This window comes from Streptomyces sp. NPDC052114, assembly GCF_040680155.1.
Taxonomy (GTDB): Bacteria; Actinomycetota; Actinomycetes; order Streptomycetales; family Streptomycetaceae; genus Streptomyces.
Map to the genome: position 1 here is coordinate 112,218 of NZ_JBFAWC010000013.1, position 113,117 is coordinate 225,334.

Genomic DNA, 113,117 nt, shown 5'->3' on the forward strand with positions numbered 1-113,117 from the left:
TGGATGGCGCTGGCCGCGCTCTGGCTGACACTGACGGTGCCGGCGGCGCGACGGGACAGGGCCTCGCGGCGACGAACGGCCGAGGTGCTGGGCGTGGAACACGCTCCCGCGAGGCGCTGGGGGAGACCGCTGGTCCAACCGGACGCGATGCGCGCGTGGCTGAGGCCGGTGGGGGCGGCGGGTGCGGCATACGCGCTGGTGGGAGGGGTTCCGGGCGCCGTGGCCGGGGCGGCTGTCGGGTACGGCGCGTGGCGGTACGGACAACGGGTGCGCGCGGAGCGGCAGTTCGGCGGCAGCGAACAAAGCGCAGCCGCGGAGCGCCAACTACCACTGGCAGCTGACCTCTTGGCGGCATGTGTCGCCGCGGGGGCGGGCCCTGTGGCGGCCGCGCAGGCGGTCGGGGAGTCCCTGGAGGGGCCGGTCGGGGAGCGGCTTGCCCAAGGGGCGGCGGAGGTACGCCTTGGCGGTGAACCGGTGGACGCATGGCGGCAGTTGGCCGCGATGCCGGGCGCCGCCGCGCTGGCCCGGCTCCTGGAGCGGGCGGGCGAGTCCGGAGCGCCGGCGGCCGAACCGGTGTCCCGCCTGGCCGCGGACGCCCGAGCGGAACGGGGCAGGGCGGCGACGGCACGGGCGCGAAAGACGGCGGTCCTGATGACGGCCCCGGTGGGCCTGTGCTTCTTGCCGGCGTTCGTGGCGGTCGGGGTGCTGCCGGTGGTGATCGGTCTGGCGGAGGGGCTGTTGGGAGGCGGCATGAACTGATCGAGAGATGCCTGAAGGCACCGCACCTGAGAGTGCGGCAGCGGATGCGCGACAACGAACAGAAATGTCACGGGGGTTGAAATGCGGGAACAGACACGGACTCAGGCACAAGGACGAACTCAGGCGCGAGGACGAACCCAGGCACAGGAACAGGCACAGGAACAGGCACAGGAACAGGTTCAAGAACAGGCGCGGGCGCGTGGCAGGCGGTGGTCCTGGGAGTCGTCGCGACGGCTGTGGCGGAGGGCACGCGGGCGGGACGCCGGGATGGTCACGTCGGAGTACGCGATGGGGCTCATCGCGGCGGTGGGATTCGCCGGTCTGCTCTACAAGGTGGTGACGAGCGGGCAGGTCAGCGCGGCGCTCCAGGCGGTCGTGGAGAAGGCGCTCGATGTCCCGTTCTGAGGTGGGGCGCGGGAGCCGGACCGGGGGCGGCCGATGGTGGGCCACGGATCGTGGCTTCGTGACGGCGGAGGCGGCGGTGGTACTGCCGACGCTGGTGCTGTTCACCATGGCGTTGCTCTGGACGCTGCTGGCGGCGTCCGCGCAGATCCAGTGCGTGGACGCGGCCAGGGCGGGGGCCCGCGCGGTGGCGCGGCAGGACCCGGAGGGCGTGGCGGTGGCGGCGGCCCGGCAGGCGGCGCCGCGCGGGGCGAGCGTGTCCGTGCGGCGCGAGGGCGACCTGGTGCGGGTCGAGGTCGCGGCGGATCCGCCGGGCGCGAAGGTGCTGGGGCTTGGCCTGCGGCTGCGGTCGGAGGCGGTGGCCTTGGCGGAGGAGACGGTGGGGGTGGAGCCATGAGGAGCGGAAGAGGGCGCGGCGCGGACCGGGACCGTGGGGCCGCGACCGTGTGGGTGGCCGTCGTGATGACCGTGCTGTGCGTGGTCTGCGGGGCGGTGCTTTCCCTGGGGCAGGTCGTCGTGGCCCGGCATCGGGCGGGCGGTGCGGCGGATCTGGCGGCGCTGGCGGCGGCGGACCGGTGGATGACGGGTTCCTCGGAGGCGTGTGCGGGGGCGGGCCGGGTGGCCGAGGCGCAGGGGGTGCGGCTGGTGCGGTGCGTGGTGCGGGGGCAGGTGTCCGAGGTCGCCGCGGTGGCCTCGGCGGGCCTCTTCTCCGCCACGGTCGGCTCCCGGGCGGGCCCGGCGCTTCCCTCGCCATGACGGTGCCCTGTGCGGTCCGGCTGCGCCGGGGCTTGGGCCACGGTCATCGCCGCCCGGCACCGGGGTTCTTCCCCGCCTGCGCCGGGGTGGGTGCCTCCTTTATCGCCACCCGGCACGGGTCGGCTGCGCCGGGGCTGGAGCCACACGTCCCGCTGCCCGGCACCGTGGGCTGTGCCCACCCGTTCCGCCTTGCGGAACGCCTGCCCACAGCAGGAGCGGCACGGTCCCGCCCACCGCAGCGCGGGCACAACGGCCCCCACCGGGCCGCACGCGCCCGACCGGCCCGAGGGGACGTGGGGGTATGTGCGAACGGAGCACTGAGCGGGCGATGGCGTCTTTGGACTTGGGGCGGGGCGCAGGGATGGCGAGTACGCACATACCCCCGCGGCCCCGCCCCACAGACGGACAAGAGGCGCCCCGGCCCAAGGCGTCCCGCCAGACGCCCACGCACCCGCCCCACAGACGAAGCGAGGGCGCAGACCCCGGCTGCGCCGGCTACCCGTCCCCCTCCGCGTCCCTCAGCAGTACCGAAAGGAGGCGGACCGCGCCGCGTTTGTGGAGGGGGTCGTTGCCGTTGCCGCACTTGGGGGACTGGATGCAGGACGGGCAGCCGGCCTCGCATTCGCAGGAGGCGATCGCCTGACGGGTCGCCGTCAGCCATTCCTTCGCCGTGTGGAAGGCCCGCTCGGCGAAGCCCGCCCCGCCGGGGTGGCCGTCGTACACGAAGACCGTGGGAAGGAGCGTGTCCGGGTGCAGCGGGACGGAGACGCCGCCGATGTCCCAGCGGTCGCACGTGGCGAACAGCGGCAGCATGCCGATGGACGCGTGCTCGGCGGCGTGCAGGGCGCCGCCGAGGATCTCGGGATTGACGCGGGCGGCGTCCAGTTGGTCCTCGGTGACGGTCCACCACACCGCGCGCGTACGGAGCGTACGAGGAGGGAGGTCCAGTTTGGTCTCGCCGAGCACCTCGCCGGTGATGAGTTTGCGACGCAGGAAGGAGACGACCTGGTTGGTGACCTCGACGGAGCCGTAGCAGAGCCGTCCCGGGCCCCAGGGGACCTCGACGTCCGTCTCCAGGATGGAGATGGCCGTGGTGTCGCGCGCGGTCGTGGAGTACGGCGGCACGGCCTCCTCGACCAGCGCCACGGAGTCCTCCAGGTCGAGGTGGCGCACGAGATACGTACGGCCCTGGTGGAGGTGGACGGCGCCTTCGTGGACCGTGGTGTGCGCGGCGGACGCGTCGACGGTGCCGAGCAGCCGCCCCGTGCCCTCCTCGACGATCTGGACGGGCTTGCCGCCCCCGCCGCGGATGTCGGTCAGATCTGCCGCCCGCTCGCGCCGGGTCCAGTGCCAGGCCTTGGTCCTGCGCCGCAGCAGCTTCGCGGCCTCCAGCTGCGGGAGCAGTCCTTCGGCGGCCGGACCGAAGAGGGCGAAGTCCTCCTCGGTCAGCGGTAGTTCGGAGGCGGCAGCGCACAGGTGGGGCGCGAGGACGTACGGGTTGTCGGGGTCGAGGACCGTGGACTCCACGGGCTGGTCGAACAGCGCCTCGGGGTGGTGGACGAGATAGGTGTCCAGCGGGTCGTCGCGGGCGACGAGCACGGCGAGTGCGCCCTGCCCCGAGCGCCCGGCCCGCCCGGCCTGCTGCCACAGGGACGCCCGTGTTCCCGGGTAGCCGGCGATGACGACGGCGTCCAACCCCGAGACGTCGACGCCGAGTTCGAGGGCGGTCGTGGCGGCGAGGCCGAGGAGTTCCCCGGAGTGCAGGGCGCGCTCCAGGGCGCGGCGTTCCTCGGGGAGATAGCCGCCGCGGTAGGCGGCGACGCGGCGGGCGAGGGCGCGGTCGACCTCGGCGAGGCGTTCCTGGGCGATGACGGAGATCAGCTCGGCGCCGCGTCGGGAGCGCACGAAGGCGACCGAGCGAACGCCCTGGACGGTCAGGTCGGTGAGCAGGTCCGCGGTCTCGGCGGTGGCGGTGCGGCGGACGGGGGCGCCCTTCTCGCCGTGGAGCTCGGTGAGAGGGGGTTCCCAGAGGGCGAAGACGAGGTCGCCGCGGGGTGAGGCGTCGTCGGCGACCTCCTTCACCGGCAGCCCCGTGAGGCGCTCCGCGGACGCGGCGGGGTCGGCGGAGGTGGCGGAGGCGAGCAGGAAGACGGGCTCGGAGCCGTAGCGGGCGCAGAGGCGGCGCAGCCGGCGCAGGACCTGGGCGACGTGGGAGCCGAAGACGCCGCGGTAGGTGTGGCACTCGTCGATGACGACGTAGCGCAGGGCGCGCAGGAAGGAGGACCAGCGGGGGTGGGAGGGCAGTATCCCGCGGTGCAGCATGTCGGGGTTGGTCAGGACGTAATTGGCGTACTGACGGACCCACTCGCGTTCCTCGACGGGGGTGTCGCCGTCGTACACGGCGGGGCGCACCGCGTTGCCCAGGGGGGCCGCCAGTTCGCGGACGGCGCGGCGCTGGTCGGCGGCGAGGGCCTTCGTCGGGGCGAGGTACAGGGCGGTGGTGCCGCGGCCGTTGGGGGCCTCGGAGCCGTCCAGGAGGGCGGAGAGGACGGGGGTGAGATAGGCCAGGGACTTGCCGGACGCGGTGCCGGTGGCGACGACCACGGACTCCCCGTCCAGGGCGTGCTCGGCGGCGAGCGCCTGGTGGGCCCAGGGGTGCTCGATGCCGGCGGCCTGCACGGCGGATATGACCTCGGACCGGATGCGGTCGGGCCAGACTGCATACCGGGCCTCACGTGGGGGCAAGTGCTCCGTATGAGTGACGCGCGATGCACGGCTCGGCCCCGTGGTGAGGCGGTCCAGGACCGTCCGCGGGGACGTGCGTGCCGGGGTGCCAGCGGTGGGTTCTCCGGGGGTGGAAATTTTGGCCATCGGCATCGAGTGTGTCACTGGCGGGATGGACAATGGTCCCAAGGCGTCGTGCACGCCTGCCGGTAAGTGATTGAATGCCATCGCGGCTGGCGATCCGTCCTGGGGGCTCTGCCGAGGTGTCCCGAGGGATGACCGCTCGATAGCAAGGTGCTGGAGGATCCGTGGACCTGTCCCTGTCGACCCGTACCGTCGGCGATCGTACGGTCGTCGAGGTCGGTGGCGAAATCGACGTTTATACCGCGCCCAAGCTGCGCGAGCAGTTGGTCGAGTTGGTGAACGACGGCAGTTTTCATCTGGTCGTCGACATGGAGGGCGTGGACTTCCTCGACTCCACCGGGCTCGGCGTGCTGGTCGGCGGCCTGAAGCGGGTGCGTGCCCATGAGGGCTCGCTGCGCCTGGTCTGCAACCAGGAGCGCATTCTCAAGATCTTCCGGATCACCGGTCTGACCAAGGTGTTCCCCATTCACACCTCGGTCGAGGAAGCCGTCGCGGCCACCGACTGAGTGCCGGACCACTGACTGTCGGCCTTCGGGCCGGTTCCCCCGGGCCTCGGCCCGGGGCGGCAGTACGGCAGGGGACCGGGCCGGCGGCCCGGCCCCCTGACAGCACGCCCGTATGTCCGAGGGGGATGCATGGCCACCGTTGAACTCCGCTTCAGCGCCCTGCCCGAGCACGTCAGGACCGCCCGTCTCGTGGCGGCCGCCGTGGCGCGCAGGGCCGGGGTGGACGAGGCGGTTCTCGACGAGGTCAGGCTCGCGGTGGGCGAGGCCTGCACGCGTGCCGTCGGACTGCATCAGAGCAGCGGTGTCTCGGCGCCGGTGCGGGTCGCGCTGATCGAGGACGAGAAGCAGTTCTCCATCGAGGTCGGCGACGAAGCCCCCCGTGCGGCGCCCGGTGACCGGGTGCCTGGCGCGCGGGCCGGTGCGGGCGACGACCTGGAGGCCGAGGGCGAGGACGAGATGGGCCTCGCCGTCATCAGCGGTCTCGTGGACGACGTGGAGGTGACCGCGGGGGAGTCCGGCGGTCTCATCCGCATGAGCTGGCCCACCACGCCGGCGACGCTCCTGCCCTGACTTCGCCGCTCCGGCGACGCCCTGCCCCGACTTGGCAGAGTCGGTTCGGCTCCAACCCGGTCCTGCCCGGCCACGACAGTTCTGGTCCCCAGTTCTGGTCCCCGGTCCGGCCGGGCCACGACAGCCCTGGTCCGCGGACCAGCCCGGCCACGACAGTTCTGGTTGTCGGTTCTGCCCGGTCCCCGCCCACTCGACGCGCCACTTCGGCGCGCCACCGCTCGCCCGCCGCCCGTCGGCCGTGACGGCGGTGCCCCGGTCGCCTCGGTCACCCCGTCTCCGCCGCGCCCCGCGTCGAGCCGCCCCCGGCGACGTATCGCAGGCCCTGTCGTCACCCCGGTGAACAGGGCATTTTCTTTTTCCGATCATTAATGCGGGTTGATCGGTGATCTAGTGGACCGCTTCCGTCAACGGTTTTGAGGCATTACCACTTTCGAGGCCAATCCGCTTCGGCGATCATTTGCTGGGAAGCAATCTCAGGTCAATTCCGTTTGTGGCGCTCTGTTTTGATCAGGTTCCGCTCCCTACAATCCGTCCACATCTTGAGCTCAGCCCAAGCGTCAAGGAGGACGAATGGCGGGGCTTTCTACCCCTCATCAGTTTGACCATCCCTCAACCTTCGCAGCCGCAGTGCTGACCGACGACAATCGTCTGATCGTGATGGTCATCGCGGCCGTCGCGCTCGCGGCGCTCGTCGTCGCGGGCGTCCTCGTGCGCCAGGTGCTCGCGGCGGGCGAGGGCACCGACAGCATGAAGAAGATCGCGGCAGCGGTCCAGGAAGGCGCGAACGCCTATCTGGGACGCCAGTTGCGGACACTCGGCGTATTCGCCGTCGTGGTGTTCTTCCTGCTCATGCTGCTGCCCGCGGACGACTGGAATCAGCGCGCCGGACGATCGATCTTCTTCTTGATCGGAGCGGCGTTCTCGGCGACCACCGGCTATATCGGTATGTGGCTCGCCGTGCGCAGCAATGTGCGCGTGGCGGCCGCCGCCCGAGAGGCCACTCCGGCGGAAGGCGAGCCCGAAAAGGATCTCACCGCCGTCTCGCACAAGGCCATGAAGATCGCTTTCCGTACGGGTGGCGTCGTCGGCATGTTCACGGTGGGGCTCGGTCTGCTGGGCGCCTCCTGTGTGGTGCTCGTCTACGCGGCCGACGCGCCGAAGGTGCTGGAAGGTTTCGGCCTCGGCGCCGCGCTGATCGCGATGTTCATGCGTGTCGGCGGCGGCATCTTCACCAAGGCCGCCGACGTCGGCGCCGACCTGGTCGGCAAGGTCGAGCAGGGCATTCCGGAGGACGATCCGCGCAATGCCGCGACCATCGCCGACAACGTGGGCGACAACGTCGGCGACTGCGCCGGTATGGCCGCCGACCTCTTCGAGTCGTACGCCGTCACGCTCGTCGCCGCGCTGATCCTCGGCAAGGTGGCGTTCGGCGACTCCGGGCTCGCCTTCCCGCTGCTGGTTCCGGCCATCGGTGTCATCACCGCGATGATCGGCATCTTCGCGGTGGCGCCCCGGCGGTCCGACCGCAGCGGCATGAGCGCCATCAACCGCGGCTTCTTCATCTCCGCGGTGATCTCGCTGGTGCTGGTGGCCGCGGCGGTCTTCGTCTACCTCCCGTCCACGTACGCGGACCTGGACGGCATCACGGACGCGGCGATCAGGGGCCACGACGGCGATCCGCGGATCCTCGCGCTCGTCGCCGTCGCCATCGGCATCGTCCTGGCCGCGCTGATCCAGCAGCTCACCGGGTACTTCACCGAGACGAGCCGGCGCCCGGTCAAGGACATCGGCAAGACCTCGCTGACCGGTCCCGCCACCGTGGTCCTCGCCGGCATCTCCATCGGGCTCGAATCGGCCGTCTACACCGCGCTGTTGATCGGGCTCGGCGTGTACGGGGCGTTCCTGCTCGGCGGTACGTCGATCATGCTCGCCCTCTTCGCGGTGGCCCTCGCAGGTACGGGGCTGCTGACCACCGTCGGCGTCATCGTCGCCATGGACACCTTCGGTCCCGTCTCCGACAACGCGCAGGGCATCGCCGAGATGTCCGGCGACGTCGAGGGCGCGGGCGCGCAGGTGCTCACCGACCTGGACGCCGTCGGCAACACGACGAAGGCCATCACCAAGGGCATCGCCATCGCCACCGCGGTCCTCGCGGCGTCGGCGCTGTTCGGCTCGTACCGCGACGCCATCGCGACCGCGGCCAAGGACGTCGGCGAGAAACTGGGCGACGGCGCTCCGATGAACCTCGTCATGGACATCTCCCAGCCCAACAACCTGGTGGGGCTCGTCCTGGGCGCCGCGGTCGTCTTCCTCTTCTCCGGGCTCGCGATCAACGCGGTGTCGCGGTCGGCGGGCGCCGTGGTCTACGAGGTGCGGAGGCAGTTCCGCGAGCGCCCCGGGATCATGGACTACACGGAGCAGCCGGAGTACGGGCGCGTCGTCGACATCTGCACCAAGGACGCGCTGCGCGAGCTGGCCACGCCGGGTCTGCTCGCCGTGCTCACGCCGATCGCGGTCGGCTTCACGTTCGGCGTCGGCGCGCTCGGCTCGTTCCTCGCGGGCGCGATCGGTACGGGCACGCTCATGGCGGTCTTCCTCGCCAACTCAGGCGGTGCCTGGGACAACGCGAAGAAGCTCGTCGAGGACGGTCACCACGGCGGCAAGGGCAGCGAGGCCCATGCCGCGACCGTGATCGGCGACACGGTCGGCGACCCGTTCAAGGACACCGCCGGTCCGGCGATCAACCCCCTGCTGAAGGTGATGAACCTGGTGGCGCTGCTCATCGCGCCGGCGGTCATCAAGTTCAGCTACGGCGACGACGCCAGCGTCGGGATGCGGGTGCTGATCGCGGTGCTCTCGATTCTGGTCATCATCGGCGCGGTCTACGTCTCCAAGCGGCGGGGCATCGCCGTGGAGGACGACGGCAACGCCGAGCGCGTGACCAAGCCGGCCGACCCGGCCGTGGTCTCGTGACCTGGTAGTCCGTCACGGGATTCCCGGATTCCGTGACTCCGGGTCGGGCTCTGCCCAACACGCGGGCGGACGGCGCTTTTTGAGGCGCCGTCCGCCCGTGGGCGTGCGGAGACGGGTCGTGAGCCTTCTCTCGTGCCGTCGACCCTTCTGCCCCTTGGTGCAAATGGCTGCAATAGCGGTTGTACCGGGCCCCCGACATGCGGTTGTCGCCCAGTTGGCGTGTAAGTTCCGGGGCCGAGAGCCATGGAAGGGACCAATCCGGTGAACAAGAAGCTTGCAGCCGCACTGTCCGGCGGTGCGGTACTGGTACTCGCGTTGTCGGGGTGCAGCGACGACGGCAACAAGAAGCTGGACGACTGGGCCAAGAAGGTCTGTGACTCCGTGCAGCCCCAGTCGAAGAAGATCGCGGACGCCAATGCCGCGATCCAGAAGGAGACCTCCGACAACAGCTCGCCGGCCGACGTCCAGAAGACCGACTCCAAGGCGTTCCAGGACATGTCCGACGCGTACAAGGCGATGGGCGCCTCCGTGAAGAGCGCGGGGGCTCCGCCGGCGGACGACGGAAAGAAGAAGGCGGACGACGCCGTCAAGGAGCTCAACGCGATCTCCAAGTCGTACGAGGACCTCAAGAAGCAGGTCGACGGCCTGGACACCAAGAACCAGGCGGACTTCGCGGATGGGCTCAAGGACATCGCGGGTGAGCTGGACAAGCTGAGCAAGAGTGGGAACGAGGCGCTGGAGAAGTTGCAGGAGGGGGAGGTCGGCAAGGCGATGAGCAAGCAGGACAGCTGCAAGAGCGCGTCCGCCTCGCCTGCCGACAAGGGCTGAGCCCCTCTTACGTACGCTGCCTCGGCTTACGTACGCCGCCTCGGCGCCGGGACGTCTTCCGCCCGCGCCGGGGTGGCGTTCCTGTGTGCGGGTCCCGGTACCGGGGGTGTGCCCCGCTGCGCCGGGACGGGTGCCTCACTTGTCGCTGCTCGGCACAGTGGGGCGGCTTCCTGCGCCCCGTGGAGGGGGAACCGCCACAATGGACTGCGTGAGTAACGTCAGTCTCCCCCTGCCCTCGTCCGACCGCGCCGATGTCGCCGCTTCCCTGCGGAGCGCGCTGATCGGCGCCGACTTCACCGCCGACGGGCTGCTCGAGCTGCTCGGGGCGCCCGCGTATGCCGCCCTCGCGCGCAGCGAGACCGTGCCCGCGTTGCGGGCCACCCGGGGGGACGGGGCCCTCGCGGCGCTCGTACGTCTCTTTCTGCTCCAGGAACGCGTGCCCCGCGCGCGCGTGGCGGACGTGCTGTCCGTCGACGTCCTCCTGGAGAGCGGCTGGCTGGTCGAGCGGGACGGCGCGCTGGCGGCGACCGTGGACGTACGGCCGTACGGCGGGCCGAACGGCGAGGACTGGTTCATCGTCTCCGACCTGGGCTGCGCGGTCGGCGGCGCCGGCGGCATCGGCAGCCGCGAGGAGGGCGTCGTCCTCGGAGTCGGCGGCGCGTCCACGACGCTCGCGGGGATCACGGTGCGTACGCCCGTGGCGAGCGCCCTCGACCTCGGCACCGGCTCCGGCATCCAGGCGCTGCACGCCGCGCAGCACGCCACGCGCGTGACCGCCACCGACCTCAACCCGCGGGCGCTGGGGTTCACCCGGCTCACCCTGGCGCTGTCCGGGGCCCCCGAGGCGGACCTGCGGGAGGGCTCGCTGTTCGAGCCGGTGGCGGACGAGACGTACGACCTGATCGTGTCGAACCCGCCCTTCGTGATCTCGCCGGGGGCGCGGCTCACGTACCGGGACGGCGGGATGGGCGGGGACGATCTGTGCCGCTCGCTCGTTCAGGAGGCGGGGGAGCGACTGAACGAAGGGGGGTACGCGCACGTCCTGGCCAACTGGCAGCACGTGGACGGCGAGGAGTGGCAGGACCGCCTGCGCTCCTGGGTGCCGCGCGGCTGCGACGCCTGGATCGTGCAGCGCGAGGTGCAGGACATCACGCAGTATGCCGAGCTGTGGCTGCGGGACGCGGGCGACCACCGCACGGACCCCGCGGAGTACGCCGCGCGGTACGAGGCGTGGCTGGACGAGTTCGAGGCGCGGGGCACCAGGGCCGTCGGCTTCGGCTGGATCACCCTGCGCAAGACCGGCGCCGCCGAGCCGTCCGTCACCGTGGAGGAGTGGCCGCACCCCGTCGAGCAGCCGCTCGGCGACACGGTGCGCGCGTTCTTCGAGCGGCAGGACTACCTGCGTACGCACGACGACGCGGCGCTGCTCGCGGCGCACTTCAAGCTCGCCGGCGAGGTCGTGCAGGAGCAGGTCGGGCTGCCGGGCGCCGAGGACCCGGAGCACGTCGTGCTGCGCCAGAACCGCGGGATGCGCCGGGCCACCAAGGTGGACACGGTGGGCGCCGGGTTCGCCGGGGTGTGCGACGGCTCGCTGAGCGCCGGGCGGATCCTGGACGCCATCGCCCAACTGGTCGGGGAGGACCCGGTGTTGCTGCGGGACCGGACGCCCGCGCAGATCCGGCTCCTCGTGGCGCAGGGCTTCCTGCTGCCGGTCGAGGCGTAGGACATCTGAGGCGTGCTGCCGGTCGAGGCGTAGGGCATCTGAGGCGTGCTGCCGGTCGAGGCGTCGGGCATGTGCGCCCTGTTGCCGGTCGGTGCGTCAGGCATCCATGCTCCGGGGTGCGGGAGGCAAAACCGGCCAACAACCCGTCCGTTTCAGGCAAATTGGGTGCGATGCGTGCCGAGGGGCGGGTTGCGGGGGCCCGGCGTGCCGTGGGTGGCACGGTCAGGCCGTCCGCCGTTCACCCCGATTTCGCGCTCCGGATTCTCTCGCGTGCCAGCCTCCCGGCAGGGGAACTCGGCACGGGGAGGCAAGGCCATGGAGAGCGGACCAGCGATCTTCGCCGGGACGGTGTTCGCGCTGTTCGGGGCGGGACTGCTGCTGTGGACCGGTGCGCGGGTCGCGCACCGCGCGCCCGTCGCCCAGGGTGTGAACCCCGTCGCATCGGCGACGCTCGCCGCACTCGCCGGATCGGGCGCGCTGCTCCTCGGAGTGTGGTGCTTCACACGGATGTGAGGTGGGGCGGGGTGCGGGGCGGAGCTCGGGGTGCTGCCGGGAGGCGGGAGTCGACCCCGGCCACCCACGCGCCGACCCCGGCCACCGACACGCCGGCCCCGGCCGTCGCGACGCCGACCCCGGCCACCGAGAGGGTCGGAGCCGCACGCGGGCGCCGAAGCGACCGCCGGTGAACGACGGCGGGAGCGGCGGCGGGAGCGGCGCCGCGGAGCCGTGGCGGAGGGCGTTTCCGAGGAGCGGTACGGAGACGCGCCGCCGGGGAGTGCGCCCCCTGAAGCACGGGGTCGGGACCCTGCGGCGAAGCGGCTCCGGGCCGTCGTGGACCGCCTCTCCCCGATAAAGCGGAAGACTCGCCTCCGGCCAGATGGACCCTCGCGCTCCGGTGAGACGCGCGCCCCCGAGCCGCCCCCGTGCCACCCCGGCGGGCACCCGTGCGCCGCCCCCGCGGACCCTCCCCCTCCGCCCCCGTGATCCCTCCCGCTCCAGTGATCACGCAGGTGTCGCCGGTCCCCGGGCCGGGCCGGGCGCCGAAACGGCAGGTCGCCACTCCGGGCGGCAGGAATGGCGGTAGTCGGGTTACCGTTCGAGTGGCCGTTGCGGGCTTTTCCCGTTTGACACGGGGGCGGGATGTACCGTCACACTCCGCAGCGACAGCGCAACGCAAGCCATGCGAGCGCTGTCACCGCACTGCCACGAGCATTGCCACCGCGCACTGCCACCGAGCATTGCCACCGCGCACTGCCACCGAGCGTCGACCGGAGAGAAGAGCGAAGTTGTCCCCGACCAGCGAGACCGCACAGGGCGGCCGCCGACTCGTCATCGTCGAGTCGCCTGCCAAGGCGAAGACGATCAAGAGCTACCTCGGCCCCGGCTACGTAGTCGAGGCGAGCGTCGGGCACATCCGTGACCTTCCCAACGGCGCCGCCGAGGTGCCCGAGAAGTACACCGGCGAGGTGCGCCGCCTCGGCGTCGACGTCGAGCACGACTTCCAGCCCATCTACGTCGTCAACGCCGACAAGAAGGCGCAGGTCAAGAAGCTCAAGGACCTCCTGAAGGAGTCCGACGAACTCTTCCTCGCCACCGATGAGGACCGCGAGGGCGAAGCCATCGCGTGGCACCTCCTGGAGGTCCTGAAGCCCAAGGTCCCCGTCCACCGGATGGTCTTCCACGAGATCACCAAGGACGCGATCCGCAGTGCCGTCGCCAACCCGCGCGAGCTCAACAAGCGCATGGTCGACGCCCAGGAGACCCGCCGCATCCTCGACCGTCTGTACGGATACGAGGTCTCGCCGGTCCTGTGGAAGAAGGTCATGCCGCGCCTGTCGGCCGGCCGCGTCCAGTCCGTGGCCACCCGCCTCGTCGTCGAGCGGGAGCGCGAGCGCATCGCCTTCCGCTCCGCCGAGTACTGGGACCTGACCGGCACCTTCGGCACCGGCCGGGCCGGTGACGCCTCCGACCCCGCGCAGCTGGTCGCCCGCCTCACCACGGTCGACGGCAAGCGCATCGCGCAGGGCCGCGACTTCAGCTCGCTGGGGCAGCTCAAGTCCGACACCCTCCACCTGGACGAGGCGAACGCCCGCGCGCTGGCCGCCGCCCTCCAGGAGACGCGGTTCTCCGTACGCTCCGTCGAGTCGAAGCCGTACCGCCGCTCGCCGTACGCGCCCTTCCGTACGACGACGATGCAGCAGGAGGCGAGCCGCAAGCTCGGCTTCGGCGCGAAGGCCACCATGCAGGTGGCCCAGAAGCTGTACGAGAACGGCTTCATCACCTATATGCGTACGGACTCCACGACGCTGTCCGACACGGCGGTCACGGCCGCCCGCGCCCAGGTCACGCAGCTGTACGGCAGCGACTACCTGCCGGACAAGCCGCGGACGTATGCGGGCAAGGTCAAGAACGCGCAGGAGGCGCACGAGGCGATCCGCCCCTCGGGCGATCGTTTCCGCACGCCCGCCGAGACCGGCCTGACCGGCGACCAGTTCCGCCTCTACGAGCTGATCTGGAAGCGGACCGTCGCCTCCCAGATGAAGGACGCGACGGGCAACTCCGTCACGGTCAAGATCGGTGGCCGCGCCTCCGACGGCCGCGACGCCGAGTTCAGCGCGTCCGGCAAGACCATCACCTTCCACGGCTTCCTCAAGGCGTACGTCGAGGGCGCCGACGACCCGAACGCCGAGCTGGACGACCGCGAGCGCAGGCTCCCGCAGGTCAGCGAGGGCGACGCGCTCACCGCCGACGAGATGTCCGTCGACGGCCACGCCACCAAGCCCCCGGCCCGCTACACCGAGGCCTCGCTGGTCAAGGAGCTGGAAGAGCGCGAGATCGGCCGCCCGTCGACGTACGCGTCGATCATCGGCACGATCCTCGACCGCGGCTACGTCTTCAAGAAGGGGACGGCCCTCGTGCCCTCCTTCTTGTCCTTCGCCGTCGTCAACCTCCTGGAGAAGCACTTCGGGCGGCTCGTCGACTACGACTTCACCGCCAAGATGGAGGACGACCTCGACCGCATCGCGCGCGGCGAGGCCCAGGCCGTGCCGTGGCTGAAGCGCTTCTACTTCGGTGAGGGCGAGGGCGCGGGCGGCGCCGCCGACGCGGGCAACGGCGACGGCGACCACCTCGGCGGCCTCAAGGAACTCGTCACCGACCTGGGCGCCATCGACGCCCGCGAGGTGTCGTCCTTCCCCGTCGGCAACGACATCGTGCTGCGCGTCGGCCGCTACGGCCCCTACATCGAGCGCGGCGAGCGCGACTCCGAGAACCACCAGCGCGCGGACGTCCCCGACGACCTGGCGCCGGACGAGCTCACCGTCGAGTACGCGGAGGAACTGCTCGCCAAGCCCAGCGGCGACTTCGCGCTCGGCACCGACCCGGAGTCGGGCCGCGAGATCATCGCCAAGGACGGCCGCTACGGCCCGTACGTCACCGAGGTGCTCCCCGAGGGCACCCCGAAGACCGGCAAGAACGCGGTGAAGCCGCGCACGGCCTCGCTCTTCAAGTCGATGTCCCTGGACACGGTGACCCTCGCGGACGCGCTGAAGCTGATGTCGCTGCCGCGCGTGGTCGGCGCCGACGCCGAGGGCGTCGAGATCACCGCGCAGAACGGCCGGTACGGCCCGTACCTGAAGAAGGGCACGGACTCGCGCTCCATCGACACCGAGGACCAGCTCTTCACCATCACGCTCGAAGAGGCCCTGGAGATCTACTCCAAGCCGAAGCAGCGGGGGCGCGCGGCCGCGAAGCCGCCGCTGAAGGAGCTCGGCGAGGACCCGGTCAGCGGGAAGCCGGTCGTCGTCAAGGACGGGCGCTTCGGGGCGTACGTCACCGACGGCGAGACCAACGCGACGCTGCGGGCGGCCGACTCCGTCGAGGACATCACTCCGGAGCGGGGCTATGAGCTCCTCGCGGAGAAGCGGGCGAAGGGGCCGGCCAAGAAGACGGCCAAGAAGGCCGCGAAGAAGGCGCCCGCGAAGAAGACCGCAGCCAAGAAGACGGCTGCCAAGAAGACGACGGCCGCGAAGAAGACGACCGCCAAGAAGACCGCCGCCAAGAAGACGGCTGCTTCCAGCAAGGCCGCTTCTACGGAGGAGTGACTTCTGCGGAGGGGTTACCTCTGCGGAGGGGTTACCTCTGCGGAGGGGTGACTTCTGCGGAGGAGTGACCTTTGTGACCTTCCCGTGCCGGGTGCCTCCTCGCAGGTGCCCGGCACCGGCGGTTGTGCGCGGTCGTATGTTCGGGTGGCTCCACAGGGACGTGGTCCGTCCAGATAGGCTGGACGGATGACGCGTGCCGAGCAGCCAACGGCCGGAATTCCGGCCCCCGACGACGCCCTGGTCGCAGATTCCCGAGAGCGTGCCGTCCGCGCCCTGCTGCGCGTACCGCAGCTGAAGCGGCTGTGGAGCGCCCAGCTCGTCGGCAGTGTCGGCGACGCGCTCGCCCTGCTCGTCCTGGTGATCCTCGCGCTCCAGTCGGCCATCGCCGAAGGGGCCTTCGGGGGCGGGTACCGGGGTGCCGCGTTCGCCGTGACGGCTGTCTTCGGAGCGCGCGTTCTCGCGACGCTGCTCTTCGGAGCGGTGCTTCTCGGCCCGCTCACCTCGCTCACCTCGCCGGACGGGCCGCTGGACCGCCGCTGGACCATGGTCGCCGCCGACGGCGTGCGCGCCGCGCTGCTGGTCGTCGCGCCGCTGTGGATCGACTGGACCCCGGACAACGCCCTCGCGGTGGTCCTGGTGACGTCCTTCGTCGTCGGGGTCGCCGAGCGGTTCTGGACGGTCGCCCGGGAGAGCGCGGCACCCGCGCTGCTGCCCGCGCCGCCTCCGGAGGGCGCGACGGTGCGGCCGCTGCCGGACCACATGGACGCGCTGCGGCGCCTGTCCCTGCGTACGGGATTCCTGGCGCTGCCCATCGCGGCCGCCGCGCTCGTCGGCATCACGCTCGTCGGCAACCTCCTGGGCGCCGGACTCGACTGGTTCGCGCTGCACCAGGCCGGGCTCGCGTCGTTCGTCGCGGCCGGGCTCTTCGCCGCGTCGCTGTCGATCGTCTACTTCCTCGAACTTCCCGGTACGCAGACGCCCCGCGCGCGCAGCCCGCTGGAGGGACTGCGCAGGCCGCGCACCGGCACCGGCACCGACAAGGGCCGCACCGGCGCGATCCCGCTCCTCGTGGCGGCCTGCGCCGCGGTCGCCGGGGCCATCGCCGCGGCCGTCGCCGTCGCCGTGCTGCACGGCAAGGACCTGGGCGGCGGTCCCGTCACGTACGGCCTGATGGTCCTGGCCCTGACCGGCGGCACCGCCGTCGGCATCCGCACCGCGCCCGCCCTGCTGCCCTCGCTCTCGCGCCGCAGGCTGCTCGCGCTGGCCATCGCCCTCACCGGCATCGCCCTGCTCGCCGCGGGCCTCGTGCCCGACCTGACGACCGTGCTGCTGCTCCTGGCCCTCGCCGGGGTCTGCGCGGGCATCGCCGCGAACATAGGGCACGCGCTGCTCGACCAGGAGGTCGAGGACTACCGCAGGGCCCGGACGACCGAGCACCTCCAGGCCGTCGTACGCCTGTGCGTCGCGCTCGGCGCGCTGATCGCCCCGGTGGTCGCCGCCGGGATCGGCCCGCACCGCATGGTCAACGGCAAGTTCGTCTTCGACCACGGAGGCGCCGCCTTCACGCTGATGCTGGTCGGCGCGCTGCTGCTGCCGGTGGCCGCGCTGGTCCTGGCCAAGGCCGACGACCGGCAGGGCGTACCGCTGCGGCACGACCTGCGGGACGCGCTGCGCGGCGGCGACGACCCGGTGCAGGCGCCCTGCGCCACCGGCTTCTTCATCGCCCTGGAGGGCGGCGACGGCGCCGGCAAGTCGACGCAGGCCGAGGCGCTCGCCGAGTGGATCCGCGCCAAGGGCCACGAGGTCGTCGTCACCCGTGAGCCGGGGGCCACGCCCGTCGGCAAGCGGCTGCGGTCGATCCTCCTGGACGTGTCGTCCGCCGGTCTGTCGCACCGCGCGGAGGCGCTGCTGTACGCCGCCGACCGCGCCGAGCACGTCGACACGGTCGTCCGTCCCGCCCTGGAGCGCGGCGCCGTCGTCATCTCCGACCGCTACATCGACTCGTCCGTCGCCTACCAGGGCGCCGGGCGCGATCTCTCGCCGACCGAGGTCGCCCGCATCAACCGCTGGGCGACCGGCGGTCTCGTGCCGAACCTGACGTGCCTGCTCGACGTGTCGCCCGAGGCCGCGCGCGAGCGGTTCACCGAGGCGCCCGACCGCCTGGAGTCGGAGCCCGCCGAGTTCCACGCGCGCGTGCGCACCGGTTTCCTCACGCTCGCCGCCGCCGACCCGGGGCGGTACCTGATCGTCGACGCCTCGCAGGAGCCGGAGGCCGTCACGACCGTCATCCGGCACCGGCTCGACCTGGTCCTGCCGCTCTCCGAGGCCGAGGTGAAGGCCCAGGAGGAGGCCCGCAAGGCCGCCGAGGAGGAGGCGCGGCGCAAGGCCGAGGAAGAGGCCGCGCGCAAGGCCGAGGAGGAGCGCCTGGAGCGCGAGCGCCAGGAGCAGCTCGCCAAGCTCCGCGCCGAGGAGGAGGAGCGCAAGCGCCGCGAGCTGGAGGAGGCGCAGCGCCGCGAGGCCGAGCGGCAGGCCGAGGAGGCCAGGAAGCGTGCCGAGGAGGCGCGGCGCCGGGCCGAGGAGGAGAAGGCCAGGCTGCTCGCCGAGGAGAAGGTGCGGGCCGAGGAGGAGGCGCGGCGCCGCCGTGAGGCGGAGGAAGAGGCGCGGCTGCGGGCCGAGGCGGAGGAGCGTCGGCTGGAGAAGCAGCGGAAGGCGGAGGAGGCCCTGCTGCGGGCGGAGGAGGCGCGGCGGCTGGCCGCGGCGTCCGCTGCCGCGGCGGCGGCGGTGGCGCATCCCACTCCGGCGCCGTCGACTCCGGCTGCCCGGACCACGCCTGCGGCACCGGTTTCCGAGGCGTCGTCCAAGCCGTCCGCGACCTCCAAGCCGTCCGCGCCCTCCAAGCCGACCACGTCGTCCAAGCCGACTGGGTCCTCCAAGCCGACCACGTCGTCCACGTCCGCTCGGGACGACCGGACGCCCGTGCCGGACAACGAGACGACCGTGCCCACGCCGGTGGTGAAGCCGCAGGCCGGCGCGGCGGACGAGACGGCCGTGCTGCCTGCGGTCCGGCCCGATGGGCCCGGCGCGGAGGACACCGCGGTGCTGCCGCAGCCGCCCGCTCCGGAGGGTGCGGCGGACGAGACGGCCGTGCTGCCCGCCGTGAGCGAGGACAAGGTTCCGCCGGGGTACTTCAGGGACGAGCGGCCCGCCGCCGGGTCCTCGCCCGACGGGTCGGACGACCGGACCAGGGAACTGCCCCAGGTCGACGAGCAGGGCGTGCCGCGCAGGCCCCGGTCCGACTGGGCCGAGGAGACCCCGCTGGACGACCTGCCGTCGCTGGCCGACGAACTGCTCGGCTCGCACGAGGACGACGACGGCGATGCCGGTACCGGGCGGGGACGCCGGGGCAGGAAGGGCCGCTGAGCCTGGCGGGAGCGGTCGGCGGGATCGGCGGGTCGGAGCGGTCGGTGGGATCGGCGGGTCGGAGCGGTCGGCCGAAGCGGCCGAAGCGGCCGGTCGGAGTGGTCGGCCGGCGGGGCAGCCGGAGGGGTCGGCTCGTCCGGCCGGGCGGGATTGTCAGAGGCGTCCTCCACAATGGTCAGCACGGCGGCCGGTCCGGCCACAGCAGAGCGCAGCGTAAGGCGGTGACCCCATGAGCGTGTGGGACGACCTGGTGGGGCAGGAGCGGGTGAGCGGGCAGCTGGGCGCCGCCGCCCGGGACGCCGACGCGCTCGTGACGGCGGCCGCCGCGGACGCCCCGCCTCCGGAGTCGTCCAAGATGACGCACGCCTGGCTGTTCACCGGACCGCCCGGTTCCGGCCGGGCGACCGCCGCGCGGGCCTTCGCCGCCGCCCTGCAGTGCGTCAGCCCCGACCGCGCGCTCGGCGGCGCCCCCGGCTGCGGCTTCTGCGACGGCTGCCACACCAGCCTGGTCGGTACGCACGCGGACGTGGAAGTGGTGCGTACGGACCTGCTGTCCATCGGCGTGAAGGAGACCCGCGACCTCGTGCGGCGGGCCCAGCTCTCGCCCGCGGGCGGCCGGTGGCAGGTCATCGTCCTCGAAGACGCCGACCGCCTCACCGAAGGCGCGGGGAACGTCCTGCTGAAGGCCGTTGAGGAGCCCGCGCCCCGCACCGTGTGGCTGCTCTGCGCGCCCTCCCTGGAGGACGTGCTGCCGACCATCCGTTCGCGCTGCCGGCACCTGACGCTGCGTACGCCTCCGGTGGACGCCGTCGCCGACGTGCTCGTCCGCAGGGACGGCATCGAGCCGGACGTCGCGGCGGCGGCGGCGCGGGCCACGCAGGGCCACATCGAGCGCGCCCGGCGCCTGGCCACCGACCCGCGCGCGCGGGAGCGCAGGGCCGCCGTCCTGAAGCTGCCGCTGCGGGTGGAGGAGATCGGCGGCTGCCTGAAGGCCGCGCAGGAGCTGATCGACACGGCGGGCGAGGACGCCAAGCAGGTCGCCGAGGAGGTCGACGTCAAGGAGACCGAGGAGCTCAAGGCGGCGCTCGGCGCGGGGCAGGGCGGCCGGATGCCGCGCGGCACGGCGGGCGTGATGAAGGAGCTGGAGGACCGGCAGAAGCGCCGCAGGACGCGTACGCAGCGCGACAGCCTCGACCTCGCGCTCACCGACCTGACCGGTCTCTACCGGGACGTCCTGGCCCTCCAATTGGGTTCGCGGGTGGCCATCGCCAACACCGAGGTGCAGGACATGCTCCAGCGCCTGGCCCTCGGCACCTCGCCGGAGTCGACGCTGCGCCGCATCGAGGCGATCGGGGCCTGCCGTACCGCGCTGGACCGGAATGTGGCGCCGCTGCTGGCGGTCGAGGCGATGACGGTGGCGCTGCGGGCGGGGTGAGTGAGGTGCACGGGGGCACCCGGTGACCGTGGCGATCGGCGCGCCCGGCGCGGCGGAAGGGAACCTCCCGCGAACCGGCGAACCGGCGAACCGGCGAACCGGCGAACTCGCGAACTCGTGAACCCGCGAACTCGTGAACCGGCAAACCCGCGAACTCGCGAACCACGTCCGCGTGACACCATCACCCGTACGAGTGCAGCGAGTGAACGATCCACTTCGGAGAGTTACGCTCGCCTGATGGACATCAGCCGTCGCGGCCGCAGCAGCCGTCAGAGCCGTCGCAGCCCTCTCCTCTCCCTCCGGACCGGCGGCGCGCTGCTGGTGACCGCGGGGCTGCTCATCTCGGGCTGCTCGTCGGGAAGTTCGGCGGCGGGCGCCCAGCTGGTGGCGCTGCCCCACTCGACGCCGCCCGAGCTCGCCCCGTACTACGCGCAGAAGCTGAGCTGGCACGACTGCGGTGTCCCCGGATTCCAGTGCGCCTCCATGAAGGTCCCGCTCGACTACAAGAAGCCCGGCGCGGGCGACATCAAGCTGGCGGTGGCCAGGAAGAGGGCGACGGGGGAGACGGACAAGGCGGACGGCAAGGGGGCGGGAAAGGGGGCCGGGAGGGCGGACGCGGGGACGAGGGACGCCGGAAAGAGCGGAGGCGGTCGCCTCGGCTCCCTCCTGGTCAACCCCGGCGGCCCCGGCGGCTCGGCGATCGGCTACCTCCAGTCGTACGCGGCCCTCGGTTACCCCGCGGAGGTCCGCGCCCGCTACGACATGGTCGCCGTCGACCCCCGCGGCGTGGCCCGCAGCGAGCCGGTGACCTGCCTCGACGGCGCGAAGATGGACGCGTACACGCAGACCGACGTCACTCCCGACGACCGGCGCGAGACCGAGGAGCTGCGCGCGTCCTACCAGCGGTTCGCGGCCGGCTGCCAGAAGCACTCGGCGACGGTCCTGCCGCACGTGTCCACGGTCGAGGCGGCCCGCGACATGGACGTCCTGCGCGCGGCGCTCGGCGACGACAAGCTGTCGTACGTGGGGGCGTCGTACGGGACCTTCCTCGGCGCGACGTACGCCGGGCTCTACCCGGAGCGGGTCGGCCGCCTCGTCCTGGACGGCGCCATGGACCCGGCGCTGCCCGCGCGGCGCATGAACCGCGACCAGACGGCCGGATTCGAGACGGCGTTCCAGTCCTTCGCGAAGGACTGCGTGGCGCGCGGCGCGGAGTGCCCGCTGGGCTCCGGCAGCCCCGAGGACGCGGGCAAGCGCCTGAAGTCCTTCTTCCGCGGCCTGGACGCCAAGCCCCTGGCGACCGGCGACACCTCCCACCGCAAGCTCGGCGAGGCGCTGGCCACGACGGGGGTGATCGCCGCGATGTACGACGAGGGGGCCTGGGCCCAGCTGCGTGCCGCGCTCACCTCGGCGATCAAGAACAAGGAGGGCGCGGGCCTGCTCGCCCTCTCCGACAGCTACTACGAACGGGACGGCGACGGGACGTACGGGAACCTCATGTTCGCCAACGCCGCCGTGAACTGCCTGGACCTGCCGCCGGCCTTCACCTCCCCCGACGGCGTCCGCAACGCCCTGCCCGACTTCGAGAAGGCCTCCCCGGTCTTCGGCGAGGGGCTGGCCTGGTCGTCGCTGAACTGCGCGTACTGGCCGGTGAAGGCCACGGGTGAGCCGCACCGCATCAAGGCGGAAGGCGCGGCGCCGATCGTGGTCGTCGGCACGACCCGCGACCCCGCCACGCCCTACCGCTGGGCGAAGTCCCTGGCCTCCCAGCTCTCCTCCGGCCGCCTCCTCACCTACGACGGCGACGGCCACACGGCGTACGGCCGCGGCAGCGAGTGCATCGACTCCACGATCAACGCCTACCTCCTGGAGGGCACCGCCCCGGAGGACGGAAAGCGCTGCTCATAGCCGGTACGGGGCGCCCGGGCACCCCCTCCCGGACCGCCCCGAGGGGGGTGTGCGGAGCACCCCCAAAAACTGTGTAGACTTGGCCGCGTTGCTGACCGCACCATGGTGCGGACGGCGCGCCGCCTTAGCTCAGATGGCCAGAGCAACGCACTCGTAATGCGTAGGTCTCGGGTTCGAATCCCGAAGGCGGCTCATCTGGAACCCCAGGTCAGGATTCATCTGACCTGGGGTTTTTGTGTGGCCGCCCCTTTTCCGGGGTGCTGTTACGACCTGCCCCATCGTTGTGAGGCCTTGCCGGAGGCGCAGGTGGTGGCTGAGATGCCGCCTCCGTATGCCAGGTCCAGGCAGCCGCCGTTGCTCGTGCTCTTCAGGGTGCCGGCCGGGCCCCAGCGCCACAGGCGGGCCGAGCCCTGGGTGCAGTCGCCGACGAAGACCGCCTGGCCGAGCATGTTGGCCACCAGGCAGGCGCCGGACTGTTTGTTGACGACCTTGAAGCTGTTGTTCTCCGCGCTCACCGTCTTCCAGGAGGCGCTCGGGTCGCCGCAGCTGCCGTCGTCCGCTGCGCCGTAGACCTGGGTCAGACACGCCTCGTTGTCGGCGTTCCGGAGGTGGAACGTGCCGGAGGAGGGAGGGGGTGCGGGGCGGTTGTCGTCCGGGGTGTCGGGGGTGGAGTCCGAGGCGGGGGTGGGTCCCGTGTCCGGGTTCGTGTCCGAGTCCGAGCCGGAGTGGCCGTCTGCTTCTGTTCTGTCCTTCGCCTTGTTTCCCGGAGTGGCGCTCTGTTCGTCTTTCGCCTTCTCCGTCGGGTGGTCCTTCTCCTTCTTCTTGGGCTTCGCCGAGGCCTCCGTGCCGGGGCTGCTGTCCGGGGCGGCCGGTGCCGTCGTCGTGACGGAGGGCGTCGAGCCCGCCGCGTGGTCCGGGGTGGTGACGTACGGGAGGTTCTGGAGCGCGAGTGTCGTGCCCGCGGCGACCACGATGACGGGGACGGCCGCCATCAGGATGCGAGTGCGGCGGCGTTCGGGGGTCTGTTTTGGGGGCTTTTGGGGGTGGGGGTCGGGTGAGGGCTTGGGCTTGGGCTCGGGGTCGGTCTCAGGGGCTGTGGGGGGTGGGGTCGTTGCGAACGTGGTGCGTTGGGTCAGGAGTTTGTGGGTGGGGGACGGCCAGGTCGAGGGTGGGGAGGGGACGTGTTCGGCGGTGAGGTCCGTGAGTTCGGGCGCCGTCGGGCGGCCCTCCGGGTCCTTGTCCAGGCAGGCGGCGAGCACCTCGGCCAGCCGGGGGTCCCGCTCCCGTACCGGCGTCAGGTCCGGCTCGTCGTGCACGATGCGGTAGAGCGGGCTGCCCTCGGCCCCGTCCGCGAACGGCCAGCGGCCGCTCGCCGCGTACGCGACGAGCAGGCCCGCCGCGAAGATGTCGGACGCGCTGGTCAAACCCCGCTTCCCCGAGGCCTGTTCGGGGGACATGTACGCGGGCGTACCCACGACCAGGCCCGTCCCCGTCAGCCTGCTCTGCTCGGCGGCGCGGGCGATGCCGAAGTCGATGAGGGTGGCGCCGTCGAGGGTCAGCATGACGTTCGACGGCTTGAGGTCGCGGTGCACCATGTCCAGCTCGTGGACCGCCCGCAGACCCACGGCCACCTCTCGCAGGAGCCGCCACAGGGCATCGGGCGGCAGCGGGCCGCCGTGCTCCTCGACGGCCTCGGACAGCGTGATGCCGGGGACGTACGCGGTGGCGAACCACGGGGGTTCCGCGGTGCGGTCGCTCGCGAGGAGCGGTGCGGTGGCCCCGGCCGGCAGGCGCGCGAGGTTGTCCATCTCCTGGCCGAAACGGCGCAGGAACCCGCGGTCCTCGGCGACCACGGAGGCCAGCATCTGCTTGACGGCGGCGTACCGCCCGTCGACGACGCCGAGGTACACCCGGCCCATCCCGCCGGCGCCCAGCCTGCCCACCAGCGGGATCGTCCCGATCCGCCGCGGGTCCTGGGCGCGCAGCGGCTCGGCGCCGCTGCCCGTCAGGTCGAACCCGTCCGCCGCGCCTGCCCCGTTCACGCTCTCCCCGTCCACCGGCCTCCCCCGGGGCGGCCGGACCTGTGCCGGTCCGCGCGATCCCCCTCCGCTCGCGCGGACGTGTACAGGCCCGGCACCGGGTCAGTGTGGACCATCCGTCCGCCGGATTGGAAGATCTTTCTAGAAAAGCGTTTCAGTTTGCGCAGGACTGGCTTGCTTTACGCTGTTCGGCACGATGACCCCCAAGCAACAACGCGGTGCGGAAACCGCCGAACGCCTTCTGGACGCGGCGCTCCAGGTGTACGCCGAATCCGGTGAGCAGGGCGTCACCGTCAGCGCGCTGACCAGGACCAGCGGCATCAGTCTCGGCAGCCTCTACCACCACTACGGCAGCGTCGACGGCCTCATGAACGCCCTCGTCCTTCGCTGGCTGGACCGGCTGCTCGGCGAGCTGGCCGCGGGCGTGACGCGCGCCCGCAGTCCCCGGAGCGCCGTCCGCGCCCTGGTCCGTGTCTATCTGGACTTCGTGCGGGAGCATCCGGACGCCGCCCGGCTCGTGCACTCCTCGTACGCCGACCGGTTCGGGATGGCCCGGGCCAGGCAGCTGCGCGACGCCCAGGAGGCGAGGCTCTCCCCGATGGCCGAGTGGGTGAGGCGGCACGTCGAGGCGGGGACCATCGCGCCGCTGCCCGTGCCCGTGGTCGAGGCGCTGGTCATGGGGCCGGTCGTCGCCGTCGCGCGCCGCTGGCTGGCCGGCATCGACGACGTCGACCTCGACGAGGTGGCGCGGGTCCTGCCGGAGCGGATCTGGCTGTCGCTGAGCCCGTGAGGACGGTGCGGTGCATTGGTCCGTGAGGGCGGTGCGGTTCCTCAGGCCGTGGGGATGGTGCGTTCCTCAGGCTGTGAGTTCTGTTCGCCTATTCCTGTGTGCTCACTCCGGCATGGACTTTTACGTTCCTCTCGGGTCTTTCGTAATGGTCGAAAGTCCCGAGACGTGCACCGGAGTTGAGCTGACGCCCCGTTATCATCGGCGCATGACAGGCTCGTCGGCAGACTCGCATGCGCTTCGGACAAGGCCGGAATGAACGTCATTCGCGTACTCGTCGTCGATGACCAGCCGGTGATTCGCGCGGGCCTGCGCGCCTTGCTCGGCGCGGCCGACGACCTGATGGTCGTGGGCGAGGCGGCCGACGGCGCCGAGGCGGTGAGCATGGCCCGGGAACTCGTCCCCGACGTGGTGCTTCTCGACCTGCGCATGGCGGGTGTCGGCGGCATCGACGCGACGCTCCAGCTGACCAGGTCCACGCCCTCAGCGCGGGTTCTCGTGCTGACCGGCCACGACGCGGAGGACGCGGTGCTCGGCGCGTTCCGGGCCGGTGCTGCGGGGCTTCTCCTGAAGACGTCGACGCCACGGGAAATCGTCTCGTCCGTGCGTTCCGTCGCGGCCGGCGCGAGTGTTCTTTCGTATGCCGTGATGCAGCGTCTGATATCCCGTCCCGCGCCGCGTCCGCGTATTCCGCGCGTGGCGGAACTCGCCCAGAAAGTAGCGTCGTTCGGCGAGAGCGAGGTGAAGGTGCTCGCTCTGGTCGGCGCGGGAATGAGCAACAAAGAGATATCCGAGGCGCTGCATCTCTCGCTGACCAGCGTCAAGACGTACGTGTCGCGGATCCTCCGGCGCCTCGGCCTCGACAACAGGACGCAGGCGGCGATCCTCGCGTACGAGTTGGGGCTTTCGGTGGGGGAGGGGCGCGAGGGCGGAGGCAGGGAAGGGCGCGGGGACGGGCGTGGTGATGGACGCGGTGACGGGCGTGGTGATGGGCTCGGGGGTGGTGAGCGGGGAGCGGCGGAAGTTGATGTCGATTGTCTCCCTTTGATGCGTACTGTCCACTTTGGTGGTGCGTGACGCCGTTCGGCACACGGAACGCTGAATCCCAGCGCGTTCCGCACAACCGAAGGGTGACGCCGTGCAGGTCAAGGGCATTGAAGGCGTCCAAGGAGCCATAAGTGGCGTTGGTGGTGGGGTCGGCGGGGGTGGCGGGGGCCGCGGGGAGGCCGGTGACGCCGAGTTGTGCGCGCGGGTCCGGGCCGGGGACGCGCGGGCCTTTCGCGCGCTGTGGGAGCGGCACGTGCCGATGGCGCGGCAGTTCGCCCTGCGCTGGACGCACGGCAGCGCGGCCGACGCCGAGGACGCCGTGTCCGAGGCGATGCTCGGCCTCTTACAGGCCCTGCGCGGCGGGCGCGGGCCCGTCGGCAACGTGGCCGGCTATCTCAGGGTTTCCGTACGCCGCGCCGCCGCCCGCATCGCCTCGCGGTGCGGCCGGGAGGTGCTCGTCGCCGAACCGCCCGACCGGCCGGGCGAGAACGTCTGCCGGGCCGGGGCGTACTTCGACGCGCTCTGCGCGCGCGAGGCGTTCCTCGGGCTCTCCGAGCAGCGCCGCACCGCCCTGCGGCTCTTCGCCATCGAGGAGCGGGGCGCGGGGCACATCGGCGAACGGCTCGGCATCGCGCCCGCCGCCGCCTCCTCCCTCGTCTACCGCTCCAAGGAGGCGCTGCGCGCCGGTTATCTGCGGCGGCACGTGCGCCCCGCGAACGCGGAGTGCGCCGAGGTCATGGACCGCGTCGTGGCCTCCCTCCGGGGCCGCCCGGTACGGCGCCAGACCGCCGCCGTCGCCTTCCACCTCCGCCACTGCGCGTCCTGCCGGGAGGGGCGACGGCAACTGCGCGACGTGAATGCGGGGTTGCCGCAGCGGGGCGGGCGGGGGTGAGCGCGGCGCGCTGACGGCCCACCTCGCCCCACCTCACCGCACTCCGCCTCACCTCACCGGAAGAGCCGCCGCCACGTCTCCGGGCCCGGATAGCCGTCCGCCTCCCCGCCCCGCCAGCCCTGCGCCCGCTGGAACGCCTCCACGTTGCGCCGGTCGGCCTCGGACCAGCGCGGACCCGGGCCCTGCGTGTAGTGCCTGCCGTAGCCCTTCTTCATGAGCCGGCGCCCCAGTTCGGTCACGTGGGCGTTGGACTGGCCCGGCCGGAAGTGCTGCCTGCCGGGGAACGCCGACGTGTGCCCGGAGCCGCCGGAGCTCCCCGTGCCGGTCCCCTGGCCCCCGCCGATGTTCCGGCCCTTGCCCTCGACCAGATAGCGCCAGGTCGCCGGGCCCGGGATGCCGTCCGCCTCGGCGCCCCGCCAGCCCTGCGCCCGCTGGAACGCCTGCGTCGCCCTGCGGTCGGCGTCCGACCAGCGGGGCCCCGGGCCCACCTCGTAGAAGCGCCCGCCGCCGCGCTCGGCCAGCATCCGCCCCAGCCTCGTCACGTGGCTTCCGGAGGCGCCGGGGCCGAACGCGGACGTGCCGGGGAAGGCCGTGCCCGAGGAGCCGCCGGTGCCGCCGCCGGTGCCCCCGCCCGAACCGCCGCCGTCCGCCAGGTACTTGTAGCGGTACGGCACATAGCCGCCCGAGTGGTTCCAGTACGCGTAGGGAGTGGTCCGCTTCAGCGTGTGCGGGCGCGTCTGCTCGTACGCCACGTACCGGGTCTTCGGCGCGTCCGCCCAGCCGCCGAAGATCGTCACGTGCGACCCCGCGCCCGGGTTGGCCGGGTTGTGGAAGAGCAGCATGTCGCCGGGGCGCAGCTCGTTCTTGCTGATGCGGACGCCGTACGAGGCGAGGCTGCCGGTCCACTGGTTGCCGCCGAGCCCCCAGGCCATCGAGACGAAGCCCGAACAGTCCTTGCGGTAGCCCTGGTAGTACGCGCCCATGCTGTACGAGACCCGCGCGTCCACCCACGTCTGGGCGCGGGCGAGGATCTGGGCGCGCGTCAGGCGCATCGGCGTCGACGCCGTGCGGGCGGCCGCCGCCTGGGCGAACAGCGGGCCCGGCGTGCCCTGTCCCGGCGGCAGCGGGGTCTGCGTCGCGACGGGCGGCTGCGCCAGGGCGTGCGCGGCGCCGGTGCCCGCGCCGGTCAGGACGGCGCCGAGCGCGACGACGGCGGCGGCGCGCGTACTGGTCCGGGAGCCGCCGCTCGCGCGCAGGGCGAGCCGCTCCCGCGCGCAGCCGGGACAGGGGCAGTCGCGCGCGGCGGCTATGTCGTCGAAGACGGGTGCCTCAGTGATGACGGGTGCCTCAGTGATGACGGGTGCCTCAGTGATGACGGGAGCGTCAGTGATGACGGGTGCGTCGTGGAGCTGGGTGCTCACATCGCCCTCCATGGGTCGAACGGGGAGAAAAGGGGTGCCATGGGAGAGGAGTGGCGCGGGAGGCGGTTATGACGCGGTTGGGCCGGGGAGCGATCGACCATGGGCGAAGAAGAGGGTGAGGCGGCGGATGCGGATGCGGATGCGGGTGCGGGCAAGGGTGGCGCGGGTGGTGCGAGCGGCGTGACCGGTGCGGCCGACGTCTTCGCGACCGCCGAGGAGATCGCCGCGCGGCACGGGCTGCGGCCGCTGCCGGTGGAGGGCGGACTGTTCCGGCGGACCTGGGCCGGACCCCCGGACGCGGCCGGGCGCCCCGCAGGGACGGCGATCGTCGTGCTCCTGACCACCGCGCCCGGCGACTTCTCCGCCCTGCACCGGCTGCCCGTCGACGAGGTCTGGCACTTCTACGAGGGCGACCCGCTGGAACTGCTGCTCCTCGCCCCCGAAGGCTCGGACCGCACGGCCGTCCTGGGCCCCGGCGGACAGGTGCAGCTGGTGGTGCCCGCCGGGACGTGGATGGGGGCGCGGGCCGTGGCCGGCGGGCGGTACGGGTGGGCGCTGTTCGGGACGACCATGGCGCCGGGGTTCCTGCCCGAGGATTACGAGGGCGGGGATCCGGAGGCGCTGAGCGCGCGGTATCCGGGGCGCGCGGGGCTCATCCGGGAGCTGTGCCGGGCCGGGGAGCCGCTGACGATGACGGAAGAGGACGGGCTCTATGAGTGACGGGGCGACGACGGGCGGCGGGGTGACGAGGGGCGGCGGGGCGACGAAGGACGGCGATGCGGCGACGGGCGGCAGGGCTGCGACAGGGCCGGGATTGCCGCGGGACGCGTCCCTGCCCGGACTGCCCGGTCGCGTCGCCCTGGTCACCGGGGCGAGCGGCGGCATCGGGGCCGGTGTCGCCCTGCGGTTCGCGCAGGCCGGGGCGGCGGTCGTCGTCCACTACCGGCGGGGCGAGGAGCGGGCCCGTGAGCTGGTCGGGCGGATCACGGCGGCGGGCGGTGACGCCGTCGCCGTACCGGCTGACCTGACGCGGGAGGACGAGTGCCACCGCCTCGTCGAGGAGGCGTACGCCTGGCGGGGGCGCCTGGACGCGCTGGTCAACAACGCGGGGATCCAGCCGGTGCAGGCGCTCGCAGGGATGACCGCGGAGGACTGGCGGCGGCTGGCGGAGGCGAACGTGACGAGTGCGTTCTGCTGCACGCAGGCCGCCGCCGGGCTCATGGCGGAACAGGACGGCGGCGGCACGGTCACGCACATCGCGTCCATCGAGGGATCGCACCCCGCCCCCGGCCACGCGCACTACAGCGCGTCCAAGGCCGCCCTCATCATGTTCGCCCGCTCGGCCGCCCTGGAGTACGGGCCGCGCGGCATCCGCGTCAACAGCGTCTCGCCCGGCCTGATCGACCGGCCGGGCCTCGCCGGTGACTGGCCCGAGGGCGTGGCGCGCTGGGGCGCGGCGGCGCCCCTCGGACGGCTCGGGAGGCCCGAGGACATCGGCAGCGCCTGCGTGTTCCTCGCCTCGGACGCGGCGTCCTGGATCACCGGGACGGACCTCGTGGTGGACGGCGGGGTGGGCGCACGGCCCACCTGGTAGACGAGGCCCGCTTGGTAGACCAGGCCCACCCGGTAGACCAGGCCCACCGGGCGGCCGCGGCCCACCGGGCGGACGCGACCCCACCGGGTGGACCGGGCGTGGGCCAGGGCCTCAGCGGTCCAGATACGCGAGGACCGCGAGCACGCGCCGGTTGTCCGTGTCCGAGGGCGGCAGCCCCAGCTTGGGGAAGATGTTGCCGATGTGCTTGGCGACGGCCTTCTCCGTGATGAACAGGGCTTCCGCGATGCCCGCGTTGGAGCGCCCCTGCGCCAGGCACTCCAGGACCTCGCGCTCGCGCGCGGTGAGCGTCGCCATGGCCGTGTCGCGGTCCTTGCGGACCATCAGCTGGGCGACCACCTCGGGGTCCATCGCGGTGCCGCCCGCCGCGACGCGCTCGATCGTGGAGACGAACCGGGCGCCGTTGGAGACCCGGTCCTTCAGGACGTAGCCGACGCCCGTGGAACCGTTCGCCAGCAACTCGTGGGCGTACAGGGGCTCCACGTACTGCGAGAGCAGCAGTACCGGCAGGCCCGGCACCCGCTCGCGGGCCGTCAGCGCGGCGCGCAGCCCCTCGTCGCTGAAGCCCGGCGGGAGCCGGACGTCGACGATCGCGACGTCCGGCCGCAGGTCCGTGAGCGCGGCGAGCAGCTCGGGGCCGTTGTCGACGGCCGCCACGACCTCGTGCCCGAAGGCGGTGAGGAGACGGCTGATGCCGTCCCTCAGCAGGAAGTGGTCTTCGGCGAGGACAACGCGCACGGCACCTCCAGCGTCACGATGGTCGGCCCGCCGGGCGGGCTGCTCACGGCGAGGACGCCGTCGAAGGTCGCCAGGCGCTCCTCGATGCCGCGCAGGCCGCCGCCGCGGGCCGGGTCGGCGCCGCCGTGGCCGTCGTCGGTCACGGTGACGCGCAGGGTGCCGGCGTCCCCCGGCCCGTCGCCCTCGTGCCGGACGTCGATCCAGGCCCGCTCCGCGCCGGAGTGCTTGGCCGCGTTGGCCAGGATCTCCGAGACCGCGAAGTACGCGGCCGACTCGACCGGCGGTTCGGGGCGCACGGGCAGCTGGGCGTCGACCTCCGTCCGCAACGGGCTGATCAGCGCCAACGACCGTACGGCGTCGGCGAGTCCGCGGTCCGCGAGGATCGGCGGATGGATGCCGCGGACCAGGTCGCGCAGCTCCTGGAGGGCCTTGGCGGAGTTCTCGCGGGCCTCGGCCAGCAGGGCGCGGACGGCCGCCGGGTCGGATTCGAGGAGGTGCTCGGCGGCGTCCAGGGTCATGCCCATCGCCACGAGCCGGACCTGCGCGCCGTCGTGCAGGTCGCGCTCGATGCGGCGGATCTCCGCCATCCGCGTGTCGACGGCGGCGGACCGGGTGGTGGTCAGATGGTCGATGCGGTCCGCCATCTCGGCCATCTCCGCGCGCAGTTCGCCCTCGCTCGGGGCGAGCATCGCGCGCAGCCAGTGCTCGTGCAGCCGGACGGCGCGGGGCGCGGCCCAGTGGACCGCGAGGGGGAACTGAAGGGCGCCGAGCACACCGGCGAGGACGGCGGTGGGCCAGTCCTGGACCGGCACGAAGAGATACCAGATGTTGCCCCACTCCTCGGAGAGCCGCGCCCCGAACGCCGCCGTGACCAGCCCCCACACCCCGCTCAGGACCAGGGCGAGGGGACCGAAGGCGAGGGGCCCGCCGACCCACGGTTCGAGCCCGGCCCAGCGCCGGTCGCGCCACACCTGGCCCTCGCGGCCCGCGAGCCGGGCCCGCAGGGCGAGTCCGGCGGTGACGGGGTCACTCGTGCGTTCCCCGGTACGCCCGGTGGTGGCGGCGTCCCCCGTACGCCCGGTGGCGGCGCCGTCCCCCGTACGCCCGGCGGGCAGTTCGCGGGGGTACGGCGCAGGGAAGGCGCGGCCCGACCACTGCTCGGCCAGCGCGCGCTGCCGGTCGGCGAGCCGGCGCAGCCGCCGCATGGGGGCGGGGAGCAGCCGCGCCGTCGCCCGGCTCCCGCCGAGGAGCTGGACGTGCCCGATCCACAGCGAGACCCAGCACGCCCTGAAGGACAGCCTCCACAGGAGAAGGGACCGTTTGAACGCGCTGACACCCGTCCTGCTGTCACGTGCCCGGCCCGACGCGTGGCCTGCCCGGCCCGACGCGTGGCCTGTGCTGTCCGACGCGTGGCCTGTGCTGTCCATGGACTCCCCCTCGCATGTGAACGGCGGTTTCATGCGGTCCGCGGATTCATTATCGAGCGGCACGGGGCCGGAAGTCGGTGGTGAAAACTCCCCTCTTGGAGCGGGGCGCCTCGGGGGAGGGGCGGCGCCTCAGAGGCGGGACAGCCACGCGCGGACCGCCGCGTCGAAGTCGTCGGGGCGCTCCAGGTTCGGCAGGTGGGCCGCCGACTCCACGACGTGCAGGGCGGAGTCGGGGAGCGCGGCGTGCATGGCCTCGGCGTCGGCGACCGGGGTGTACGTGTCCTCGCGGCCCACGACGACCAGCGACGGGACGGTGACCCGGGTCAACAGCTCCTGGTAGTCGGGGCGTTCGGCCCGGCCGCGCAGGGCCGCCGCGGCCCCCTCGGGCGGGGCGGCCAGCATCATCCGGTGGACGTGCGCGGACGCCTCCGTGTTGTACGGGGCCACCATCTTGTCCCGGACCTCGTCCGCGTACCCCCGCATGCCCTCGGCGAGGAGCCGGTCCGCCAGCGCGTTGCGGAACGCCTTGCCCTGCGGGGTCTCGGCCGTGGGGAAGGTGTCCGCGAGGAGCAGGCCCGTGAGGCGCTCGGGGAAGAGGCGGTGGCACTCCATCACGAGCTGGCCGCCCATGGAGAGCCCGCCGAGCGCGCACGTCCCCACGCCCAGATGGTCCAGGAGCGCCGCGACGTCCTCGGCGAACGTGGCGAACGCGGTGGTGCCGGGGACGACGGTCGTCGCGCCGTAGCCGCGCAGGTCCGGGGTGATGACGCGGTGCGTCGTGGAGAACGCGGTGCGCTGGGGCGCCCACATGGAGCGGTCGAAGGGGTGGCCGTGCAGGAGGACGAGGGCGGGAGCGTCGGCGTCGCCCTCGTCGTCGTAGCCGATCGTGATGCCGTTGAGCTGCGCGGTTGCCATGAGGGGAGGCTAGGCGCGGCGTTGTCGGCGGTGCAATAGGATCTTTGCTCTCGGTGCAATGTGCGTGCGGGGTCGCGCGCGGTCGTGGGGGTGGGGTGCGATGGTCCGGCGGGAGGACTACCGGCGGGTCGCCGACGAGGTGGCCCGGGAGATCGAGGACGGAGTCCTGCGCCCCGGGCAGCAGTTGCCGCCCCAGCGCCTCTTCGCCCGCCGCAGACGCATCGCCAACTCCACCGCCATCCGCGTGTACGGGGAGCTGGTGCGGCGCGGTCTGGTGGTCGGCGAGGTGGGGCGCGGCACCTTCGTGCGGGCCGCGGAACCGCACCCCGGCGGTGCCGCCCTGACCGAGGGACCGGCCGGTCCACCCGCGCCCGCCGCCGTCAATCTTGAGCTCAACTACCCGGTCGTGGCAGGGCAGTCCGAACTCCTGGGACGCTCCCTCGCGCCGCTCCTGCGGCCCGACGTGCTGCTGGAGGCGACCCGCACCGCCGCGCCCGCCGGTACCCCGCGGGCGCGCGAGGCCGCCGCCGGCGTGCTCGCCCGGAGCGGCTGGCGGCCCGAACCGGAGCGGGTGCTCTTCGCCGGGAACAGCCGGCAGGCCATCGCCGCCGCGCTCTCCTCGCTTGCTCGGCCCGGCACGCGCGTCGGCGTCGAGGAGGTGACGTACCCCCTGGTCAAGGCCATCGCCGGGCAGCTCGGCCTGCGGCTCGTGCCCGTCGCCGTGGACGAGCAGGGCATGCGGCCCGACGCGCTCGCCGCCGCCCACCGCGCCGCCTCCCTCGCCGCCGTCTACGTCCAGCCCACCCTCCAGAATCCGCTTTCGGTGACGGCGGGAGAGGAGCGGCGGCAGCAACTAGCTTCTGTCATTGGGGAGTTGGAGCTGTCCGTCGTGGAGGACGGCACCTGGGGGTTCCTCGCCGAGGACGCGCCCGCGCCGCTCGCCGCGCGGGTGCCCGAACGCGTCGTCTTCGTCGACAGCCTCTCCAAGCGGCTCGCCCCCGGCCTCACCATCGGCATGCTTGCGGCCCCGCCCGGCCACCTCGACGCCCTGGAGCGCGCGCTGCGCTCGGGGGCGTGGACGGCGGCGGCGTTCAACCTGGAGGCGGCTGTGCGGTGGGCCGGTGACGGGACCGTGGCGGCGCTGGCCGGGGCCAAGCGCGCCGACGCGGCCGCGCGCCACCGGATCGTGCGCGAGCGGCTGCTCGACGCGGGCGTCAAGGGGCGCTTCCGTACCGATCCCCGCGCCTATTACTGCTGGTGGGAGCTGCCCTCGCCGTGGCGCGCCGACACCTTCGTCGCGGCGGCGGCCGCGCGCGGCATCGCCGTCACGCCGGGCTCGGCCTTCGCGGTGGGCGACCACCGCGCGCCGGACGCGGTACGGATCGGGCTCGCGTCGCCCCCGCCGGAGGTGCTGGACGAGGCGTTGGGGACGCTCGCGGGGATCGTCGTACGCGGGTAGGGCCCTCGTGCGGCGCGGTTAGAGCCCTCGTACGGTTCGAGGAGTCCCCTCGTGCGATGCGAGGAGCCCCCTCGTACGGTGCGAGGAGAGCCCTCTCGTCGCGTGAGCAGAACCCTCCTGCGCGGAAGCGGGCGTCAGGGGCGGCGGGGGCGGGTCAGCAGCGACCTGATCGCCGCCGTGACCTCGCCCGGCGACTCCTCCGCCATGAAGTGGCCGCACGACACCGTGCGGTGCTCCAGGTCCGGGGCCCACGTCTGCCAGAGCGCGGCGGCGTCGAAGCCGAGCGCGGCGCCCCAGTCCTGCTGGAGCACGGTGACCGGCATGCGCAGGGTGCGGCCCGCGAGGCGGTCGGCCGTGTCGTGCTCGACGTCGACGGTCGCCGAGGCGCGGTAGTCCGCGACGATCGAGGGGACCGCCTCGCGCGACGCCCTGAGGTAGGCCGCCCGGACGTCCGCGGGGATCGCCGCGGGGTCGCGGGTCCACAGGTCGAGGAAGTACCCGAAGAACTCGTCCGCCGCGCCCGCGATCATCCGCTCGGGCAGGCCGGGCGGCTGCGCCATCAGATACAGGTGGAAACCGACCGCCGCGGAGGTGCCGCGCATGACCTCCCACATGTCGAGCGTCGGCAGGACGTCGAGCGAGGCGAGGTGGGTGACCGCCTCCGGGTGGTCGAGGGCCGCCCTGATCGCCACCAGGGCGCCCCGGTCGTGGCCCGCGAGCGCGAAACGGTCGTGCCCGAGCGCGCGGGCGAGCGCGACGACGTCGGCGGCCATGGTCCGCTTGGAGTACGTGTCCTCGCCGGTGGCGGCGGGCTTGTCGCTGGCGCCGTAGCCGCGCAGGTCGGGACAGATGACCGTGTGGTCGGCGGCCAGGTCGGCGGCGACGTGGCGCCACATGAGGTGGGTCTGGGGGAAGCCGTGGAGGAGGACCACGGGGGAGCCGGTGCCGGCGACCGCGGCGGTGAGGGCGACGCCCTCCGCCACCTCGATCCGGTGCCGGGTGAAGCCTTCGACGCGGGGTTCGCGGGGGTTCTCGTTCATGCGTCGAGCCTGCGCCGCGTGGATCAGCAGCGGATCAGCGGCGACTGAGCGCACCGCTCTGAGCAGGTACGTTGGCGATGTGCCAGCGCAGGAAGCAGAGGGCTCGGCCCGCCCGGGGCCGGTGACGGTGGGCTTCACCGTGCTCGGGGAGCTGGGCGCCCACGGGCCCGACGGGCTGCCGCTCGCCCTCAAGGGGCCCATGCACCGGGCCGTGCTCGCCCGCCTGCTGGTCGCGCGCGGCCGCGTCGTCCCGCTGGAGCTGCTGGTCGACGACCTCTGGGAGGACCCGCCCGCGCGGGCCGTCGGCACGATCAGGACGTTCGTCTCCGACCTGCGCCGCGCCGTCGAACCGGACCGGCCGCCGCGGGCCCCCGCCCGCCTCCTGGTGACGGCCGGGCCCGGCTACGCCCTGCGCGCGGCGCCGGACGCGGTGGACGCGTGGCGGTTCGAGGCGGCGGTACGGGCCTCGGGGGAACTGCTCGACGCCGGGCGGCCCGGGGCGGCGGTGGCGCGGCTCGACGAGGCGGCGGCGCTGTGGCGCGGGCCCGCGTACGCGGAGTGGGCCGGTGCGTGCTGGGCGCGGGCGGAGGCCGCGCGGCTCGACGGGCTGCGGGCGCTCGCGGTGGAGCGGCGGGCGGCGGGGGCGCTGGCGCTGGGCCGTGCCGCGGACGTGGTGCTCGACCTGGAGGCGCAGGTCGCGGAGCACCCCTGGCGGGAGGAGGCGTGGCGGCTGCTCGCGCTCGCGCTGTACCGGGAGGGACGGCAGGGCGACGCGCTGGAGGCGCTGCGGAAGGCCCGGCGGGTGCTGGTCGAGGAGCTGGGGGTGGATCCCGGGGCGGGGCTCCGGGAGGTCGAGGCGAGGGTACTTGCGCAGGACCCCGGGCTCACTCCCGCCAGGAAGGCGGCGGCTCCGTCCGTGCCCGTGGCCGTGGATTTCGTGGGGCGCGAGCGGGAGCTGGCCGCGCTGGAGGAGGCGGCCCGCGCGGTCGCCGCGGGGCGGCGGTGCGGTCTCGTGCTGGTGTCCGGCGACGCGGGCGCGGGCAAGACGGCCCTGGCCGAGCGGCTTGCGGAGGGACTCGGGAACGCGGGCTGGCGCGTGGGGTGGGGCCGTTGCCCGGAGGGAGTGGGGGTGCCGGCCGGGTGGCCGTGGGGGCGGGTGTTGGCCGAGTTGGAGGGGGAGGGGGAAGGGGAAGGGGGTGGTGGCGGTGGTGTCGTTTCCGGTGGTGGCGATGGTGATCGTGGTGTGGCTTCCGGTGCTGCCGGACGCGGTGGTGGCGTGGCTTCTGGCGGTGGAGGCGGCAGTGGCGTCACACCTGGCGGGGGCGTGGGTCGCGGTGGTGCCGTTTCCGGGGGTGCTCGATACGGCGGTGGCGTCGTCTCTGGAGCCGTCGCCTCGGGCGGCGGTGGCGCAGGTGCCGCCCCCGGCGGTGGTGGCGGGGGCGGGGCCCCCGGCGGTGGCAGCCGTGGCGTGGCTTCTGGCGGTGACGGAGGTGTCGTTGCCGGTGGTGCCGGATACGGCAGTGGAGTGACTTGCGGCGGTGGCGGATACGGCGGTGGAGGCCTCGTTTCCGGTGGCGTTGGAGGTGGCACCGCTTCCGGCGGTGGTGGAGGTGGCGTGACGTCCGGGGGTGCCGGACGCGGCGGTGACGTCGCCACCGGCGGGGATGCCGGGCAAGGGGGCGAATCCCTCGCCGGGCGGTTTCTGCGGTATCAGGAGCTCGTCGGACGGCTCTCCCGGCTGTCCCGCCGTTCCCGCCCGCTGCTCGTCGTCCTCGACGACCTCCAGTGGGCCGACGAGGAGACGCTGGAGGCGCTGGGGGTGCTGGTCGGGGACCGTGGGCCCGACGGGGCCGACGCGGCCGTGCTGGTGGTCGGGACGTACCGGCGTACCGAAGTACCGCCCCGGCTCACGGAGTTCCTCGGGCGGGCGGCCCGCGCCGAGCCCGTGCGCGTGGTCCTGGACGGCCTCACGGAGGAGTCCGTCGCGGCGCTCGTGCGCGCCGTGGGCCGGCGCGGCGCGGACGACGCGACCGCCCGCGCCATCCACGCCCGCAGCGGCGGAAACCCCTTCTTCGTACGGGAGTTGGCGCGGCTCCACGACGATGAGGGCGAGGCGGCGCTCTCCCGGGTCCCGGCCGGCGTGCGCGACGTCATCCGGCAACGGCTCGCGGGACTGCCGGAGGCGGTGCGGGAAGTGCTGCGGCAGGCCGCCGTCGTGGGGGCGGGCGAGGGCGTGGAGCCGGAGCTCCTCGTGCCGCTCGCCGGAGGCGACGAGGCCGCCGTCCTCGACGCCGTCGACTGCGCGCTGCGCCGCGGGTTCCTGGTCGAACTCGACGCGGACCGGGTCGGGTTCGCCCACGACCTCGTACGCGAGACGCTCCACGAGGACACCTCGCGCGCCCGCCGCGCCCGCTGGCACACGGCCGTCGCCGAGACCCTTCGATCGCGGCGCCCCGACGACGTGACCGCCCTCGCCGGGCACTACCTCCGCGCGGGCACCCGGGCGACGGCCCGCCGAGCCGTCCACTACGCCCGCCTCGCGGCCCTGCGCGCGGAACGGGACGTCGCCCCGCACCGCGCGGCCCGCCTGTGGGAGGCGGCGCTGGCGGCGGAGCGGCGCACCGCGGAGCAGGCCCCCGCCGACCGCCTCGCCCTCCTCATGGGCCTCGTCCGCAATCTCGCCGTCACCGGGGACCTCGCCCGCGCCCGCGCGTACCGCTCCGACGCCCTCGCCGACGCCGAGCGCATCGGGGATCCCGCGCTGACGGCCCGCGTCGTCGGCGCGTTCGACGTGCCCGGCATCTGGACCCGCAACGACGACGAGGACCTGTCCCGCCGCGTCGTCGACGCCGCCGAACGTGCCCTGCGCGCCCTGCCCGACGGCTCCGCCGCCCTGCGCTGCCGGCTGCTCGGCACCCTCGCGATGGAGCTGCGCGGCTCGGCGGCACCGCGCGGACGGGCGGCCGCGGAGGAGGCCGAGGCCCTCGCGCGCGGGCTCCAGGACGACGAGCCCGCCCTCCTCGGCCTCGCCCTCAACGCCCGCTTCATGCACACCTTCCAGCGCGCCGGGCTCGCCCCCGAACGGCTCGCCGTCGGGCGGGAGCTGGTCGCGTTCGCCGGGCGGCGCGGGCTCGTCTCCTTCGAGGTCCTCGGTCACCTCATGTGCCTCCAGGCGCTCTGCGCCCTCGCCGACCTCGTCGCCGCCGACGCCCACGCCCGCGCGGCCGAACGGCTCGCCGAGCGCTACGACCTGCCCCTCGTCGGAGTGTTCACCGAGTGGTACGCCGCGCTGAAGCTCGCCGTGTCCGGGCGGACGGAGGAGGCCGGAGCGGCCTACGTCGCCGCCGCCGAACGCCTCCCCGGCACCGGGATGACCGGCCTGGCGGACGGGCTGCTGCCGTTCGCCCTGCTGTGCCTGCGGGTGGAGCGGGGGAGCGACGGACCCGCCGAAGGAGGGGTCGGAGAGGGGGACTTCGGGCCGTACGCGCCCTGGGCGCGGCCCGTCCGCCCCGCACTGATGCCCGCCTCACCGCCCGACCTGCTCCTGGAGGCCCGCCTCTGCCTGCGGGCCAGGGCCGCCGTCGCGGACGGCGGGGACCAGGGCCTCATGGCGCGGCTGTACGACGAACTCCTCCCCGCCTGCGGCCAGTTGGCCGGTGCCGGGAGCGGGCTGCTCAGTCTCGGGCCCGTCGACCGGTACGCCGGTGACCTCGCCGCCGCGCTCGGCCGCGAGGAGGTCGCCGCCGCCCATCACGAGCGGGCCCGCGCCCTGGAGCGCCGTCTGGCGCGGTGAGCGGCGTGCCGCCCGGCCTCAAAGACCGGCCACGCGCCGAGCCGTCCGGCCTCAAAGACCGGCCACGCGCCGAGCCGTCCGGCCTCAAAGACCGGCCACGCGTCGGAGCACCGGCCCTCAGGACCGGCCAAGCCTCGGCGCACCCGCCCTCAGGCCGCCAGCCCCGCCCTCAGACCGTCGGCCCCGTCCCTCAGGACGCCAGCCCCGCCTGATGCGCGAGCAGTGCCGCCTGCACCCGGCTGTCGCTGCCCGTCTTGTCGAGGACCGCGGCCACGTGCGTCTTGACCGTGCCCACGCCGATGCCGAGCCGCAGTCCGATCTCCAGGTTCGGCAGGCCCGCCCCGAGCATGGCGAGCACCTCGCGCTCCCGGGCGGTGAGGGCGGCCAGGCGGTCGTCCGGCGAGGGCGCGGCGGACGCGGCGGACGCGTCGGGCGCCGCCGGGGAACCGCCCTGAAGCATCCGCTTGATGACCGTCCCGGTCACCCCGGGCGACAGCACCGCGTCACCGGCCGCCGCCGCCCGCACGGCGCGGATCAGCTCGTCCGGGCCCTCGTCCTTGAGGAGGAAGCCGCCCGCGCCCGCCCGCAGGGCCCGCGTCACGTTCTCCTCGTCGCCGAACGTGGTGAGCATGACGACCTGCGGCCTCGGATCCAACTCGGTCAGCGGGCCGATCGCCGCGAGGCCGTCGAGGACGGGCATGCGGATGTCGACGAGGGCGACGTCGGGGTGGAGTTCGGCGGCGAGCGTGACCGCCTCCGCGCCGTTCACGGCCTCGCCGACCACCTCGATGCCGTCGGCGTGCTGGAGGATCATGCGGACACCGTGCCGGATCATCTCCTCGTCGTCGGCGAGCAGGACGCGGATCGTCGGTGGCGTCGTCATGGGTGCTCCTCGTTCCTGGTGCCCGCGGTGGGGCCGTCCGCCGCCCCGCGTTCCTACGGGCGGGCCAGCGGCACCGTGAAGTGGTCGATGGACGTCAGGACATCATCGTTGAAACAGTAGCGAGTCACCGCAAAACGGGCAGTGTCCGACTCCTCGTCCGACTCCTCGTCCGCCCCGCCGCTCCCCACGTTCGGATAGAGACAGCTCGTCGTCCCCGCGGGCCGCGCCGGTTCGCGGCCGGCCGCCGCCGCCCGCACCGCCTCGCTGTCCAGCGGCACCGAACGCTCCACCTCCGCCTTCGACATCCCGAGGCGCACCTCCTGGCGCTCCGCCAGGTTCGGGCCCGGCTGCGCCTCGGTCACCAGGCCCAGTCCGAGGCCGAGCATCAGGGCCACGCCGCCCATCCCGAGCAGCGTCGTCAGCACGCCCGCGATCCGCCCCGGCAGCCCGCCGACCGCGCCCTCCTCGGCGGTCGTGTCCGGCAGCGGCGGCCCCGGCGGCTCCTCGGACCCGTCCCGGCCCGCGCCGTCCGCGCACGCCCCGGGGCCCGTCGGGATCGCCGCCGTCACCTCGAAGCCCCCGCCGGGCACCGTCTCCGCCCCGAACGTGCCGCCCAGCAGCGCCACCCGCTCCCGCAGCCCGACCAGACCGCGCCCGGTGCCGAGTCCGGTCGCCGCCGCCGGAGGCTCCGGCGGCGCCTCATTGCGTACGACGATCTCCACCCGTTCGTCGGAGTGCGTGACGCTCACCGTGACCCGCGCCCCGGTCGCGTACCGGTGCACGTTCGTCAGCGACTCGCGGACCACCCGGTGCACCGCCCTGCGCACCGAGGCGCCCTCGGCCGTGCCCAGGTCGGGGCCCCGCCAGGTGAGCGTCACCGGGATGCCGCCGCCGCGCGACTCCTCGACCAGGGCCTCGATGTCGGGGCGGGTGCCGGTCGCGTCGGTGAGGGCGTTCGTGCCGGTGTCGCGCCCCAGCGGGCCGAGTACGCCGAGGACCTCGCGCAGTTCGTTCATCGCGTCCCGGGTCGCCTTGCGCAGCAGCGTCGCCTCGTCGCGCAGCTCGGGGGCCTGCTTGGACAGGGCCAGTTCGAGCCCGCCCGCGTGCAGCGAGATCAGGCTCAGGCGGTGGCCCACCAGGTCGTGCATCTCGGCGGCGATCCGCGAGCGCTCGTGGATGCGGGACTCGCTGTCGGCGAGGCGGCGCGCCTGCTCGGCCGCCGCGGTCCGCTCCCGCAGCGCCCGCACCAGCCGGTCCTGCTGCCCCGCCGCCGTGCCGACCAGGCCCGGCACGATTACCGTCACCGCGGCGAGCATCGCGCCGAGCGCGAGGCCGTACTGCCAGCTGCCGACGGCGAGCGGCCGTGCGGTCACCGTCGCCACCAGCATCGTCAGCGCGGACGCGGTGAGCAGCGCGGCCACGCGGCGGCGCGGCTCCGCCAGCTGCCGGGCCGCCGGGTAGGCCGCCACCGCGACGAGCAGACCGGCCGGCGGCATCGCCCCGGCGAGCGCGGCCAGCGCGAGCAGGCTCCCCACCGGGAAGCGCCGCCGCACCACGAGCGCGAGCAGCACCAGGACGCCGTACGCGAGCTTGCCGGAGCGCGGCAGCTGGGTCACGGCGGAGCTGGTGCCGGAGTACGAGAGGACGAGGAGGGCGCCGCCCGCGAGCGCCTCCAGGGCGGCGCGGACCAGGTGCCAGGTGGCGTAGGGCTCGGGGGAGAAGGGGGAGGAGGGGGAGAGGGGGGAGAGGGGGGAGCGAAGGGACCGGGGCGGGGCGGCGGGGCGGTGCATATCGTCAAGTATTGGACAGGGGGAGCCGTCCTCTCCGTACATCTTGAGGTGGATGCCGCGTGCGACCTCTGTCTTTCGGCAGAGGCGGAGGTTCGTCCCCGGGCCGTACGGAATCGGGCGCAGGGGCGCGAAGACTGGTCCCATGCCCCTGAACAAGAAGAAGGCCGGCGTCATCGCCCTCACCACGGCCGGCTGCCTGGCCGCCGCCGGTGCCGTCGCCGTCGCGGCGCCCGCGCTCAAGGACAGCGCGCTGATGCCGGACGCGGTCAGCGAGCACGTCTTCAAGGAGAAGACGAAGGCGTTCGTGACGGCGGCGGACGCGCCCGGCAAGGGCGACGACCTGGCGTTCGTGCTGCCCTCGTGGGTCCCGAAGGACGCCAGGAGCGTCAAGGTGAAGGTGAAGACGACCGGTGACGCGAAGCTGATCCGCTTCACGCTGCCGAACGGGGAGAGCCTTCGGGGGAGCGGGACGGGGACGGGGAGCGGGGCGGGGAGCGGGACGGGGTGCGGGGCCGGCGGCGGGAAGGCGTCCGGTGCTGGTGCTGGTGCTGGTGCCGGTGCGGGTGCGGGTGCGGGTGTCGGTGCGGTCCGGGTCGGTGACCCGGTGCTCGACGCGCCGTGGTGGCCGGACCGGACGCCGTCGAGGTCCCGCCTGGAGTGCGGCGACGTCCACCGGTACCGGGTCGCGGTCGACGGGAACACCGTGTACGCGTGGACGAACGGGGACCGGTCCCCGGTGCGGGGCACGCACTAGCGGGCCCGCGCCCGCACCGGCGCGACGGCCACTGGACCCGTGCGACGGCCGCTCGACCGGTGTGACGGCCACTTATCAGGATCCTGTCAGGCCGCCGTCCTGATCCCGTTTGCCCGGCGGGGCCCGCCTATCCTCAACGCCATGTGCGCTTTTGTCCTGGTCGCGGAGGACGACGAGAAACAGGCCGAGCTGGTCCGCCGCTATCTGGAGCGCGAGGGGCACACGGTCGCCGTCGTCCACGACGGGTCCGCCGCCCTCGCGGAGGTGCGGCGCAGGCCGCCGGACGTGCTGATCCTCGACGTGATGATGCCCGGCACCGACGGCCTGGAGGTCACCCGCAGACTGCGGGACGGGAGCGGGCCGCCGGAGCTGACGCGGCTGCCGGTCCTGATGCTGACCGCGCGCTCCACCGAGGACGACCTGCTCCTGGGCCTGGACCTCGGCGCGGACGACTACCTCACCAAGCCGTACAGCCCGCGCGAGCTGATGGCCCGGGTGCGCACGCTGCTGCGCCGCGCGGGCGGCATCCACGCGCCGCTGCCGGACGCCGACCGGCGGATCCTGCGCGCGGGCGGGCTCGTCGTCGATCCGGTGCGGCACGAGGTGACGGTCGACGGGCGTCCGGTCGACTGCACGCCGGGCGAGTTCGACCTGCTGACCGCGCTCGCGGAGGAGCCGGAGCGGGTCTTCACCCGGCCGCAGCTCCTCGACCGGGTGCACGGCTCGTCCGGCTACATATCCGTCCGCACGGTCGACGTGCACATCCTCAACCTCCGCAAGAAGATCGAGGCCGACCCGCGCCGGCCGGAGCGGCTCCTGACGGTCTTCGGGGTGGGGTACAAGTTGGCGAGTACGAGTACGAGTACGAGTACGCGCACCCCTACGGGGACGGGGGCCGCGACCGGCGTCGGCGTCGACGCGGGTGTCCCGCGAACCGGCGCCGCCGTGAACGGGGCGGCGGCGCGGCGTGGCGCGTGACATACCGCTCCGCAAGAGCCTGCTCGCCCGCCTCCTCGCCGTCTCCGTCCTGGTCTCCGTCGGCTCGATCGCCGCGACCGCCTGGCTCGCCGCGCAGACCACGACCGGCGCGCTGCGCCAGGAGCAGGGGCAGGTCCTCGCCGACGACGCCCGCATCTACGACAAGCTCCTCGGCGTCGGCGCGAGCGCGCCGCAGTGGCGGGGCGCCGACGCGGCCGTGCGCGAGCTGGCCCGGACCACCGGCCGCCGCATCGCCCTCACCACCCAGGACCGCAAGGTCATCGCGGACTCGGCGGCCCCGCCGCGGCAGTACCCGAAGGGCGGCGACGCGAAGGACGGCGCCGGAAAAGGCGGCGAAGGCGGCAAGGGCGGCGAAGGCGGAAAAGGGGAAACAGGCGGGAAGGGCGGCGGCGAGAAGGGCGGAGGGACCTCCGGCGGGACGTCCGGCGGGCCCGCCAACGGCGACTCCGGAAAGCACACCTCCCTGCCCCCGACCGCCTCCGCCGTCCTCGACCCCCTCTCCGTCGACGCGACGCTCGCCCCCGGCCGCACGGACGAGGACGCGGCCGCCGACCGGATCGATCCGCGCGCCGTCGGCCCGTACCGCATCCCGAAGCGCGAGCGCGGACTGCTGCGGCAGGCCGCCGACCGGAGCGCGGCCTGTCTGACGAAGCTCGGCATGGCCCCCGAGGTCGCCGTCGCGACCGGCGGACGCCCCTTCGTCCGGCTCGACTACCACTCCGGCGAGTACATGGACGCGCGCTGCCGCATGTCGCTGCTCGACGTGCCCACCGCGACCGAGCAGAAGGCGCTCGACAAGCTCGGCTCCCTCGCCCACGCCTGCCTGAAGCGGCGCGGGCTCGACCCCGTCCGGGTCAGCCTCACCCTCGACATGACCGCGCGGTCCGGGCCGAAGCCGGTCGGCGCCGCCGTCCCCTGGGATCCGCCGGTGCCGCCCGGCGAGAGCCCGGGGTCCGGCGCCTCCGTCTCCCCGACGCCCACCGAGCCGGGCGCGGCCGGGCCGGGCGCGGCCGAGCCGACCGACGCCGCCGTCGCGTCCTGCGTCGACACCGCGCGCCGCGAACAGCTCGGCCCCTATGTCTCCTCGCCCGCCCTGCTCTTCATCACCAGCTCCGACGGCACGCGCAGCACGCCCGGCTTCAGCCTCTCCCGTGCCAACACCGCCCGCCTGGCGGGGCTCGCCGCCGCCGTCCTCGCGGTCACCGTCGCCGTCACCGCGTTCGCCGCGACCCGGCTGACCCGCCCGCTGCGCGCGCTCACCACGGCCACGCGCCGCATGAAGACGGGCGAGAGCGGCGATCCGGTGCCCGCGAGCGCGGCGCGCTCGGCGGGCGAGATCAGCCAGCTGGCCGCCGCCTTCAACGACATGGCGGCGCACCGCAAGGCCCTCGAGGAGCAGCGCAAGGCCATGGTGAGCGACGTGGCGCACGAGCTGCGCACCCCGCTCTCCAACATCCGCGGCTGGCTGGAGGCGGCGGAGGACGGCGTCGTCGACACCGACCCCGAACTGGTCACCTCGCTCCTCGAAGAGGCCCTGCTGCTCCAGCACATCGTCGACGACCTCCAGGACCTCGCCGCCGCCGACGCGGGCACGCTGCGGCTGCACCGCGAGCCGGTGCGGGCCGCCGAGATCGCCGAGCAGGTGGCCGCCGCGCACCAGGCGCGCGCGGACGCGGCCGGGGTGAAGCTGCGGGCCAACGCGTTCGGCGACCCCCTGGTGACGGCCGATCCGCTGCGGCTGCGGCAGGCGGTCGGCAACCTCGTCTCCAACGCGATCCGCCACACGCCCGAGGGCGGCAGCGTCCGCATCACCTGCCGCACCACGGTCGACGCCGTCCTCGTCGAGGTCGCCGACACCGGCACGGGCATCGCGGCGGCCGATCTGCCGCACGTCTTCGACCGCTTCTGGCGCGCCGACAAGTCGCGGACCCGCGCGACGGGCGGCAGCGGCCTCGGCCTGTCGATCGTGCGCAAGCTCGTGGAGGCGCACGACGGCACGGTGACGGCGGAGAGCGTGGAGGGGAAGGGCTCGCTGTTCACGGTGCGGCTGCCGGCGGAGTGAGACGGGCGCGCGGCGCGGGAGCGGGGCCTGTGGGGCACGGGCCGTGCGCCGCGGGCCGTGGGCCGCGGCGGTCGTCACGCAGACGAGAGTCCCGGTCGCTCACCTCCGACGACCGGGACTCTCTCTCTGCTGCCGGACCCGACCGCGGCGGCGACACTCCCCCGAGTTACGCGCTGTGCGCGAGTACCGGCGGGCCAGGTCCGATGAAGTGATCACATCAGGACCCGCCAACAGATCGCTAACATGTGGCCAACGGTCAGGGCGGGAACGCCAGGACGGACCGGCCAGGACGGACTCTCCAGGACGACCAGTCCAGGACGACCCGTCCAGGACGAGAGAGACAGCGATACGGCGGTACGGCGGTACGGCACGGGAGACGGCGTGAGCGAGCGGTGCGGGCTGCGCTTCGGGCTGCGTTTCGGCCTGCTCGGCGCGCCCGCCGTGTACGACGCCGAGGGCGAGCCGCACCCCGTGCGCAGCGCCAAGGGGCGCGCCCTGCTGGCCGCGCTGCTCCTCGAACCCGGCAGGACCGTCTCGCTCGGCGCCCTCAAGGAGGCGCTGTGGGGCGACACCCCGCCCGCCTCCGCGCAGGCCTCCCTGCAGAACCACGTGACCCGGCTGCGCCGCCTCCTCGACGATCCGGGGCGGCTGCACGCGGTGCCGCCGGGCTACCGGCTGCGCGTCGGCGACGACGAACTGGACGTACGCGTCTTCGAGCGCCTGGTGGCGCGGGCCAGGACCGCGCACGCGGAGCGGGACTGGGCGCGGGTGTCCCGCCTCGCCGCGGACGCGCTCGAACTGTGGCGCGGCACGCCGTTGAGCGGTCTGCCGGACGCGCTGGCCGACCACCCTCTCGTACCGCGTCTGACCGAGGCCCGGCTGCTCGCCCTCCAGTGGCGGTACGACGCCGAACTGGCCCTCGGCACCGGTCTCGCCGCGCTCGCCCCGGAACTGGCGGCGCTGGTCGCGGAGCATCCGCTCCGCGAGGACTTCCACGGTCAGCTGATGCTGGTCCTGCACCGCACCGGCCGCCAGGCGGAGGCGCTCGCCGTCCACCGCGAACTGCGCCGCAGGCTGATCGACGAGCTGGGCGTGGAGCCGGGCACAGCGGTCCGCGCCGCGCATCGGGAGGTGCTGCGGGGGCCGGCGGGGGAGGCTCCCGGTGCGGGTGCGGGTGCGGGTGCGGGTGCGGGTGCGGGTGCGGGCAGGGCCTCGGACGTGGCTTCGGGGGCGCGTCCGGATGCCGGTGCTGGTGCCGGTGCCGGTGCCGGCGCTGGTGACGGTGACGGTTCGGGTTCCCGTCCAGCGGCCTCGGGTGGGCGTTCCGGAGGCGCGGGTGAGGCCGAGGCGCGCGACGCCGAGGGGCCGGAAGGCGCGGCCCAAGAAGCCGAGGTCCGGGAAGGCGAGGGCCCCGGCGCTCCGACGCCCGCCCAACTCCCGCCCGGTCCGGCCCACTTCACCGGACGGCACGACACCGTACGGTCCCTGCGGCGCGCCCTGGCCGAAGGGCCCCGTATCGCCGTCGTCTCCGGCATGGCCGGGGTCGGCAAGAGCGCGCTCGCCGTCCACGTGGCGCACGGGCTGCGCGCGGAGTTCCCCGACGGGCAGCTCCACGTCAATCTGCGCGGCGCGACCCCCGGCATGGCCCCGCTCACCCCCGGCCAGGCCCTCGCCTCGCTCCTGCGCGACCTCGGGGCCGAGCCACGCCACACGACCGAGAACACCGAGGACCCGGCCGCGGCCAGCGCGTTGCTCCGCTCGCTGCTCGCGCCCACCCGCACGCTCATGGTCCTGGACGACGCCGCGACCGCCGCGCAGGTGCGGCCCCTGCTGCCCGCCGGGCCCGGCTGCGCGGTGATCGTCACCAGCCGTTCGCCGCTGACCGCCCTCGACGGCGCCGCGCGCTTCCCGCTTGACCCCCTCTCCGACGGCGAGAGCGCCGCGCTCCTGCGCGCCGTCTCCGGCCGGGACGCGCTCGACGCCGGGCACCCCCTCGTGGAACTCGCGGGCCGCCTGCCGCTGGCCCTGCGCATCGTCGCCGCCCGTCTCGCCGCGCGCCGCGCCCTCACCCCGGACCACCTCGCCGAACTGCTCACCGTCAGCGGCGGGCGGCTGCACCACCTCGAGTACGACGACCTGAGCGTGCGCCGGTCCCTCGCCGTCGCCCTCGACGCCCTGCGCACCTCGGACCGCCCGGCCGACCGCGACGCCGCGCTCGCCCTCGCCCGGATCGGCGCGCTCGACCTCCCGGCGTACGGAGTCCCGCTCCTGGCCCGTCTGTTGGACACCGACGAACTCCGCGCGGGCGCGGCCCTCGACCGCCTGGTCGAGGTCGCCCTGCTCGACGAGACGTCGTACGGCAGGTACGCGCCGCACGACCTGGTGCGCGACTTCGCCCGGGAGGTGGCGGCCGGGGACGGCGCCGACCTCGTCGAACAAGCCCTGCTCTGGTACGCCGGGTCCGCGCGCCGCACCCTCCTCGCGATCATGCCGGAGGGCCTGGACCGGACGGACCGCCTGCGCGGCGTCGAGGAGCGGCTCTCGCGCCACGGGCAGGGCGGCCGGAGCGGGGAGACGGCCGATCCGCCGCTGTCCATGGAGGCCGCGTTCGCCTGGGGCGACACCGAACTCGCCAACATCGTCGCCCTGGTGGAGCGGCTCGGGGAGGGCGACGGCGCTCGCGCGGGGACGGTCGCGGGCTCAGGTGCGGGTTCGGATGCTGGCTCGGATACGGGTTCGGATGCGGGCTCGTGCGCGGGTTCGGGCGTGCGCTCCGGAGAGGGTGCCGGTGACGACGCCCGTTCCGGGCTCCTCACCGTCCTGTTCCGCTGTCTCTTCCCGTACCTCCAACGCCGGGGCCGTCTCACCGAGTTGGCCGCGCTCGGCACCCTCGCCCTCGCCGCCGCCCGCCGCCAGGGCGACACCGGCTCCGAGGCGCAGGCCCTCACCGACCTGGCGGGCATGCACTTCATGTCCGGCCGCAAGGGCGAGGCGCTCGCCCTGAACGACGCGGCCCTCGCCCTCTGGCGGGAGCTGGGCATCGTGTCCTGCGTACGCCGCGGCCTCAACAACCGCGGGCTCCTCCTCGAAGGCCTCGGCCGCCACGCCGAGTCCGCCGACGCGCTCCACCAGAGCCTGGAGCTCGCCAAGGAGCTCGCCGACCCGCTCAGCGAGGCGATCACCCTCAGCCACCTCGGCAACCTCTACGAGCACACGGACGCCCGCGCCGCGATCGTCCACCACGAACGCAGCCTCGCGATCGGCGAGTCCATCGGGCACGCCATCGTCCGCCAGTCCGCCCACTGCAACATCGGCTACGCCCATCTGACCCTCGGCGAACCCGCCGCCGCCCTCGCGCACTTCGAGGTCAGCCTGCGCATCCACAACGAGTACGAGGACTGGCACGGCAAGTCCCAGGCCCGCCTCGGCCTGGTGCGCGCCCTGCACGGGCTCTCCCGCACGGCGGAGGCGGCGCGCGAGTGCGTCGTGCTCGTCGAGGGCGCCGAGCAGCGCGGCGACACCCACATGACCGGGCTGGCCCGCCATCAGCGCGGGCTGCTCCTCGACGCGGAGGGGCGCACCGAAGAGGCGTACGAGCAGTGGGAGTCGGCGCTGCGGGCGCTGGACGGCACGGACAGCAAGGTGGTCGACGAGCTGAGGAGGCTGCTGGCGGGCTAGCGCGCGGGCTGCTGCGCGGGCTCGGACTTGGGCTCGGGTTCGGGCTCGGGTTCGGGCTCGGGTCCGGTCATGGGTCTACTTCGCGTCGGCGTAGCACTCCACGATCGCCGTCGTGAACGGGAAGCGGACCGGGGTCTCCCCGAACGCGATCCGGCCCGCGAGGTCCCCCGCCTCCCGCACCGCGCGGGCCACCGCCTCCGCCTCGTCCGCGGGGCAGTGCACGATGACCTCGTCGTGCTGGAAGAACACGAGCTGCGCCCGCATCCCGGCCTCTGCGATCGTCCGCCGCAGGGCGGCCAGCATCAGCAGCGCCCAGTCGGCCGCGCTGCCCTGCACCACGAAGTTGCGGGTGAAGCGGCCTCGGGCGCGGGCGTTCGTGGACGCGTACCCGGGCGTGAACTCGCCCTCCGCGGCGGGGAGTCCGTCCCCGGGAACCGGGGCCTCCTGCGGGATCCCCGCCTCGTCGTCCTCCCCGGCCCCCGCCGCGGGCGGGCTCGTCCGCCCCAGCCACGTCCGCACGAGCCGGCCCTCCTCGCCCGCCTTCGCCGCGTCGTCGACGTACGCGACGGCCAGCGGGAAGCGGCGGCGCAGCGCGGCGAGGTTCTTCAGGCCGTCGCCCGACGTCTGGCCGTACACCGCGCCGAGCAGCGCGAGCTTCGCGTGCTCCCGGTCGCCCGAGAACGCGCGGTCGGACAGGCGGGTGTACAGGTCCTCCTCGCTGCCCGCCACCTCCATCAGGCCGCGGTCCCGGGAGATCGCGGCCAGGACCCTCGGCTCCATCTGGTCGGCGTCGGCCACCACGAGCCGCCAGCCGGGGTCCGCGACGACGGCCCTCCTGATGACCTTGGGGATCTGGAGCGCGCCGCCCCCGTTCGTCGTCCAGCGTCCGCTGACGGTGCCGCCCGGGGTGTACTCGGGGCGGAAGCGGCCGTCGTGCACCCAGTCCTGGAGCCAGCTCCAGCCGTGCGCGGTCCAGATGCGGTAGAGCTTCTTGTACGCGATGAGGGGCCGCACGGCCGGATGGTCGATGCCCTCGATCTCCCAGCGCCGGGTCGACTTCACCTTGATGCCGGCCTGCGCGAACGCCTTCACCACGTCGGCGGCCAGGTCCGGGCGGACGCGGCGGCCGAAGGCGGCGGAGACCTCGTCGGCCAGCTCGGCGAGGCGGCGGGGCTCGCCGCGGCCCGCGTACCGCTCGCCGAGCAGTTCGGTCAGGAGGTCGCGGTGGACGTCGGCGCGCCAGGGCAGCCCCGCGGCGTTCATCTCCGCGGCGACGAGCATGCCGGCGGACTCGGAGGCGGTGAGCAGGCGCAGGCGGCCCGGGTGCGCGGAGGCGCCGTGTCTTCGCTGCTGCTCGGCGTAGACCTCGACGAGGTCCTGGAGGGATACGTCGACGCCGCCGGGGCGGGGTTCGAAGAGGGAGTCCTGGGTGCCGGGCTCGGCGGCGCGGGGCGGGGGATCGGGGGGTACGGGGGTGTGGCGGAGGCGGGCGAGGGCGGCGGCGGCCGAACGGGGCTCGCCGAGGCGGCCCTCGTGGCCGAGGAGGAGGAGCTCGGCGGCCTCCATGTCGTAGCAGCGGTCCACGCGGAGGCCGGCGGTGAGGAGGCGGGGGTACAGGGCGGGGGTGGAGCGCCAGATCCAACGGTCCACGTGGGGCCGCTTGCGCACGGCCTCGACGAGGTCGTCCTCGCGGACGACGCCACCGACGGGCAGCCCGTCGGCCCCCACGGGGGCCATCTCGACACCCCCGCCCTCACCAGCGACAACAACCCACCGACCACCCATCTCCCGAGTCTCGCACTCCCCACTGACATCGGGCGGGGGCGCCTTGGACGGTGCCGCGCCTTTGCCCGTCTGTGGGGCGGGGCCGCGGGGGTATGTGCGTACTCGCCATCCCTGCGCCGCGCCCCAAGTCCAAAGACGCCAGAGCTGGCTCGGTGCTCCGTTCGCACATACCCCCACGTCCCCTCGGGCCGTAGGGCGGCAACCGGCCGTCGGTGGTCCCCGCTGTGGGCAGCGGCGCGGTGGCGAACTGGCCGCTCCTGCTGTGGGCAGGCGTTCCGCAGGGCGGAACGGGTGGGCACAGCCCCCGGTGCCGGGTGGCGGGAAGTGTGGCTCCCGCTCCGGTGCAGCCGGGCCGGCAGGGCGGTGCGGGGTAAACGGGTGGGTGGGTGGGGAAGGCCCGGCGCGGAGCGCCGGGGAGCGCTGTGGTGCCGGACGGCGATGAACGTGGCCCCCGCCCCCGCGCAGGCGCGGCACCGCACCAAGGCCAGGCCCCCGTCCGGGTGGCCCCCACGTGCAGGAGAGCGCCCGCGCTGAAAGGCTCGGGACATGCGAGTGGCGCTGGCCCAGACCGACTGCGCCCTGGGAGACGTCGAGGCCAACCTCGACACCGCGAGGGAACAGACGGAGCTCGCGGCAAGCCAGGGCGCCGACCTCGTCGTGTTCCCGGAACTGAGCCTGCACGGCTACCACCTCGGCGCCCTGGAGCGGGACACCTCCCTCACCACGGACGACCCGAGACTCCTCGCCCTCACCGCTCCCGACGGCCCCGACGTCCTCGTAGGCCTCCACGAGCACACCAGCCTCCGCGCGTACAACACCTCGGCGTATTACACGGGAGGGCGGCTCCACCACGCCCACCGCAAGCTGTACCTCCCCAACTACCTCGCGTGGGAGGAGCGCAAGCACGTCAGCCCCGGCCAGCACCTCCGCGCGTACGACCTCCCCGGCGACCACGGCCGCGCCGCCACGCTGGTGTGCAACGACGCCTGGCAGCCGGTCCTGCCCTGGCTCGCCGTGCAGGACGGCGCCGAGGTCATCGTCGTACCGACGAACAGCGCGGCCAGCCTCGACCCCGAGGCCATGGACACCGGCCTGTATTGGGACACGCTGCTCTCGTACACCGCCCGCATGCTCCAGTGCTGGGTCGTCTTCGTGAACCGCGTCGGCAACGAGAACGGCGCCTCGTTCTGGGGCGGTTCCCGGGTCGTCGACCCGCGCGGCGCGGTCGTCGCGCAGGCCCCGAAGTGGGAGCCGGGCCTGGTGACGGTGGACATCGACGTGCACGAGGCCCGCCGCAGCCGCCGCGCCGTCCCGCTGGTCGCGGAGGCCCGGCTCGGGCTGATCGAGCGCGAGGTGCGCCGCCTGATCGACGAGGGCGGCGACAGCTGAGCGGCTTCAGGTCGCGGACGGGGGTTCCACGCGGGCCAGCCACGTCGTCAGGAGCGCCTCCAACTGCTCCGCCTCCCCGGGCGTGAGGGCGTCCAGCAGGCGCCGTTCGTTGCGCATGTGCTCGGTGAAGGCCTTGTCGATCAGCTCCCGGCCCGCCGCCGTCAGCCCGACGACCCGGCCGCGCCCGTCGCCCGCCGCGCGGCGGCGCGTGACGAGGCCCGCGCGTTCGAGGCGGTCGACGCGCTTGGTCATCGCGCCGGTCGTGACCATGGTGTGCGCGGCCAGCTCCCCGGGTGCCCGCTCGTACGGCTCGCCCGCGCGCCGCAGCGCCGCGAGGACGTCGAACTCGCCCTCGCCGAGGCCGAACCGCCGGTAGACGACGCAGAGTTCCTCGGTGAGCAGCGCGCCGAGCCGGTGGAGCCGCCCGATGGCGCCCTGCGGCGTCACGTCGACGTCGGGGCGCTCGCGGGCCCACTCGGCCTGGATGCGGGCGACGTGGTCGAGAGGGGCGGGGCCGGGCGCGGGAACGGTCATGGGTTCACTTTAGCTTCCATGGAAGGCATAGTAGTTTCCGTGGAAGCCATCTCGCGTGCCGCCCCGTTCTGGGTGCTGCTCACGGCCGTCGCGCCCGTGGCCTGGGGCACGAACTACTACGTCACGCACGAGTTCCTCCCCGCGGGGAGCCCGCTGTACGGCGCGGCGATCAGGGCGCTGCCCGCCGGGCTGCTGCTCTGGGCCGTCGCCCGGCGCCGCCCGCACGGCTCGTGGTGGTGGAAGTCCCTGGTCCTCGGTGTCCTGAACATGGGCGGCTTCTTCACCCTGGTCTACGTCGCCGCGCAACTGCTCCCGACGAGCCTGGCGTCGACCGTCATGGCGACCTCGCCGCTGGTCATGATGGTGATCGCCTGGCCCCTGCTCGCCGAGCGGCCCCGGCCCGCCCCTCTGGCGGGCGCGGTCGTGGGGCTCGGCGGCGTCTGTCTGATGCTGCTCGGCGGCGCGGCCTCGGCCGACGCCGCCGGAGCGCTCGCCTCGGCCGCCGCGATGCTCATGTCGTCGCTCGGCTACGTCCTCGCCAAACGCTGGAGCTCCGAGGTCCCCGTGCTCGCCTCGACGGCCTGGCAGCTCGTCGCGGGTGGACTCGTGCTGATCCCGGTGGCCGTCGCCGTGGAAGGGGCGCCGCCCGCCCTCGACGCCCCGGCCGCGCTCGCCTTCGCCTACGTCGCGGTGGTGGCGACGGCCCTGGCGTTCGCCGCCTGGTTCGCGGGCCTGCGCCACCTGCCCGCAGGGACGGTGGGCCTGGTCGGACTGCTCAACCCGGTGACCGGCGTCCTGCTCGGCACCCTCCTGGCCGCCGAGCCGCTCACCGCGCGCCAGCTCCTGGGCCTCGCCCTGGTCCTGGCCGGAATCCTGCTCGGCCGCCCCCGCCCGGCCGGACGGGGGAGCGGCCTCACCTCCTTCGTACGCCCGCGACACCGGCGGCCACCGCCACCACCGCGCACACCCCCACCGACGCGCCGAGCGCGTCCCACGCCACCGCCACCTGCGCGGGGGCCGACAGACGGGCGAGACCGGCGGACAGGCCGCCCAGGTTGACCGCCGTCACGGCGAGGCCGAGCAGCGTGCCCGCCGCCACCGCCACCAGCGCCTCCCCGGCGACGACCAGCCGCACCTGGCCGCGCGTGGCGCCCGCGAGCCGCAGCGAACGCAGCTCCGTACCGCGCACGGACGCGGCCATCAGCAAGGTGCTCGCGAGCGAGATCCCCGTATAGAGAAGGGAGATGCCGAGGATCATCAGCATGCCGAGGCGCGTCTGGGCCTTGGTCCCCGGGTGCGTCGCGGCCAGCCACTCGCCGGCCGTGCGCACCTCGCCGCCGCCGCGGGCCGCCAGCGCGGCGGACGCGGCGCCGGTGGCGCCGGGCTTCAGGGCGACGTCGATGCGGTCCAGGGGTGCCGCCGGTGCGTTCGCCGTCGTGACGTAGGCGCCGTTGTCGCCGGTCCCGCGCGCGAGAACCGCCACGATCCGCAGGCGGGCCCGCTGCCCGTCGCCGAGCCAGACGTCGACGCGCTCGCCGACCCGGTGCTTCTCCCACTCCTCGTTGACGACGATCGACCGGTCGTCCAGGTCGCGTACGTCTCCCGCGACCACCGGCAGCCGCGACGTCCTCGCCAGCGCCGCCGGATCGCGCACCGCGCGCGCGTCGGAGCGGACCAGGGCGCTGCCCTCCTCGCGTACGAAGACGGCGGTGGCGGCGGAGGCCGACACGGTCGAGGCCCCCGGTACGTCCCGCACCTTGATGTCCTTCAAGTCGTCGCCGGTGACGATGAGTTGGGCGGTCGTACGGTCCTCGGCCTCCGTCGCCTTCGCCTCGCCCACCGTCTGCGCCGAGCCGAGCAGGGTGCCCGCGAGGGCGACGGAGACCAGGACGGGGGCGGCGACGGCGGCGGTGCGGCGCACCGAGGCGGTGGAGTTCTCGCGGACGAGGAGGCCGAGGGCGCCGGGCAGCCGGAGGGCGCGGACGACGGGGCGTACGAGCAGGGGCGCGAACACGGCGGCCGCGGTGATCAGGATCATCGGCTGGGTCGTGTACGTCTTGCGCTTCATCAGGGCGGACGGGTCCGTGGCCAGCGTCCACAGGAGCAGCCCGACCCCGCAGGCCAGCAGGGCCGCCCCCACGATCCGCCGGCTCCACGGCATGACGTCGCTGTCCACGGACGCGTCGCGCAGGGCCCCGACCGGTCCGATGCGACCGGCCCGCCGCGAGGCGGCCCAGGCGCCCGCGAAGGAGACGGACATCCCTGTCCAGAAGGCGAGTTGGAAGGGCCACGAGAGCCAGCCGGTGACCGCCACCGTGAACCACGGCGGCGCGACGTCGGCCGCCACGAGGGCCTCGGCCGTCCGCGGTCCGCCCCACGCGCCCAGCGCGCACCCGGCGGCGGAGGCCGCGAGTCCCACCGCGAGCGCCTCGCCGAGCAGCTGGCCGCGCACCTGTCCCGGCGTCGCGCCCGCCATCCGCAGCAGCCCGAACTCCCGCCGCCGCAGCGCCACGACGAAGGCGAACGTCGACGCGGTGACGAACACCGACACGAAGGCGGCGACCCCGCCGGCCGTGCCGAGGAAGGAGTTCACGGCCACCAGCGCCTCGGCGTCGTCGCCCGCGCCGGGGTCGGCGAGACGCCGATCGGCACCGGTGAGCACGCGGGCCCGGTCGCCGACGACCTCGCGTACGTCCTCGGCGGGGGCGTCGACCCCGACGGCGTCCCGCGCGGCCCCGTCGAGGCGGACCGGCCCGAGCCGTCGGAGCTCGCGCAGAAGTTCGATGTCCACAGGGTGTGGATGAGCGAGCGGCTTCGATACGTACGCGGTGTCCTGGCCCCGCTCGACCGGTACGGTCAGGCGGTCCTGGCCCAGCACGACCACGGGCGATCCGGCGAACCGCACGGGCGCCCGGTCCGGGGCCGAGAGGCTCGCGGCGAGCCCGAGCCCCATGGTGGCGGTCAGTCCGACGCCGAGGGCGACGGCCACGAAGGCGCCGAGGAGGCTGGTCCACCGCGCGCGCAGAGAGGCGAGAAGGATCATCGGGCCACCCGCTCACGGGCGTCCAGGTCCGCCATGACCGCGGCGACCTCGCCGGCGTCCGGCGCCAGGAGGTGGCCCGCCACGCGGCCGTCGACGAGGAAGACCACGCGGTCCGAGTGGGAGGCGGCCACGGGGTCGTGGGTGACCATGACGATCGTCTGCCCCTCGCCGTCCACCAACCCGCGCAGCAGCCGCAGCACGTGGCGGCTCGACCCCGTGTCCAGGGCGCCGGTCGGCTCGTCGCCGAACAGGACTGCGGGGCGGGTGACCAGGGCCCGCGCGAGGGCGACGCGCTGCTGCTGGCCGCCGGAGAGTTCGCCGGGGCGGTGGCGGGCGCGGTCGGCGAGGCCGACGCGGTCGAGGGCGTCGTGGATCTCGGTCCGCGTGGGCCTGCGGCCTGCCAGGCGCAGGGGGAGCGCGACGTTCTGGGCGGCGGTCAGCGAGGGCATCAGGTTGAACGCCTGGAAGACGAACCCGATGCGGTCGCGGCGCAGCAGCGTCAGGCGTCGCTCGCTCAGGCCCGTCAGGTCGGTGCCGCCGACCTCCACGGTGCCGGAGGTGGGGCGGTCCAGGCCCGCGGCGCACTGCAGCAGGGTGGACTTGCCGGAGCCGGAGGGGCCCATGACGGCGAGGAACTCTCCGCTCCGTACGTCGAGGTCGACGCCGTCGAGGGCGGTGAGGTGCCGGTAGCGGCGGTGTATCTCGCGGAGGCGTACAGCAGCGGTTGGGCTCATGTGCCCAGCCAATCCTGGCGGGGCGCCCGGGACACGCCCCCTGCTGGGTGTCCGGGGGTATGGCTGGCCCTACCCTCCGGGGTCGGCGGTGCCGGGGCGGGTGCCTCCCCGATCGCGGCCCGGCCCCGTGGCCGAGGCCTGCCGGTGCCGGGGCGGGTGCCTCCTTCATCGCCGCCCGGCCCCGTCCGCTTCCCGGCGCTCCGCGCCGGGTCTTCCCCACCCACCCGTTTACCCCGCACCGCCCTGCGGGACCGGCTGCGCCGGGGCTGAAGCCACACTTCCCGCCACCCGGCACCGGGGGCTGTGCCCACCCGTTCCGCCTTGCGGAACGCCTGCCCACAGCGGGGACCGTCGACGGCCGGTTGCCGCCCTCCGCGGGGACCAGCGGCCCGCCCCCACCGGGCCGCACGCGCCCGACCGGCCCGAGGGGACGTGGGGGTATGTGCGAACGGAGCACTGAGCGGGCGATGGCGTCTTTGGGCTTGGGGCGGGGCGCAGGGATGGCGAGTACGCACATACCCCCGCGGCCCCGCCCCACAGACGAAGCGACCGCGCACCGCCCAAGGCGCCCCGCCAGACGCCCGCGACCCCGCCCCACAGACGGACAACAGGCGCAGACGCCCACGCCATACCCTGGCCCCATGGACTCGGTGATCGACAAGGCGTTTGCGGTGGCGTTGTACGGGGGCGGGGATGACGCGCTGGACGCCGGTGCCTCGTTGCTCGCCGCCGCCACCGACCCCGCCGCCGACGCCGAGCTGCGCCGCCGCGGCGAGGAGTTCCTGACCCGCGCCTGGCAGCACGGCTGGCAGCCCGCCGACGTCGTCCGTCTCGTCCGCCGCGACCTCGACGACCCCCACACCCACCTCACCGCGTCCCTCATCCGCACCGAGACCGCCCGCTACGCCCACCTCCCCCCGCGCTGGGCGACCCAGCTCGCGGACCTCGGCGGCCCCACGGAAGAGCCCGCCCAGGACCGTTTCTCCCGGGCCACCACCCACCTCCAGCTCTACCGCCTCCTCCTGCGCCTGCCCCCGCTCGAACCCGTGGGCCCGCCCCCGGGCGAGACCGTCCCCCCGCCCACGGAGGGCGAGCCCCGCACCCTCACCCGCATCCGCGCCCTCCTCGCCAAGGCCGAGGCGACCGGCTACCCGGAGGAGGCCGAGGCGCTCACCGCCAAGGCGCAGGAGCTGATGGCCCGGCACTCCCTCGACGAGGCGCTGCTCGCGGCCCGTACGCACGCCAAGGACACCCCGGCCGCCTGCCGTATCGGCGTGGACGCCCCGTACGAGACGGCGAAGGCGATCCTCCTCGACGCCGTCGCCACCGCGAACCGCTGCCGCGCGGTGTGGAACGAGGCGTACGGATTCTCGACCGTGGTCGGCTTCGAGTCCGACCTGGAGGCGGTCGAGCTCCTCCACACCTCCCTCCTCGTCCAGGGCACCGCCGCGATGACCAGGGCGGAGGCCGCCCAGCGCGCCGGCGGCCGCAAGCGCACGAAGACGTTCCGGCAGGCGTTCCTGATGGCGTACGCGCACCGCATCGGCGGCCGCCTGGCGGAATCCGCCGAACACGCGACGGCGGAGGCGGCCCGGGCGGCGCAGGCGCAGGAGCGGGACGGCGCCGCCCTGCTCCCCGTACTCGCCGCCCGGGACGTCGCCGTCACCGACCGCACCGAGCGGATGTTCCCCGAGACGACCACGACCCGGGTGCGCGGCGTGACGGACGGCGAGGGCTGGGCGCACGGCACGGCGGCGGCGGACCGGGCCCACGTGGCGCCCCGCGACCGGGGCCCGGCACTGCCGTAGCCCGTGCGGGCGGGGTTCCTACTTCAAGAAGTCCGAGCAGACGTAGGGGCCCGACTCCCTGCCGCCGGACGGCACCACCGTCACCCGCACGTCGTCCGGCCGCGTACGCCCGCTCCTGTCGAGGACGGCACTGGCCCGCGCCAGGCTGCAGACCAGCTGGCCGGTGAAGTTGCGGTCGCTGAGGGAGGAGGGGTCGAGCGCCATGTCCGGTACGCGTACCGAGAGCCGGCCACCCCCGCCGGTGACGTCGAACCGCCCGCTCTCGACCCGGGTGGTGAGCCCGGCCCGCTGCTCCGCCTCCGTGGGCCCCGACATCAACAGCTTGATGACGGCCGCCGGTTCGGAGATCTCGACGGTCCGGGACACCCCTTCCAGCCGCCCCGCCTCCGACACGAAGTAGATCCGCAGCCCCTTGGTGAGCCCGCTCGCCGCCTCGCCCGCGTCCACCACCCCGGTGGGCCGCACCCCGCACGCCGCGAGGGACAGCGCGGCCAGGGCCAGCCCCAGTGCCCTGCGTACAAGAATCACCGTACGTCTCCCTCGCCCCGCCGCCACGGCACCCGCAACGTGAACACCGCCCCGCCGTCCGCCCTGTTGGCCACCTCGATCGTGCCGCCGTGCAGCCGCGCGTTCTCCAGGGCGATGGCCGTGCCGAGGCCGCTGCCCTCCGAGCGGGTGCGCGCGCTGTCCGCCTTGTAGAAGCGGTCGAAGACGTGGGGGAGGACCTCGGGCGCGAGGCCGGGACCGCGGTCGGCGACCTCGACGGTGACCCAGTCGCCCGCTGCCTCCACCGTCACCGTCACCGGTTCGGCCCCGTGCCGCAGCGCGTTGCCGACGAGGTTGGCGACCGCCACGTCGACGCGGCGCGCGTCGAGCACGGCGCGCGCCCCCGACGGGAGCCGCGCCTCGACCCGCGAGGTCCACCCGCGCAGCGCGAGCGTGTTCCGCACGGTGTCCGCGAGGTCGACCTCGCCGGGGTTGAGCCGGGCGGCGCCCGAGTCGAAGCGGGACATCTCCATCAGGTCGTCGACGAGCCGCGCGAGCCGCGCCGTCTCCGCGCTGACCGTACGGGCGGCCCGCGCCGCGTCCGGCGGCAGTTGCCCGGCGTCCTCGTCGAGCACGGTGGCGACCATCGTCATCGCGGCCAGCGGCGTCCGCAGCTCGTGCGAGACGTCGGCGACGAACCGCCGTGCCCTGGCCTCCTGTTCGCGCAGCTCGGCGACGGACGACTCCAGCGCGTCCGCGGTCTCGTTGAAGTCCCGCGCGAGGTCGGCGAGTTCGTCCCGTCCCTTGGGTACGCCGACGCGTGAGGAGAGGTCGCCGGCGGCGTGCCGCCGCGTGGCGCGCCCCAGCTCCCGGACGGGCCGCAGCACCGTGCGCGCGGCCAGCAGCGCGAGGACGACGGCGAGCAGCACGACGGGCAGCAGGCCGTCGCGCGCGGCGCCGAGGATCGCCGCCGTGTCGTCCTGCTCGGCGCGCAGCGAGGTGACGGCGAAGACGTCGAGCCCGGACGGCGGCCCGGACTCGAAGGTGACGGGCGTGCCCACGACCAGATAGGGGGCGCCGTCCCGGTCGATGCGCTGGAAGCTCATGCGGTTCCGCTCGCGTACGGCGTCGCGCAGCGAGGCGGAGATCAGAGAGCGGTCGGCGGAGGCGTCGGAGGACGCGGTCAGCGAGCGGTACCCGGCGACGACGACGGAGTCCCCGAGCCCGTCGGCGACGCCGACCGCGAAGCGGGTGAGGGAGACCTCGTCGGGCGGCACGGAGAGGTCGGGCGCGGCCTGGTCGACGCGGTTCTTGAACTCGGTCCGCACGGCGTCCTGTTTGCGCTCCAGGACGGCGTCGCGCGACTCGCGGTAGGCGAGCCCGGTGGCCGTCACCGCGCTGACCAGCGCGACGAGGACGAAGGCGACGACGAGCCGCACCCGCAGCCCACCCCAAGTCCACCGGACCCCACGCCACCGCACCGCCCCCGACCCGGAGTCGGCGCCACTCACTCCGGATCCGTCGGCACCCGCCCCGGCCCCGGCGCCACCCGGCCCGGAGCCGACACCGCCCGGCCCGGATCCGTCGGGACCCGCCCCGGCTCCGGCGTCACTCGGCCCGGAGCCGACACTGCCCGGCCCGGCTCCGGCGTCACCCACCCCGGATCCGTCGGCACCCGCCCCGGCCCCGGCGCCACCCGACCCGGAGCCGACACCACCCGGCCCGGCCCCGGCGCCATCCGCCCCCGACCCCGCGCCCCGCGCGCGTCCGCCCCGCCTCATACCGGCCCGACCTGCCCGACCTGCCCGACCGGCCCGAACCGATACCCGAAGCCCCGCACGGTCTGGACGAACACCGGCTTGGCGGGGACGTCCTCGATCTTGGCGCGCAGCCGTCCCACCGCCGCGTCCACCAGCCGTGAGTCCCCGAGGAAGTCGTGCTCCCAGACCGAGCGCAGCAGCTGTTCGCGGCTGAACACCTGGCCCGGTGACGCGGAGAGTTCGAGCAGCACCCGCAGTTCGGTGGGCGGCAGGGGGACGGGCGTGCCGCGCTTGGTGACGGTGAGGCCCGCACGGTCGATGACGAGCTGCGCGTACGTGTCCTCGCCGGGCCGCCGCCGCACCGGCTCGGCCCGCCGCAGCGCCGCCTTGATCCGCGCCTCCAGGACGGGCGCGGTCACGGGTTTGACCACGTAGTCGTCGGCGCCCGCCTCCAGGCCCCGCACGATGTCGCTGTCGTCGCCGCGCGCGGTCAGCATGACGACGGGGATCGTCGACCCGGTGGCGCGGATCCGGCGGCAGACCTCGAAGCCGTCCATGCCGGGCAGCATCAGGTCGAGCACGGCGAGTTCGACGCCCCGGCCGGCGGGCCTGGCCAGCAGGGCGAGGGCGTCCTCGCCGGTGGCGGCGGTGTCGACGGCGTACCCGTGGCGGCGCAGCACCAGCTCCATGCCGTCGCGCACGGACGCGTCGTCCTCGATCAGCAGCACATGGGGGACTCGGGGCATGCCGCCGATTATGGGCGAGGGTTTGCCCAGTTCAGGGCCGGTGAGCGGGGGGAAGGAACGGAACCGGCGCATTGTTACGTTCTCATCATGCGGCCATGGACCGGCCACCACATGGGGGCGGTTCGGTGAGGCCATGAGCAACCGCACCGGCACGAAGCCGGCCCCCCGCACAGGTACGTACACCCGCACCCGGCTGGCCGTACTCGCCGCCGCACCCGTCCTCGCGTTCGCCGTCGCCTGCGGGGGCGACGGCGGGGGAGCCAAGGACGAGGGGGTCGCGTCGGTCCCGGACACCCCGACGGCCGATGGCTCCTCGACCGGCAAGGGAAAGGGCGGCAAGGAGGGAGAAGGGGAAAAGGCGGCCCAGGGCAAGAGCGCGTTCTTCGACGCCCAGATGAAGTACGTCCAGTGCATGCGCACCAAGGGCGGCGTGAAGGACTTCCCCGACCCGAAGCTGAGCGGCTATCTCGACTGGCCCAAGATCGACGCGATCACCGACCCGAACGGCAGCGGCGAGGAGCAGAAGGGCGGCAAGGACGGCGTCTGCGCCCCCGAACTGCGCAGGGCGATGAACCTGGAACCCGAGCGCGACGAGCAGAAGGACTTCGAGTCGATGCTCGCGCACGCCAAGTGCATGCGGGACAACGGCGTCTCGAAGTTCACCAACCCCACGATGTCCGGCGGCAACGTCATCCCCGGCGGCGAGCCGAACCCGGCCGCCCCGACGTTCGACCGCGACTCGCCCGCGTACAAGGAAGCCCGCGAGGCCTGCGCGGACAAGCTGCTCGAAGGCCTGGACGGGATGCAGTGATGAGACGCCGTACGGGAATCGTGGCGGGCGCCGCCGTGGTGGCCGCCGCGGCCGCGGGTGCCGCGGCGCTCGCCCTCGGCGGCGGCGACGCGGGCGCCGAGGGCCGCGACGGCGACGCCCCGCCCGCCACCGCCACCGTCGTCCGCACGGACCTCGTGCAGTCCACGACGGTCGACGGGAGGATCGACTTCGCGGGGCGCCGCCCGGTGACGTCGCCGGTCGAGGGCACGGTCACGGTCGCCGCGCGGCAGGGCGCCACCGTCGCCCGCGGCCAGGCGCTCTATGAACGGGACGACAAGCCGGTGACGCTGCTGTACGGCCCCGTGCCCGCCTTCCGCGAGATGAAGCCGGGGGACCGCGGCAGCGACGTCCTGCAACTGGAGCGCAATCTCGTCGCGCTCGGCCACGGCGGCGGTCTGTACGTCGACCCGCGCTACGACAAGGCGACGGAGGCCGCCGTCAAGCGGTGGCAGAAGTCCCTCAACCGCACGCCGACGGGCCGGGTCGGCATGGGGGACGTGGTCTTCCAGCCCGAGCGGGTCAAGGTCGCCAGGGCGGACGCGGCGCTCGCGGACCGGGTCGGCCCGGACGCGGCCGTCCTCACGGTCGCCTCGACGAAACCCGTCGTACGCGCCGAACTCGACCAGGCCGACGCGTCGCTGACCGCGAAGGGCACGAAGGTCGAGGTCACGCTGCCCAGCGGCAGGACGGAGCCGGGCCGGGTCACCGGCACGGTGGACCCGGAGAGCCGGGACGGGGCCGAGGCCGGCGGCAGGAACGACGCCATCACCGTCGAAGTGACCCTGGACGCGGGCAGGTCGGCGGCGTCGGGCGAGGACGCCAGGGCGACGGCGAGCGTGCGGTTCGTCAGCGAGTCCCGCAAGGGGGTCCTCGCGGTCCCGGTCGAGGCGGTGGTCGCCCTGCGGGGCGAGAGCGGCGGCTACGGCCTCCAGATCGTGCGGGGCACGACGACCCGCATGGTGCGGGTCGAGACGGGCATGACGGCCGACGGAAAGATCGAGGTCAGCGGCGTGGACATCAAGGAGGGCACGAAGGTGGGGGTGGCGAGCGAATGACCGCGGACCATGTACCCGTACCCGTACCTTCGCCCGTGCAGGTTCCCGCACCCGGGGAGACCGCTCGCCCCACCACCCCCGTCGTCGAACTCCACGACGTGACCAAGCTCTACGCCGGCGGGGTGCACGCCCTCCGCGGGGTCGGCCTCACCGTGCGCGCGGGTGAACTCCTCGCGATCGTCGGGCCGTCGGGGTCCGGGAAGTCGACGATGCTCAACGTCATCGGCACGCTCGACCGGCCCACGTCCGGCACGGTCCGCGTCGCGGGACACGACATCGGCGCGCTCTCCGACAACAGCCTCTCCGCACTCCGTGCCCGCCACATCGGCTTCGTCTTCCAGCACTTCCACCTGGCGGCGGGCCGCGACGCGGTCGACAACGTGGCGGACGGACTCCTGTACGCGGGCGTGCCCCGCAAGGAGCGCCGGGCCCGCGCCCGCACGGCCCTGGAACGCGTCCGCCTCGGCCACCGCCTCGACCACACCCCCGACCGGCTCTCCGGCGGCGAGAAGCAGCGGGTGGCGATCGCCCGCGCCCTCGTCGGCGCGCCCTCGCTCCTCCTCGCGGACGAGCCGACGGGCGCGCTGGACTCGGCGTCCGGCGAGATCGTCCTGGAGATGCTGCACGAGCTGAACGGCACCGGCACGACGATCTGCGTGATCACGCACGACAACGACATCGCCGACGCGCTCCCGCGTCGCGTCCGTTTCCGCGACGGCGAGATCGTCGCCGACTCGGCCGTCCCGGAAGCGGGTCGCGGATGAGAACCATGAGGCGGATGAGAACCATGAAGGGGATGAGAACCATAGGAGGGAGATCCATAGGAGGGAGATCCCTCAGACCCTCACGGCTGTCCGCCCCCGACGTCCTCCGGGTCGGCGCGGTCGGCCTGCGTGCCCGCCGCACCCGGGTGGTCCTCTCCGCCCTCGGCATCGCGATCGGCATCGCCACGATGGTCGCGGTCGTCGGCCTCTCGCAGTCCAGCAAGTCGGACCTGATGGCGAAGCTCGACCGGCTCGGCACGAATCTCCTGACCGCCGAGGCGGGCAAGGACGTGGCGGGCAACGCGGCGCCGCTGCCCAAGTCGGCGGTGGCGATGGTGGAACGCATCGGCCCGGTCCAGTACGCCACGGCGACGGCGGACGTCGACGCCCGGGTCCGGCGCAGCGACGTGGTGCCCGAGGAGCGCACCGCCGGAGTGACCACGCAGGCGGCCCGCCCGGACCTCCTGCGGACCCTCAACGCCCGCGTCCGCGAGGGGACCTGGCTGAACAGGGCCAACGAAAGGCTCCCCGTCACGGTCCTCGGATCCGTCGCGGCGGACCGCCTGGGCGTCACGTCCCCCGGCGAGAAGATCATGATGAACGACACGTACGTGGTCGTCGTCGGCATCCTCGACCCGGTCGAACTGGTCCCGAACCTGGACCGCGTGGCGCTGGTCGGCTTCCCGGCGGCCGAACGCCTCTTCCGCTTCGACGGCCATCCGTCCACCGTCTTCGAACGTTCGCCGGACGCGACGGTCGAGGACGTGCGCGAGGTCCTGGCCCGCACGGCCAACCCCGCCGACCCGGACTCGGTGAAGGTCTCCCGGCCCTCGGACGCGCTGGCCGCGAAGGCGGCGACGGACAAGGGCCTGACGACCCTGATGCTCGGCCTCGGCGCGGTCGCGCTCCTGGTGGGCGGCGTGGGGGTGGCGAACACGATGGTGATCTCGGTCCTGGAGCGCCGCGCGGAGATCGGCCTGCGCCGCGCCCTCGGCGCGACGAGGAACGCGATCCGGCTCCAGTTCCTGACGGAGTCCCTGCTCCTGTCGGCCCTGGGCGGCGCGGCGGGCGCGGTGCTCGGCGCGGCGGCGACGTACGGATTCGCCCTGGCCCAGGGCTGGACCCCGGTGGTCCCGCCCTGGTCCCTGACGGCGGGCTTCGCGGCGACGCTCCTGATCGGCGTCGCGGCGGGCCTCTACCCGGCGATCAGGGCGTCCCGCCTGCATCCGACGGTGGCGTTGAGTTCGATGTGACCTCCGGTCCGGCACCCGCACCGCGACCGCCCACCGGGCCGCGGCCGCGAGCGAGACCGGAGGGGACGTGGCGGTATGTCCGCCCGGAGCACCGAGCGGGGGCCGGCGTCTTTGTCCGGGTGGCGGGGCGCAGGGATGGCGAGGACGGACATACCGCCGCGGCCCCGCCCTGCCGCGCACCCGAGGCGTCCGCACCCGAAGAGTCCCGACACCGCCCCCGCACGCCCGCCGGGCACCGGCCCGGCACGCCCGCCGGGCACCGGCCTCGCACCGGCCGCGCACATCCGCCTGGCATCGGCCCCGCATCGGCCCGGTCCATCCGCCTGGCATCGGCCCCGCATCGGCCCGGCGCGTCCGCCCGGCACCCGCCCCGCCCGCCCGGCACCCGCCCCGCACCGGCCCCTCACGTCTGCCCCGCACTCGCCCGCCCCCACCCCTCACCCCGTCCGATATGCCCCGTATCATCACAGAGTGACCTGGCTCCGAGCGCTGAAAGAGACGGCTCGCTCGGGCCTGAGCGTCGAGCGGAAGCGGCTCGAACCCCTCATCGCCCTGCGCGGCGCCGCGGGCCTCGCGATCATCATCGGCGTCAGCCTCAACCTCTTCGGCCCGGCCGTCGCCGCCAGCTCGGCGTTCGGCGCCTTCCAGGCCGCCATCGCCACGTTCCAGCGCAGCTGGCGCCCCCGCCCGGAACTCGCCCTGGCCTCCGGCACTAGCCTCGCCGTCTCCACGTTCCTCGGCTACCTCACCGGCTCCCACCTGCTCCTCTTCCTCGCCCTTCTCTGCCTGTGGACCTTCCTGGCGGGCCTGAGCTGGGCCGCGGGCCCGACCGTCGGCATCATCGCGTCGTCCAACGTCGCGATCATGCTGGTGACGGTCACCCTCCCCACCTCGGTGGCCGCCGCCGCGGGCCACGCCGCGATGATGATCGTCGGCGGCTGCGTCCAGGCCGCCCTGGTGATCCTCTTCCCGGTCCGCAGATGGGGCGCCCACCGGGACGCCCTGGCCGACGCCCTCGCGGCCGAGGCCGACTACGCCCGCAGGCTCCGCCACGACCCCGTGGCCCCCTTCGACCCCGAGCCCCTGATGGCCGCGCGCGACGCGGCGCGGATCACCCCGCGCCAGGCCCGCACCCGCCCCGCCGAACTCCACGGCGCCCGCGGCCTCGCCGAACGCATCCGCCCGGTGCTCGCCTCCCTCGCCGACCCGGCGGTGGGCGTCCCGCCCGAGGGCAGGGAGCGCGACAGGGTGCGCGAGATCCTCGGCGCGGCGGGCGCGGTGCTCGACGCGGCGGCGCGGGCGATCCGCCACGGCGAACCGGTCGAGGTCCCCCCGGCGGCCGTGGCGACCCTCAGGACCCCGGACACCGGCGCGATCCTCACGGGTCCGGCGTACCGGGCGGCCACCCGTCTCGGCGCGCTCCTGAGGGACGTACTGGAAACGGCGGGCACCCAGAGCCGCCCGGACCCGCCCCCCTCACCCGACCCTGCCCCCGCCCCCGAGAAGCACATCAGGACCCACCCCAAAACCCACTCCGACACCCAGCCGATCCCCCTCCTGCGCCCCACCCTCCCGGCCCTCGTCCCCGGCACCCTGCGCGCCATGCGGGCCGAGCTGCGCCACGAGTCGCCGGTCGCCCGGCACGCGATCCGCGTCACGTCGGTGGCCGCCGCGGGCTACCTCCTGGGGCACTGGCTCCCGCTCGGCCACGGATACTGGGCCCCCATGGCCTCCGTCATGGTGATGCGCCCGGACTTCTCCCAGACGTACTCACGCGCGGTGGCCCGCTTCGGCGGCACCCTCGTCGGTGTCGCGCTCGCCACGGGCCTGGTCCAGCTCGCCGACCCCGGCACGGGCCTGTCCGCCGCGCTCGCGGTGCTCTGCGCCGGGATGATGTACCTGCTGATGCGCACGGGCCAGGTGGCGGCGCAGGCCTGCGTGGCCGCGTACGTCGTGTTCCTGCTCGGCATGGGCGGCCAGCAGTGGACGCAGACCGTCCCGGAGCGGGTGGTCCTGACCCTGCTCGGCGGCGTACTCGCGATGATCGCGTACGCCCTCTACCCGGCGTGGGAGACCCCGCGCCTGCGCACCCGCCTCGCCGACTGGCTCGCGGCGGACGGGCGTTACGCCGCCGCGGTCGTCGACCACTACGCCCACCCCGCCGGCAAGGCCTGCCCCGACGTGCGCGAGGCCCTGCTCGCCGCCCGCGACGCCCGCGTCGCCTGGCAGGAGGCGCTGGGCCGGGCCAAGCACGAACCGGTGCGCCACCGCGGCCTGTCCCGCGCCGCGGCCGCCGACGCGGAGGAGGCACTGGCCCAACTGGGCCGCGTCGCGATGCTGATGGAGGCCCACCTCCCGGACCGCGACGCGACCCCCGTGCCCGCGGCGGCCCGCCTCGCCGATGCGCTGCGCACGTCGACCGAGCAGGGCGCGAAGGCGGTGCGGGAGCGCCGCGTCCCGAGGTGGGACGCGGTCCGGGAGGCCCTGGACGCGTGGGACGGCGAGGGCGTCCCGGACCGGGTGGTCCGCAGGGGAGCGGGCCTGCTCGTGGAGACCCTCGACGAGCTCTCCGACGCCCTGGACACGACACCGCCGCCGATGCTGGTCGACGGCTCGTCCACGAAGACCGCGGACGCGAACGGGCCGCGGAACCAAGAAGGTCCCGCGGCCCGCTGACGCACGAAGCCCGGCAGAGCCGAAGAGCCGAAGCCCGGCAGAGCCACAGGGCCGAAGCCCCGCAGAGCCGCAGAGCCAAACCCCGGCAGAGCCGAAGCCCCGCAGAGCCAAAATCCGGCAGAGCCGAAGCCCCGCAGAGCCGAAGAGCCCGGAGGCCCCCGGCCTCAGGACTGCGGCAGCCCCGCCGTCGGAAGTGCCTCAGGACTGCGGCAGTCCCGCCGTCGGCAGCCCCTCCGGCAGCTTGCCGCCCTCCGTCTTGAGGAACTCGTCCGTGCCGGTGCCCTCCCAGGCGACCTTCATTGACTTGCCGTTCACGGACTTGACCATCCCCATCGTGCGGTCCGAACTCCCCTTGGGGCATTTGAGGTTGATCATCTGCGAGCCCATCTCCTCGCCCGCGGTGCCGTTGCACAGCACGTCCTCGCCGAGGAGCGTGGCCGTCTTGCCCGTCACGGCGAGGGCGAGCGGCTTGCCGTCGGCGGTGGCGATCCATGTGCCTTCCAGGCTGCCGCCCTTGGATCCGGAGTCCGAGCCACCGGTCGAGCCGCCGGTCGAACCGCCGTCGTCCGACGTGTCGGACCCCCCGGAGGCGGACCCGCGGTCCTTCTTGCCGCCGCCACCGCCACCGTCCCCGTCGCTGCCGCACCCGGTCAGGGCAAGCGCCGCGGCGAGCCCCACCACGGCGGCACCGACCCGCACACGACGGACACTGCGGACGTTCGTACGCACGTGAAATCCCCCTAGAAAGACTGGCGTTGCCGAGGTCGTCCCCCGGCCAAATCGCGCGCCAAGCTACCAGGAGGACTTGCGCACCCCCGGCAGGTATCCGGCGTGCGCTTGCTCACGCAACCGCACCCTCGACAACCCGAAGGCCCCCACGTATCCGCGCGGACGTCCGTCGACGCTGTCGCGGTTCCGCACCCGCGTCGCGCTGGCGTCCCGCGGCTGGCGCGCCAACTCCCGCTGGGCGGCGAGCCGTTCGGCGTCACTGCTGCCGGTCCTGCGGATGATCTCCTTCAGTACGGCGCGCCGCGCCGCGTACCGCGCGACGATCAGGCGCCGCTTCTCGTTCTTCGCGATCTTGCTCTTCTTGGCCATGGTGACTCCCTCAGACCTTCGCGCCGCGGGCGCGGATCCTGGCGACGGCCGCCTCGACCCCGATGGCGTCGACCGTCCTGATCCCCTTCGCGCTGAGCCGCAGCCGCACGTACCGCCCCTCGCTCGGCAGCCAGTACCGCTTGCGCTGGACATTGGGGTCGAAGCGGCGGGAGGTCCGCCGGTGGGAGTGGGAGATGTGGTTGCCGAAGCCGGGCTTCGCGCCGGTCAGCTGGCAGTGGGCGGACAAGTGACGCACCTCTCGATCGCTGGGGGACACCCTCTATTGAAAACGGGAGTCATTTTCATATACTAGCCCCATGGCCCGCAACGAACTCCGCCCCGTCATCAAGCTCCGGTCCACGGCCGGCACCGGGTTCACGTACGTGACCCGCAAGAACCGCCGCAACGACCCCGACCGCCTCACGCTGCGCAAGTACGACCCCGTCGTGGGCCGCCACGTCGACTTCCGAGAGGAGCGCTGACCGCCATGCGCAAGGACATCCACCCGCCGTACGGCCCCGTCGTCTTCCGCGACAAGGCCGCCGGCTTCGCCTTCCTCACCCGCTCCACCGCGACCAGTGCCAGGACGGTCGAGTGGGAGGACGGCCGTACGTACCCCGTCATCGACGTCGAGGTCTCGTCCGCGAGCCACCCCTTCTACACGGGCACCGCGCGCGTGATGGACACCGCGGGCCGCGTCGAGCGCTTCGAGCGCCGCTTCGGGAAGCGCCGATGAGCGAGCGGGCCGCGCTGGACGTCGTGATCGTCGGCGGCCTCCACGCGGCCGCCCGTAGGGCGGCCGTCGACGGGATCCTCGCCGCCGTCCCCGACAGCGTGGCCCTCCATCACGATCTGTCGACCGCCGTGCGGGGCACCGTCGTGCGCACCGTGCGCGACGCCGCCGAGGTGCTCTCCACCGGCGACGCCCCGCTGGTCGACGACTGCGCCTGCTGCGCGCTCCGCGAGGACCTGGTGCCCGAACTGCGCCGCCTCGCGGACGCGGGCCTGACCCGGCTCGCGGTCGTGGAACTGTGGGACTCGGTCGAGCCCAAGGCGATGGCGGAGGTCATCGCCGCGCACGGCGGCGAGGGCATCCGGCTCGGCGGTGTCGTCACCGCCGTCGACCCCGCCCTGCTCCTGCCCTGCCTCGGCAACGGCGACGACCTCATGGACGCGGGGCTCGCCGCCGCCCCCACCGACCGGCGCACGGTCGCCGACACCTGGGCGCGCCAGCTGGAGTACGCCCCCGTGCTCGCCGTCGTGGACTCGGCCGAGGCCGACGACGAGGACCGCGCCCTGCTCGCCCAGCTCCACCCGACGGCGCGCCAGGTCCCGGTCGGCCACCCCGGCCTGGCGGTCGCCGCGCGCGCCGGCTTCGACGTCGAGGCCGCCGCCGCGGCGCAGCATCCGGCCTGCGCGCTGCTCCCGGCCGAGGCCGACGCGTGCGGTGTCGCCACCTTCGTGTGGCACCGGGAGCGGCCCTTCCACCCGGGGCGTCTTTACGACGCCCTGGAGGATCTGACCTGCGCGGCCGTCCGCAGCCGGGGCCGGTTCTGGCTGGCCGACCACCCGGACACGCTGCTCGGCTGGGACGCGGCGGGCGGCGCGCTCGGTGTCGAGGGCGCCGGGCCGTGGCTGGCCTCGCTGCCGGACGCCGCGTGGGAGATGGTCCCGCCGGTGCGCCGCGCGGCCGCCGCCCTCGACTGGCACCCGGAACACGGCGACCGCTGCAATCACCTGGTGTTCACCTCGCCGGGCCTGGACCGCGACGCGCTGGAACGGGTGCTGGAGTCCTGTCTGTTGACGGACGAGGAGTACGCCGCCGGGCGCGACGCCTGGAAACACCTGCCCTCCGCCTTCGACACCCTCCTGGAGGTCTGCTGAACGGAGCCCTTCGCTCCCCCTTTAGCGCACCGCGCCCGTTTTTTTCCGGCACTTTGACGGAACATAAACAGCGCGGTGCGCGTCCTTTTCTAGAGCACTGCGGATTTCGGCCCGGACGGCGAACTGGACGTACTGACAGACCTGTAACCAAGGGAACACCCCGCGTGCACGTGCATCTGCCCATGCATCGGCATGTGAACACAGCTATGATCCGGGACAGTTGACCACTGCATCTAGAGCCTCTAACGGCACTGCACCACCGGGGAGCGATCTGTGCACCACGCGTTTAACGGCATGGCGGCCACGGAGCTTCACGGGGTCGTCTGGCAGAAGAGCAGGCACAGCAACTCGCAGGGCTCGTGCGTGGAGTTCGCGAAGCTGCCGGGCGGCGACGTCGCCGTGCGCAACTCGCGCTTCCCGGACGGCCCCGCGCTCGTCTATACGCGCGCGGAGATAGAGGCGATGCTGCTGGGGATGAAGGACGGGGAGTTCGACCACCTCATCGGTGGCTAGCCCGGCGGCTCATCAATGACTGACCCGGCGGCTCGTCAGTGGCTGACCCGGGCGGCTCATCGGTGGCCGGCCCAGGCCCCTCGATCGGCGGCTAGCCCAGGCGGAACAGCGCCCAGACCACCTTGCCGCGCAGCGTGCCCGCGAGCGGGTGCCAGCCCCAGCTGTCGCTGAAGGAATCCACCAGGAACAGCCCGCGGCCGGACTCCGCCGCGAAGTCCTCGTCGGTCTCGCGCGCGACCGGGCTCTCGTCGCTGGGGTCGCGCACCGCGCACACCAGACGCGAGGCCCAGAACATCAGGTGCAGCCGCACCGGCGGGTCCTGCTGTTCGCGTGGGGTGTCCGCGGGCAGCGCGTGCCGCAGCGCGTTGGTCACCAGTTCGGAGACGACCAGGGCGATGTCGTCGAACCGCTCGTCAAGGTTCCACTGGCCCAGCGTCTTCCGGGTGAACTGTCGCGCGCTGCCGACCGCTTCGTAGCGGGCGGGGAGGGCGACGGAGGCCGAGCTGGAGACCGCCGAGGGATCGAGCGGAGGAAGCCCCTGCCTTAACGGCTCGAGCATGGTCGATCCATTCGTCCCCATGCGAGGCACTCCCCGGTTTCGCGGTACATAGCGATGGAGCGGTGGCGCGGTCGGTCGCCGATGGTGCGGTGGTACGCGTCGGTACAACAGTGGCGCGTGGACCATGGTTCCGAATGCGTACGGCAGATGCAAGGGCAGATGCACGTGCACGCGCCGGACTTGGTGGCTCCCGTGCCCTTTCTTGCCCATTTCTTCCTACGGTTTCTTGTGGAGAGCTTTCGGAGGCTTTCCCTTTCTGTAACCGAACGAGTACGGCCTGAAGCGTTTAATGGCAGACTGCTGGCTTCCAGTCGATGGGGAGGATTGAGCGAAGTGACCGCAGGGGAGTCGAGCGGCTCGGTGGTACGGCGCATCCTGCTGGGGTCGCAGCTCCGGCGCCTCAGGGAATCCCGCGGCATCACCCGCGAAGCGGCCGGATACTCCATCCGCGCCTCCGAATCGAAGATCAGCCGCATGGAGTTGGGACGGGTGAGCTTCAAGTCCAGGGACGTCGAGGACCTCCTGACGCTGTACGGGGTCACGGACGAGGCCGAGCGCGGCGCGCTCCTCTCGCTCGCCAAGGAGGCCAACCTCACCGGCTGGTGGCACAGTTACTCGGACGTGCTGCCCGGCTGGTTCCAGACCTATGTCGGTCTCGAGGGCGCGGCCTCGCTCATCCGCGTCTACGAAGTCCAGTTCGTCAACGGTCTGTTGCAGACCGAGGCGTACGCCCACGCGGTGGTCGCCCGCGGCATGAAGGGCGCGAGCAAGGCGGAGATCGACCGGAGGGTCGCGCTGCGCCTGGAGCGTCAGAAGCTCCTCGCCTCCGAGCACGCGCCCCGCTTCCACTGCGTCCTCGACGAGGCGGCGCTCCGACGCCCTTATGGCGACCGGGATGTGATGAGAGGTCAGATCCAGCACCTCATCGAGATCTCCGAGCGCCCGAACGTCACGCTCCAGGTGATGCCGTTCACCTTCGGCGGGCACGCCGGCGAGAGCGGCGCGTTCACCATGCTGAGCTTCCCGGAGTCCGACCTCTCGGACGTCGTGTACGTGGAGCAGCTCACCGGCGCGCTCTATCTCGACAAGGCCGAGGAAGTCGCCCAGTACGAGAGAGTCGTGGCCCAGCTCCACAAGGACAGCCCCGATCCGGCGGACAGCCGGGATCTTCTGCGTGGTCTACTCCAACTCACCTGAAACATAAGTACTATGACGTGAGATCAGGTGTCAGCTTCCGTTTGCTTCCGTCTGCTGCCGCGGCAAGGGGTCCGTCTCATGTCCTTCTTCACTGACCTGGCTCACCAGTACATCGACGGTGAGTGGAAGGCCGGATCGGGCTCCTGGGACATCATCGACTTCAATCCGTACGACGGGGAGAAGCTGGCGTCCATCACCGTCGCCACCGCCGACGAGGTCGACGAGGCCTACCGCGCCGCCGAGCGCGCGCAGAAGGAGTGGGCCGAGACCAACCCGTACGCCCGGCGTGCGGTGTTCGAGCGGGCCCTGCGGATCGTCGAGGACCGCGAGGAGGAGATCACCGAGGCGATCATCGCCGAGCTGGGCGGCACCCGGCTCAAGGCGGCCTTCGAGCTCCACCTCACCAAGGAGTTCCTGCGCGAGTCGGTCAACCTGGCGCTGCGCCCCGAGGGGCGGGTGCTGCCCTCGCCGGCGGACGGCAAGGAGAACCGCCTCTACCGCGTCCCGGTCGGCGTGGTGGGCGTCATCAGCCCCTTCAACTTCCCGCTGCTGCTGTCGATCAAGACCGTCGCCCCGGCCCTGGCCCTCGGCAACGCCGTGGTCCTCAAGCCGCACCAGAACGCCCCGGTGGTCGGCGGCAGCCTGCTCGCCCGGATCTTCGAGGAGGCGGGCCTGCCGGCCGGCCTGCTGAACGTGGTGATCACGGACATAGCCGAGATCGGTGACGCCTTCATCGAGCACCCCGTGCCGGGCGTCATCTCCTTCACCGGCTCGGACCGCGTGGGCCGCCACGTCGCCACGGTCTGCGCCTCGCACTTCAAGCGCTCGGTCCTGGAGCTGGGCGGCAACAGCGCGCTGATCGTCCTGGACGACGCCGACATCGACTACGCCGTGGACGCGGCGGTCTTCAGCCGTTTCGTGCACCAGGGCCAGGTCTGCATGGCCGCCAACCGCATCCTCGTGGACCGTTCCGTGGCGGCGGAGTTCACCGAGAAGTTCGTCGCCAAGGTCGACTCGCTCACGGTGGGCGACCCGGCCGACCCCGCCACGCACATCGGCCCGCTCATCAGCTCCTCGCAGGCGGACGCCGTCTCGGCCGTCGTCGAGCAGGCGATCGCGTCGGGCGCCAGGGCGCTCCTGCACGGGCAGACGGACGGCAACCTGGTCGCCCCCTCGGTCCTGACGGACCTGCCCGCGGGCTCCCCGGTCCTCGGTCAGGAGATCTTCGGCCCGGTCGCGCTGCTGGTGCCCTTCGACGGCGAGGACGAGGCGGTGCGGATCGCGAACGACACCCCGTACGGCCTGAGCGGCGCGGTGCACACGGGGGACGTGGAGCGCGGTGTGCGCATCGCCAAGCGCGTGCGGACCGGCATGATCCACGTCAACGACGGCACGGTGCACGACGAGCCGATCGTGCCGTTCGGCGGCGAGAAGAGCTCCGGGGTGGGGCGGCTGAACGGCGAGGCGACCGTGGACGCCTTCACCACCCAGAAGTGGATCTCCGTGCAGCACGGCAGGTCGCGCTTCCCGTTCTGAGCGTTCCCGGAGCCGCCGCGTCCGCGGTGTCACCCCTTCCTTCGTGTCGCGAGCCCTTGCGGACAGAACCTGACCGCAAGGGCTCGTAGCGTTCGTGGTGTCGGGAGGAAAGCCCGGCGGAACCAACTCCCCTCGGGAAAGGCGGACATCATGGTCACGCACGTGAACGCGGAAGCCCGTGGCGACGAGCGCGGCGCCCTCATCGCCTTCGTGGAGGCCCAGCGCGGCGGTCTGCGCCGCTCGGTCCTCGGCCTGAGCGACGAGCAGGCGAGCGCCCGCCCCAGCGCCAGCGAGCTGACCCTGGGCGGCCTCGTGAAGCACGTCGCGGAGACGGAGCTGAACTGGCTGCGCATGGCCCAGCAGAAGCCCAACGAGAAGGCCCGCACCCAGGAGACCTGGGGCGACAGCTTCCGCCTCGTGGAGGGCGAGACGGTGGCCGACATGCTCGCCTTCTGGGACGGCGTGGCCCGGGAGACCGAGGAGTTCATCCGCGCGGTGCCGAGCCTCGACGACACCTTCCCGCTGCCCCCGGCGCCGTGGTTCCCCAAGGACGGCGCGGTGTCGATGCGCTGGCTGATGCTGCACCTGGTCGAGGAGATCGCGCGGCACGCGGGCCACGCGGACATCGTCCGTGAGTCCCTGGACGGGAAGACGGCCTTCGAGCTGGTGGCGCAGGAGCAGGGCTACCCTGGTCAAAGTTGATGAGTGTGCGGCCCGGCGGCGGGTGCGCGGGCCCGAAAGGTGCGGTGAATGTCGGCGATCCGGCTCCTGGTTCTCGGCGCGGTCCGCCAGCACGGCCGCGCCCACGGCTATCAGGTCCGCAACGACCTGGAGTACTGGGGCGCCCACGAGTGGTCCAACGCCAAGCCGGGCTCGATCTACCACGCGCTGAAGCAGCTGGCCAAGCAGGGTTTCCTGCACGCGCACGAGATCGCCCCGTCCACCGCGGGCGGGCCGCCGCGCACGGAGTACGAGATCACGGACCAGGGCACCGAGGAGTTCCTGAGCATGCTCCGCGGTGCCCTCGTCACGTACGACCAGCGGCCCGACATGCTCACCGCGGCCCTGGGGTTCATCGTCGAGCTGCCGCGCGAGGAGGCGCTCTCGCTGCTCCGGGAGCGCGTGCGCGTGATCGAGGGGTGGCGCAAGGGCGTCACGGAGTACTACACGCCCGAGGACGGCCCCGGACAGCTCGGCCACATCGGCGAGATCATGAACTACTGGGTGCACACGGCCGACGGCGGCGTGGAGTGGGCGCAGGGGCTGATCGAGCGGATCGAGGGCGGCGCCTACACCTTCGCGGGCGAGGGCGAGCCGTTCGTCGGGGTGCTCGCCGAGGGCGAGGAGAACCCCTACGCGACGGGCGAGGCGCACGCCGGGGACCACCGCTAGATCCGAGCCGGACCGCCGCTGGATCCGCACCGGACCGCCGATGGGTCTGTGGCGAACCACCGCTAATCAAGTTTGACGAATGGCTTCGGCTCGATTACCTTCGCCCGCCTAGTCAAGTTTGACTACATGATCACGACGGGCAACGGGATCAGCGAGGGGAGCCGGATGACGGACGCGATCGTCGTCGAGGGTGCGCGCAAGGCGTACAAGGAGAAGAGGGCGCTGGACGGCCTCGACCTGCGGGTCGGCCGCGGCACGGTGCACGGCGTGCTCGGGCCCAACGGCGCGGGCAAGACCACGGCCGTACGGGTGCTCGCCACCCTGCTGCGGCCCGACGCGGGGCGTGTGGAGGTCGCGGGGCACGACGTGCGGCGCAGGCCCGACGAGGTGCGCGGGCGCATCGGTCTGCTCGGCCAGCACGCCGCGCTGGACGAGGAGTTGAGCGGCCGGCAGAACCTGGACATGTTCGGGCGGCTCCATCACCTGGGCGCCCGCCACGCGCGCGTGCGGGCCGACGAGCTCCTGGAGCGGTTCGGCCTCGCGGACACCGGCCGCAAGGCCGTCAAGCGGTACAGCGGCGGCATGCGGCGCCGCCTCGACCTCGCGGCCTCGCTCATCACGGAGCCCGAGGTGCTGTTCCTGGACGAGCCCACCACGGGCCTGGACCCGCGGGGCCGCGCCGAGGTGTGGGACTCGGTGCGCTCGCTGGTCGGCGGCGGCACGACCGTACTGCTGACCACGCAGTACCTGGAGGAGGCGGACCAACTGGCCGACCGCATCTCGGTGATCGACCAAGGCCGCGTCATCGCGGACGGCACGGCGGACGACCTCAAGGCGAGGCTGGGCGGCGACCGGATCGACGTGGTCGTGCGCGACGCGTCCCAACTGGCGCGCACGGCCGCGCTGCTGCCGCACGGCGCCGTGGTGGACGGGGACCGCCGCCTGGCGTCCGCGCCGGTGACGGACCGCATGGAGGCCCTCACGTCCGTCGTGCGGGCGCTGGAGGACGCCGGCATCGAGGCCGAGGACGTGGCCCTGCGCAGGCCCACGCTGGACGAGGTGTTCCTGAGCCTGACGGGACGCACGGACGAGGGCGGGCCCGGGGATCGTACGGACCGTGTGAAGGAGGCCGTGTGAGTACGCCGGTGAGCTGGGCCGTGACGGATTCCTGGACGATGACGCGGCGCGAGCTGGCCCACTGGGCGCGCCAGCCCGTGCAGGTGGTCGTCGGACTCGTCTTCCCGGTGATGCTGCTGCTGATGTTCAACTACCTGATCGGCGGCGGCAAGGGCATCGCGGGGGACTACGCCGAGTTCCTGGTGCCCGGCATGTTCGCGCTGACCATGGCCTTCGGTCTGGACGCGACGATGGTCGCGGTCACCGAGGACCTGAACAAGGGCGTGATCGACCGGTTCCGCTCGATGCCGATGACCGACGGGGCCGTCCTGGTGGGGCGCTCGGTCGCGGACATGCTGCAGTCCTTCGCCGCGCTCCTGGTCATGATCGGGGTCGGGCTCGCCATCGGCTGGCGCTGGCACGGCTCGTTCGGCGCGGCGCTCGGGGCGGTCGGGCTGCTCCTGCTGCTGCGGTTCGCGATGCTGTGGATCGGCATCCACCTGGCGATGGTCGTGGGCCGACCGGAGCTGGTCACGGCCGTGCAGATCCTGGTCTGGCCCATCGGCTTCTTCTCCAACGCCTTTACGGTGCCGCAGAACATGCCGGACTGGCTGGGCGCCGCCGTCGAGTGGAACCCGATGTCGGCGACGGCCACGGCGGTGCGCGACCTGTTCGGCAACGACCCGGGGGTGGTGGGCACCTCCTGGGCGGCGGAACACGCGGGGCTCCTGGCGGTGCTGTGGCCCGTGGCGCTGGTGGGGGTATTCCTGCCGTGGGCGGTGCGGAGGTTCAGGGCGCTGAGCGGGTGACGGCGGCGCCCGGCGCGGTCCTCGGGCGTGCGGGCTTGCACCTCACGTGACGTGAGGACGCAGGCTGAACCGCGTACAGAGAAGAGAGGGCGGAAGCCATGGGCTACTCCGTGGGACAGGTCGCCGGTTTCGCCGGAGTGACGGTGCGCACGCTGCACCACTACGACGAGATCGGTCTGCTCGTGCCCGGTGGGCGCAGCCACGCGGGTCACCGGCGCTACAGCGACGGCGACCTGGACCGGTTGCAGCAGATCCTGTTCTACCGGGAGCTCGGCTTCCCCCTCGACGAGGTGGCGGCCCTCCTGGACGACCCGGACACGGACCCGCGGGACCACCTGCGCCGGCAGCACGAGCTGCTGACCTCCCGGATCGAGAAGCTCCAGGAGATGGCCGCCGCCGTCGAGACCGCCATGGAGGCGAGAAGAATGGGCATCAACCTCACGCCCGAGGAGAAGTTCGAGGTCTTCGGAGACCACGACCCCGACCAGTACGCGGACGAGGTCCAGGAGCGCTGGGGCGACACCGAGGCGTATCGCGAGTCGCAGCGCAAGGCCGCCGCGTACACGAAGGACGACTGGAAGCGGATCAACGACGAGTTCACCGCGGTCCACGCCCACATGGGCGACCTGCTCGACCGGGGGCTGGCCGCCGACTCCGTGGAGGCGATGGACGGCGCCGAGGAGCACCGTCTGTTCATCTCGCGCCACCACTACACGTGCGGGCACGAGATGCACACGTGCCTCGGCGAGATGTACGTCGCGGACGCGCGGTTCACGGCGTTCTACGAGGCCATCCGGCCGGGGCTCGCGGTCTACATGCGGGACGCGATCCTGGCGAACGCGGCGCGCGGCGGCCGGGGGAGCGCCGAGGAGGACGCCGCCTCGTGACAGGACGGGGCGGCGGGCCGACACTGCGGGTACGCACCGGCTTCAGGAGGCGTCATGTCCAAGCTGTTCTCCCGCGTCAAGCGGTTCGCCCGCAGCTCCGAGGGGAAGCGGGCCGTCCGTGAGGCCCGCCGCGCGTCGTCCGACCCCAGGCGCCGGGCCGAGGCCAAGCGGCTGATCGGCAGGCTGCGCGGGAAGAAGTAGGCGGGCCGCGCGGCGGGCTACTGCTGCTGCTCGATCACGGCCGCCGTCCCGTACGCGCACACCTCCGCCGCCCCGTCCAGCGCCTCGGTCACGTCGAAGCGGAACATCAGGACGGCGTTGGCGCCACGCGCGCGTGCCTGCTCGATGAGGCGCTCCATGGCCTGGTTCCTGGTCTCCACGAGCGTCTTGGTCAGACCCTTCAGCTCGCCGCCGATCATGGACTTCAGGCCCGCGCCGATCTGGCTGCCGAGGTGCCGGGAACGGACGGTCAGGCCGAAGACCTCACCGATCACCCGGGTCACACGGAACCCGGGCACATCGTTGGTGGTCACGACGAGGACGTCGGACCCAGGATTGAGGCCACCGCCGAAATCTTCGATACCCATGCCCCACAGCTTTGTCCTGGTTGGCGAGGAGTGCACCCTGGGAAGAGCGCGGTGTGCCCGGTGAGGGGCAAGGTGGAACCTGCCCGGGGTACCTCGCGTTGATAACTTTGGGCGGCTGCACCCGCCGCCGCACCGCCCCCTCACCCTCAGGAGCCCGGAACCGTGACGACGCTTGCGCTCGGACCAAGCTGGCTGGATCCGGATTACCTGCTCAACCAGTTCGGCCTCTGGGGCCTGCTGCTGATCGTCTTCGCCGAGTCGGGCCTGCTCATCGGCTTCTTCCTGCCCGGTGACTCGCTGCTGTTCACCACGGGCCTGCTGATCACCACGAACAAGCTGGACACCCCGCTGTGGCTGGCCTGCGTGCTGATCTGCCTCGCCGCGATCCTGGGCGACCAGGCGGGCTACCTCTTCGGCAAGAAGGTCGGGCCCTCGCTCTTCAACCGCCCGGACTCCAAGCTCTTCAAACAGGAGAACGTGGTCAAGGCCCACGACTTCTTCGAGAAGTACGGCCCGAAGTCCCTGGTCCTGGCCCGCTTCGTGCCGATCGTGCGGACGTTCACGCCGATCATCGCCGGCGTCTCCGGCATGCGGTACCGCTCGTTCATCACGTTCAACATCATCGGCGGCGTCCTGTGGGGCGCGGGCGTGACCCTGCTGGGCGCCTGGCTGGGCAACATCGAGTTCGTCCACAAGAACATCGAGGCGATCCTGATCCTGATCGTCCTCATCTCGGTGGTGCCGATCATCATCGAGTTCCTGCGGGCGCGCGGGAAGTCCAAGAAGGCCGCGGCCGAGACCGGTGCCCCGGGCGCGGCCCCGGCGCAGCGCGGCCGCCACGCCAAGCGCTGACCGACGGCTCGGTCGCCGAAGGCCCCCGTACGAGGTCGTACGGGGGCCTTCGCGCGTCGTGGGGGCCGGGGAGGGGGCGGACGGGCGCCCCGGCGGCCTAGAAGCCCCTGGTCCGCTTCGCCGCGCGGCGGTTCACCGCCGAGGTGGCCCCCGGCACCTTCAGGATCAGCCGGGAGACCTCGCTCCCCAGGTTCACGCCGATCGCGATCGCCAGGGCCGTCGCGACGGCCTTGGTGAGCGAGTTGATGCCGGTGTTCAGGTCGTTCTGGGCCAGCGCGAGCAGTCCGAAGTACGTCGCGCTACCGGGCAGCAGCGGCCCGATGGCCGCTGTCACATAGGGCAGTGAGGACGCGAACCGGTAGCGCGAGAAGAGCTGCCCGAACAGGCCCACCAGACCGGCCGCGATGGCCGTCGCCGCGACCGGCGAGAGCTTCAGCGGGGTCTGCGCGAGCGCACCGAACATGACCCAGGCGATGCCGCCGTTGAGGGTCACGATCGCCACGGTGTGACGTTCCTGCTGGAGCAGGATCGCGAAGGCGAGACTCAGCGCCATCGACGCCAGGATCTGGATGACCGGCCGCGACGAGGTCACGCCGAACTTCGTCTCCGGGGTCAGATTCGTCGCGTCCAGCATCACGCCGAGCGACAGCACGAGCAGGACGCCACAGACGATGCCCACGATGAGGTACATGACCTCCAGGAGGCGTGCGGCCGCGGTGATGTAGTAGCCGGTCAGGCCGTCCTGCACGCCCGCCACCAGGGCCCGCCCCGGGATCAGCGCGAAGAGCCCACCGGTGATGACCGCGGAGGCCATGGACGCCTCGGTGTGCACGAAGCTGAGCGCAACCCCCATCAGGGCGGGCGGCATCGCGGCGCCCACGAACTGGTAGAACTCCGGCAGCCCGCGCCCCGCGCACAGCCAGGCGAGCCGGTCGCCGAGCATCGCGCCGACCGCGGCCACCACGAAGACCAGGGCCCCACCGCCGACCAGCACGGACGCGGCGCCCGCGAGCAGCCCGCTGGACGCCGTGAGCGCCCAGCCGGGGTAGGGGTGGCGGTTGCGTCGGATGCCCGCGAGGCGGCGGTAGGCCTCCTCCAGGGAGACGTCGATGTCCGGGTCGCTGATGTCGTCCACCAGGTGGAACACGGCGGCCAGACGGGTGTAGTCGGTGCCCCGGCGGCGCACGGTCCTGGAGGCCGTGACGGGGTCGTCGACGAGCGAGGGCTGGTGCGAGATCGACAGGAGCGTGAACGTCACGTTCGGCTCGCAGCGGTCCAGGCCGTAGGAGCGGCAGACCGCGAACATGGCCGCCTCGACGTCCTCGGCGCCCTCACCGCCCGCGAGCAGCAGTTCCCCGATACGGAGCGTCAGGTCGAGCACGCGGGGCACGGCGGGCCCGGTGTCGTCCTCCTGCTTCTGCGCGGGCTCAGGAGCGGGCCGCTCGGCGACCGGCATGCGCAGCATCGTGCGCATCTGGTCCTGCCAGGGGACTTCCTTGGTGAGCTTCACCAGGGGGATGCCCTGGGCGGGCGTGAAGGCCTGCGGGGCGTTGCGGGCGCTGTAGGTGTGAGGGGTGGTGAACGCCGACTTCTCGGTCTCCTGGGTCGTCGACGCGGGCGTCGTGAGACCCGTGGGGATCGCGAACTCGGACGTCGTCTGCGACTCGTCCTCAAGAGCCGGCGGCTGCGCGGCCACCACCCCACTGGGCTGCGCGAACGCGCTGCGGGCCTCGTCCGACTGTGGCTTGCGGTCCTCGGCCTCCTGCTCGGCCACTGATGCCCTCACTTCTCATACGACACGTACGCACCGTTCGTATGGCCAGTATGGGCACAGATACACGGACGGGCCGCGCGGCCCCCAGGGGTCACGCGGCCCGTCCGGGGCGAGAGGGCTCAGTGGCCGCCCTCGTCCTTGAAGCGCTTGTAGGAACGCTCGATCTCGGCCTCGGCGTCCGCGCGGCCGACCCAGTCGGCACCCTCGACGGACTTGCCGGGCTCCAGGTCCTTGTAGACCTCGAAGAAGTGCTGGATCTCCAGGCGGTCGAACTCGGAGACGTGGTGGATGTCGCGCAGGTGCTCCACGCGGGGGTCCGAGGCCGGGACGCACAGCAGCTTGTCGTCGCCGCCCGCCTCGTCGGTCATCCGGAACATGCCGATCGCGCGGCACTTGATGAGGCAGCCCGGGAAGGTGGGCTCGTCCAGGATGACGAGGGCGTCCAGCGGGTCACCGTCCTCGCCGAGGGTGTTCTCGACGAAGCCGTAGTCCGCGGGGTAGCTGGTCGACGTGAAGAGGCGACGGTCCAGACGGATCCGGCCGGTCTCGTGGTCCACCTCGTACTTGTTCCGCGAACCCTTCGGAATCTCGATGGTGACGTCGAACTCCACGGGTGGCTCCTCCATGATCAGCACATACTTCGGGTGATTAAGTGTCCCTCACGCAGATGTGTGATCGCGAAAGGGGCTGGTCGTCGTGCCGGAGCTCAAGCCTTGGCAGCGGCCTCGACAGCTTTTGAGACAGCTGTCCAAGCCTTCCGCCACCAAGCTCACCGGGTTCGCCGGGAAGCTCACGACCTGGCAGCTCACAGCTGGTGCCGCCACCTTCGGCCTGGTCATCGCGGCCGGGGCGGTGGCCGCGGCCGGCCCTTGGGACTCCTCCGGTCAGCGTACGGCCGAGCGGGAGTGGGCCGCTTCCCAGGAGAGCGGGGGTGGCGCAGATCACGGCGGTCGTACGCCCGAATCCGCCCCGAGCGCCCCTTCTGTGCTCGCCGGTCTCGGCGCGCCCGCGGGAACGGCTCCCGCCCCGACGGACCGCGCCCTGGCGGACGCACTCGATCCGCTTTTCAAGGACCCGGCGCTCGGCCCGGAGCGCGCGGGCGTCGTCCTCGACGCGGCTTCCGGCAAACGGGTCTACGGCAGGAGCACGGGCGACACGCTGACGCCCGCCTCGACGATCAAGATCGCCACGGCGGTCGCGGCGCTGTCCGCGGCCGGCCCCGACCACCGCATCGCCACGAAGGCGGTGATCGAGCCCGACTCCAAGGACGTCGTCCTGGTCGGCGGCGGCGACCCCACCCTCACCGCCCGCAAGGAGGGCCGGTACGTCGACGGCGCGGCGAGCCTGCGCTCCCTGGCCGAGGACACGGCCCGCGCGCTGAAGGCCCGCGGCGTGGACGAGGTGACGCTCTCGTACGACACCTCGCTGTACTCGGGACCGACGCAGCACCCCATCGGCTACAACGAGAACCTCACCTACGTCAGCGCCCTGATGGCCGACGAGGGCCGGCTCGACGACTCCTCCAGCGGGACCGCCGACCGCTCCAAGGACCCGGCGGGTGACGCGGCGAAGAAGTTCGCGGGCTTCCTGAAGGACCACGGCATCACGGCCAAGTCCGACCCCGGCCCCTCCAAGGCCTCGGACCGCGCCGAGTCCCTCGCCAAGGTCGAGTCGCCGCCGCTGTCCGCCCTGGTCGAGCGGATGCTGACCCACAGCGACAACGACATCGCCGAGGCGCTGGCCCGCCAGACGGCGATCGCGGCGAAGGAGCCCGCGAGCTTCGACGGCGCCGACAAGGCGGTCCGCGCCCAGCTGGAGAAGCTCGGGCTCCCGCTCTCCGGAGCGAAGTTCGCCGACGGCAGCGGACTCGACCGGGCCGACCGGGTCTCCGCGGGGCTGCTCGCCGCGCTCCTGGAGCACGCCGCCGACCCGGCCCGCCCCGAACTGCGCTCCGTGGTGACGGGCCTGCCCGTCGCCGGCTTCACCGGCACGCTCGTCGACCGCTACCCCAAGGACTCCCCGGGCACCGGCGTCGTCCGCGCCAAGACCGGCACGCTGACGGGCGTGAACACCCTCGCGGGCACGGTGGTCGACGCCGACGGCCGCCTCCTGGTCTTCGCCTTCATGACCACAGGCACCACGGACAGGGACGGCGCCCAGTCGGCCCTGGACCGCATGGCCTCAACAGTCGCGAACTGCGGCTGCCGCTGAGGCCCCGAGCCCCGCAGGGGCGCGGGGAACGGCGCGCCAAGCCACAGTCCGCCTGCGGACGAAGAACAGGCAGAGGCGCCCCAAAGGGGCGCGGGGAACGGCGCGCCAAGCCACGAACTCCCCGAGGCCGAAGATGAAGCAGAGGCGCCCCGCAGGGGCGCGGGGAACGGCGCGCCAAGCCACATCCCGCCCGCGGACAAAGAAACACCCGAGGCACCCCAAGGGGCGCGGGGAACGGCGCGACAAGCCACACGAAACCCGCACCAGAGGGAACGCCCCACACCCCAACGGCGCCCGAGGACAGAAGCCCCACCCGCCCAGCAGAGCCCCCTAGGGGCCGACCTCCGGGCCAAGGTGGGGTGCAAGCCCCTCCGCAAGAGGGAGCCAGCACGTACCGTTGACGCATGACGAGCATCGGTGGTGCGGAGATGGTCGACTGGAATCTCGCGGTGGCGACCGCGACCCGGCTCGTGCGGCCGGGCCCAGAGGTGAGCCGCGACGAGGCACGCGCCGTCGTCGCCGAGCTCCGCCGGCACGCCAAGTCCTCGGAGGGACACGTCCGTTCCTTCACGAAGATGGGCACGGAGGACACGCACGACACCCCCGTCCTCGTGGTCGACCGGGCCGGCTGGGTCCGGGCGAACGTGGCGGGGTTCCGCGAGATCCTCAAGCCCCTCCTGGACAAGATGCAGGACCGCCGCGGCGGCGGCGCGGGCGGCGCCGTCCTCGGCGCGGTCGGCGGCAAGGTCACCGGCGTCGAGCTCGGCATGCTGCTGTCCTTCCTCGCCTCCCGCGTCCTCGGGCAGTACGAGACCTTCGCCCCCGCCACCCGCGACCTCCCCGCGGGGGAGAACGGCGGCGGCAGGCTCCTCCTCGTCGCGCCGAACATCGTGCACGTCGAGCGCGAGCTGGACGTGGACCCCCACGACTTCCGCCTCTGGGTCTGCCTCCACGAGGAGACGCACCGCACCCAGTTCACCGCCGTGCCCTGGCTCCGCGACCACCTGGAAGGCGAGATCCAGGCCTTCCTCGGCGAGACCGAGGTCGACCCGATGACGGTCCTGGAGCGCATCAGGGAGGCCGCCCAGTCGCTCGCCGGAGGCCGCCCCGAGGGCGAGGAGGACGACGGCGGACGCTCCCTCGTCGAGCTCGTCCAGACCCCGGGCCAGCGCGAGATCCTCGCCCGCCTGACCGCCGTGATGTCCCTCCTGGAGGGCCACGCGGACTTCGTCATGGACGGCGTGGGACCGGACGTGGTGCCCTCCGTCGGCGAGATCCGCGAGAAGTTCAAGGAGCGCAGGGCCCGCGGCGCGAGCCGCCTGGACCAGGCACTGCGCAAGCTCCTCGGCCTCGACGCGAAATTGCGCCAATATCGCGACGGCGAGCGCTTCGTCCGCGCGGTCGTGGGCGAGGTCGGCATGGACGGCTTCAACCGCGTGTGGACCTCTCCGAACACACTGCCCACAAAGGCGGAGATCGCCAAACCGGCGGACTGGGTCGCGAGGGTGCACCGTAAGGGAGACTGAGGGACCGGATGCGGCCGACGGCAGGAGAACGCCCCCGTAATCACCCGTCCGAGGGACCGTAGGCGATGGGTAGGCGTGCAATGCTCGGGGAACGGCTCGGTTCTGTCACCATCGACACACTCTGAGTGACCAAAACTCGGGATTCCGGGGCCCGGCGAAGGCCGGGTCCGGTCTCCGGAGTGGGTCCTGAGTGATTGGTCCGAGGCTCACCCCCCGAACTTCATGAAGGGAACCGGACATGGGTCCCCATCCTGCGGTCGCGGCGATACGCCTGGCGGTCCGCCGCGTACTCCACGACGTACTGACAGACGTACAGCGCAGTTCCCCGCACAGCCCCCCGCCCCCACGCGAGCAGGCACCGCCGCTCGTGCTCGTCGCATGCTCCGGCGGCGCCGACTCCATGGCGCTCGCCTCCGCCCTCGCCTTCGAGGCCCCCAAGCTCGGCATCCGCGCCGGCGGCATCACCGTCGACCACGGTCTGCAGCCCGGCTCCGACCTGCGCGCCGCCGAGGTCGTCGTGCGCCTCACCGCCCTCGGTCTGGCCCCGGTCGAGTCCGTCGCCGTCGACGTGGGCCGTGACGGCGGCCCCGAGGCCGCCGCCCGCGACGCCCGCTACGCCGCCCTGGATGCTGCCGCCGAACGGCATTCAGCGGCCGCGGTGCTGCTCGGCCACACCCGTGACGACCAGGCCGAGACCGTGCTGCTCGGGCTCGCCCGCGGCTCCGGGATCCGCTCGCTGTCCGGAATGGCCGCGACCTCGGGGGTCGCGGGCCGTTACCGCCGCCCCTTCCTCCACATCGACCGGCAGACCGCCCGCAAGGCCTGTCTGGTCCAGTCGCTGCCCGTCTGGGACGACCCGCACAACACCGACCCGGCGTACACCCGCTCCCGGCTGCGGCACGAGGGCCTGCCCGCCCTGGAGAAGGCGCTCGGCAAGGGCGTCGTCGAGGCGCTCGCCCGGACGGCCCAGCTGTCCCGGGACGATGCCGACGCCCTCGACAGCTGGGCCGCCCAGGCCGACACGACCGTGCGCGACGCGGCCGGCCTCCTGGAGTGCGCCAAGCTCTACGCCCTGCCGCCCGCCGTGCGCCGCCGCATCGTGCGCCGGGCCGCGATCGACGCCGGGGCACCCGCCGGCTCCCTGTTCGCCCGGCACATCGAAGAGGTCGACCGTCTGATCACCGGCTGGCGCGGCCAGGGAGCCATCAATCTCCCGGGCAAAGTCGTGGCTCAGCGGCAGGGTGGCAGACTGGTGATCCGGCAAGGCTGACGGGAGACCGCACTCATCGCGGGTCCGGTCGGCCGGTGGGACGACCGAAAGTGATGCGGGTGGACGCGAAAGACATGGGCACCGACCTCAAGTCGGTGCTCATCACCAAGGAAGAGATCGACGCGAAGCTGGCCGAGCTGGCCGCGAAGGTCGACGCGGAGTACGCGGGCAAGGACCTGCTGATCGTCGGTGTCCTCAAGGGCGCGGTGATGGTCATGGCGGACCTGGCGCGCGCGCTGTCCACCCCCGTCACGATGGACTGGATGGCCGTGTCCTCGTACGGCGCGGGCACCCAGTCCTCCGGCGTCGTGCGGATCCTCAAGGACCTGGACACCGACATCAAGGGCAAGCACGTCCTGATCGTCGAGGACATCATCGACTCCGGTCTGACGCTGTCCTGGCTGCTGTCCAACCTCGGTTCGCGCGAGCCCGCCTCGCTCGAGGTGTGCACGCTGCTGCGCAAGCCGGAGGCGGCGAAGGTCGCGATCGACGTGAAGTGGATCGGTTTCGACATCCCGAACGAGTTCGTGGTGGGCTATGGCCTCGACTTCGCGGAGAAGTACCGCAACCTCCCGTTCGTCGGAACGCTCGCGCCGCACGTCTACGGCGGCTGACGCACCGTAGGGCGGCGGACGACGCCGGGGAACCCTCACCCGTTTCCCCGCGTTGGAGCATGCGAAGGCGGGATTGCCAGCCCTCCCGTGCGGCTTCGGGTCACAATGCTGGGGTACCGTCCGAAGAACAGTCTTTATCAAACTCACTATGGCAGGAGGGACGGGGCGTCATCGCTCCGTATGGATGGACGTGAAGCGATACTTCCGTGGGCCAGTCATGTGGATCGTGCTGGCCGTCCTTGCCGTGGTCGTGTTGATGCAGGTCGTCGGCTCGTCCGGTGGCTACAAGACGGTGGACACCGGCCAGGTCGTCCAGGCCATCAACGACAACAAGGTCGAGTCGGCCAAACTCACCACCGGTGACGAGCAGATCATCAAGGTCGAGCTCAAGGACGGCCAGAAGGTCAAGGACAGCAGCAAGATCCAGGCGAGCTACATCGGCGACCAGGGCGTCGCCCTCGCCAATTCGCTGCAGACCAAGTACGAGAGCAAGGACATCCCGGACGGTTACACCGTCTCCCCGTCGAAGCAGAACCCCTTCGTCGGCATCCTGCTCTCCCTTCTCCCCTTCGTCCTCATCGTCGTCGTCTTCCTGTTCCTGATGAATCAGATGCAGGGCGGCGGCTCCCGGGTCATGAACTTCGGGAAGTCCAAGGCCAAGCTCATCACCAAGGACACCCCGAAGACGACCTTCGCCGATGTGGCGGGTTCGGACGAGGCCGTCGAGGAGCTCCACGAGATCAAGGAGTTCCTCCAGGAGCCGGCGAAGTTCCAGGCCGTCGGCGCCAAGATCCCCAAGGGCGTACTGCTGTACGGCCCGCCCGGTACGGGCAAGACGCTGCTCGCGCGCGCCGTCGCGGGCGAGGCGGGCGTCCCGTTCTACTCGATCTCCGGTTCCGACTTCGTCGAGATGTTCGTCGGTGTCGGTGCCTCCCGTGTCCGTGACCTCTTCGAGCAGGCCAAGGCGAACGCCCCGGCGATCGTCTTCGTCGACGAGATCGACGCGGTGGGCCGTCACCGCGGCGCCGGTCTCGGCGGTGGCCACGACGAGCGCGAGCAGACGCTGAACCAGCTGCTCGTCGAGATGGACGGCTTCGACGTGAAGGGCGGCGTCATCCTGATCGCCGCCACGAACCGGCCCGACATCCTCGACCCGGCGCTCCTGCGCCCCGGCCGCTTCGACCGGCAGATCGCCGTCGACCGCCCGGACATGCAGGGCCGTCTGGAGATCCTCAAGGTCCACCAGAAGGGCAAGCCGGTCGCCCCGGACGTCGACCTGTCGGCCGTCGCCCGCCGGACGCCGGGCTTCACCGGCGCCGACCTGAGCAACGTCCTGAACGAGGCCGCGCTCCTGACGGCCCGCAGCGACAAGAAGCTCATCGACAACGGCATGCTCGACGAGGCGATCGACCGCGTCGTGGCCGGCCCGCAGAAGCGGACCCGGATCATGTCCGACAAGGAAAAGAAGATCACCGCGTACCACGAGGGCGGACACGCCCTGGTCGCGGCGGCCTGCCCCAACTCGGACCCGGTCCACAAGGTCACGATCCTGTCCCGCGGCCGGGCCCTGGGTTACACCATGGTCCTGCCCGACGAGGACAAGTACTCGACCACGCGCAACGAGATGCTCGACCAGCTGGCGTACATGCTGGGCGGCCGCGCGGCCGAGGAGCTCGTCTTCCACGACCCGACGACGGGCGCGGCGAACGACATCGAGAAGGCCACGGCCACCGCTCGCGCGATGGTCACGCAGTACGGCATGACCGAGCGTCTCGGCGCGATCAAGTTCGGCGGCGACAACACCGAGCCGTTCCTCGGGCGCGAGATGGCGCACCAGCGGGACTACTCGGAAGAGGTCGCGGCGCTGGTCGACGAAGAGGTCAAGAAGCTCATCGAGACCGCGCACAACGAGGCGTGGGAGATCCTCGTCGAGAACCGCGACGTCCTCGACAACCTGGTCCTCCAGCTCCTCGAGAAGGAGACCCTCGGCAAGGAGCAGATCGCCGAGGTCTTCGCCGGGATCGTGAAGCGTCCGGCCCGTCCGGCGTGGACCGGCTCCACGCGGCGTACGCCCTCGACCCGTCCGCCGGTGCTCTCCCCCAAGGAGCTGTCGCTGACGAACGGTGCGAACGGCGCCACCCCCGCGGTGACCGCCGGCAGCACGGAGCAGCCCGTCGAGGTGGTCCCGGAGGACCGTCCCGAGAGCTGACCCCCTGCGTCTCAGCAGGCCCGGAATGGATGCCGCGCCCCCCTGGTTCTAGCCTGGGGGGCGCGGCACTTTCGTACGCCCGCGTGGAGAGACGTACAGGAACGAGGCAGGACATGACCGACCCGGTGACGCTGGACGGCGAGAGCTCGATCGGCGAGTTCGACGAGAAGCGGGCCGAGAACGCCGTGCGTGAGCTTCTGATCGCCGTGGGGGAGGACCCCGACCGCGAGGGCCTCCTGGAGACCCCGGCGCGCGTCGCGCGGGCGTACCGGGAGATATTCGCCGGCCTGTGGCAGAAGCCCGAGGACGTCCTGACGACGACGTTCGACCTCGGCCACGACGAGATGGTCCTCGTGAAGGACATCGAAGTGATGAGCTCCTGTGAGCACCATCTCGTCCCGTTCGTGGGCGTCGCCCACGTCGGCTACATCCCCTCCACCGACGGCAAGATCACCGGCCTGTCGAAGCTGGCCCGCCTCGTGGACGTGTACGCCCGCCGTCCCCAGGTCCAGGAGCGCCTGACCACGCAGATCGCCGACTCCCTGATGGAGATCCTGGAGCCGCGCGGCGTCATCGTGGTCGTGGAGTGCGAGCACATGTGCATGACGATGCGCGGGGTCCGCAAGCCCGGCGCCAAGACGATCACCTCCGCGGTGCGCGGCCAGCTGCGGGACCCCGCGACGCGCAACGAGGCGATGAGCCTGATCATGGCCCGCTGAGCCGGCGGACCGGCGCGGCCGGTCCTTGCCCGTGTCTCTTCCGCGGCCGATGGCCGACGGCCACCCGCTGCGGGGCAGCGGGTGGCCGTCAAGGATGCGCTGGGGCGCCTCTGCGGGCCTCTGCGGGAGGCCGTGGCGCCCTCCGGCGCCCGGCACGTGGCCGGGGCCGTGGCGCGGGGCGCTAGGCCGCCGGTGCCGCGCCGTTCTCGTCGTCGTCCTCGGGGAGGCGGCAGACCCGTTCCATGAAGAAGGCGGCTGCTATCACCGCGAGGCTCATCAGGACCGAGAGGCCGGCGTAGATCGCCTGGTCGCGGCGGCCTGGGATGTCGAGGTATTCCAGGAGGAACGCGCCCGTGCCGCCGTACATCCCGGCGACCAGGGCCGCGACCAGGGCGCTGGCTTGGCCGAAGACGACGGCGCGGGCGGCCATCATCGGCTCGACGCCCTTCGCGCCGGGGCGGCGCTCGCGCTGGGCGCGCAGGCGCGAGCGCAGCGAGAGCGCCGTCGCCAGGAGGACGGCGGCGATCACCGCGAGCACGATGGGCGCGGCCAGCGGAACCCGCGGCAGGGTGCCCACGGAGTCCCACAGCCGGGCGCCCGACCAGGACAGCACTCCGGCCGCGAGGAAAAGGCCGGCCAGCGTCCTGATGCGCAGTTGCTTCACGGGTGACCCTTCATCGACTTGCTTGCCTCGACCGCCTTCTCCAACGACTACTCCGGCAGCCGGAGTTCCAGGTCGGCGCGGGGAGCGACGCCTTCGTGGGTGAGGGTGTCGAGCAGGTGCGCCACCGGGCCGCGGCCGGACAGCTGGGCCTCGGGCTCGACGTCGTGCCAGGGGGCGAGGACGAAGGCGCGCTCGTGCGCCCGCGGGTGGGGCAGGGTGAGCGCCGGGTCGTCGGAGACCACGTCGGCATAGGCCACGATGTCCACGTCGAGCGTGCGCGGACCCCAGCGCTCGTCGCGGACGCGGTGGAAGGCCTCCTCGACGGCCTGCGCGCGCTCCAGGAGCGAGGACGGCGGCAGGGTCGTCTTCACCACGACGACCGCGTTGAAGTACGAGGGCTGGGTGCCGGGGTCGACGCCCCACGGCTCGGTCTCGTACACCGGGGAGACCGCCTTGACCCGCAGGCCGGGGGTGTCCTCCAGGGCGTCGATGGCGCCCTGGAGCGTCTCCAGGCGGTTGCCGAGGTTGCTGCCGAGGGAGATCACGGCGCGGTTGGGGTTGGACAGGGTCGTGTCCGCGGCGTCGACCTGCTCGACCACGGCGGTGGGCACCGGCTGGACGGTGGGGTCGCTCTGACCCGCTTTGAAGGGCGCAGTCATACTCGGCTCCGGGTGATGGTGACGGTCACGTCGTCGAAGGGGACGGTGATCGGGGCGTCCGGCTTGTGCACGCACACCTCGACCTCCAGGACTCCGTCGTGCTTCAGACACGTCTGGGCGATGCGCTCGGCGAGCGTCTCGATCAGGTCGACGGGCTCGCCCTCGACGACCCCCGCGACCTCCTCGGCCACGATCCCGTAGTGCACGGTCTTCGCCAGGTCGTCGTCGGCCGCGGCCGCTCGCGTGTCCAGACCAAGCACCAGGTCCACGATGAAGGTCTGGCCCTCTTCGCGCTCCCGCGGATAGACACCGTGGTGCCCGCGGGCCTTGAGGCCGCGCAGCGCGACACGATCCACGCGAATCACTCCTGCAATCGTCGGTATCGGCAGGCCTGCACCGAGTGCGGTCGGCACACCAGCCTCAATCGAATCTACCTGCGAGCACTGACAGAGCTCGCCCGCGGGGGCCTGTCGGCCGCCGCGGCGCACACCGGTCGAACCGCGTTCGAGTCGCGGCTCGTGGCTGAGTAGCCGCCCATACCCGGCGGCCGGTGATCCCAACCACATTCCTGCGCCTACCCACTCAGGAGGGTGTCTCTTCGCCCTCTTCGTCGTCGGTTTCGGCGAGCACGGGTGACGCGTGGTGCGACCACAGCTTCCAGCCGTCGGGTGTGCGGCGGAACACGTTCGTGGCGACCACGAGCTGGCCCACGAGCGGGCCCAGTTCGCCGCCGCCCTCCGGGGGCGGGCCGCCGCTGAGGATGTTCTCGGTGCAGGTCACCAGGGCGGTGTCGCCGGCCACGCCGACCTTCAGGTCGGTGAGGAAGAACTGGATGTACTCGGTGTTGGCCATGATCAGCGCGTACGACCTGAGGACCTCGCCGCGGCCCGTGAGGACCGGCCAGCCGGGGTGGACGCAGGAGATCGCGTCGGCCGCCGTGCCCTCGCCGTCGTCGCCGTCCTCGCCGTCCCCGTCCCCGCCACCGTCTCCGGAGTCCAGCCACAGATCGGACACCTTGTCGAAGTCGCCGCGTTCCAGCGCTTCGTAGAAGGCCGTGTTGGCGAGCTCGACCTGCTCGCTGTCGGTCCTGCTGGCCTCGGTCACCGGTGGCCGCCCGCCGCGTCCGTCACGGCCTGGGCGACACGGACCGCGTCGGCCGTCGCCCGTACCTCGTGCACACGGACCGCCCAGGCGCCCTGGTGGGCGGCGATGGCGGAGACCGCGGCGGTGGCGGCGTCGCGCTCGCGGGCGGGCGGCGGGGCGCCCTCGGGGCCCGCGAGGACACGGCCGAGGAACCGCTTGCGGGAGGCGGCGACCAGGATGGGGTGGCCCAGCTCGCGCAGCCGGTCGAGGCGGGCGAGGAGCGCCAGGTCGTGCTCGGCCTCCTTGGAGAAGCCGAGGCCGGGGTCGACGACGATGCGTTCGGGGGCGATGCCGCCCTCGATGGCGGCCTCCACGCGCGCGTGCAGCTCGGTGATGACTTCGGTGACGACGTCCTCGTAGTGCGGCTCGGCGTGCATGTCGGTGAGGAAGCCGCGCCAGTGCATGACCACGAAGGGCGCTCCGGCGGCGGCGACGGCGGGGACCATGCGCGGGTCGGCGAGGCCGCCGCTGACGTCGTTGACGAGGACGGCGCCCGCGGCGAGGGCCTGCTCGGCGACGGTGGCGCGCATGGTGTCCACGGAGACGGTGACGCCCTCGGCGGCCAGGCCCCGCACGACGGGCACGACGCGGCGCAGTTCCTCGTCCTCGTCCACGCGGGGGGCCCCGGGGCGGGTCGACTCGCCGCCGACGTCGACGAGGTCGGCGCCCTGGGCGACCAGGTCGACGCCGTGCTTGACGGCGACCGTGGTGTCGAACCAGCGGCCGCCGTCGGAGAAGGAGTCGGGCGTCACGTTCACGACGCCCATGACCGCACAGCGGTCCCACTCCGGCAGCCCCTGGACCGTTCCCCGCCCGCGCAACGTACTCATGTCTCCAGCGTAGGCCCGGATGCGGCCGGATTATGCCGCCCGGACCTCGCGCTCGGCGGCCTGGTGCGGGCAGGGGCGGCGCTGGGGGGTGCCCCGGCGCAGGAAGCGGGGCAGCGCGAGCGTGACGAAGCCCTCGGCCTGCATGGCGGCGAAGCCGATGCGGGGCAGGTCCTTGCTGGAGCGGTAGACGACGAAGCGGGGCTCCCAGCGGGGGCGGAACTTCGCGTTGAACTTGTACAGCGACTCGATCTGGAACCAGCGGGACAGGAAGACCAGCAGGCCGCGCCAGGCGCGCAGGACCGGGCCCGCGCCGATCTTCTCGCCGCGGGCGAGGGCCGCGCGGAACATCGCGAAGTTGAGCGAGACGCGAGCGATGCCCAGTTTGGGGGCGGCCTGGAGGGCGGCGACGATGAGCAGCTCGTTCATGCCGGGGTCGGCCGAGCGGTCGCGGCGCATGAGGTCCAGGGAGACGCCGTCCTTGCCCCAGGGGACGAAGTGGAGGACGGCCTTCAGGTCGCCGTAGGGGCCCGGCTCCTCGTCGGCCTTGTGGGCCGTGGCGATCAGACAGTCGCCGTCGTCGGGGTCGCCGATGCGGCCGAGCGCCATGGAGAAGCCGCGCTCGGTGTCGGTGCCGCGCCAGTCGTCGGCGGCGCGCTGGATCCTGGCGAGCTCGTTCTCGCCGAGGTCACGGATGCGCCGCACGCGCGTCTCGTACCCATTGCGCTCGATCCGCTTGACCATCTGGCGTACGTTGCGCATCGCACGCCCGGACAGGGAGAAATCCGCGACGTCCACCACCGCCTCGTCGCCCAGTTCGAGGGCGTCCAGGCCCGTCTCGCGGGTCCAGACCTCGCCGCCCGTCTCGGAGCAGCCCATGACGGCGGGGGTCCAGGAGTGGAGCTTGGCCTCGTCCATGAAGCGCTCGATGGCGCCGGGCCAGGCCTCGACGTCGCCGATCGGGTCGCCGCTGGCGAGCATCACTCCGGAGACGACGCGGTAGGTGACGGCGGCCTTGCCGCTGGGGGAGAAGACGACGCCCTTGTCGCGGCGGAGCGCGAAGTGGCCGAGGGAGTCGCGGCTGCCGTGCTTGTCGAGCAGGGCGCGCAGCCGCGTCTCGTCGTCCTCGGTGAGGCGGGCGGCCGGGTGCTCGGGGCGGAAGGCCAGGTAGATGGTGGTGAGGGCGGTGAGCATGCCGAGGGCGCCGAGGGAGAAACCGACCGTCCAGGACGTGCGTCCGTAGTAGTCGACGGGGCCCTCGAAGCCGAAGAGCCCGTACAGGACGTGCTCCAGGCGGTCCGTGATGCTCGGGTCCCCGATGACCTTCCCGGGGTGGACGCTGACGATCACCAGGCCCAGGACGATCGAGCCGGCACCGAGGAGGACGAAGTTGGCCAGGGCCCGCCAGCGGCTGCGCGGATCGGGCAGGGCGGTGAACTCACTCCGATGGCGCAACAGGAGCGCGAGGAGCGCCAGCGAGATCAGGACACCGATGACCGAGTGGCGGTACGCGAACTGTGCCACGGCACCCGCGGGGAGCAGCACCACGGCGGCCCGCCAGGCCCGCCGCTTGTGGCGGCGCAGGCCGTGCGCGAGCAGGAGCAGCAGGACGCCGGAGCTGAGCGCGAGGGCGGCGGCGAAGGGGCCGAGCGCACCGGGCAGGACCTCGGCGATGGCGTGCATGCGGCTGTGCCGGAAGCGCGGGAAGACTCCTGCCGCGACGTTCAGGAGGCCGACGAGCGCGCAGGCTCTGGCGACGATGGTCGGCACGACCTCGGGGCGCGGACCGCGCAGTACCCGGCGGACCCGCCCGTCACGGTGGCGGTCCTCACTGTCCGGAACCCCGCCCGACATTTCCCCATCTATCCTGACAGACATCGCATCCCGTAGTTCTGCGAGAGACCTTGATTCCGGTGCCAAAGAGGCATCCGGCAACATTGCGCCCTCTAGGACGGTCCTTCGGGGAAACGGGTTCATTCCCGACCGGAAACCGGCTGGAAAAGCTCAGGCAGGGTCACCGGCGGCGCCGGCAGGTCCGGGCCCGGGTCCGGTCACGCCGCGGCACGCCCCGGCAAAGGTAGAAAGCGCAGGCAGGAACACCCCATGGGTCTCACGAGCAACAAGGTCCTCGCCCTTGCGGTCTTGCTGGCCGTACTGCTCTTCATCGGCACCGTCTGGCTCTGGCCGCGGCTGGCCCGCCGGAGCTGGAAGGCGGTCACGGGGCGCGTGGGGCTGCTCATCGCCACCCAGGTCGCGATCTTCGCCTCGGTGGGTCTCGCGGCCAACCAGGCCTTCGGTTTCTACGCCACGTGGGCCGACCTCTTCGGCCAGGAGACGGCACCCGGAGTGGTGGTCGACCACGATCCGGCCAAAGGAGCAGGGCCCGTCAAGGTCGTCGACACCCAGACCGTGAACGTGCCCGGCGGCGGCCGGCCCGCCATCGGCGGCCAGATCCAGAAGATCGAGGTCGGCGGGAAGGCGTCCAACATAGGCAGCCCCGCCTACGTCTACCTGCCGCCCGAGTACTTCCAGCCCCAGTACAAGAACCGCAAGTTCCCCGCGTCCGTGGTGCTCACCGGCTACCCGGGCACCGCGGAGGCGCTCATCAAGGGCCTGCACTACCCGCAGACCGCCCACCGGCAGGCCGCCGACGGCAAGATGCAGCCGATGATCCTGATCATGATGCGGCCCACCGTGGCGCCGCCGCGCGACACGGAGTGCGTGGACATCCCCGGCGGCCCGCAGACCGAGACGTTCTTCGCCAAGGACCTGCCCGGAGCGATATCGCAGCACTACAGGGTGGGCACCAAGGCCGCGAACTGGGGCGTCATCGGAGACTCCACGGGCGGCTACTGCGCGCTCAAGCTCGCCATGCACCACCCCGACAAGTACGGCGCAGGGGCAGGCCTGTCCGCGTACTACAAGGCGCCCATCGACGTCACCACCGGCGACCTCTTCCACGGTGACAAGGAGCTCGAACAGCGCGCCGACCTGATGTGGTACCTCGACCACATGCCGGCGCCCAAGACGTCCCTTCTGGTGAGCAGCAGCAAGAAGGGCGAGGACAACTACCGGGACACCCTGAAGTTCATCGACAAGGTGAAGGCGCCCACGCGCGTCTCCTCGATCACGCTCGACAGCGGCGGGCACAACTTCAACACCTGGCGCCGGGAGATCCCCGCGACGCTTCAGTGGATCAGCGGGCGGCTGAGCGACGACTAGCCCCCTGGTCCCGGGGCTGGCCGGGCCCGGGCGGGCCGTCAGCCTTCCGTGATGGCGGTCACCGTCTCCAGCTCGACCTCCGCGCGCGCGATGTCGCGCGCGTCCGCCGCCGTCGAGCGGCGCAGCGCCTCGTGCAGCCGGGCCGGGGTCAGCACGCCCAGGAAGCGGCCCGCGCTCTCTTTGTCGATGACCGCGATCCAGCCCGCGTCGTGCTGGAGCATCGTCGCGAACGCCTGCTTCAGGCTCGCGCCGACCGGGAGCCACGCCTCCATGCGGCGGGCGTGCTCGCGGACCGTGCCGCCGCCCACGCGCGCGTGCTCGGCGGAGATCCAGCCGTGCAGGTTGTTCTCGCCGTCCAGGACCACGGCCCAGCGGGCGTCGAGCTCCTTGGGCAGCGGGTCGTCCAGGTGCACGACCGGCGGCTGCTCCAGGTCGCCCTCCTCGATCGGCGTCACGGAGAGCCGCTTCAGACCGCGGTCCGCGCCGACGAAGTCGGCCACGTAGTCGGTCGCGGGGGCGCCCAGGACCGTCGAGGGGGTGTCGAACTGCTCGATGCGGCCCTGGCCGTACACGGCGATGCGGTCGCCGAGGCGGACGGCCTCCTCGATGTCGTGCGTGACGAAGAGCACGGTCTTGCGCACGGACTGCTGGAGGCGGAGGAACTCGTTCTGGAGGTGCTCGCGCACCACGGGGTCGACCGCGCCGAACGGCTCGTCCATGAGGAGCACCGGCGGGTCGGCGGCCAGGGCGCGGGCCACGCCGACGCGCTGCCGCTGGCCTCCGGAGAGCTGCTCGGGAAAGCGGTCGCCGAAGACGGCGGGGTCGAGGCCGACCAGGTCGAGGAGTTCGGCGGCGCGCTCGCGGGCCTTGCCGCGCTTGACGCCGAGGAGGTGCGGGACGGTCGCCGTGTTCTCCAGCACCGTCTTGTGCGGGAAGAGGCCGACCTGCTGGATGACATAGCCGATGCGGCGCCGGAGCTGGACGGGATCGATTCCGGATATGTCGTCGCCGTCGACGAATATCCGGCCCTCGCTCGGCTCGATGAGCCGGTTCACCATTTTCATCGTCGTCGTCTTGCCGCAGCCGGACGGGCCGACGAGCGTGACCAGTTCACCCTCGGCGACCTCGAAGGACAGATCGTCGACGGCCGTGGTGCCGTCCGCGTAGCGCTTGGTGACGTGCTCGAACCGGATCATGGTTCCCCATTGTGGCGGGCGGTGGCGGGCTTTGCGTGAAGGCCATGTTGCGGCAGTACAACGAGTCTCGGCGATTGTCAGTGCCGCGCGTTAGGGTCGCCGGACACGGGGGGACGTGTGTGCGGCATACGTCCGGGGATTCGGGGGAGGTGGGGCGCGTGGCCGAGCAGAACTGTCTGGTGACGAACGACTGGATCTGCGGGGAATATCTCCGCACCCGCAGCCAGGAGTTGATCGACGCGACCCTTCAGCACGTCGGGATCACGGTCGCCTCGGTGGCGATCGGCCTCGCCGTCTCGCTGCCGCTCGCGCTGCTCGCGCGGCGCTGGCGCTTTCTGGCGGGTCCGATCCTCGGCGTGACGACCGTGCTGTACACGGTCCCCTCCCTGGCGATGTTCTCCCTGCTCCTGCCGTTCTTCGGCCTTTCGGTGTCCCTGGTCGTCACGGGCCTGGTGCTGTATTCGCTCACGGTCCTCGTGCGGAACATCCTCGCCGGGCTCCAGGCCGTCCCCGAAGAGGCGAGAGACGCCGCCAAGGGGATGGGGTACGGCCCGCTGAGACTGCTGTGGGAGGTGGAACTGCCGCTGGCGCTGCCCGCCCTGCTGGCCGGCGTCCGCATCACCACGGTCTCCACGGTCGCGCTGACGACCGTCGGCGCCATCGTGGACTACGGCGGCCTCGGCACGCTCATCCTCGACGGCCTCGACACGACCTTCAAGGCCCAGGTGCTCACGGCGTCGGTCCTGTGCGTGCTCCTCGCCGTCGTCGCCGATCTGCTGCTGCTCGCCCTCCAGCGGTGGCTCACCCCCTGGACGAGAGTCCACCGAATACGGACGAGCCGTGCCGCGCGCAAGGCGGCCACGGCCAAGGTGGCGGAACCTGCATGAACGCGATCACCGGTGCGTACGACTGGCTGACCACGGGCGCCAACTGGCAGGGCGAGAAGGGGGTGTGGCACCGCCTCGCCGAGCACCTGTACTTCAGCGGGGTCTGCCTCGCCGTCGCCTGTGTGATCGCGCTGCCCCTCGCGCTGTATCTCGGCCATATCGGCAAGGGCGGCGCCCTCGCGGTCAACATCTCCAACGTCGGCCGTGCGGTGCCCACGCTCGCCCTGCTGATCCTGCTCACGCTCACGCCGCTCGGTGAGCACGGGGACGTGCCGACGCTGATCGCGCTGGTGCTCTTCGCGGTGCCGCCGCTGCTGACCAACGCCTACCTCGGCATGCGCGAGGTGGACCGGGCGGTGGTGGAGGCCGCGCGCGGGATGGGCATGAGCGGGCGTCAGCTGTTCGCGCGGGTCGAGCTGCCGCTCGCGTACCCGCTGATCATGACCGGGGTCCGGTCCGCGGGTGTGCAGGTCGTCGCGACGGCCACGCTCGCCGCGATGGCGGGCGAGGGGGGCCTCGGCCGCATCATCACGGCCGGGTTCAACCTGCAGAACACCCCTCAAGTGGTCGCGGGTGCCGTTCTGGTGGCGCTGCTCGCGTTGCTCGTGGAGGGCGTCCTGGTCCTGGCGGGCCGGGCCTTCGACCCGATGCGGCGGAGCGGCGCGGTCCGGTGAGTGCCGGGGCCCGCCCGGGCGCGGTGCGATGAGTTCCGATTCCTTCCCGCCGCTTTCTCTCGCTTCCTTCCTCTCGAACGCTTCTTTCCTCTCGAACTCTTCCTTCTTCTCGAAATGGTGGTTCACCCAATGAAGAGCACAACGCGTCGCGCGCGACGGATGGCAGGGGCGGCCGCGGCCGTCGTGGCCCTGACCGCGGGGCTCGCCGCGTGCGGCGGGGACAGCCTGGAGGACGGCGGCAAGGGGTCGGACAAGGCGGGCGACGGGAAGAAGGGCTCGCTCGTGGTGGGTTCGGCCCGCTTCACCGAGCAGAAGGTGCTCGCCGAGCTGTACGTGGGCGTGCTCGCGGACGCCGGATATGACGCGCAGGTCAAGACCGTGCAGAACCGCGAGATCTACAAGCCCGAGCTGAAGAAGGGCTCGATCGACATCGCGCCCGAATACGCGGCGACGCTCGCGGAATTCCTCAACCTGGAGAAGAACGGCCCGAAGGCGAAGCCGGTCGCCTCCAGTGATCTCGACGCCACGGTGAGCGCCCTGGAGAAGCTCGCGAAGCCGCAGGGCCTGAAGGTGCTGCCGGCGGGCGGGGCGGTCGACCAGAACGCGTTCGCGGTCTCCAAGGAATACGCGCGGAAGCACAAGCTCAAGACGCTCTCGGATCTCGGCAAGTCGGGCGAGAAGGTCAGGATCGCGGCGGGCGACGAATGCGAGACCCGGCCGTTCTGCGCGCCCGGTCTGAAGAAGAAGTACGGCATCGATGTCGCGGGAATCGACCCGAAGGGCGTCGGCACCACGCAGTCCAAGCAGGCCGTCAAGAACGGCACGGACCAGCTGGTGCTGACCACCACGACGGACGCGACGCTGAAGAACTACGACCTCGTGATCCTCGAGGACGACAAGAAGCTCCAGAACGCGGACAACATCCTCCCCGTGGTGAACGAGAAGGAGGCCGGCGACAAGGAGATAGCCGACGCGCTCGCGAAGCTGACGAAGACGCTCACCACGGAAGACCTCATCGAACTCAACCGGAAGGTCGACGAGGAGCGTCAGAAGGAAGCGGATGTCGCGAAGGAGTATCTGGAGTCGAAGGGCCTGATCGAGAAGTAGCCCGGCCCGGAAGGAGAAGGCGCCGCCGCCGCTCCAGAAGTTGATCATGAACTTCGGGGGAAGCACCACGGAAGTTCCGGGAGAAGCGGCGCGAGAAGTGCCGTGAGAAGCGACGCGAGAACCCCCGGGAGAAGTTCCGTGGACCCGGGGGAGGTTGAGCACTGAAGCAAAGCGGTGGAGGGGTGGGGAGTTGTGGCGGGATACCGTTGTGGAACCTGCTTTTTGACGGGCGGGGCACCACACTTCGCCTACGCGCGGTAAGTTTCTGGCCATGCCACGTGGACGTCACCGCCATTCCCCACCCCTGCACAGGCTGCTACCTCCCTCGACGGTCGCAGGCGTCTCTGTTCTCTGCGCCGGCGGCGCCTGGATGTTCGCGGAACCGGTCGTGCTCCGCGGGCTCGTCGCGGCGGCCGCCGCGGCCGCCGTCGTCGGCTCGGTCGTCATGCGCCGCTGGGACCAGGCGGCGGGCAAACGCGTCGCCGAGCTCGGCCGCGCCCGCGCCGGCGACGAGTGGCGCTACGAGGAGCGCATAGCCGAGGCCGAGTCCGACCTCGACGAGTCCCGCGAGCTGCGGGCCAAGCTGGAGACGAAGCTGCGCACCAAGCGGTCCGAGCTGGCCGCGCTGCGCAACGAACACGCCGCGCTGCTGCGGCGGTACGCCACCGCCGAGACGGAGCGGGCCAGCGCCCTGGAGGGCCGCAGGCTGCTCGCCATAGAGGCTTCCTCACCGGCGCCCGCACTCCCGTCGGCGAACACCACCACCGGCACGGGCGCGGCGGACCTGGTCCCCGCGGTGCGCGCGGGCGCGCCGGTGCCCGGGGCGCGTACGGAGAGTTCGGCGAAGGCCGAGGCCGATGCTGAGGCCGAGGGCAAGGCTGAGGCCGAGGGTGAAGCTGGTGCGGAGGCGAAAGAGGAGGCGAAAGCGGAGGCGCCGCAGGGCGCCGAGTCCCGGGTCTCCGCCCGGCCGGGCGCCAGCCCCACGCCTTCGCTGTTCCTGCGGGCCAACGCGGCGCTCGACCGCATGACTCCGCGTACCGCGCCCGCGCCGGAGCGGGAGACGAAGGCGGACACCAGGACCGAGGCAGGCGCGCGGGCCGCGCAGGCGCAGGAGGCCGAGTCGCGGGGGAAGCCCGGGGCGGCCGACGGATACGGCGGGCACGAGCGCGCGGTCGCCGTCGCGCCGCCCGCGCAGGCGCGCCGCACGGCCCCGCAGGGCGGATTCGACTTCTTCGGTACGAAGAGCACGCCCGCCGCGCTGGAGTCCGTGCAGAACGAGGACCTCGCCGACGTGGTGGGCGAGGAGGCCCTCGCGGTCCACAAGGCCGAGGCCGAGGCCGAGTTCAAGGACGCGGGTGACGACGACGCCTCGCGCGGCGTGGGGCAGGTCATCGACCTGACGGCCCACGACGAGACGGAACAGATCGACGTGGCGTCGTTGCGCGGGGCCCTTCGGGCGTAGGCCGGGTGGCCCCTTCGGGGCGCTCCTGATGGGGCGCCCCGGGCCCCTCGTCGAGGGTCACGCCATCCAGCGGTCCGGGGTTGCCGTCCTGCGGCCCGTTCGCGAGCGGTCGGCCTGGGCGTGGAGGAGGGTCGCGGCCTCGTCCGCGGGCCGCAGACGGGCCGTCACCGTTTTGCCGGCGCCGGTGTCCACCTTCACGTCGGCCACGCCCTTGAACCGCTCCCACGGGCCCTGGGAGAGCCGCACGCTCTGCACCTTGGCGTGCGGGACGAGCGAGAGGCGGCGCCTGAACCGGCCGTGGCGCGCCGCGAAGACCGCGTCCGTGACCGCGAGGCCGTACCCCTTCCACCACAGCGGCACGCACCACGCCGCGCGCGCGGGCGGCCGTACGAGCTCCGCGGCGTCCGGCACGCGCACGCCCGGCAGGACCCGGGCGATCACCGCCTCGGCGTGCTCGCGCGGGGCGACCGGCACCAGGACGCCGTTGGACGAGCCCGCGACGTCCAGCTCGACCCGCACCCAGCCGAACCGCCGCCACAGCAGCGGCTGCACGATGTGCACGGTCTGCACGCGCCCCGGCGGCACCGTCTCGTGGGCCTTGTCGAGCAGTCCGTGGTCGATGCGGAGCCCGTCCGGGGACTCGCCCACCGTCCAGTCGTACTCCGTGATGAAGCGGCCGCCGCTGCTCGCGAACGCGCCGCCCAGCATGGGCAGTCCGGTCGCCACGACCGTCCACACGCTGTGCGTGGCGAACCACAGGAACGTCGGCACGACCACCGCGGCGATGAGCATCAGCCAGGGCCCGCCGGTCAGCAGCAGGGAGAGCGCGAGCATGCGCGGCTGGACGTGCAGCAGGTTGCGGACGGGGGCCTCGCCGACCTCGCGGGCCTCCTCCGGGGCGAAACCGGCCGCCCGCGCGAGGAGTTCGGCGCGCAGCGCGGCGGCCTCGCGCTCGCCGAGGTAGGCCAGCTCGTCCTTGTCCTCCGTGCCGACGACGTCCAGCTTGAGCTTGGCGACTCCCGCGATGCGGGCGAGCAGCGGCCGGGTCACGTCGACGGCCTGGAGCCGGTCGAGGCGGATGTGGGCGGTGCGCCGGAAGAGCAGGCCGGTGCGGATGCGCAGTTCGGTGTCGGTGACGGCGAAGTGCGTGAACCACCAGCTCAGGAAGCCGTAGAGGCCGCCGCCGATGATGAACGCGGCGCAGATGAGGAGCAGTGTGGTGGCGGTCAGTTCGGAGACGCGCTGCTGCGTGCCGTTCGGATCGTGGACGGCCCAGCCCACCAGGAGCGCGAAGGGCGCCCAGGCGCGGCGCAGCGGCGTGACGGGGTGCAGCCGCCGCTCCTGCACGGAGCCGCCGCCTCCGTCCACGGGCCGCTCCGTGGTCGCGGGCCCGCCGCTCACAGCCCCGCCGATCGGGCCTCGCCCAGCTCGGTCAGGCGGTCGCGCAGGCGCTCGGCCTCCTCAGGGAGGAGGCCGGGGATGCGCGCGTCGGTGGCCGCCGCCGCGGTGTGCAACTGCACGCCGGCGAGCCCGAAGTACCGCTCCACGGGACCCGAGGTCACCTCGACGAGCTGCATGCGGCCGTACGGCACGACGGTCTCCTCGCGCCAGAGCACGCCGCGGCTGATGAGCAGGTCGTCGGCCCGCTCCGCGTACCGCCACGAGCGCCAGTTGCGCCCCAGCATCGGCCAGCCCCACGCCACGACGGCGAGCGGCAGCAGTGCGAAGGCCGCCCAGGCGGGCCCGGCGAACAGGCCGAGCAGCACGCCGACGGCCACCGCGAGCGGCACCAGCCAGACCACCAGCAGCAGCCGCCGCATCGTGAGCAGTCCTTTGGGCAGGCCGGTCCACACCGGCTCCGTCCGTGCCCCCGCCGGTCCAGCGGGCCCCACCATCCCCGAATCCATGCTTCAAGCGTACGTACGACCAAGGACAGCCGCGTGCGAGAGACTGTGCGCATGAGTCCCACCACGGAGACCGCCACGGAGACCACGCTCGGCATCGGCGGAGCGGCCGAGAGCACCGACATGGTGCTCAACATCGGCCCCCAGCACCCGTCCACGCACGGCGTGCTCCGGCTCCGGCTCGTCCTGGACGGCGAGCGCATCCAGCACGCGGAGCCGGTGATCGGCTACATGCACCGCGGTGCGGAGAAGCTCTTCGAGGCCCGGGACTACCGGCAGATCGTGATGCTGGCCAACCGCCACGACTGGCTGTCGGCGTTCTCGAACGAGCTGGGCGTCGTGCTGGCCGTGGAGCGGATGCTCGGCATGGAGGTCCCCGAGCGGGCCGTGTGGATGCGCACGCTGCTTGCCGAGCTGAACCGCGTCCTCAACCACCTGATGTTCCTGGGGTCGTACCCCCTCGAACTGGGCGGAATCACCCCGGTGTTCCACGCGTTCCGCGAGCGCGAGGAGCTCCAGAACGTGATGGAGGAGATCTCCGGCGGCCGCATGCACTACATGTTCAACCGCGTCGGCGGCCTCAAGGAGGACCTGCCCGCCGGATGGGCCTCCCGCGCGCGGGAGGCGGTCGCGTCGGTGCGTTCGCGCATGGACGTGTACGACCGCCTGGTGCTCGGCAACGAGATCTTCCGGGGCCGCACGCGCGGCGTCGGCGTCCTCACGCCCGAGGCGGCGCACGCCTACGGAGTCAGCGGTCCCATCGCCCGCGCCTCCGGAGTCGACTTCGACCTGCGCCGCGACGAGCCGTATCTCGCGTACGGCGAGCTGCAGGACACCCTGAAGGTCGTCACGCGCGAGGAGGGCGACTGCCTGGCCCGCTTCGAGTGCCTCCTGGAGCAGACCCACAACGCCCTCGACCTCGCGGACGCCTGCCTCGACCGGCTCGCCGAGCTCCCGCAGGGCCCGATCAACCAGCGGCTGCCGAAGGTCCTCAAGGCCCCCGAGGGCCACACGTACGCGTGGACCGAGAACCCCCTCGGCATCAACGGCTACTACCTCGTCAGCAAGGGCGAGAAGACGCCGTACCGCCTGAAGCTGCGCTCGGCCTCGTACAACAACATCCAGGCGCTGACCGAGCTGCTGCCCGGCCAGCTGGTCGCGGACATGGTGGCGATCCTGGGGTCACTGTTCTTCGTGGTCGGCGACATCGACAAGTAGCGGGGCCGGGTCCACGCCGACGGGCTGCAGCAGCCAGCCGAAGTCGCCGAGCCCGCCGGGCGCGGTCAGCTCGGCGGCCTCTCCCGCGCGCGTGAGGGCACGTACGTAGGCGGCCGGGTCGCTGGAGGCCAGCGCGAGCGGCGGACGGCCGCCGCGCACGCCCAGCGCGCCGAGCGCCGCCCGCTGGGTCAGCAGCGCGGCGCCCTCCCGCGCGCAGGCGTCCAGCGCCACATGGGCCGTGATGTCGCAGCCGCCGTCCGGCACCGGCGCCGTCTCGCGGCCCTCCCTGAAGCCCGTCAGCGTCCCGAACGGCGGGCGGGCGTCCCGGGTGTGGGCGTAGTCGACGGCGACCGCGAGGCCGCGCGCGAGGGACGCGGAGGCGGCCGCCCAGGCCTCGTCCCGGGGGCGCCCGATCTCCGCGCGCAGCCCCGGCCCGGACCCCAGCGGCCACCAGCGCGCCAGCCAGTCGGCGTCCGGCCCCTCGACGGGCCCGCCCAGCGCCTCGGCGCCGTCGTCGCCCACCAGCACCCGGCGCACCGTCCCGTCGTCGGCGACCTCGGCGACGTCCAGGGGGACGTTGTCCAGCCATTCGTTGGCGAACAGCAGGCCCGTGACGCCGGCCGGCGGGGCGGCGCGCCAGCCGATGCGCGGATCGAGGCCCGCGGGGCGCTCCGCGCGCTCCACCGCGTACGCGCGCACGCGTGCCGCCACCTCGGCGGGGAGCGCGGCCAGGACACCCGCGGTCAGCTCGCCGCGGCCCGCGCCCATGTCCACGAAGGCCAGCTCGGCGGGGTGGCCGAGCGCGGTGTCCAGGCGGCGCAGGAGCCGCGCCACGGCGGCGGCGTAGAGGGGCGAGGCGTGCACGGAGGTGCGGAAGTGCCCGGCGGGTCCTTCGGGGCGGCGGTAGAAGCCGTCAGGGCCGTACAGAGCGGCCTCGGTGGCCTCGCGCCAGCCGCGCCGGGCGCTCCACCGGGCGCTTTCGTGGTCGTTCGTCACAGCCTGCAGGCTAGGCGGCCTCCACCTTGGGGAGTACATGTGCTCGATACGGATCGGACCTTCGGTTGACCCCGGGGCACCACCGGGCTGCCTACGCTGGGTTACGTGCAGCGCCTCTATGACTTTCTCCGCAGACACCCGACCTGGGTCGACGGCTTCTGGGCCTTCGTCCTGCTCGGGATCTCCGGGCTCGGTCTGGTCTCCATGTCCGAGGCGAACGGCTACGACCCCAAGATCGCGGCGGTCCCCGTCGCGATCGGGCTCTCCCTTGTCGTCGCGCTGCGCCGCCGCTGGACCGAGCAGACGCTGGTGCTCGCCGCGGTCATCGGCGTCCTCCAGCTCGTCCTCGACGTCGAGACGATGCCCGCGAACTTCGCGATGCTGGTGGTCATCTACACGGCGGCGGCCGACGGGGAGAAGTGGGCCTCGCGGTTCGCGCTGATCGGCGGTCTGGCGGCGGCGCCGCTGTCGATGATGCGCTGGCCCTCGGAGAACACCAGCGTCTTCGGGAACGTCCTCTTCACGATGTTCCAGATAGTCCCGTTCGCGCTCGCCTGGGTGCTCGGCGACTCCATCCGCACGCGCCGCGCCTATCTGGCGCAGCTGGAGGAGCGTGCCGACCGCCTGGAGAAGGAGCGCGAGGCGCAGTCGAAGGTCGCGGTGGCGGCCGAGCGGGCGCGCATCGCGCGCGAGCTCCACGACGTCGTCGCGCACAACGTCTCGGTGATGGTGGTCCAGGCCGACGGCGCCGCGTACGTCCTGGACACCGCCCCCGACCAGGCGAAGAAGGCCCTGGAGACAATCTCGGGGACCGGCCGCCAGGCGCTCGCGGAGATGCGCAGGCTGCTCGGCGTGCTGCGCACCGGGGAGCCCGAGGAGAGCGGGGAGTACGTCCCGCAGCCCGACGTCGAGCAGCTCGACGAGCTCATCGAGCAGGTGCGCACGGCCGGTCTGCCCGTCGACTTCAAGGTCGAGGGCACCCCGCGCCCGCTGCCCAGCGGCGTGGAGCTCACCGCGTACCGCATCGTGCAGGAAGCGCTCACGAACACCCGCAAGCACGGCGGCGAGAACGCCGGGGCGAGCGTGCGCCTGGTCTACTTCGACGACGGCCTGGGGCTGCTCGTCGAGGACGACGGCAAGGGCGCGCCGCACGAGCTGTACGAGGACGGCGGGGCGGACGGCAGTGGACACGGCCTGATCGGCATGCGCGAGCGCGTCGGTATGGTCGGCGGCACGCTGGACGCCGGGCCGCGGCCCGGGGGCGGCTTCCGCATCAGCGCGCTGCTGCCGCTCAAACCGGCACACTGAACCTGACCACGTCCGGCGATGACACCTGTCACCGAACTCCCCCGAAGGGATCCCCTCGATGTCGATCCGCGTGATGCTCGTCGACGACCAGGTGCTGCTGCGCACCGGGTTCCGGATGGTGCTCGCCGCCCAGCCGGACATGGAGGTCGTCGCGGAGGCGGGTGACGGCGTGGAGGCCCTAGAGGTGCTGCGCGCCACCAAGGTCGACGTCGTCCTGATGGACGTCCGCATGCCGAAGCTGGACGGCGTGGAGACCACCCGGCGCGTCTGCCAGGGGGCGAACCCGCCGAAGGTGCTGATCCTGACCACCTTCGACCTCGACGAGTACGCCTTCTCGGGGCTGAAGGCCGGGGCGTCCGGCTTCATGCTCAAGGACGTGCCGCCCGCGGAGCTGCTCGCCGCGATCCGCTCCGTGCACAGCGGCGACGCGGTGGTCGCGCCGTCCACCACGCGCCGGCTCCTCGACCGCTTCGCGCCGATGCTGCCGAACGCGGGCGGGCAGCCGCAGCTCAAGGAGCTGGAGCGGCTCACGGACCGCGAGCGCGAGGTGATGGTGCTGGTCGCGCAGGGCCTGTCGAACGGCGAGATCGCGGCGCGCCTGGTCCTCTCGGAGGCGACCGTGAAGACGCACGTCGGCCGCATCCTGACCAAGCTCGGGCTCCGGGACCGGGTGCAGGTGGTCGTCCTCGCGTACGAGACGGGTCTGGTGCGGGCCGGGGGCGGAGCGTAGCCGTACGCCGCGCGAGGGGGCGGGCTAGCGGAGCACACCCTCGATGAAGTCGCTGCCCAGGCGGGACACCACGCTGATGTCCAGCTGGTGCTGCACATAGCGGCCCCGGCGCCGGGTGGTGATCAGGCCGGCCTTCTTCAGGACGCTCAGGTGCCGGGATATCTCCGGCGCCGTCATGCCGTGCGCGTCCGCCAGCTCGCTCGTGGTGTACGCCCCGCGCGCGAGGTGGCGGCACAGGCGCATCCGCACCGGGTGGGCGAGCGCGGCCATGCGGCGGGTCAGCTGCTCCACGGAGGCCGGGGCGGTGAGGCCGGGGGAGCTGATGGGGTACGTGATCGACGCCTGCCAGCCCTTGCGGTGCAGCACCCACAGGTGCGGCCAGCCGACGCTGGTCGGCACGAGCACCAGGCCGCCGGAGCCCGTGGAGGTGCGGCCCACGCTGATCTTGTCGACGGTGATGAGCTGCTCGCTCTGGTCCAGGGACACCGCTCCGGAGACGGCCTTCAACGCCTCCGCCAGTCCCTTGCGCCGCAGCAGCTCGGTCTTGTGCCGGGCGTCCGCGGCCAGCTGATGGCTCACCCGGGCCCAGGTGTCGGCGAAGAAGGCCTCGTCGCAGTCCTCCAGGAGCGTGCGGAACCACGCGCGGACGACCGGCGGGTCGTCGAGCAGCCGCTGGGTGAAGCGGACCTGGTGCGGGCCGCGCGCGGCGGCCAGGTCCAGTGCGCGCCGCTGCACGGCGGGGTCGGACAGGAGCTTGCGGTCCGGCTCCGCGTACGTCGACTGGCAGGTGAACTCCAGGGCCGCGTCGACGAACTGCTCGTCGGTCAGCTTGTCCAGCTGGTCGAGCTCCTCGGCGAGCGTGGCCCCCGGGAGCTCGCGTCCCCCGGGCAGGCCGGCGGACGGCGCGAACACGTCCGAGAACGTCGTGCGCCACAGGAAGTCGGCCTCGCACATGCGGTCGGCCAGGCACGGGTCCAGGCGCGCGGAGACGGCCGTCACCCAGCCCTGGAGCCCCGGGTGGTGGCCCGGCTCGGACAGGGCGTGCAGCGCCATGCCCAGCTCGGCCAGGGGCGAGGGCACGACGTGGATCCGGTCCTGGGACAGCCCGCTGATGTCGATGCTCACGCTCATGTCCCCATGGTGCATGCCGCCACTGACACCCGGACCGTCGATTGACGGCGCTCGTCAATCGACGCGACGCGGAGGGCGCTCGGGGAGCAGTCTGAGGTCATCGCCGGAGCCACCGAAGCCTCCGGACCTCCTCTTCTCCCGTCTTCTCCGGCTCGTTCCCCCTTGCTCCGGGCCTCGTCAGGGCCCTGGAGACGATCTCCCTCCGTCGCCGATCCCGCTCCGCGGTCCACGCCGCCCCGCGGTGTCCGTTAAGTACCATTGCTCCAGAAAGGTGTTACGTCATGAGCGTCACCCAGCAGTACCTGCTCGACGCCTACCGCGCCGCCCAGCACGGCAGCCCGACGCCGCCCGCGCCCGGTCAGCACGACTGGCAGGCCGTCCGCGAGGTCCGTGAATACGGCCGCTTCCGCGCCGTCGTCGCGGAACGCCCCGCCCACGGCCGGTTCCGCGCCGCCCTGGCCCGCCTGGCCCGCGGCGGCCGTCTCAGCGGGGGAGCCGTCGCACGAACTCCGCGACCGCTTCCTTGACGTCGTCGGCCGTCCATTTCAGGCCTTCCTCGGTCACGGTGACCTCCGTGACCGAGAGGCCGGGCGGCCCCTCCGGGAACCAGCGCCCGAAGAGCAGGGTCCCGGTCTCCTCGGCCTGCCCCAGGGAGGCCTCGCTCAGCACCTCGCACGCGTACGGCAGCCACACCTGGAACTGATGGGTGTGCGGCCGCTCGGGGTGCACCCGCGACCAGGGCACGCCGGCCGCCCCGAACCCCTCGCGCAGCGCCTCGGCGACCACGCGCGCGTGGACGACGTACTCGGGCAGCCGGGGCAGCGTGTGCCGCAGCCCGAGCAGCGCCGAGACGGCCGTCGGGAACTGCTGGAAGAGCTGGCCCCCGTAGCGGTGGCGCCACACCTTCGCCTCCTCGACCAGCGTGGCGGGACCGGCCAGCGCGGCGCCGCTCAGCCCTTCGAGGGACTTGTAGAACGACACGTACACGGAGTCCGCGAGCCCGGCGATCTCCGCGAGCGGGCGGTCGAACCACTGCGTGCACTCCCACAGGCGCGCGCCGTCGAAGTGCACCACCGCGTCCCGCTCGCGGGCCGCCGCCACGACCGCCTCCAGCTCCTCCCAGGTCGGCAGGACGAAACCGGCGTCCCGGAGGGGCAGTTCGAGCATCAGCGCCCCGAAGGGCTCCTCGAAGTCCCGCACTTCGTCGGCCGTGGGAAGCGTCGGCCCGTCCGCCGGATGCACCGTGCGCAGCCCGCTGACGGCGGAGAAGGCGCCGCTCTCGTGGAGCTCGGGGTGGGCCTTCGGATGCAGTGCGACCGTCGCGTTCCCCGTACGCCCCGCCCAGCAGCGCAGCGCCACCTGCTGGGCCATCGTGCCGGTCGGGAAGAAGGCGGCGGCCTCCTTGCCGAGCAGGCGCGCGACCTCCTCCTCCAGGGTGGCGACGACCCCGTCGCCGTAGACGTCCGTGGGGTCGTCCGGACCGACGATCTCAAGGGCCGCGGCCGCCAGTGCGGACAGGCGCTCGGTCAGCGGGACGTGCAGGGGCGAGCGGTTCAGGATCCGCTCGGCGCCGCGGGCGGCGGCGCGGCGGCGGGCCGACCCGAGGGCGGGGGAATCCGCGTCGGGCCGGTCTTGGGCTGCGTTGTCGGAGGGCATCCTCCGAGCATGGCCCGTTCACCGCCACCGGTCACACGAATAACCACAGCCTGTGGACAGTGGAAGACGCGGCGCCAACCAATCGCGTTAACATGACGAGAAATCGTCCGGTACCCCGAGCGGACTGGAACGGAAGGCGCCATCGCGTGAACGCATCGCATCAGCCAGACCCGCGGGACCGGCCCGCGAGGCTCACCGTCGGAGTCGTGGGAGCCGGCCGCGTCGGCCCCGCGCTCGCCGCGGCGCTGGAGCTCGCCGGGCACCGCCCGGTGGCCGCCTCCGGGGTGTCCGACACCTCGGTGCGCCGGGCCGCCGTCATGCTGCCCGACGTCCCCCTCGTCCCGCCCGCCCAGGTCCTGGAGCGCGCCGACCTGGTGCTCCTGACCGTCCCCGACGACGCCCTGCCGGGCCTGGTCGAAGGCCTCGCCGAGACCGGCGCCATCCGCCCCGGCCAGCTCCTCGTCCACACCTCCGGGCGGTACGGCACCAAGGTCCTCGAACCCGCCCTGCGGGCCGGCGCCCTGCCGCTCGCGCTGCACCCCGCCATGACGTTCACCGGCACCCCCGTCGACGTCCAGCGGCTGGCCGGGTGCTCCTTCGGGGTGACCGCGCCCGAGGAGCTGCGGCTCGCCGCCGAGGCGCTGGTCATCGAGATGGGCGGCGAGCCCGAGTGGATCGCCGAGGAGAGTCGCCCGCTCTACCACGCGGCCCTCGCCCTCGGTGCGAACCACCTGGTCACGCTGGTCGCCGAGTCCATGGAGCTGCTGCGCGACGCGGGCGTCGAGGCCCCGGACCGCATGCTCGGCCCGCTGCTCGGCGCCGCCCTCGACAACGCCCTGCGGTCGGGCGACGCGGCGCTCACGGGCCCCGTCGCGCGCGGGGACGCGGGCACCGTCGCCGCCCACGTCGCCGAGCTGCGCAAGCACGCCCCGCAGACCGTCGCCGGCTACCTGGCGATGGCCCGTGCCACCGCCGACCGCGCCCTCGCGCACGGCCTGCTCAAGCCGGAGCTCGCCGAGGACCTCCTCGGCGTCCTCGCCCACGGGGCGGGCGGCACCGGCGCGGCCGAAGGAGGCACCCGATGACCACCGCACTCCTGCACACCGCCGCGTCGCTGCGCACGCGCGC

General features: G+C 73.0%; 97 protein-coding genes, 1 tRNA gene and 1 pseudogene (1 of these 99 only partly in view). 64 read left to right on the forward strand and 35 right to left on the reverse strand.

The window, feature by feature from the left end; genetic code table 11:
- Positions 1-147: 147 nt before the first annotated feature.
- The 4 genes from AB0L89_RS27505 to AB0L89_RS27520 all read left to right on the forward strand — a co-directional run bounded on the left by AB0L89_RS27505 (position 148) and on the right by AB0L89_RS27520 (position 1,917).
- A complete protein-coding gene (locus tag AB0L89_RS27505) occupies positions 148-759 on the forward strand; it encodes a type II secretion system F family protein (RefSeq protein WP_365146562.1) in 612 nt (203 codons plus the stop codon).
- A gap of 234 nt (positions 760-993) precedes the next feature.
- Positions 994-1,164, forward strand: a complete 171-nt coding sequence (locus tag AB0L89_RS27510) for a DUF4244 domain-containing protein (protein WP_365146565.1) — start codon at positions 994-996, stop codon at positions 1,162-1,164.
- The gene (locus tag AB0L89_RS27515; protein ID WP_365146194.1) at positions 1,151-1,558 is read left to right on the forward strand and encodes a TadE family type IV pilus minor pilin; all 408 of its coding nucleotides are present in this window, start codon (positions 1,151-1,153) and stop codon (positions 1,556-1,558) included. The genes AB0L89_RS27510 and AB0L89_RS27515 overlap by 14 nt, the downstream gene beginning before the upstream one ends.
- Positions 1,555-1,917 (forward strand): Rv3654c family TadE-like protein, encoded by a 363-nt coding sequence (locus AB0L89_RS27520; protein ID WP_365146197.1) that lies wholly within the window; start codon positions 1,555-1,557, stop codon positions 1,915-1,917. Before AB0L89_RS27515 ends, AB0L89_RS27520 begins: the two co-directional genes overlap by 4 nt.
- A 495-nt stretch (positions 1,918-2,412) precedes the next feature.
- On the opposite strand, the gene AB0L89_RS27525 is transcribed toward AB0L89_RS27520, so the two are convergent.
- Complete coding sequence (locus AB0L89_RS27525; protein WP_365146200.1) at positions 2,413-4,869, reverse strand: DEAD/DEAH box helicase; 2,457 nt, start codon at positions 4,867-4,869, stop codon at positions 2,413-2,415.
- 80 nt (positions 4,870-4,949) lie between these two features.
- On the opposite strand from AB0L89_RS27525, the gene bldG reads away from it, so the two are divergent.
- From bldG to AB0L89_RS27580, 11 genes are all read left to right on the forward strand, one after another.
- Positions 4,950-5,291, forward strand: coding sequence for an anti-sigma factor antagonist BldG (gene bldG, locus AB0L89_RS27530; RefSeq protein ID WP_003975386.1), 342 nt, complete (start codon positions 4,950-4,952; stop codon positions 5,289-5,291).
- A gap of 129 nt (positions 5,292-5,420) precedes the next feature.
- Positions 5,421-5,861: an ATP-binding protein gene (locus AB0L89_RS27535; protein ID WP_365146205.1), complete on the forward strand. Its 441-nt coding sequence runs from the start codon at positions 5,421-5,423 to the stop codon at positions 5,859-5,861.
- Positions 5,862-6,431: 570 nt separating this feature from the next.
- Positions 6,432-8,834 (forward strand): sodium-translocating pyrophosphatase, encoded by a 2,403-nt coding sequence (locus tag AB0L89_RS27540; RefSeq protein WP_365146208.1) that lies wholly within the window; start codon positions 6,432-6,434, stop codon positions 8,832-8,834.
- A 243-nt stretch (positions 8,835-9,077) separates the two neighbouring features.
- Entirely contained in the window at positions 9,078-9,662 is a 585-nt protein-coding gene (locus AB0L89_RS27545) for a small secreted protein (protein WP_365146211.1), read from the forward strand.
- Positions 9,663-9,861: 199 nt separating this feature from the next.
- On the forward strand, positions 9,862-11,385 hold the full coding sequence (locus AB0L89_RS27550) for a class I SAM-dependent methyltransferase (protein WP_365146214.1): 1,524 nt from the start codon (positions 9,862-9,864) through the stop codon (positions 11,383-11,385).
- A gap of 315 nt (positions 11,386-11,700) precedes the next feature.
- Positions 11,701-11,898 carry a hypothetical protein gene (locus AB0L89_RS27555; RefSeq protein WP_055699041.1) on the forward strand — a complete coding sequence of 66 codons (198 nt, stop codon included), beginning with the start codon at positions 11,701-11,703 and terminating at the stop codon, positions 11,896-11,898.
- A gap of 773 nt (positions 11,899-12,671) precedes the next feature.
- Complete coding sequence (gene topA / locus AB0L89_RS27560) at positions 12,672-15,488, forward strand: type I DNA topoisomerase (protein WP_365146217.1); 2,817 nt, start codon at positions 12,672-12,674, stop codon at positions 15,486-15,488.
- 186 nt (positions 15,489-15,674) lie between these two features.
- Positions 15,675-18,908 carry a dTMP kinase gene (gene tmk / locus AB0L89_RS27565; RefSeq protein ID WP_365146220.1) on the forward strand — a complete coding sequence of 1,078 codons (3,234 nt, stop codon included), beginning with the start codon at positions 15,675-15,677 and terminating at the stop codon, positions 18,906-18,908.
- Positions 18,909-19,137: 229 nt separating this feature from the next.
- Positions 19,138-20,343 (forward strand): DNA polymerase III subunit delta', encoded by a 1,206-nt coding sequence (locus tag AB0L89_RS27570; protein WP_365146223.1) that lies wholly within the window; start codon positions 19,138-19,140, stop codon positions 20,341-20,343.
- Between the two features lie 237 nt (positions 20,344-20,580).
- The gene (locus tag AB0L89_RS27575; protein ID WP_365146226.1) at positions 20,581-22,251 is read left to right on the forward strand and encodes an alpha/beta hydrolase; all 1,671 of its coding nucleotides are present in this window, start codon (positions 20,581-20,583) and stop codon (positions 22,249-22,251) included.
- A 118-nt stretch (positions 22,252-22,369) separates the two neighbouring features.
- Positions 22,370-22,443 (forward strand) — tRNA-Thr (locus AB0L89_RS27580).
- 71 nt (positions 22,444-22,514) lie between these two features.
- Here AB0L89_RS27580 and AB0L89_RS27585 read toward each other — a convergent pair.
- Positions 22,515-24,293, reverse strand: a complete 1,779-nt coding sequence (locus AB0L89_RS27585) for a protein kinase (protein ID WP_365146229.1) — start codon at positions 24,291-24,293, stop codon at positions 22,515-22,517.
- Positions 24,294-24,486: 193 nt separating this feature from the next.
- Here AB0L89_RS27585 and AB0L89_RS27590 point away from each other — a divergent pair, with 193 nt between their 5' ends.
- The 3 genes from AB0L89_RS27590 (at position 24,487) to AB0L89_RS27600 (ending at position 27,016) form a co-directional block, all read left to right on the forward strand.
- Positions 24,487-25,080, forward strand: a complete 594-nt coding sequence (locus tag AB0L89_RS27590) for a TetR/AcrR family transcriptional regulator (RefSeq protein WP_365146232.1) — start codon at positions 24,487-24,489, stop codon at positions 25,078-25,080.
- A 252-nt stretch (positions 25,081-25,332) separates the two neighbouring features.
- Entirely contained in the window at positions 25,333-26,154 is an 822-nt protein-coding gene (locus tag AB0L89_RS27595) for a response regulator transcription factor (RefSeq protein WP_365146235.1), read from the forward strand.
- Positions 26,155-26,215: 61 nt separating this feature from the next.
- Entirely contained in the window at positions 26,216-27,016 is an 801-nt protein-coding gene (locus AB0L89_RS27600) for a sigma-70 family RNA polymerase sigma factor (protein WP_365146238.1), read from the forward strand.
- Between the two features lie 53 nt (positions 27,017-27,069).
- On the opposite strand, the gene AB0L89_RS27605 is transcribed toward AB0L89_RS27600, so the two are convergent.
- On the reverse strand, positions 27,070-28,353 hold the full coding sequence (locus AB0L89_RS27605; RefSeq protein WP_365146568.1) for a peptidoglycan-binding protein: 1,284 nt from the start codon (positions 28,351-28,353) through the stop codon (positions 27,070-27,072).
- A 183-nt stretch (positions 28,354-28,536) separates the two neighbouring features.
- Here AB0L89_RS27605 and AB0L89_RS27610 point away from each other — a divergent pair, with 183 nt between their 5' ends.
- Both AB0L89_RS27610 and AB0L89_RS27615 read left to right on the forward strand, forming a co-directional pair.
- On the forward strand, positions 28,537-29,157 hold the full coding sequence (locus AB0L89_RS27610; protein ID WP_365146241.1) for a cupin domain-containing protein: 621 nt from the start codon (positions 28,537-28,539) through the stop codon (positions 29,155-29,157).
- Positions 29,150-30,031, forward strand: a complete 882-nt coding sequence (locus AB0L89_RS27615; RefSeq protein ID WP_365146244.1) for a glucose 1-dehydrogenase — start codon at positions 29,150-29,152, stop codon at positions 30,029-30,031. Before AB0L89_RS27610 ends, AB0L89_RS27615 begins: the two co-directional genes overlap by 8 nt.
- A gap of 111 nt (positions 30,032-30,142) precedes the next feature.
- On the opposite strand, the gene AB0L89_RS27620 is transcribed toward AB0L89_RS27615, so the two are convergent.
- The 3 genes from AB0L89_RS27620 to AB0L89_RS27630 all read right to left on the reverse strand — a co-directional run bounded on the left by AB0L89_RS27620 (position 30,143) and on the right by AB0L89_RS27630 (position 33,129).
- Positions 30,143-30,787 carry a response regulator transcription factor gene (locus AB0L89_RS27620; RefSeq protein ID WP_365146247.1) on the reverse strand — a complete coding sequence of 215 codons (645 nt, stop codon included), beginning with the start codon at positions 30,785-30,787 and terminating at the stop codon, positions 30,143-30,145.
- Complete coding sequence (locus tag AB0L89_RS27625; RefSeq protein ID WP_365146250.1) at positions 30,751-32,214, reverse strand: histidine kinase; 1,464 nt, start codon at positions 32,212-32,214, stop codon at positions 30,751-30,753. The genes AB0L89_RS27620 and AB0L89_RS27625 overlap by 37 nt, the downstream gene beginning before the upstream one ends.
- A gap of 129 nt (positions 32,215-32,343) precedes the next feature.
- Entirely contained in the window at positions 32,344-33,129 is a 786-nt protein-coding gene (locus tag AB0L89_RS27630) for an alpha/beta fold hydrolase (RefSeq protein WP_365146253.1), read from the reverse strand.
- A 100-nt stretch (positions 33,130-33,229) separates the two neighbouring features.
- Between AB0L89_RS27630 and AB0L89_RS27635 the strand changes: the two genes are divergently transcribed.
- Positions 33,230-34,588, forward strand: coding sequence for a PLP-dependent aminotransferase family protein (locus tag AB0L89_RS27635; RefSeq protein ID WP_365146256.1), 1,359 nt, complete (start codon positions 33,230-33,232; stop codon positions 34,586-34,588).
- Positions 34,589-34,722: 134 nt separating this feature from the next.
- Here AB0L89_RS27635 and AB0L89_RS27640 read toward each other — a convergent pair whose 3' ends face one another.
- Complete coding sequence (locus AB0L89_RS27640; RefSeq protein WP_365146259.1) at positions 34,723-35,628, reverse strand: alpha/beta hydrolase; 906 nt, start codon at positions 35,626-35,628, stop codon at positions 34,723-34,725.
- 121 nt (positions 35,629-35,749) lie between these two features.
- On the opposite strand from AB0L89_RS27640, the gene AB0L89_RS27645 reads away from it, so the two are divergent.
- The gene (locus tag AB0L89_RS27645) at positions 35,750-39,421 is read left to right on the forward strand and encodes a BTAD domain-containing putative transcriptional regulator (RefSeq protein ID WP_365146571.1); all 3,672 of its coding nucleotides are present in this window, start codon (positions 35,750-35,752) and stop codon (positions 39,419-39,421) included.
- A 190-nt stretch (positions 39,422-39,611) separates the two neighbouring features.
- Here the strand turns inward: AB0L89_RS27645 and AB0L89_RS27650 are convergent, their stop codons facing one another.
- A complete protein-coding gene (locus AB0L89_RS27650; protein WP_365146261.1) occupies positions 39,612-40,304 on the reverse strand; it encodes a response regulator transcription factor in 693 nt (230 codons plus the stop codon).
- A 53-nt stretch (positions 40,305-40,357) separates the two neighbouring features.
- Positions 40,358-42,094, reverse strand: coding sequence for a histidine kinase (locus tag AB0L89_RS27655; RefSeq protein WP_365146264.1), 1,737 nt, complete (start codon positions 42,092-42,094; stop codon positions 40,358-40,360).
- Between the two features lie 142 nt (positions 42,095-42,236).
- Between AB0L89_RS27655 and AB0L89_RS27660 the strand changes: the two genes are divergently transcribed.
- The 4 genes from AB0L89_RS27660 to AB0L89_RS27675 all read left to right on the forward strand — a co-directional run bounded on the left by AB0L89_RS27660 (position 42,237) and on the right by AB0L89_RS27675 (position 49,587).
- Positions 42,237-42,848 carry a hypothetical protein gene (locus tag AB0L89_RS27660; protein ID WP_365146266.1) on the forward strand — a complete coding sequence of 204 codons (612 nt, stop codon included), beginning with the start codon at positions 42,237-42,239 and terminating at the stop codon, positions 42,846-42,848.
- 141 nt (positions 42,849-42,989) lie between these two features.
- Complete coding sequence (locus tag AB0L89_RS27665) at positions 42,990-43,826, forward strand: response regulator transcription factor (protein WP_365146269.1); 837 nt, start codon at positions 42,990-42,992, stop codon at positions 43,824-43,826.
- Positions 43,816-45,909, forward strand: coding sequence for a HAMP domain-containing sensor histidine kinase (locus AB0L89_RS27670; RefSeq protein WP_365146272.1), 2,094 nt, complete (start codon positions 43,816-43,818; stop codon positions 45,907-45,909). Before AB0L89_RS27665 ends, AB0L89_RS27670 begins: the two co-directional genes overlap by 11 nt.
- Positions 45,910-46,308: 399 nt before the next feature.
- Positions 46,309-49,587, forward strand: coding sequence for a BTAD domain-containing putative transcriptional regulator (locus AB0L89_RS27675; protein ID WP_365146574.1), 3,279 nt, complete (start codon positions 46,309-46,311; stop codon positions 49,585-49,587).
- Positions 49,588-49,662: 75 nt separating this feature from the next.
- On the opposite strand, the gene AB0L89_RS27680 is transcribed toward AB0L89_RS27675, so the two are convergent.
- Positions 49,663-51,372, reverse strand: a complete 1,710-nt coding sequence (locus AB0L89_RS27680; protein ID WP_365146275.1) for a bifunctional 3'-5' exonuclease/DNA polymerase — start codon at positions 51,370-51,372, stop codon at positions 49,663-49,665.
- A 546-nt stretch (positions 51,373-51,918) separates the two neighbouring features.
- On the opposite strand from AB0L89_RS27680, the gene AB0L89_RS27685 reads away from it, so the two are divergent.
- Positions 51,919-52,761 carry a nitrilase-related carbon-nitrogen hydrolase gene (locus AB0L89_RS27685; protein ID WP_365146278.1) on the forward strand — a complete coding sequence of 281 codons (843 nt, stop codon included), beginning with the start codon at positions 51,919-51,921 and terminating at the stop codon, positions 52,759-52,761.
- Between the two features lie 6 nt (positions 52,762-52,767).
- On the opposite strand, the gene AB0L89_RS27690 is transcribed toward AB0L89_RS27685, so the two are convergent.
- Entirely contained in the window at positions 52,768-53,295 is a 528-nt protein-coding gene (locus AB0L89_RS27690; RefSeq protein WP_365146281.1) for a MarR family transcriptional regulator, read from the reverse strand.
- Between the two features lie 18 nt (positions 53,296-53,313).
- Between AB0L89_RS27690 and AB0L89_RS27695 the strand changes: the two genes are divergently transcribed.
- Entirely contained in the window at positions 53,314-54,354 is a 1,041-nt protein-coding gene (locus AB0L89_RS27695) for a DMT family transporter (RefSeq protein ID WP_365146284.1), read from the forward strand.
- Here the strand turns inward: AB0L89_RS27695 and AB0L89_RS27700 are convergent.
- Both AB0L89_RS27700 and AB0L89_RS27705 read right to left on the reverse strand, forming a co-directional pair.
- Positions 54,275-56,338, reverse strand: a pseudogene (locus AB0L89_RS27700) (ABC transporter permease); the annotation flags it as partial. The gene AB0L89_RS27695 and the pseudogene AB0L89_RS27700 overlap by 80 nt on opposite strands.
- Positions 56,335-57,072, reverse strand: a complete 738-nt coding sequence (locus AB0L89_RS27705) for an ABC transporter ATP-binding protein (protein ID WP_365146286.1) — start codon at positions 57,070-57,072, stop codon at positions 56,335-56,337. The pseudogene AB0L89_RS27700 and the gene AB0L89_RS27705, both read right to left, overlap by 4 nt.
- A gap of 641 nt (positions 57,073-57,713) precedes the next feature.
- Between AB0L89_RS27705 and AB0L89_RS27710 the strand changes: the two genes are divergently transcribed.
- Positions 57,714-58,880 (forward strand): DUF2786 domain-containing protein, encoded by a 1,167-nt coding sequence (locus tag AB0L89_RS27710; protein WP_365146289.1) that lies wholly within the window; start codon positions 57,714-57,716, stop codon positions 58,878-58,880.
- An 18-nt stretch (positions 58,881-58,898) separates the two neighbouring features.
- On the opposite strand, the gene AB0L89_RS27715 is transcribed toward AB0L89_RS27710, so the two are convergent.
- The 3 genes from AB0L89_RS27715 to AB0L89_RS27725 all read right to left on the reverse strand — a co-directional run bounded on the left by AB0L89_RS27715 (position 58,899) and on the right by AB0L89_RS27725 (position 61,872).
- Positions 58,899-59,408 (reverse strand): hypothetical protein, encoded by a 510-nt coding sequence (locus AB0L89_RS27715; protein WP_365146292.1) that lies wholly within the window; start codon positions 59,406-59,408, stop codon positions 58,899-58,901.
- A complete protein-coding gene (locus AB0L89_RS27720; RefSeq protein WP_365146295.1) occupies positions 59,405-60,877 on the reverse strand; it encodes a HAMP domain-containing sensor histidine kinase in 1,473 nt (490 codons plus the stop codon). The genes AB0L89_RS27715 and AB0L89_RS27720 overlap by 4 nt, the downstream gene beginning before the upstream one ends.
- A 266-nt stretch (positions 60,878-61,143) precedes the next feature.
- On the reverse strand, positions 61,144-61,872 hold the full coding sequence (locus AB0L89_RS27725) for a response regulator transcription factor (RefSeq protein WP_365146298.1): 729 nt from the start codon (positions 61,870-61,872) through the stop codon (positions 61,144-61,146).
- A 133-nt stretch (positions 61,873-62,005) separates the two neighbouring features.
- Here AB0L89_RS27725 and AB0L89_RS27730 point away from each other — a divergent pair, with 133 nt between their 5' ends.
- The 5 genes from AB0L89_RS27730 (at position 62,006) to AB0L89_RS27750 (ending at position 68,452) form a co-directional block, all read left to right on the forward strand.
- Positions 62,006-62,683, forward strand: coding sequence for a hypothetical protein (locus AB0L89_RS27730; protein ID WP_365146301.1), 678 nt, complete (start codon positions 62,006-62,008; stop codon positions 62,681-62,683).
- Entirely contained in the window at positions 62,683-63,759 is a 1,077-nt protein-coding gene (locus AB0L89_RS27735) for a peptidoglycan-binding protein (protein ID WP_365146304.1), read from the forward strand. Before AB0L89_RS27730 ends, AB0L89_RS27735 begins: the two co-directional genes overlap by 1 nt.
- Positions 63,760-63,794: 35 nt before the next feature.
- The gene (locus AB0L89_RS27740) at positions 63,795-64,523 is read left to right on the forward strand and encodes an ABC transporter ATP-binding protein (RefSeq protein ID WP_365146307.1); all 729 of its coding nucleotides are present in this window, start codon (positions 63,795-63,797) and stop codon (positions 64,521-64,523) included.
- A gap of 32 nt (positions 64,524-64,555) precedes the next feature.
- Positions 64,556-65,776 (forward strand): ABC transporter permease, encoded by a 1,221-nt coding sequence (locus AB0L89_RS27745; RefSeq protein ID WP_365146310.1) that lies wholly within the window; start codon positions 64,556-64,558, stop codon positions 65,774-65,776.
- Between the two features lie 471 nt (positions 65,777-66,247).
- Positions 66,248-68,452, forward strand: a complete 2,205-nt coding sequence (locus AB0L89_RS27750) for an FUSC family protein (protein WP_365146313.1) — start codon at positions 66,248-66,250, stop codon at positions 68,450-68,452.
- A 198-nt stretch (positions 68,453-68,650) separates the two neighbouring features.
- Here the strand turns inward: AB0L89_RS27750 and AB0L89_RS27755 are convergent, their stop codons facing one another.
- The 3 genes from AB0L89_RS27755 to rpmB form a co-directional block, all read right to left on the reverse strand.
- Positions 68,651-69,181 (reverse strand): hypothetical protein, encoded by a 531-nt coding sequence (locus tag AB0L89_RS27755; protein WP_365146316.1) that lies wholly within the window; start codon positions 69,179-69,181, stop codon positions 68,651-68,653.
- A gap of 63 nt (positions 69,182-69,244) precedes the next feature.
- Positions 69,245-69,550: a 30S ribosomal protein S14 gene (gene rpsN / locus AB0L89_RS27760; RefSeq protein WP_365146319.1), complete on the reverse strand. Its 306-nt coding sequence runs from the start codon at positions 69,548-69,550 to the stop codon at positions 69,245-69,247.
- Between the two features lie 10 nt (positions 69,551-69,560).
- Positions 69,561-69,797 (reverse strand): 50S ribosomal protein L28, encoded by a 237-nt coding sequence (gene rpmB, locus AB0L89_RS27765; protein WP_365146322.1) that lies wholly within the window; start codon positions 69,795-69,797, stop codon positions 69,561-69,563.
- 70 nt (positions 69,798-69,867) lie between these two features.
- Between rpmB and rpmG the strand changes: the two genes are divergently transcribed.
- The 4 genes from rpmG (at position 69,868) to AB0L89_RS27785 (ending at position 71,947) form a co-directional block, all read left to right on the forward strand.
- Positions 69,868-70,032, forward strand: a complete 165-nt coding sequence (gene rpmG, locus AB0L89_RS27770; protein WP_033321692.1) for a 50S ribosomal protein L33 — start codon at positions 69,868-69,870, stop codon at positions 70,030-70,032.
- A gap of 5 nt (positions 70,033-70,037) precedes the next feature.
- Positions 70,038-70,286, forward strand: a complete 249-nt coding sequence (locus AB0L89_RS27775) for a type B 50S ribosomal protein L31 (protein ID WP_365146326.1) — start codon at positions 70,038-70,040, stop codon at positions 70,284-70,286.
- The gene (locus tag AB0L89_RS27780; RefSeq protein ID WP_365146329.1) at positions 70,283-71,434 is read left to right on the forward strand and encodes a GTP-binding protein; all 1,152 of its coding nucleotides are present in this window, start codon (positions 70,283-70,285) and stop codon (positions 71,432-71,434) included. The genes AB0L89_RS27775 and AB0L89_RS27780 overlap by 4 nt, the downstream gene beginning before the upstream one ends.
- A 273-nt stretch (positions 71,435-71,707) precedes the next feature.
- The gene (locus AB0L89_RS27785; RefSeq protein WP_223775964.1) at positions 71,708-71,947 is read left to right on the forward strand and encodes a DUF397 domain-containing protein; all 240 of its coding nucleotides are present in this window, start codon (positions 71,708-71,710) and stop codon (positions 71,945-71,947) included.
- 91 nt (positions 71,948-72,038) lie between these two features.
- On the opposite strand, the gene AB0L89_RS27790 is transcribed toward AB0L89_RS27785, so the two are convergent.
- Positions 72,039-72,527, reverse strand: a complete 489-nt coding sequence (locus tag AB0L89_RS27790) for an ATP-binding protein (RefSeq protein ID WP_365146333.1) — start codon at positions 72,525-72,527, stop codon at positions 72,039-72,041.
- A gap of 312 nt (positions 72,528-72,839) precedes the next feature.
- Between AB0L89_RS27790 and AB0L89_RS27795 the strand changes: the two genes are divergently transcribed.
- The 8 genes from AB0L89_RS27795 to AB0L89_RS27830 all read left to right on the forward strand — a co-directional run bounded on the left by AB0L89_RS27795 (position 72,840) and on the right by AB0L89_RS27830 (position 79,644).
- Entirely contained in the window at positions 72,840-73,703 is an 864-nt protein-coding gene (locus tag AB0L89_RS27795) for a helix-turn-helix transcriptional regulator (protein WP_365146336.1), read from the forward strand.
- A gap of 78 nt (positions 73,704-73,781) precedes the next feature.
- Complete coding sequence (locus AB0L89_RS27800) at positions 73,782-75,239, forward strand: aldehyde dehydrogenase family protein (protein ID WP_365146339.1); 1,458 nt, start codon at positions 73,782-73,784, stop codon at positions 75,237-75,239.
- Between the two features lie 150 nt (positions 75,240-75,389).
- Positions 75,390-75,941, forward strand: coding sequence for a DinB family protein (locus tag AB0L89_RS27805; protein ID WP_365146342.1), 552 nt, complete (start codon positions 75,390-75,392; stop codon positions 75,939-75,941).
- A gap of 48 nt (positions 75,942-75,989) precedes the next feature.
- Positions 75,990-76,631, forward strand: coding sequence for a PadR family transcriptional regulator (locus AB0L89_RS27810; RefSeq protein ID WP_365146345.1), 642 nt, complete (start codon positions 75,990-75,992; stop codon positions 76,629-76,631).
- A 165-nt stretch (positions 76,632-76,796) separates the two neighbouring features.
- Positions 76,797-77,768, forward strand: a complete 972-nt coding sequence (locus AB0L89_RS27815; protein ID WP_365146577.1) for an ATP-binding cassette domain-containing protein — start codon at positions 76,797-76,799, stop codon at positions 77,766-77,768.
- A 38-nt stretch (positions 77,769-77,806) separates the two neighbouring features.
- Positions 77,807-78,556: an ABC transporter permease gene (locus AB0L89_RS27820; RefSeq protein WP_365146580.1), complete on the forward strand. Its 750-nt coding sequence runs from the start codon at positions 77,807-77,809 to the stop codon at positions 78,554-78,556.
- A gap of 98 nt (positions 78,557-78,654) precedes the next feature.
- A complete protein-coding gene (locus AB0L89_RS27825) occupies positions 78,655-79,443 on the forward strand; it encodes a MerR family transcriptional regulator (protein WP_365146348.1) in 789 nt (262 codons plus the stop codon).
- Positions 79,444-79,497: 54 nt separating this feature from the next.
- On the forward strand, positions 79,498-79,644 hold the full coding sequence (locus tag AB0L89_RS27830; RefSeq protein WP_365146351.1) for a hypothetical protein: 147 nt from the start codon (positions 79,498-79,500) through the stop codon (positions 79,642-79,644).
- A gap of 17 nt (positions 79,645-79,661) precedes the next feature.
- On the opposite strand, the gene AB0L89_RS27835 is transcribed toward AB0L89_RS27830, so the two are convergent.
- Complete coding sequence (locus AB0L89_RS27835; RefSeq protein ID WP_365146354.1) at positions 79,662-80,030, reverse strand: YbjQ family protein; 369 nt, start codon at positions 80,028-80,030, stop codon at positions 79,662-79,664.
- 162 nt (positions 80,031-80,192) lie between these two features.
- Between AB0L89_RS27835 and AB0L89_RS27840 the strand changes: the two genes are divergently transcribed.
- Positions 80,193-80,882, forward strand: a complete 690-nt coding sequence (locus AB0L89_RS27840) for a VTT domain-containing protein (RefSeq protein WP_365146357.1) — start codon at positions 80,193-80,195, stop codon at positions 80,880-80,882.
- A gap of 97 nt (positions 80,883-80,979) precedes the next feature.
- Here the strand turns inward: AB0L89_RS27840 and AB0L89_RS27845 are convergent, their stop codons facing one another.
- Together AB0L89_RS27845 and AB0L89_RS27850 are read right to left on the reverse strand one after the other, a co-directional pair.
- The gene (locus tag AB0L89_RS27845) at positions 80,980-82,656 is read right to left on the reverse strand and encodes a threonine/serine exporter family protein (protein ID WP_365146360.1); all 1,677 of its coding nucleotides are present in this window, start codon (positions 82,654-82,656) and stop codon (positions 80,980-80,982) included.
- 119 nt (positions 82,657-82,775) lie between these two features.
- Positions 82,776-83,267, reverse strand: a complete 492-nt coding sequence (locus tag AB0L89_RS27850; protein WP_055701044.1) for an inorganic diphosphatase — start codon at positions 83,265-83,267, stop codon at positions 82,776-82,778.
- A 133-nt stretch (positions 83,268-83,400) separates the two neighbouring features.
- On the opposite strand from AB0L89_RS27850, the gene dacB reads away from it, so the two are divergent.
- From dacB to folE, 6 genes are all read left to right on the forward strand, one after another.
- Positions 83,401-84,867 carry a D-alanyl-D-alanine carboxypeptidase/D-alanyl-D-alanine-endopeptidase gene (gene dacB / locus AB0L89_RS27855; RefSeq protein ID WP_365146583.1) on the forward strand — a complete coding sequence of 489 codons (1,467 nt, stop codon included), beginning with the start codon at positions 83,401-83,403 and terminating at the stop codon, positions 84,865-84,867.
- Positions 84,868-85,271: 404 nt separating this feature from the next.
- Positions 85,272-86,393, forward strand: coding sequence for a zinc-dependent metalloprotease (locus AB0L89_RS27860; RefSeq protein ID WP_365146363.1), 1,122 nt, complete (start codon positions 85,272-85,274; stop codon positions 86,391-86,393).
- Positions 86,394-86,631: 238 nt separating this feature from the next.
- Positions 86,632-87,663 (forward strand): tRNA lysidine(34) synthetase TilS, encoded by a 1,032-nt coding sequence (gene tilS, locus AB0L89_RS27865; protein WP_365146366.1) that lies wholly within the window; start codon positions 86,632-86,634, stop codon positions 87,661-87,663.
- A gap of 53 nt (positions 87,664-87,716) precedes the next feature.
- On the forward strand, positions 87,717-88,277 hold the full coding sequence (gene hpt, locus AB0L89_RS27870) for a hypoxanthine phosphoribosyltransferase (protein WP_055565725.1): 561 nt from the start codon (positions 87,717-87,719) through the stop codon (positions 88,275-88,277).
- A 184-nt stretch (positions 88,278-88,461) separates the two neighbouring features.
- The gene (ftsH, locus tag AB0L89_RS27875) at positions 88,462-90,486 is read left to right on the forward strand and encodes an ATP-dependent zinc metalloprotease FtsH (RefSeq protein WP_365146369.1); all 2,025 of its coding nucleotides are present in this window, start codon (positions 88,462-88,464) and stop codon (positions 90,484-90,486) included.
- Between the two features lie 113 nt (positions 90,487-90,599).
- A complete protein-coding gene (gene folE, locus AB0L89_RS27880) occupies positions 90,600-91,205 on the forward strand; it encodes a GTP cyclohydrolase I FolE (RefSeq protein ID WP_055701032.1) in 606 nt (201 codons plus the stop codon).
- Positions 91,206-91,386: 181 nt separating this feature from the next.
- Here the strand turns inward: folE and AB0L89_RS27885 are convergent, their stop codons facing one another.
- The 6 genes from AB0L89_RS27885 to AB0L89_RS27910 all read right to left on the reverse strand — a co-directional run bounded on the left by AB0L89_RS27885 (position 91,387) and on the right by AB0L89_RS27910 (position 96,352).
- Positions 91,387-91,869, reverse strand: coding sequence for a DUF3180 domain-containing protein (locus AB0L89_RS27885; protein WP_365146373.1), 483 nt, complete (start codon positions 91,867-91,869; stop codon positions 91,387-91,389).
- A gap of 47 nt (positions 91,870-91,916) precedes the next feature.
- Positions 91,917-92,528, reverse strand: coding sequence for a 2-amino-4-hydroxy-6-hydroxymethyldihydropteridine diphosphokinase (gene folK / locus AB0L89_RS27890; RefSeq protein WP_365146376.1), 612 nt, complete (start codon positions 92,526-92,528; stop codon positions 91,917-91,919).
- A complete protein-coding gene (gene folB / locus AB0L89_RS27895) occupies positions 92,525-92,884 on the reverse strand; it encodes a dihydroneopterin aldolase (RefSeq protein WP_365146379.1) in 360 nt (119 codons plus the stop codon). Before folB ends, folK begins: the two co-directional genes overlap by 4 nt.
- Before the next feature lie 226 nt (positions 92,885-93,110).
- Positions 93,111-93,632: a nuclear transport factor 2 family protein gene (locus tag AB0L89_RS27900; RefSeq protein WP_365146382.1), complete on the reverse strand. Its 522-nt coding sequence runs from the start codon at positions 93,630-93,632 to the stop codon at positions 93,111-93,113.
- Complete coding sequence (gene folP, locus AB0L89_RS27905; RefSeq protein WP_365146385.1) at positions 93,629-94,501, reverse strand: dihydropteroate synthase; 873 nt, start codon at positions 94,499-94,501, stop codon at positions 93,629-93,631. Before folP ends, AB0L89_RS27900 begins: the two co-directional genes overlap by 4 nt.
- A gap of 30 nt (positions 94,502-94,531) precedes the next feature.
- Entirely contained in the window at positions 94,532-96,352 is a 1,821-nt protein-coding gene (locus tag AB0L89_RS27910) for a phosphatidylglycerol lysyltransferase domain-containing protein (RefSeq protein WP_365146388.1), read from the reverse strand.
- 249 nt (positions 96,353-96,601) lie between these two features.
- Between AB0L89_RS27910 and AB0L89_RS27915 the strand changes: the two genes are divergently transcribed.
- On the forward strand, positions 96,602-97,720 hold the full coding sequence (locus AB0L89_RS27915; RefSeq protein WP_365146391.1) for an alpha/beta hydrolase-fold protein: 1,119 nt from the start codon (positions 96,602-96,604) through the stop codon (positions 97,718-97,720).
- 38 nt (positions 97,721-97,758) lie between these two features.
- On the opposite strand, the gene AB0L89_RS27920 is transcribed toward AB0L89_RS27915, so the two are convergent.
- Complete coding sequence (locus tag AB0L89_RS27920) at positions 97,759-98,916, reverse strand: betaine/proline/choline family ABC transporter ATP-binding protein (RefSeq protein WP_365146394.1); 1,158 nt, start codon at positions 98,914-98,916, stop codon at positions 97,759-97,761.
- 158 nt (positions 98,917-99,074) lie between these two features.
- Here AB0L89_RS27920 and AB0L89_RS27925 point away from each other — a divergent pair, with 158 nt between their 5' ends.
- The 4 genes from AB0L89_RS27925 (at position 99,075) to AB0L89_RS27940 (ending at position 103,046) form a co-directional block, all read left to right on the forward strand.
- Entirely contained in the window at positions 99,075-99,803 is a 729-nt protein-coding gene (locus AB0L89_RS27925; RefSeq protein ID WP_365146397.1) for an ABC transporter permease, read from the forward strand.
- Positions 99,800-100,477 carry an ABC transporter permease gene (locus AB0L89_RS27930; protein ID WP_365146399.1) on the forward strand — a complete coding sequence of 226 codons (678 nt, stop codon included), beginning with the start codon at positions 99,800-99,802 and terminating at the stop codon, positions 100,475-100,477. Before AB0L89_RS27925 ends, AB0L89_RS27930 begins: the two co-directional genes overlap by 4 nt.
- A gap of 129 nt (positions 100,478-100,606) precedes the next feature.
- Entirely contained in the window at positions 100,607-101,584 is a 978-nt protein-coding gene (locus AB0L89_RS27935) for an ABC transporter substrate-binding protein (protein WP_365146402.1), read from the forward strand.
- A gap of 271 nt (positions 101,585-101,855) precedes the next feature.
- Positions 101,856-103,046: a hypothetical protein gene (locus tag AB0L89_RS27940; protein WP_365146405.1), complete on the forward strand. Its 1,191-nt coding sequence runs from the start codon at positions 101,856-101,858 to the stop codon at positions 103,044-103,046.
- A gap of 57 nt (positions 103,047-103,103) precedes the next feature.
- Here AB0L89_RS27940 and AB0L89_RS27945 read toward each other — a convergent pair whose 3' ends face one another.
- Together AB0L89_RS27945 and AB0L89_RS27950 are read right to left on the reverse strand one after the other, a co-directional pair.
- A complete protein-coding gene (locus tag AB0L89_RS27945) occupies positions 103,104-104,414 on the reverse strand; it encodes a PH domain-containing protein (RefSeq protein ID WP_365146408.1) in 1,311 nt (436 codons plus the stop codon).
- A 29-nt stretch (positions 104,415-104,443) separates the two neighbouring features.
- On the reverse strand, positions 104,444-104,953 hold the full coding sequence (locus AB0L89_RS27950) for a PH domain-containing protein (protein ID WP_365146411.1): 510 nt from the start codon (positions 104,951-104,953) through the stop codon (positions 104,444-104,446).
- A 51-nt stretch (positions 104,954-105,004) separates the two neighbouring features.
- Between AB0L89_RS27950 and AB0L89_RS27955 the strand changes: the two genes are divergently transcribed.
- Complete coding sequence (locus tag AB0L89_RS27955; RefSeq protein ID WP_055701302.1) at positions 105,005-106,168, forward strand: NADH-quinone oxidoreductase subunit D; 1,164 nt, start codon at positions 105,005-105,007, stop codon at positions 106,166-106,168.
- Here AB0L89_RS27955 and AB0L89_RS27960 read toward each other — a convergent pair.
- Entirely contained in the window at positions 106,133-107,164 is a 1,032-nt protein-coding gene (locus tag AB0L89_RS27960; RefSeq protein WP_365146415.1) for an SAM-dependent methyltransferase, read from the reverse strand. The two genes, AB0L89_RS27955 and AB0L89_RS27960, sit on opposite strands and share 36 nt — an antisense overlap.
- Before the next feature lie 105 nt (positions 107,165-107,269).
- On the opposite strand from AB0L89_RS27960, the gene AB0L89_RS27965 reads away from it, so the two are divergent.
- Together AB0L89_RS27965 and AB0L89_RS27970 are read left to right on the forward strand one after the other, a co-directional pair.
- Positions 107,270-108,472, forward strand: a complete 1,203-nt coding sequence (locus AB0L89_RS27965; RefSeq protein WP_365146418.1) for a sensor histidine kinase — start codon at positions 107,270-107,272, stop codon at positions 108,470-108,472.
- 58 nt (positions 108,473-108,530) lie between these two features.
- Positions 108,531-109,202, forward strand: a complete 672-nt coding sequence (locus tag AB0L89_RS27970) for a response regulator transcription factor (protein ID WP_055701299.1) — start codon at positions 108,531-108,533, stop codon at positions 109,200-109,202.
- A gap of 24 nt (positions 109,203-109,226) precedes the next feature.
- On the opposite strand, the gene AB0L89_RS27975 is transcribed toward AB0L89_RS27970, so the two are convergent.
- A complete protein-coding gene (locus AB0L89_RS27975) occupies positions 109,227-110,333 on the reverse strand; it encodes a DUF5937 family protein (protein WP_365146423.1) in 1,107 nt (368 codons plus the stop codon).
- A 281-nt stretch (positions 110,334-110,614) separates the two neighbouring features.
- Here AB0L89_RS27975 and AB0L89_RS27980 point away from each other — a divergent pair, with 281 nt between their 5' ends.
- Positions 110,615-110,860 carry a hypothetical protein gene (locus tag AB0L89_RS27980; RefSeq protein ID WP_365146426.1) on the forward strand — a complete coding sequence of 82 codons (246 nt, stop codon included), beginning with the start codon at positions 110,615-110,617 and terminating at the stop codon, positions 110,858-110,860.
- Here the strand turns inward: AB0L89_RS27980 and AB0L89_RS27985 are convergent.
- Entirely contained in the window at positions 110,817-111,989 is a 1,173-nt protein-coding gene (locus tag AB0L89_RS27985; RefSeq protein ID WP_365146428.1) for a beta-eliminating lyase-related protein, read from the reverse strand. The genes AB0L89_RS27980 and AB0L89_RS27985 overlap by 44 nt on opposite strands.
- Before the next feature lie 146 nt (positions 111,990-112,135).
- On the opposite strand from AB0L89_RS27985, the gene AB0L89_RS27990 reads away from it, so the two are divergent.
- Entirely contained in the window at positions 112,136-113,074 is a 939-nt protein-coding gene (locus AB0L89_RS27990; protein WP_365146431.1) for a DUF2520 domain-containing protein, read from the forward strand.
- Positions 113,071-113,117 carry the beginning of a pantoate--beta-alanine ligase gene (gene panC / locus AB0L89_RS27995; RefSeq protein WP_365146434.1) on the forward strand. Its footprint extends 958 nt past the window's final position, so 47 of the gene's 1,005 nt are visible here — the first part of the coding sequence; it begins with the start codon at positions 113,071-113,073; its stop codon lies beyond the right edge, outside the window. Before AB0L89_RS27990 ends, panC begins: the two co-directional genes overlap by 4 nt.

Excerpts from the sequence above, each read along its gene's own strand:
- AB0L89_RS27505 (WP_365146562.1), top strand. The coding sequence starts at position 148 with ATGCGCGCGTGGCTGAGGCCGGTGGGGGCGGCGGGTGCGGCATACGCG.
- AB0L89_RS27515 (WP_365146194.1), top strand. The coding sequence starts at position 1,151 with ATGTCCCGTTCTGAGGTGGGGCGCGGGAGCCGGACCGGGGGCGGCCGA.
- AB0L89_RS27520 (WP_365146197.1), top strand. The coding sequence starts at position 1,555 with ATGAGGAGCGGAAGAGGGCGCGGCGCGGACCGGGACCGTGGGGCCGCG.
- AB0L89_RS27525 (WP_365146200.1), bottom strand. The coding sequence starts at position 4,869 with ATGGCATTCAATCACTTACCGGCAGGCGTGCACGACGCCTTGGGACCA.
- AB0L89_RS27535 (WP_365146205.1), top strand. The coding sequence starts at position 5,421 with ATGGCCACCGTTGAACTCCGCTTCAGCGCCCTGCCCGAGCACGTCAGG.
- AB0L89_RS27540 (WP_365146208.1), top strand. The coding sequence starts at position 6,432 with ATGGCGGGGCTTTCTACCCCTCATCAGTTTGACCATCCCTCAACCTTC.
- AB0L89_RS27545 (WP_365146211.1), top strand. The coding sequence starts at position 9,078 with ATGGAAGGGACCAATCCGGTGAACAAGAAGCTTGCAGCCGCACTGTCC.
- AB0L89_RS27550 (WP_365146214.1), top strand. The coding sequence starts at position 9,862 with ATGGACTGCGTGAGTAACGTCAGTCTCCCCCTGCCCTCGTCCGACCGC.
- AB0L89_RS27555 (WP_055699041.1), top strand. The coding sequence starts at position 11,701 with ATGGAGAGCGGACCAGCGATCTTCGCCGGGACGGTGTTCGCGCTGTTC.
- tmk (WP_365146220.1), top strand. The coding sequence starts at position 15,675 with ATGACGCGTGCCGAGCAGCCAACGGCCGGAATTCCGGCCCCCGACGAC.
- AB0L89_RS27570 (WP_365146223.1), top strand. The coding sequence starts at position 19,138 with ATGAGCGTGTGGGACGACCTGGTGGGGCAGGAGCGGGTGAGCGGGCAG.
- AB0L89_RS27575 (WP_365146226.1), top strand. The coding sequence starts at position 20,581 with ATGGACATCAGCCGTCGCGGCCGCAGCAGCCGTCAGAGCCGTCGCAGC.
- AB0L89_RS27590 (WP_365146232.1), top strand. The coding sequence starts at position 24,487 with ATGACCCCCAAGCAACAACGCGGTGCGGAAACCGCCGAACGCCTTCTG.
- AB0L89_RS27595 (WP_365146235.1), top strand. The coding sequence starts at position 25,333 with ATGAACGTCATTCGCGTACTCGTCGTCGATGACCAGCCGGTGATTCGC.
- AB0L89_RS27610 (WP_365146241.1), top strand. The coding sequence starts at position 28,537 with ATGGGCGAAGAAGAGGGTGAGGCGGCGGATGCGGATGCGGATGCGGGT.
- AB0L89_RS27615 (WP_365146244.1), top strand. The coding sequence starts at position 29,150 with ATGAGTGACGGGGCGACGACGGGCGGCGGGGTGACGAGGGGCGGCGGG.
- AB0L89_RS27625 (WP_365146250.1), bottom strand. The coding sequence starts at position 32,214 with ATGGACAGCACAGGCCACGCGTCGGACAGCACAGGCCACGCGTCGGGC.
- AB0L89_RS27630 (WP_365146253.1), bottom strand. The coding sequence starts at position 33,129 with ATGGCAACCGCGCAGCTCAACGGCATCACGATCGGCTACGACGACGAG.
- AB0L89_RS27635 (WP_365146256.1), top strand. The coding sequence starts at position 33,230 with ATGGTCCGGCGGGAGGACTACCGGCGGGTCGCCGACGAGGTGGCCCGG.
- AB0L89_RS27640 (WP_365146259.1), bottom strand. The coding sequence starts at position 35,628 with ATGAACGAGAACCCCCGCGAACCCCGCGTCGAAGGCTTCACCCGGCAC.
- AB0L89_RS27650 (WP_365146261.1), bottom strand. The coding sequence starts at position 40,304 with ATGACGACGCCACCGACGATCCGCGTCCTGCTCGCCGACGACGAGGAG.
- AB0L89_RS27655 (WP_365146264.1), bottom strand. The coding sequence starts at position 42,094 with ATGCACCGCCCCGCCGCCCCGCCCCGGTCCCTTCGCTCCCCCCTCTCC.
- AB0L89_RS27660 (WP_365146266.1), top strand. The coding sequence starts at position 42,237 with ATGCCCCTGAACAAGAAGAAGGCCGGCGTCATCGCCCTCACCACGGCC.
- AB0L89_RS27665 (WP_365146269.1), top strand. The coding sequence starts at position 42,990 with ATGTGCGCTTTTGTCCTGGTCGCGGAGGACGACGAGAAACAGGCCGAG.
- AB0L89_RS27680 (WP_365146275.1), bottom strand. The coding sequence starts at position 51,372 with ATGGGTGGTCGGTGGGTTGTTGTCGCTGGTGAGGGCGGGGGTGTCGAG.
- AB0L89_RS27685 (WP_365146278.1), top strand. The coding sequence starts at position 51,919 with ATGCGAGTGGCGCTGGCCCAGACCGACTGCGCCCTGGGAGACGTCGAG.
- AB0L89_RS27690 (WP_365146281.1), bottom strand. The coding sequence starts at position 53,295 with ATGACCGTTCCCGCGCCCGGCCCCGCCCCTCTCGACCACGTCGCCCGC.
- AB0L89_RS27695 (WP_365146284.1), top strand. The coding sequence starts at position 53,314 with ATGGAAGGCATAGTAGTTTCCGTGGAAGCCATCTCGCGTGCCGCCCCG.
- AB0L89_RS27705 (WP_365146286.1), bottom strand. The coding sequence starts at position 57,072 with ATGAGCCCAACCGCTGCTGTACGCCTCCGCGAGATACACCGCCGCTAC.
- AB0L89_RS27710 (WP_365146289.1), top strand. The coding sequence starts at position 57,714 with ATGGACTCGGTGATCGACAAGGCGTTTGCGGTGGCGTTGTACGGGGGC.
- AB0L89_RS27725 (WP_365146298.1), bottom strand. The coding sequence starts at position 61,872 with ATGCCCCGAGTCCCCCATGTGCTGCTGATCGAGGACGACGCGTCCGTG.
- AB0L89_RS27730 (WP_365146301.1), top strand. The coding sequence starts at position 62,006 with ATGAGCAACCGCACCGGCACGAAGCCGGCCCCCCGCACAGGTACGTAC.
- AB0L89_RS27735 (WP_365146304.1), top strand. The coding sequence starts at position 62,683 with ATGAGACGCCGTACGGGAATCGTGGCGGGCGCCGCCGTGGTGGCCGCC.
- AB0L89_RS27745 (WP_365146310.1), top strand. The coding sequence starts at position 64,556 with ATGAGAACCATAGGAGGGAGATCCATAGGAGGGAGATCCCTCAGACCC.
- rpsN (WP_365146319.1), bottom strand. The coding sequence starts at position 69,550 with ATGGCCAAGAAGAGCAAGATCGCGAAGAACGAGAAGCGGCGCCTGATC.
- rpmG (WP_033321692.1), top strand. The coding sequence starts at position 69,868 with ATGGCCCGCAACGAACTCCGCCCCGTCATCAAGCTCCGGTCCACGGCC.
- AB0L89_RS27775 (WP_365146326.1), top strand. The coding sequence starts at position 70,038 with ATGCGCAAGGACATCCACCCGCCGTACGGCCCCGTCGTCTTCCGCGAC.
- AB0L89_RS27780 (WP_365146329.1), top strand. The coding sequence starts at position 70,283 with ATGAGCGAGCGGGCCGCGCTGGACGTCGTGATCGTCGGCGGCCTCCAC.
- AB0L89_RS27790 (WP_365146333.1), bottom strand. The coding sequence starts at position 72,527 with ATGGGGACGAATGGATCGACCATGCTCGAGCCGTTAAGGCAGGGGCTT.
- AB0L89_RS27800 (WP_365146339.1), top strand. The coding sequence starts at position 73,782 with ATGTCCTTCTTCACTGACCTGGCTCACCAGTACATCGACGGTGAGTGG.
- AB0L89_RS27805 (WP_365146342.1), top strand. The coding sequence starts at position 75,390 with ATGGTCACGCACGTGAACGCGGAAGCCCGTGGCGACGAGCGCGGCGCC.
- AB0L89_RS27810 (WP_365146345.1), top strand. The coding sequence starts at position 75,990 with ATGTCGGCGATCCGGCTCCTGGTTCTCGGCGCGGTCCGCCAGCACGGC.
- AB0L89_RS27815 (WP_365146577.1), top strand. The coding sequence starts at position 76,797 with ATGACGGACGCGATCGTCGTCGAGGGTGCGCGCAAGGCGTACAAGGAG.
- AB0L89_RS27820 (WP_365146580.1), top strand. The coding sequence starts at position 77,807 with ATGACGCGGCGCGAGCTGGCCCACTGGGCGCGCCAGCCCGTGCAGGTG.
- AB0L89_RS27825 (WP_365146348.1), top strand. The coding sequence starts at position 78,655 with ATGGGCTACTCCGTGGGACAGGTCGCCGGTTTCGCCGGAGTGACGGTG.
- AB0L89_RS27830 (WP_365146351.1), top strand. The coding sequence starts at position 79,498 with ATGTCCAAGCTGTTCTCCCGCGTCAAGCGGTTCGCCCGCAGCTCCGAG.
- AB0L89_RS27835 (WP_365146354.1), bottom strand. The coding sequence starts at position 80,030 with ATGGGTATCGAAGATTTCGGCGGTGGCCTCAATCCTGGGTCCGACGTC.
- AB0L89_RS27860 (WP_365146363.1), top strand. The coding sequence starts at position 85,272 with ATGACGAGCATCGGTGGTGCGGAGATGGTCGACTGGAATCTCGCGGTG.
- tilS (WP_365146366.1), top strand. The coding sequence starts at position 86,632 with ATGGGTCCCCATCCTGCGGTCGCGGCGATACGCCTGGCGGTCCGCCGC.
- hpt (WP_055565725.1), top strand. The coding sequence starts at position 87,717 with ATGCGGGTGGACGCGAAAGACATGGGCACCGACCTCAAGTCGGTGCTC.
- ftsH (WP_365146369.1), top strand. The coding sequence starts at position 88,462 with ATGGACGTGAAGCGATACTTCCGTGGGCCAGTCATGTGGATCGTGCTG.
- folE (WP_055701032.1), top strand. The coding sequence starts at position 90,600 with ATGACCGACCCGGTGACGCTGGACGGCGAGAGCTCGATCGGCGAGTTC.
- folK (WP_365146376.1), bottom strand. The coding sequence starts at position 92,528 with ATGACTGCGCCCTTCAAAGCGGGTCAGAGCGACCCCACCGTCCAGCCG.
- folP (WP_365146385.1), bottom strand. The coding sequence starts at position 94,501 with ATGAGTACGTTGCGCGGGCGGGGAACGGTCCAGGGGCTGCCGGAGTGG.
- AB0L89_RS27910 (WP_365146388.1), bottom strand. The coding sequence starts at position 96,352 with ATGTCGGGCGGGGTTCCGGACAGTGAGGACCGCCACCGTGACGGGCGG.
- AB0L89_RS27915 (WP_365146391.1), top strand. The coding sequence starts at position 96,602 with ATGGGTCTCACGAGCAACAAGGTCCTCGCCCTTGCGGTCTTGCTGGCC.
- AB0L89_RS27920 (WP_365146394.1), bottom strand. The coding sequence starts at position 98,916 with ATGATCCGGTTCGAGCACGTCACCAAGCGCTACGCGGACGGCACCACG.
- AB0L89_RS27930 (WP_365146399.1), top strand. The coding sequence starts at position 99,800 with ATGAACGCGATCACCGGTGCGTACGACTGGCTGACCACGGGCGCCAAC.
- AB0L89_RS27935 (WP_365146402.1), top strand. The coding sequence starts at position 100,607 with ATGAAGAGCACAACGCGTCGCGCGCGACGGATGGCAGGGGCGGCCGCG.
- AB0L89_RS27940 (WP_365146405.1), top strand. The coding sequence starts at position 101,856 with ATGCCACGTGGACGTCACCGCCATTCCCCACCCCTGCACAGGCTGCTA.
- AB0L89_RS27950 (WP_365146411.1), bottom strand. The coding sequence starts at position 104,953 with ATGGATTCGGGGATGGTGGGGCCCGCTGGACCGGCGGGGGCACGGACG.
- AB0L89_RS27955 (WP_055701302.1), top strand. The coding sequence starts at position 105,005 with ATGAGTCCCACCACGGAGACCGCCACGGAGACCACGCTCGGCATCGGC.
- AB0L89_RS27970 (WP_055701299.1), top strand. The coding sequence starts at position 108,531 with ATGTCGATCCGCGTGATGCTCGTCGACGACCAGGTGCTGCTGCGCACC.
- AB0L89_RS27975 (WP_365146423.1), bottom strand. The coding sequence starts at position 110,333 with ATGAGCGTGAGCATCGACATCAGCGGGCTGTCCCAGGACCGGATCCAC.
- AB0L89_RS27980 (WP_365146426.1), top strand. The coding sequence starts at position 110,615 with ATGAGCGTCACCCAGCAGTACCTGCTCGACGCCTACCGCGCCGCCCAG.
- AB0L89_RS27985 (WP_365146428.1), bottom strand. The coding sequence starts at position 111,989 with ATGCCCTCCGACAACGCAGCCCAAGACCGGCCCGACGCGGATTCCCCC.